The 103650-nt window shown below is 56.4% G+C and carries 88 protein-coding genes and 5 tRNA genes; 51 read left to right on the forward strand and 42 right to left on the reverse strand.

The genetic code is table 11. The features are described from left to right. On the reverse strand, window positions 1-2180 hold a 2180-nt coding region (locus ABIK48_07940), incomplete at its 3' end, for a C25 family cysteine peptidase (GenBank protein ID MEO0022086.1). Window positions 2181-2192: 12 nt separating this feature from the next. Then, complete coding sequence (locus ABIK48_07945; protein ID MEO0022087.1) at window positions 2193-3317, reverse strand: saccharopine dehydrogenase C-terminal domain-containing protein; 1125 nt, start codon at window positions 3315-3317, stop codon at window positions 2193-2195. A 135-nt stretch (window positions 3318-3452) separates the two neighbouring features. Between ABIK48_07945 and ABIK48_07950 the strand changes: the two genes are divergently transcribed. The 5 genes from ABIK48_07950 to ABIK48_07970 are packed head-to-tail and all read left to right on the forward strand — an operon-like array spanning window position 3453 to window position 8570. Further along, the gene (locus ABIK48_07950; protein ID MEO0022088.1) at window positions 3453-3686 is read left to right on the forward strand and encodes a hypothetical protein; all 234 of its coding nucleotides are present in this window, start codon (window positions 3453-3455) and stop codon (window positions 3684-3686) included. Beyond that, the gene (gene pyrR / locus ABIK48_07955; GenBank protein ID MEO0022089.1) at window positions 3683-4228 is read left to right on the forward strand and encodes a bifunctional pyr operon transcriptional regulator/uracil phosphoribosyltransferase PyrR; all 546 of its coding nucleotides are present in this window, start codon (window positions 3683-3685) and stop codon (window positions 4226-4228) included. Before ABIK48_07950 ends, pyrR begins: the two co-directional genes overlap by 4 nt. Next, window positions 4225-5202 (forward strand): aspartate carbamoyltransferase catalytic subunit, encoded by a 978-nt coding sequence (locus ABIK48_07960; GenBank protein MEO0022090.1) that lies wholly within the window; start codon window positions 4225-4227, stop codon window positions 5200-5202. Before pyrR ends, ABIK48_07960 begins: the two co-directional genes overlap by 4 nt. Beyond that, window positions 5195-6484, forward strand: a complete 1290-nt coding sequence (locus ABIK48_07965; GenBank protein ID MEO0022091.1) for a dihydroorotase — start codon at window positions 5195-5197, stop codon at window positions 6482-6484. Before ABIK48_07960 ends, ABIK48_07965 begins: the two co-directional genes overlap by 8 nt. A gap of 1 nt (window position 6485) precedes the next feature. Continuing rightward, complete coding sequence (locus ABIK48_07970; GenBank protein ID MEO0022092.1) at window positions 6486-8570, forward strand: DUF5916 domain-containing protein; 2085 nt, start codon at window positions 6486-6488, stop codon at window positions 8568-8570. Here ABIK48_07970 and ABIK48_07975 read toward each other — a convergent pair. The 5 genes from ABIK48_07975 to ABIK48_07995 are packed head-to-tail and all read right to left on the reverse strand — an operon-like array spanning window position 8560 to window position 12222. Continuing rightward, the gene (locus ABIK48_07975) at window positions 8560-10113 is read right to left on the reverse strand and encodes an AAA family ATPase (protein ID MEO0022093.1); all 1554 of its coding nucleotides are present in this window, start codon (window positions 10111-10113) and stop codon (window positions 8560-8562) included. The two genes, ABIK48_07970 and ABIK48_07975, sit on opposite strands and share 11 nt — an antisense overlap. A 22-nt stretch (window positions 10114-10135) precedes the next feature. Then, a complete protein-coding gene (locus ABIK48_07980) occupies window positions 10136-10681 on the reverse strand; it encodes a flavin reductase family protein (GenBank protein ID MEO0022094.1) in 546 nt (181 codons plus the stop codon). A gap of 50 nt (window positions 10682-10731) precedes the next feature. Then, window positions 10732-11109 carry a NifB/NifX family molybdenum-iron cluster-binding protein gene (locus ABIK48_07985; GenBank protein ID MEO0022095.1) on the reverse strand — a complete coding sequence of 126 codons (378 nt, stop codon included), beginning with the start codon at window positions 11107-11109 and terminating at the stop codon, window positions 10732-10734. After that, window positions 11106-11924 carry an Mrp/NBP35 family ATP-binding protein gene (locus tag ABIK48_07990; GenBank protein MEO0022096.1) on the reverse strand — a complete coding sequence of 273 codons (819 nt, stop codon included), beginning with the start codon at window positions 11922-11924 and terminating at the stop codon, window positions 11106-11108. Before ABIK48_07990 ends, ABIK48_07985 begins: the two co-directional genes overlap by 4 nt. Continuing rightward, window positions 11914-12222, reverse strand: coding sequence for a DUF134 domain-containing protein (locus ABIK48_07995; GenBank protein MEO0022097.1), 309 nt, complete (start codon window positions 12220-12222; stop codon window positions 11914-11916). The genes ABIK48_07990 and ABIK48_07995 overlap by 11 nt, the downstream gene beginning before the upstream one ends. 165 nt (window positions 12223-12387) lie before the next feature. On the opposite strand from ABIK48_07995, the gene ABIK48_08000 reads away from it, so the two are divergent. Continuing rightward, window positions 12388-13809, forward strand: coding sequence for a choice-of-anchor Q domain-containing protein (locus ABIK48_08000; protein ID MEO0022098.1), 1422 nt, complete (start codon window positions 12388-12390; stop codon window positions 13807-13809). 65 nt (window positions 13810-13874) lie between these two features. On the opposite strand, the gene ABIK48_08005 is transcribed toward ABIK48_08000, so the two are convergent. The 4 genes from ABIK48_08005 to ABIK48_08020 form a co-directional block, all read right to left on the reverse strand. Next, complete coding sequence (locus ABIK48_08005; GenBank protein MEO0022099.1) at window positions 13875-17105, reverse strand: N-6 DNA methylase; 3231 nt, start codon at window positions 17103-17105, stop codon at window positions 13875-13877. A gap of 246 nt (window positions 17106-17351) precedes the next feature. Then, window positions 17352-19766: a YncE family protein gene (locus ABIK48_08010; GenBank protein ID MEO0022100.1), complete on the reverse strand. Its 2415-nt coding sequence runs from the start codon at window positions 19764-19766 to the stop codon at window positions 17352-17354. 87 nt (window positions 19767-19853) lie between these two features. After that, window positions 19854-20609 (reverse strand): hypothetical protein, encoded by a 756-nt coding sequence (locus ABIK48_08015; protein ID MEO0022101.1) that lies wholly within the window; start codon window positions 20607-20609, stop codon window positions 19854-19856. Then, window positions 20606-21181, reverse strand: a complete 576-nt coding sequence (locus ABIK48_08020) for an RNA polymerase sigma factor (GenBank protein MEO0022102.1) — start codon at window positions 21179-21181, stop codon at window positions 20606-20608. Before ABIK48_08020 ends, ABIK48_08015 begins: the two co-directional genes overlap by 4 nt. Window positions 21182-21445: 264 nt before the next feature. On the opposite strand from ABIK48_08020, the gene ABIK48_08025 reads away from it, so the two are divergent. From ABIK48_08025 to ABIK48_08040, 4 genes are all read left to right on the forward strand, one after another. After that, window positions 21446-22123, forward strand: a complete 678-nt coding sequence (locus ABIK48_08025) for a hypothetical protein (protein ID MEO0022103.1) — start codon at window positions 21446-21448, stop codon at window positions 22121-22123. Next, window positions 22120-22614, forward strand: coding sequence for a hypothetical protein (locus ABIK48_08030; protein ID MEO0022104.1), 495 nt, complete (start codon window positions 22120-22122; stop codon window positions 22612-22614). The genes ABIK48_08025 and ABIK48_08030 overlap by 4 nt, the downstream gene beginning before the upstream one ends. Before the next feature lie 40 nt (window positions 22615-22654). After that, entirely contained in the window at window positions 22655-23968 is a 1314-nt protein-coding gene (locus ABIK48_08035; GenBank protein ID MEO0022105.1) for a hypothetical protein, read from the forward strand. An 85-nt stretch (window positions 23969-24053) separates the two neighbouring features. Beyond that, window positions 24054-26189, forward strand: a complete 2136-nt coding sequence (locus ABIK48_08040; GenBank protein MEO0022106.1) for a hypothetical protein — start codon at window positions 24054-24056, stop codon at window positions 26187-26189. A 56-nt stretch (window positions 26190-26245) separates the two neighbouring features. Here the strand turns inward: ABIK48_08040 and ABIK48_08045 are convergent, their stop codons facing one another. Beyond that, entirely contained in the window at window positions 26246-26740 is a 495-nt protein-coding gene (locus ABIK48_08045) for a hypothetical protein (protein MEO0022107.1), read from the reverse strand. Between the two features lie 126 nt (window positions 26741-26866). On the opposite strand from ABIK48_08045, the gene hutI reads away from it, so the two are divergent. Beyond that, window positions 26867-28096 (forward strand): imidazolonepropionase, encoded by a 1230-nt coding sequence (hutI, locus tag ABIK48_08050; GenBank protein MEO0022108.1) that lies wholly within the window; start codon window positions 26867-26869, stop codon window positions 28094-28096. Then, window positions 28089-28433 carry a VOC family protein gene (locus ABIK48_08055; protein ID MEO0022109.1) on the forward strand — a complete coding sequence of 115 codons (345 nt, stop codon included), beginning with the start codon at window positions 28089-28091 and terminating at the stop codon, window positions 28431-28433. The genes hutI and ABIK48_08055 overlap by 8 nt, the downstream gene beginning before the upstream one ends. 6 nt (window positions 28434-28439) lie before the next feature. Here ABIK48_08055 and ABIK48_08060 read toward each other — a convergent pair whose 3' ends face one another. Continuing rightward, a complete protein-coding gene (locus tag ABIK48_08060) occupies window positions 28440-28706 on the reverse strand; it encodes a hypothetical protein (GenBank protein ID MEO0022110.1) in 267 nt (88 codons plus the stop codon). Window positions 28707-28799: 93 nt separating this feature from the next. Between ABIK48_08060 and rpsR the strand changes: the two genes are divergently transcribed. The 9 genes from rpsR (at window position 28800) to ABIK48_08105 (ending at window position 36711) form a co-directional block, all read left to right on the forward strand. Next, window positions 28800-29024, forward strand: a complete 225-nt coding sequence (gene rpsR, locus ABIK48_08065) for a 30S ribosomal protein S18 (GenBank protein ID MEO0022111.1) — start codon at window positions 28800-28802, stop codon at window positions 29022-29024. Continuing rightward, the gene (rplI, locus tag ABIK48_08070) at window positions 29021-29470 is read left to right on the forward strand and encodes a 50S ribosomal protein L9 (protein MEO0022112.1); all 450 of its coding nucleotides are present in this window, start codon (window positions 29021-29023) and stop codon (window positions 29468-29470) included. Before rpsR ends, rplI begins: the two co-directional genes overlap by 4 nt. 52 nt (window positions 29471-29522) lie before the next feature. Beyond that, window positions 29523-30005, forward strand: a complete 483-nt coding sequence (locus ABIK48_08075) for a bifunctional nuclease family protein (protein ID MEO0022113.1) — start codon at window positions 29523-29525, stop codon at window positions 30003-30005. A 1-nt stretch (window position 30006) separates the two neighbouring features. Further along, entirely contained in the window at window positions 30007-31197 is a 1191-nt protein-coding gene (gene tyrS / locus ABIK48_08080) for a tyrosine--tRNA ligase (protein MEO0022114.1), read from the forward strand. A gap of 22 nt (window positions 31198-31219) precedes the next feature. Further along, window positions 31220-31528 (forward strand): DUF3467 domain-containing protein, encoded by a 309-nt coding sequence (locus ABIK48_08085; GenBank protein MEO0022115.1) that lies wholly within the window; start codon window positions 31220-31222, stop codon window positions 31526-31528. 69 nt (window positions 31529-31597) lie between these two features. After that, a complete protein-coding gene (locus ABIK48_08090; protein MEO0022116.1) occupies window positions 31598-32854 on the forward strand; it encodes a hypothetical protein in 1257 nt (418 codons plus the stop codon). Continuing rightward, window positions 32808-33470 (forward strand): site-2 protease family protein, encoded by a 663-nt coding sequence (locus tag ABIK48_08095; GenBank protein MEO0022117.1) that lies wholly within the window; start codon window positions 32808-32810, stop codon window positions 33468-33470. The genes ABIK48_08090 and ABIK48_08095 overlap by 47 nt, the downstream gene beginning before the upstream one ends. A gap of 44 nt (window positions 33471-33514) precedes the next feature. Then, window positions 33515-36052, forward strand: a complete 2538-nt coding sequence (locus ABIK48_08100; GenBank protein ID MEO0022118.1) for a DNA translocase FtsK — start codon at window positions 33515-33517, stop codon at window positions 36050-36052. Next, window positions 36049-36711, forward strand: coding sequence for a hypothetical protein (locus ABIK48_08105; GenBank protein MEO0022119.1), 663 nt, complete (start codon window positions 36049-36051; stop codon window positions 36709-36711). The genes ABIK48_08100 and ABIK48_08105 overlap by 4 nt, the downstream gene beginning before the upstream one ends. On the opposite strand, the gene ABIK48_08110 is transcribed toward ABIK48_08105, so the two are convergent. Together ABIK48_08110 and ABIK48_08115 are read right to left on the reverse strand one after the other, a co-directional pair. Beyond that, window positions 36708-37715, reverse strand: coding sequence for an ROK family protein (locus ABIK48_08110; protein MEO0022120.1), 1008 nt, complete (start codon window positions 37713-37715; stop codon window positions 36708-36710). The genes ABIK48_08105 and ABIK48_08110 overlap by 4 nt on opposite strands. Then, window positions 37693-38847: a putative sugar nucleotidyl transferase gene (locus tag ABIK48_08115; protein ID MEO0022121.1), complete on the reverse strand. Its 1155-nt coding sequence runs from the start codon at window positions 38845-38847 to the stop codon at window positions 37693-37695. Before ABIK48_08115 ends, ABIK48_08110 begins: the two co-directional genes overlap by 23 nt. 355 nt (window positions 38848-39202) lie before the next feature. Between ABIK48_08115 and ABIK48_08120 the strand changes: the two genes are divergently transcribed. The 5 genes from ABIK48_08120 to ABIK48_08140 all read left to right on the forward strand — a co-directional run bounded on the left by ABIK48_08120 (window position 39203) and on the right by ABIK48_08140 (window position 46488). Continuing rightward, entirely contained in the window at window positions 39203-39835 is a 633-nt protein-coding gene (locus tag ABIK48_08120; protein ID MEO0022122.1) for a ThaI family type II restriction endonuclease, read from the forward strand. Then, window positions 39836-40747 (forward strand): site-specific DNA-methyltransferase, encoded by a 912-nt coding sequence (locus ABIK48_08125; protein ID MEO0022123.1) that lies wholly within the window; start codon window positions 39836-39838, stop codon window positions 40745-40747. A gap of 237 nt (window positions 40748-40984) precedes the next feature. Next, on the forward strand, window positions 40985-42517 hold the full coding sequence (locus tag ABIK48_08130; protein ID MEO0022124.1) for an SBBP repeat-containing protein: 1533 nt from the start codon (window positions 40985-40987) through the stop codon (window positions 42515-42517). 46 nt (window positions 42518-42563) lie between these two features. Continuing rightward, the gene (gene ndk / locus ABIK48_08135; protein MEO0022125.1) at window positions 42564-42977 is read left to right on the forward strand and encodes a nucleoside-diphosphate kinase; all 414 of its coding nucleotides are present in this window, start codon (window positions 42564-42566) and stop codon (window positions 42975-42977) included. A gap of 10 nt (window positions 42978-42987) precedes the next feature. Further along, window positions 42988-46488, forward strand: a complete 3501-nt coding sequence (locus tag ABIK48_08140) for a C25 family cysteine peptidase (protein ID MEO0022126.1) — start codon at window positions 42988-42990, stop codon at window positions 46486-46488. A 61-nt stretch (window positions 46489-46549) separates the two neighbouring features. Here ABIK48_08140 and ABIK48_08145 read toward each other — a convergent pair whose 3' ends face one another. The 9 genes from ABIK48_08145 to ABIK48_08185 form a co-directional block, all read right to left on the reverse strand. Beyond that, entirely contained in the window at window positions 46550-48274 is a 1725-nt protein-coding gene (locus tag ABIK48_08145) for a VCBS repeat-containing protein (protein MEO0022127.1), read from the reverse strand. Between the two features lie 9 nt (window positions 48275-48283). Beyond that, window positions 48284-48613 carry a hydrogenase maturation nickel metallochaperone HypA gene (locus ABIK48_08150; GenBank protein ID MEO0022128.1) on the reverse strand — a complete coding sequence of 110 codons (330 nt, stop codon included), beginning with the start codon at window positions 48611-48613 and terminating at the stop codon, window positions 48284-48286. Window positions 48614-48618: 5 nt separating this feature from the next. Next, a complete protein-coding gene (locus tag ABIK48_08155; GenBank protein MEO0022129.1) occupies window positions 48619-51498 on the reverse strand; it encodes a DUF2723 domain-containing protein in 2880 nt (959 codons plus the stop codon). Between the two features lie 21 nt (window positions 51499-51519). Beyond that, complete coding sequence (gene cdaA / locus ABIK48_08160; protein MEO0022130.1) at window positions 51520-52266, reverse strand: diadenylate cyclase CdaA; 747 nt, start codon at window positions 52264-52266, stop codon at window positions 51520-51522. Beyond that, window positions 52263-53462, reverse strand: coding sequence for a dihydropteroate synthase (gene folP / locus ABIK48_08165; protein ID MEO0022131.1), 1200 nt, complete (start codon window positions 53460-53462; stop codon window positions 52263-52265). Before folP ends, cdaA begins: the two co-directional genes overlap by 4 nt. A 4-nt stretch (window positions 53463-53466) precedes the next feature. Further along, window positions 53467-54663 carry an ornithine--oxo-acid transaminase gene (rocD, locus tag ABIK48_08170; protein ID MEO0022132.1) on the reverse strand — a complete coding sequence of 399 codons (1197 nt, stop codon included), beginning with the start codon at window positions 54661-54663 and terminating at the stop codon, window positions 53467-53469. A gap of 92 nt (window positions 54664-54755) precedes the next feature. Further along, complete coding sequence (locus ABIK48_08175; GenBank protein MEO0022133.1) at window positions 54756-57026, reverse strand: S8 family serine peptidase; 2271 nt, start codon at window positions 57024-57026, stop codon at window positions 54756-54758. Then, window positions 57023-58096, reverse strand: coding sequence for an alanine--glyoxylate aminotransferase family protein (locus ABIK48_08180; GenBank protein ID MEO0022134.1), 1074 nt, complete (start codon window positions 58094-58096; stop codon window positions 57023-57025). Before ABIK48_08180 ends, ABIK48_08175 begins: the two co-directional genes overlap by 4 nt. After that, complete coding sequence (locus tag ABIK48_08185) at window positions 58093-58518, reverse strand: secondary thiamine-phosphate synthase enzyme YjbQ (GenBank protein ID MEO0022135.1); 426 nt, start codon at window positions 58516-58518, stop codon at window positions 58093-58095. The genes ABIK48_08180 and ABIK48_08185 overlap by 4 nt, the downstream gene beginning before the upstream one ends. Window positions 58519-58609: 91 nt before the next feature. Between ABIK48_08185 and thiL the strand changes: the two genes are divergently transcribed. The 4 genes from thiL to ABIK48_08205 all read left to right on the forward strand — a co-directional run bounded on the left by thiL (window position 58610) and on the right by ABIK48_08205 (window position 63006). Further along, window positions 58610-59575 (forward strand): thiamine-phosphate kinase, encoded by a 966-nt coding sequence (gene thiL, locus ABIK48_08190; protein MEO0022136.1) that lies wholly within the window; start codon window positions 58610-58612, stop codon window positions 59573-59575. A gap of 223 nt (window positions 59576-59798) precedes the next feature. Next, window positions 59799-60272 carry a transcriptional regulator NrdR gene (gene nrdR, locus ABIK48_08195; protein MEO0022137.1) on the forward strand — a complete coding sequence of 158 codons (474 nt, stop codon included), beginning with the start codon at window positions 59799-59801 and terminating at the stop codon, window positions 60270-60272. Continuing rightward, the gene (gene nrdD, locus ABIK48_08200; GenBank protein MEO0022138.1) at window positions 60256-62781 is read left to right on the forward strand and encodes an anaerobic ribonucleoside-triphosphate reductase; all 2526 of its coding nucleotides are present in this window, start codon (window positions 60256-60258) and stop codon (window positions 62779-62781) included. Before nrdR ends, nrdD begins: the two co-directional genes overlap by 17 nt. Then, window positions 62782-63006 carry a DUF167 domain-containing protein gene (locus tag ABIK48_08205; protein ID MEO0022139.1) on the forward strand — a complete coding sequence of 75 codons (225 nt, stop codon included), beginning with the start codon at window positions 62782-62784 and terminating at the stop codon, window positions 63004-63006. Here the strand turns inward: ABIK48_08205 and ABIK48_08210 are convergent. Continuing rightward, window positions 63003-64514 carry an Rne/Rng family ribonuclease gene (locus ABIK48_08210; GenBank protein ID MEO0022140.1) on the reverse strand — a complete coding sequence of 504 codons (1512 nt, stop codon included), beginning with the start codon at window positions 64512-64514 and terminating at the stop codon, window positions 63003-63005. The genes ABIK48_08205 and ABIK48_08210 overlap by 4 nt on opposite strands. A gap of 13 nt (window positions 64515-64527) precedes the next feature. Next, window positions 64528-66945: a TIGR03960 family B12-binding radical SAM protein gene (locus ABIK48_08215; GenBank protein ID MEO0022141.1), complete on the reverse strand. Its 2418-nt coding sequence runs from the start codon at window positions 66943-66945 to the stop codon at window positions 64528-64530. 105 nt (window positions 66946-67050) lie between these two features. Here ABIK48_08215 and ABIK48_08220 point away from each other — a divergent pair, with 105 nt between their 5' ends. The 6 genes from ABIK48_08220 (at window position 67051) to ABIK48_08245 (ending at window position 69349) form a co-directional block, all read left to right on the forward strand. After that, a complete protein-coding gene (locus tag ABIK48_08220; GenBank protein ID MEO0022142.1) occupies window positions 67051-68874 on the forward strand; it encodes a peptidyl-prolyl cis-trans isomerase in 1824 nt (607 codons plus the stop codon). 49 nt (window positions 68875-68923) lie between these two features. Continuing rightward, a tRNA-Glu gene (locus tag ABIK48_08225) sits at window positions 68924-68996 on the forward strand. 3 nt (window positions 68997-68999) lie between these two features. Further along, window positions 69000-69072, forward strand: a tRNA-Gly gene (locus ABIK48_08230). A gap of 16 nt (window positions 69073-69088) precedes the next feature. After that, window positions 69089-69160, forward strand: a tRNA-Cys gene (locus ABIK48_08235). A 15-nt stretch (window positions 69161-69175) separates the two neighbouring features. Next, window positions 69176-69261, forward strand: a tRNA-Leu gene (locus ABIK48_08240). 15 nt (window positions 69262-69276) lie between these two features. Then, window positions 69277-69349, forward strand: a tRNA-Lys gene (locus tag ABIK48_08245). Window positions 69350-69371: 22 nt separating this feature from the next. Here ABIK48_08245 and ABIK48_08250 read toward each other — a convergent pair. The 6 genes from ABIK48_08250 to rpmA are packed head-to-tail and all read right to left on the reverse strand — an operon-like array spanning window position 69372 to window position 74075. Then, window positions 69372-71003 carry an FAD-dependent oxidoreductase gene (locus ABIK48_08250; protein ID MEO0022143.1) on the reverse strand — a complete coding sequence of 544 codons (1632 nt, stop codon included), beginning with the start codon at window positions 71001-71003 and terminating at the stop codon, window positions 69372-69374. A 9-nt stretch (window positions 71004-71012) separates the two neighbouring features. After that, window positions 71013-71747 carry a 4Fe-4S dicluster domain-containing protein gene (locus ABIK48_08255; GenBank protein MEO0022144.1) on the reverse strand — a complete coding sequence of 245 codons (735 nt, stop codon included), beginning with the start codon at window positions 71745-71747 and terminating at the stop codon, window positions 71013-71015. 3 nt (window positions 71748-71750) lie between these two features. Continuing rightward, window positions 71751-72311: a Fe-S-containing hydro-lyase gene (locus tag ABIK48_08260; protein MEO0022145.1), complete on the reverse strand. Its 561-nt coding sequence runs from the start codon at window positions 72309-72311 to the stop codon at window positions 71751-71753. A gap of 3 nt (window positions 72312-72314) precedes the next feature. Further along, entirely contained in the window at window positions 72315-73157 is an 843-nt protein-coding gene (locus ABIK48_08265) for a fumarate hydratase (GenBank protein ID MEO0022146.1), read from the reverse strand. Continuing rightward, entirely contained in the window at window positions 73157-73813 is a 657-nt protein-coding gene (locus ABIK48_08270; protein MEO0022147.1) for an MBL fold metallo-hydrolase, read from the reverse strand. The genes ABIK48_08265 and ABIK48_08270 overlap by 1 nt, the downstream gene beginning before the upstream one ends. A gap of 1 nt (window position 73814) precedes the next feature. After that, the gene (rpmA, locus tag ABIK48_08275) at window positions 73815-74075 is read right to left on the reverse strand and encodes a 50S ribosomal protein L27 (protein ID MEO0022148.1); all 261 of its coding nucleotides are present in this window, start codon (window positions 74073-74075) and stop codon (window positions 73815-73817) included. A gap of 367 nt (window positions 74076-74442) precedes the next feature. Between rpmA and ABIK48_08280 the strand changes: the two genes are divergently transcribed. From ABIK48_08280 to gyrB, 3 genes are all read left to right on the forward strand, one after another. After that, window positions 74443-76125: a T9SS type A sorting domain-containing protein gene (locus tag ABIK48_08280; protein MEO0022149.1), complete on the forward strand. Its 1683-nt coding sequence runs from the start codon at window positions 74443-74445 to the stop codon at window positions 76123-76125. A 96-nt stretch (window positions 76126-76221) separates the two neighbouring features. Continuing rightward, window positions 76222-76530 carry a DUF721 domain-containing protein gene (locus ABIK48_08285; protein MEO0022150.1) on the forward strand — a complete coding sequence of 103 codons (309 nt, stop codon included), beginning with the start codon at window positions 76222-76224 and terminating at the stop codon, window positions 76528-76530. A gap of 44 nt (window positions 76531-76574) precedes the next feature. Beyond that, the gene (gene gyrB, locus ABIK48_08290; protein ID MEO0022151.1) at window positions 76575-78467 is read left to right on the forward strand and encodes a DNA topoisomerase (ATP-hydrolyzing) subunit B; all 1893 of its coding nucleotides are present in this window, start codon (window positions 76575-76577) and stop codon (window positions 78465-78467) included. 65 nt (window positions 78468-78532) lie between these two features. Here gyrB and ABIK48_08295 read toward each other — a convergent pair whose 3' ends face one another. Further along, window positions 78533-79777, reverse strand: a complete 1245-nt coding sequence (locus ABIK48_08295) for a type II secretion system F family protein (GenBank protein ID MEO0022152.1) — start codon at window positions 79775-79777, stop codon at window positions 78533-78535. A gap of 20 nt (window positions 79778-79797) precedes the next feature. Continuing rightward, window positions 79798-81387, reverse strand: a complete 1590-nt coding sequence (locus ABIK48_08300; protein ID MEO0022153.1) for a GspE/PulE family protein — start codon at window positions 81385-81387, stop codon at window positions 79798-79800. A 156-nt stretch (window positions 81388-81543) separates the two neighbouring features. Here ABIK48_08300 and ABIK48_08305 point away from each other — a divergent pair, with 156 nt between their 5' ends. The 10 genes from ABIK48_08305 (at window position 81544) to ABIK48_08350 (ending at window position 91082) form a co-directional block, all read left to right on the forward strand. Further along, complete coding sequence (locus ABIK48_08305; protein MEO0022154.1) at window positions 81544-81984, forward strand: PEGA domain-containing protein; 441 nt, start codon at window positions 81544-81546, stop codon at window positions 81982-81984. 5 nt (window positions 81985-81989) lie between these two features. Further along, complete coding sequence (amrS, locus tag ABIK48_08310) at window positions 81990-83096, forward strand: AmmeMemoRadiSam system radical SAM enzyme (protein MEO0022155.1); 1107 nt, start codon at window positions 81990-81992, stop codon at window positions 83094-83096. Beyond that, window positions 83054-84124: a DUF362 domain-containing protein gene (locus ABIK48_08315; GenBank protein MEO0022156.1), complete on the forward strand. Its 1071-nt coding sequence runs from the start codon at window positions 83054-83056 to the stop codon at window positions 84122-84124. Before amrS ends, ABIK48_08315 begins: the two co-directional genes overlap by 43 nt. A gap of 4 nt (window positions 84125-84128) precedes the next feature. Continuing rightward, the gene (locus ABIK48_08320; protein ID MEO0022157.1) at window positions 84129-84851 is read left to right on the forward strand and encodes a segregation/condensation protein A; all 723 of its coding nucleotides are present in this window, start codon (window positions 84129-84131) and stop codon (window positions 84849-84851) included. After that, entirely contained in the window at window positions 84848-85336 is a 489-nt protein-coding gene (locus ABIK48_08325; GenBank protein MEO0022158.1) for a hypothetical protein, read from the forward strand. The genes ABIK48_08320 and ABIK48_08325 overlap by 4 nt, the downstream gene beginning before the upstream one ends. Before the next feature lie 3 nt (window positions 85337-85339). Continuing rightward, a complete protein-coding gene (gene nadA, locus ABIK48_08330; GenBank protein MEO0022159.1) occupies window positions 85340-86257 on the forward strand; it encodes a quinolinate synthase NadA in 918 nt (305 codons plus the stop codon). 31 nt (window positions 86258-86288) lie between these two features. Continuing rightward, entirely contained in the window at window positions 86289-86795 is a 507-nt protein-coding gene (locus ABIK48_08335; GenBank protein ID MEO0022160.1) for a hypothetical protein, read from the forward strand. Continuing rightward, window positions 86785-87426, forward strand: coding sequence for a hypothetical protein (locus ABIK48_08340; protein ID MEO0022161.1), 642 nt, complete (start codon window positions 86785-86787; stop codon window positions 87424-87426). Before ABIK48_08335 ends, ABIK48_08340 begins: the two co-directional genes overlap by 11 nt. Before the next feature lie 5 nt (window positions 87427-87431). Beyond that, complete coding sequence (locus tag ABIK48_08345) at window positions 87432-88205, forward strand: class I SAM-dependent methyltransferase (GenBank protein MEO0022162.1); 774 nt, start codon at window positions 87432-87434, stop codon at window positions 88203-88205. Window positions 88206-88391: 186 nt separating this feature from the next. Then, on the forward strand, window positions 88392-91082 hold the full coding sequence (locus ABIK48_08350) for a S8 family serine peptidase (GenBank protein ID MEO0022163.1): 2691 nt from the start codon (window positions 88392-88394) through the stop codon (window positions 91080-91082). A 54-nt stretch (window positions 91083-91136) separates the two neighbouring features. Here ABIK48_08350 and ABIK48_08355 read toward each other — a convergent pair whose 3' ends face one another. From ABIK48_08355 to ABIK48_08385, 7 genes are all read right to left on the reverse strand, one after another. Beyond that, window positions 91137-91865 carry a metallophosphoesterase family protein gene (locus tag ABIK48_08355; GenBank protein MEO0022164.1) on the reverse strand — a complete coding sequence of 243 codons (729 nt, stop codon included), beginning with the start codon at window positions 91863-91865 and terminating at the stop codon, window positions 91137-91139. Window positions 91866-91867: 2 nt separating this feature from the next. Continuing rightward, window positions 91868-92287, reverse strand: a complete 420-nt coding sequence (nusB, locus tag ABIK48_08360; protein ID MEO0022165.1) for a transcription antitermination factor NusB — start codon at window positions 92285-92287, stop codon at window positions 91868-91870. A gap of 23 nt (window positions 92288-92310) precedes the next feature. Next, window positions 92311-92772: a 6,7-dimethyl-8-ribityllumazine synthase gene (gene ribH, locus ABIK48_08365; protein MEO0022166.1), complete on the reverse strand. Its 462-nt coding sequence runs from the start codon at window positions 92770-92772 to the stop codon at window positions 92311-92313. Continuing rightward, a complete protein-coding gene (locus tag ABIK48_08370) occupies window positions 92759-94039 on the reverse strand; it encodes a bifunctional 3,4-dihydroxy-2-butanone-4-phosphate synthase/GTP cyclohydrolase II (GenBank protein ID MEO0022167.1) in 1281 nt (426 codons plus the stop codon). Before ABIK48_08370 ends, ribH begins: the two co-directional genes overlap by 14 nt. Window positions 94040-94121: 82 nt before the next feature. Continuing rightward, window positions 94122-94490, reverse strand: a complete 369-nt coding sequence (locus ABIK48_08375; protein ID MEO0022168.1) for a hypothetical protein — start codon at window positions 94488-94490, stop codon at window positions 94122-94124. Window positions 94491-95083: 593 nt separating this feature from the next. Then, window positions 95084-95752, reverse strand: a complete 669-nt coding sequence (locus tag ABIK48_08380) for a T9SS type A sorting domain-containing protein (protein ID MEO0022169.1) — start codon at window positions 95750-95752, stop codon at window positions 95084-95086. Window positions 95753-95820: 68 nt separating this feature from the next. Next, window positions 95821-96291: a hypothetical protein gene (locus ABIK48_08385; protein ID MEO0022170.1), complete on the reverse strand. Its 471-nt coding sequence runs from the start codon at window positions 96289-96291 to the stop codon at window positions 95821-95823. Window positions 96292-96410: 119 nt separating this feature from the next. On the opposite strand from ABIK48_08385, the gene ABIK48_08390 reads away from it, so the two are divergent. Both ABIK48_08390 and ABIK48_08395 read left to right on the forward strand, forming a co-directional pair. Further along, window positions 96411-98012 (forward strand): T9SS type A sorting domain-containing protein, encoded by a 1602-nt coding sequence (locus ABIK48_08390; protein ID MEO0022171.1) that lies wholly within the window; start codon window positions 96411-96413, stop codon window positions 98010-98012. Window positions 98013-98185: 173 nt separating this feature from the next. Further along, window positions 98186-101839, forward strand: a complete 3654-nt coding sequence (locus ABIK48_08395; GenBank protein MEO0022172.1) for a kelch repeat-containing protein — start codon at window positions 98186-98188, stop codon at window positions 101837-101839. A gap of 982 nt (window positions 101840-102821) precedes the next feature. Here the strand turns inward: ABIK48_08395 and ABIK48_08400 are convergent. Next, the gene (locus ABIK48_08400; protein MEO0022173.1) at window positions 102822-103388 is read right to left on the reverse strand and encodes a hypothetical protein; all 567 of its coding nucleotides are present in this window, start codon (window positions 103386-103388) and stop codon (window positions 102822-102824) included. Between the last annotated feature and the right edge of the window lie 262 nt (window positions 103389-103650).

Genomic DNA, 103650 nt, shown 5'->3' on the forward strand with positions numbered 1-103650 from the left:
ATCAGGGGGTCGGCAATCCGGATTCTGCCCGAGACCGAGCTTGCCCCCACCTCGCCGTAGTTCTTTACCCAGGTCGGCAGGTTGATAATCTCACCCGGGTTGATGATGCCATCACCATTGCCGCCGGAGTCATCAATAATGCTGCGGAGATAGACCACATAAGGGTAATTGGGGGCAATGGTAACTGCACTGCCAAGATAGGGGAGGAGGTTCCGGCCGGTGACCGTGACATAAAGCGAGTCTCCCGGCAGAACGGTCTGGAGGTTGAAATTGATCTGTCCGGAGGCATCAGTATGGCCGACATAATAAACGGTCGTGTCCTGTCTTGACATCACACACACCTGGGCATTGGCAACCGGACCGGTGCCATCGGTGACAGTGACAGTAAAAGGAAATGAGCCGATGATCACCGTTTGTGGATGAGAAACGGTCAGCGGTCGTGGTGTCGCTGACCAGATATTCAGTTCCGGGTCGCCGAAACTGTTGAACATATAAAGCTCTTCCTCAGAAACCTCGTCGGGCAGCGGATAGGCGAGAAGCATGAACAGCTTGCCCCACTGGGTACACTGGACAAAGGTATAGGCAAGGCTGTCAACATAGGACATGAAGGTGCCGGCAGCGAGCGAGTCGTTGTAACCGGAATAGCTCACCTCGGATGCGCCGAAATAACCGATCCCACCCTTCTCCGCGCCCGCCTTGAGCCAGGCTTCGGCATGGCAGTCTGAAGCCTCATCAAAATTGCCGGACAGACAGGTGGGGGCAATCACCATCGGCGTCATTCTGCCGTTGTTCAATGCATAGACATTGGAGTTCGTCCAGGAGGGGCTGACATTTGCCCAGGCGTCGTTGGCACCATGGCCCCGGTAGAGCATCCAGGCTCTGCCCTGATTGAGTGAATCGGTGAGCCGCTGGGCGGTGTTCAGCCCCCAGCGCTCGAACAGGGTATCAAACTGGGTGAACGGTCTGCCCAGCACATAATTCCGGATCCGGATTACGACGGTCCAGAAACGGGTAGGCTGACCGCTTTCATAGCCGGCAAGGGCACAGACCCGCTTGAACCACTCGGTATTAGCAAGGTAGGGCTCCATTTCATAGCGGTAGAGCTTATTCATTACCGCCCGGGCTTCGTCAATGGTCCGGACACAGACCCGGGCAATCATCAGGTCGGCAAGGAGGTCGCTGCCTTCGTGGAGTGAATAGTATAGATCAGAGGCATCGGTTTGACCGGGCCAGTGGCAGCATTTCACGAACTCCGGGGCGTCACCGACGAGCAGCACATAGTCCGGCGGCTTGGGCCAGGTGAGATAGGCGTTGTGGATGTAGTTGTAGATCAGGGCGGTGTCATTGCCACCAAGCTGGGAGGTGGTGACCACCCTGGTCTCCCAGCCCTTGCGTTTTTTCCACTCAGCAAACGGCGTTACCGCACTGGCAAACTGATCATTGACAATGATCAGATAACTTCCATCTTCGGCGCGCTGGGGTGGGGCGACAAAACGGTAATTGGCAATGAACGACCGGTAAAGCGGTTCAAACGCCCGGGAGATTTTCGGCTGGCGGTGTATTTTGGGGTTGATGCCGGATCGGTTCTGCTGGTAGTTGAGTACCACCCGGATACGGCGGGAGACCCGGAGTTCGCCGGTGACCGGGTTGAAGCGCAAAGGCTGAATTACCAGCTGGACGAGCCGGAAGTCACGCATGATCATCGGTGCACTGCTGCGTGCCGGTGCCTCCGGATAAAATTCATGCCGGGCGTAGCGGGCTTCATCAATGACAAACGGTGGCGTTGGACTGTTTTCTGCCAGCGGCGGCTGAGCCGGATAGATGCGGAATCCGGACAGGGTAATGGCATCCTCTTCGAGAACCTGGACATCGATATCGGCGAAGTCCGGCACCGCAATAAACCGGGCGACTACCGGCAGTTCCGGAGCGCCGGTCTGGCTCATCCTGCCGGCGGCAGGGATGTTGAGCCGCAGGCGCTGGAACCGGCCTGCCGGCGTAACCGTATCTTCGACATAAAAACCGGAAAGATTAAGTTCAACGATGGTGTGCTGCTGATCAGAAGACAGCACCTCAAACTGCGATGGTGTCTCATCGGCGCTGGTTTGCAGGCCAATCCAGCGTGGTGTGCCGGTCAGAAATGCCGGCAGGATAAAAATTAGCGTCAGTAATGCTTTTTTCATGCCATTCTCCTTTTAAACCTTGTATGCTCGGACGGTTAAATTAAGTCCCCGGCGCCGGAGTTCGGTGATAAATCTGCCCGCCGGCACCGCCTTTTCACCCGGCTGGACACCGCAGACAGGAATCTGATTGCGCGCCAGCATCAGCCCGACAACTGCGGCGGAAAAGCCGGTGGTGCGCATCATTGCGGTCAGACCGGTTTTTTTGTCTGCATAATCAACCAGCTGATAACGCAGCAGCCGGCGGCTGCCATTTTTTATCCCTGTAACTTCAATCCGCAGCAGGACCACATCATCGGTTTCCCAGCCCAGCACCTTTTCCAGGGCGCAGGCAAGTTCGGCACGGGGCAGACGGCGCCAGTTGCCGACCGCGCTTTTCATGATCAGCTCGAACATCAGCCGGTGTCCCGGATAACGGATGGTTTTATAGTCCAGCTCCCTGATTTTCCCCTGGAAGGTTTCGGGCAGAGTTGAGGCGCCCCCGGAGGTGTGAAAGGCTTCCAGCCGGCCGAAGGGCGGCGGGAAGATAACCGTCTCCGGTTCAGTCAGCGCCTTTACCTGCTGAATTTTCCCATTCCGGAGCACCAGGCACGGTTCGGCATACTCGTTGAGCAGACCCTGAGCAGAAAAGACCAGTTTATAGAAGAGCGGGGGCTGGGGTTTTACCGGCAGGCCGCCAACCCGGATTTTGACCTCTTCGGTCCGGTCGAACCGGGAGACCGCATCCGCGACCAGAATGTTGGTCATCCCCGGTGCCAGTCCGCAGTCCGGAATAATCGTGCAGCCGACAGTCTGTGCCTGCTGGTCCAGCGCCAGCTGTCGCCGCACTATGGAGTTGTTACCGCCGAGATCACAGAAATTGGTGCCGGTGGCGATTGCCATCCGGGTGAGTCTTAGGTTGTAATTATAAGGAACACAGCTGATCGCTGCCTGACAGCGGGCAAGCAGCTTTTTCAGTTCATGTGCGGTCGCCTCGGCATGGACCGGGATGAGCCGGCTGCTTTTGAGAAACCGTCGCAGCCGGTTCAGCGGCCGCGGCTGGCGGTCAACAACATAAACCTTTTCCACATCGGGCTGGCGGACCAGATCAAAGCTGACCGCCTGTGCCATCTGTCCGGCACCGAAAATCAGCAGTTCCATTTTTCCTCCTATGTCAGCAGCGGTGCTGACCGGCAGTTCTGTCCCGACTGTTTATCAAGTTAATTTAACAACCAGTCCCTGACAGTCAAACAAATTTTCTTGACTTTATCCTGCCGGCAGTGATAATCAGGCAGAATGAAGAAACAGGATGTCCGACCCCAGAAAGCGGTCAAAGTTAAAACCGCGGTCAAGACACCCGCCGGACCCCAGCTGGCGTTCAAGCGGAAAAATTACATTCTCCTTGGCGCCGGGCTGTTGACAATTATTGCCGGCTTTATCAGCCTCAGCGCCGGGTCCATCACCCTTGCCCCAATCCTGCTGGTAGCGGGCTACTGTGTCCTGATTCCCCTTGCCCTGCTTTTGAAATGAAACAGCGCCTGCTGTCAGCAGACGAGCTTGACCGGCTGATCCGGGAGCTGAGTCAGCAGGTTGCTGCCCGCAATACCGATATTGACCGGCTGGCGCTGATCGGGATTCAGCGCCGGGGGGTGCCGCTTGCCCGACGGATCGCCCGGGAACTGAAGCGGCTGACTGGCACCGAACCGCCAGTGGGCTCAATTGACATTACCCTCTATCGCGACGACCTCCAGCTCGTTGCCGAGACACCGCTGGTGCGCGGTTCCAGCATCGGTTTTGATATCAACGGCAAACGGGTGGTGCTGGTGGATGATGTGCTCTTCACCGGCAGGACGGTCCGGGCGGCGCTGACCGAACTGCTCGATTTCGGCCGGCCGGAGACGGTTCAGCTGCTGGTGCTGGTGGATCGGGGATACCGGGAGCTGCCAATCCAGCCCGATTTTGCCGGACTGAAGGTGGAGACCGGACGGGATGATCTGGTGGATGTCTATCTCACCGAAACCGACGGCCGGGATGAGGTGGTGCTGACGCGCCGGAAAGGGGAAACCGCTTGAAAGCCCAGCGGGTAAAGGCAAACCCGGCGACCGGCGGGTTGAAGCATCTCCTGGGGATTGCGGAGCTGGACCGGGAGGAGATTCTGACCATTCTGGAGCAGGCGAAGAAATTCCGCGAGGTGCTGGACCGGCCGATTCCGATTGTGCCGGCACTGCGCGGCAAGACAATTGTCAACCTTTTCTTTGAGCCCTCAACCCGGACGGTAACCTCGTTTACTCTGGCTGCCACCCGGCTTTCGGCACAGTGCCTCAACTTCTCGGTTGCCGCCTCTTCGGCGAAAAAGGGTGAAAGCCTGCTGGACACGGTGGAGAACATTGAGGCGATGCGGGTGGACGGAGTGGTGGTCCGGCATCAGGCTGCCGGTGTGCCCCATTTTCTGGCGCAGCGGGTGAACTGTTTTGTGGTCAATGCCGGTGACGGCTGTCATGAGCATCCGACCCAGGCGCTGCTTGATGCCTATACGCTGCTGGAGCGGTTCGGTTCCCTCGAAGGAAAGAAGGTGCTCATCGTCGGCGACATTGCCCATTCCCGTGTTGCCCGCTCCAATATCATCTGTCTCAACCGGCTGAGGGCAAAGGTGGCGGTGTGCGGTCCGCCGACTCTGATCCCGACCGATATTGCGGAAATGGGGTGTGAGGTGTTTTTCCGGCTGGACCGGATTCTCTATGAGGTGGATGTGGTCCATATGCTCCGGCTGCAGGTGGAGCGGATGAGCGCCAATTTCATCCCCAGCCTGCGTGAGTACCGGCAGTTTTACGGTCTGACCCGGGAGCGGCTGATGAAACTCAGTCCGGAGACGGTGATCATCCATCCCGGTCCGGTGAACTGGGGGGTGGAGATGGACTATGATGTCCGGGAGCTGCCCCAGACCCTGATTCTGAATCAGGTCAAGAACGGGGTGGCGGTGCGGATGGCGGTGCTTTATCTTCTGGCAGCGAGCCGGGGTCTGCTGAACGGTGAGGGTAATGAATAAAATTCTCTTTGCCGGCGGGAGTATCATTGATCCCCAGTCGGGCAAAATCCGCCGGGCGGATGTGCTGGTGGAAAACGGAGCCATCCGGGAGGTCGGGACAAAGGTCCGCGGTGACGGCGCACGGGTGATCGACTGCAGAAACCGTTATCTCGCGCCCGGGTTCATTGACCTCCACTGCCATCTCCGGGAGCCGGGCGAGGAGATTAAGGAGACGATCGCCTCGGGCTGCTGGTCGGCATTTGCCTCCGGGTTCACCCAGATCTGTCCCATGCCCAATACCACGCCGGCGATTGACTCCGAGGCGCTGGTCCGGTTTGAACAGGAGGCGGCTACAGCGGCAAAGGCGGCGCGGATCATTCCGGTTGGCGCCATGACCAAGAACCGTCAGGGCCGGGAACTGGCAGAGCTCGGCTCAATGGCTCAGGCCGGGGCACGGGCGGTTTCGGATGATGGCAGCTGGGTCAGCGATGCCGGGCTGATGCGCCGGGTCATGGAGTATGCGACCAGCTTCAATCTCCTGGTCATGAGCCACTGCGAGGTGCCGGAGCTGACAGCCGGACCGGCAGATGAGGGCGGTGTGGCAACCCGGCTCGGATTAAGAGGTGCGCCCGGACAGGCGGAGGCGATTGCGGCGATGCGGGACATCATGCTTGCGGAGCTGACCGGTGCCCGGCTGCATATCTGCCATGTCTCGAGCCGGCAGACGGTGGAGGTGCTGCGCTGGGGCAAGGCGCGGGGAGTGGCGATAACCGCCGAGACCTGCCCCCACTACTTCACCCTGACAAGCGAGGCGCTTGAGGGTTATGACCCGAACCTGCGGGTCAACCCGCCGCTGCGCAGTGAGGCGGACCGGAAGGCGATTGTCAAGGGACTCAGGGACGGAACGATTGACTGCATCGCCACTGATCATGCGCCCCACAGCGCCGAGGAGAAGGAGCGGGAGTTTGAGTCGGCAGCGCCCGGTATCATCGGGTTTGAGACCGCCTTCAGCCTCGCCTATGAAACACTGGTGCTGAAACGGGTGCTGACTCTGCCGGAACTGATCGCCCGGCTGACCGTGGTGCCGGCAACCATTCTTGGAATTGAACCGCCGGTGATCAAACCCGGGGTGGAGGCGAATCTGGTGGTGATTGATACCGAACTCAAATGGGAGCTGACCCGGGCAAGGATTTACTCCCGGTCATACAACACACCGTTTCTGGGCAGGATGATGCGGGGCAGGGTGGTGGCGACTCTGCTGGGCGCAAACAGTTATTTTGATCCTGAATTCCTGAAAGTTTAGCTTGGTTCTGCTTTTTCTCGCCCTGCTTTTGGCAGGTGGTAATGAGCCCGAATCGCTGCCGGAGATCCGGGTGCACCGCACTACCACACCGCCGGTGATTGACGGTGTGCTGGAGGAGGTCTGGTCCGGGGCGGACTCGGCAACCGGCTTTATTCAGCAGATTCCGGAGAATGGCAGACCGGCGTCAGACCCGACGACGGTATATCTCCTCCAGGATGAGAAAAACCTCTACATTGCCTTCCGCTGCCCTGTCAGTGACTTCACCCGGGTGAACGACCGGCTGAGTGAGGAGCCGGACGGGGTCCGGGTGCTGATTGATCCCTTTGACGACAATGTCAGCGCCTACTGCTTCATTGTGGGATTTAACGGGGTGGAGACTGATTACCGGATCACCGGTGATGGCGCCAGTTATGAGAACTGGGACGGGGTCTGGCGCTCGGCGGTGAAACGGCATGACTGGGGTTATGCAATTGAGCTGGCAATTCCCTTCAAGACCCTGCGTTATCCGCCGGCGCGGACCGAATGGGGGATTGACTTTGCCCGCTACTTTGTCCGGCGGGGTGAGCGGTCCTTCTGGTCCCGGCATGAGATTACCGGATTCCGGGTCTCGCGCATGGGCCGGCTTACCGGAATTCAGCCCGCATCCCGGCGCCTGGGGCTGGAGCTTTATCCGGTCGGACTGCTCCGGCAGGAGAAGTCGGGGAGTGATGCTGCCGGCTGGCGCGATCTGCTCCGGGCTGAAGCCGGACTGGATTTAGCCTATGCGCCCACACCGAGTGGCAATCTGCAGGTTACTCTCCTGCCCGATTTTGCCCAGATTGAGGCTGATCCCTATCAGGTGAATCTGTCCCGTTATGAACTCTGGCTTGCCGAGCGCCGGCCATTTTTCATAGAGGCGGTTGAGACATTTGGCGGTTCCTCCCAGCCGGTTAAAATCTTCTATTCCCGGCGGATCGGCCGACCCCTGCCCGATGGCCGGGTGGTGCCGATTTTAGCCGGAATGAAGTGGACCGACCGGCTCGGCCGGAGCCAGCTTGGGGTTCTCGGAGCGCTCACCGGTGAACTGGGCAGCGAACCGCAGAGCTTCTATTCGGTGCTGGCAGCCCGGCATCAAATCCTTGCCAACTCCGAGCTCGGTCTGCTTTATGCAGGCAAGGACAACCGCCAGCTGTCCAATCACGGCCTGGCGCTGGACGGCATCTGGCGCCACCGCACGCTCACGAGCCGGCTGTTTGTCTGCGGTGCCCAGTATGGTGACAGCCTGGACTATGCCTTCAGTCTGGACGGCAGTTATCAGTCCGACCGTTTGAGCGGTGAGCTGATTCTCCGTCAGATTCAGCCCGAGTTCAACTTGAACGGTCCGGGCTATACCACCTGGCGCGGACAGTACGGCACATTTTACTTCGGTCCTACCGTTTACAACCGCGGCGGATTGCGCTACGGTGCGCTCCTGCCCGGAATCGAAATCAGCCGGGAGTGGGACTATCCGGCCGGGATTTTTGACCGGCGGGTCTTTGTCAATCTTACCGGAATGACCCGTTCCCAGCAGCATATAACCGCCTGGACCGGCTGGGGCGAGCAGTGGGCGCTTGAGCGCCGGTTTCCCGCAGTTTATGCGGGCATCTACTATGCCACCGACGCCACCCGTCCCTTTTCCGCCAGCCTTTACTGCAATTACGAAACCAGGTCTGCCAACTACCGCCGGCTGATGATCGCACCGGTGGCACAGCTGGAGCTGACACTCCAGGGCAGGCTCGGCGACCGGCTCTCGGTCTGGTATACCCACAGCACGACGATTGAAGCCGATTCACTCGGACAGGTGCGCCGGCAGGACCTGACAAGTGTGCTCCGGCCCGGGCTGGAATACAGCTTCTCGCCCAAGGCATCGGCACGGCTGTCCTGGGAGGCGGTAACAGGCTACGCCCCGGAAGCGGAGCGTCAGTATCTCCGGCACGGGCTGTTCGGACTTTACTCCTGGACCTTTGCCCCGCGCAGCACCTTCTACTTTGCCACCAACTGGGTTCTTGACAAGGGCAATACCAGCGCCATCTTCGTTGCCAAGGTAAGGTATCTGTTCAATATTTAGGTTCGGGTTTGAGGCTCAAAATCCGGTCGAGCCGGAAGGTGCGCTCCTCCTGGCGCAGGGTGCAGAAGGCGCGCAGTCCCGGATAGGAGCTCCCCCGGAATTGGAAGTTACCCAGCTCCCGGGGGATGACCAGCCGGCAGGACCGTTCGCCACCGGGCTTGAGGTAGACGATCCTCAGCGGCTGGCCGGTCCTGATTGCCGAACGGATGATTTCCAGCTTCTCCTCAAGCGCCGGCTCGGCTGCGGCCGTGCGGGAGCGCAGCCGGGAAAGAAACCGGACAATCCGCCAGTCGGTGAAAATGTCCTCCTCCCGGACCGGCCGGGTCAGGCTGATGCCGGCAAACGAGGTGCAGCGGGAGAGCGCCACATAGACCTGACCGGGTGCAAATGCACCGGCGCCGAGATCAATCACCACCCGTTCAAAGGTCTTGCCCTGCGCCTTGTGAATCGTCACCGCCCAGGCGAGCCGGAGCGGATACTGGGTAAAGGTGCCGGTGAGCTCACTCTCAATCTGCTGTCGCGTCTCGTTGAACCGGAAGCGAAAGATCTCCCAGCGGAACGGGGCAACCCTTGCCCTTCGGCGATCGGTAAACTGGACCTCAATCAGCTCCTGGTCTGTGTCCGGATCATCGACAAAGTCAAGCACCCATCCCAGGGTGCCGTTGACCCACCGGCCCGCGCTGTCATTGACCAGCATCATCACCTGCGCACCCCTTTTCAGTGCCAGCAGTTCATCGGTGGGATAGAAACTGGGATTGAAGTTCCCATCAACCCGGGCGCGGAAATGAAGAAGCTGACCTGGCAACCCCCGAAGACGCTGATTGTTGATTTTCGCCGCCTGTTCATTCCGGGCGGTAAGGTGAATCACCGGTTCGTCCGGGTGTGAGTCCAGCTGGACCCCGACCCGGCTGTTGAGGTGTGCCAGCGCCTCCGGGCTGACGGTGTTGTTGCGGATCTGATTGAGGAGGTAGACAAATTCCGGCTCCTGCTGCCGGTAAACCCGGGTGAGCTCAAGAAATTCAAACTCCAGCTCCTGAAAAACCCGGGAGTCGAAGAAATAGGGGCTGGGATAATGGTTGCGGAAGATCTCCCGCTCGGCACCGGTGACTACCGGCGGCAGCTGATAAAGGTCACCGATGAATATCATCTGCACCCCCCCGAACGGCACATCCGGCTCGTCCCGGTTCAGGCGCAGAAACCGGTCCACGCAGTCCAGCAGGTCGGCACGCACCATTGAGATTTCATCAATGACAATTACATCCAGTTTCTCATAAATCCGGCGGGTGCGGGAATGCAGACGGCTTACCTTGTCCGGGGTGATGTCGGGCTTGAACCGGAAAAAGGAGTGGATCGTCTCGCCCCGGACATTCAGGGCGGCAACGCCGGTCGGTGCCAGCACCGCCACCTGCTTTTCAGTATGGGTCCGGAAATAATCAAGCAGGGTCGACTTGCCGGTGCCTGCCTCACCGGTGATGAAGAGATGGCGCCGGCTTTTCTCCATCAGCTCCAGCGCGCGGGTAAACTCGGGATTGAGCTCAATCATTCAGGGAAGCGGTCAAATGGGTTTATTTTACCTCGCTTACCGGTCCGGGCTTCATGAACCGGTTCCCGCCCAGATGGTAAATCAGCTCTGCCTCCGGCTTCCAGGTGCCGTTGTCCCACAGCCCCTCCTCCACCTCCGCATAGATCACCTCACCAAAGAACATGATGTGATCGCCGATCTCAATTCTGTCAATGACACTGCACTCCAGTGCACCGATACACTCTCTGATCTTCGGCGCGCGCAGCAGTTTGACCGCCTGCTCCGGGGTCAGCTTTGCACCCGCAAACTTGTCCTCATCTCTGCCCGAGCGGGTGCCGCAGTAAAGCATGGCGTCAAAAAGAGTCCAGTCCGGAATGTTGACGACAAACTCACCCGAGCGTTCAATCAGTTCGGCGGAGAAGCGGGTTTTTCCGACCGCAATCCCCAGCGCCGGCGGCTGGAACGAAACCGGGCAGTGCCAGGCGATGGTGATGATACTCCGCCGGTCCTGAAAGGCGGAAGATACCATTACGACATTCCCTGAATTGATCAGCCGGTTTGCCTGAGAAACTGGGATCTCAATTTTCATTGATGATAGTTATAGGAGAGCAGGGTTAAATGTCAAAAACAGCGGCGGACTTATCCGGTCTGGCAGCCATGCCGGTGGGAATGGTGGTTGCCGCATCCTTCGTGCCCGCAGCCGGGGGCACCCGGCACCAGTGTGCCGGCAGCAAACCGCCTTATCATCTCCTCCACAGTTCCGGAAACCCCGGGATAAACGGCGATGCCGGCAGCGGTCAGCTGGTCAAGTGCGCCCGGTCCAATCCCGCCGCAGATCACTGCCTCAACCCGGTTCTCGGTGAGTATCCGGGCGAGCGCTCCGTGGCAGTGGCCCGGGTGAGGGATGACCGATTTCGGACCGGTTCTGCCGTTTTCAATTTCCACCAGCGTCAGTTTTTCACACCGGCCGAAATGAGGGGCAACGGTATCGCCATCAGTGGCAACTGCTACCTTCATTTTACCTCCTGTTCAATCATCCGGTCAATGACTTTCATCAGGGCAGCGGCAGCTTTTGATTCCGGATGGGCAAGGACCAGGGGCATGCCGGCATCACTGCCCCGGACGATTGCCGGGTCAAGCGGCACCTGCCCCAGCAGCGGCACGCCCAGCTCCTGTGCCATCCTTGCCCCGCCGCCGGTGCCGAAGAGTGCAATCTCCTGACCGCAGTGGGGGCAGGTCATTCCGGACATGTTCTCAACCACCCCGAGCAGCTTCAGATTCAGCAGTCGGGCAAAGCTGACCGCCTTGCGCGAGTCGAGCAGTGCCACATCCTGCGGGGTGGTAACGACGAGTGCGCCGGTCGCGGGAATCAGCTGGGCAACAGAAAGCGGTTCATCACCGGTTCCGGGCGGAGAATCAATGATGAGCCAGTCCAGTTCGCCCCAGCTGACATCACCGAGAAACTGCATGATCGCCCGCAGCTTCAGCGGTCCGCGCCAGACCACCGGTGTATCCGGATTGTCCAGGAGCATCGCCATTGACACCACCAGCACCCCGGCGGGGGTGGGCACCGGTGCGATTCTGCCCCCGGACCCGAGCTCGAAACGGGCATTTTCCACCCCGAGCATCTTGGGCACATTCGGACCGTGAATATCGATATCCAGCAGGCCGACCTTCCGGCCGCGCCTTGCCAGTCCGGCGGCGAGATTGACCGCAATTGTGGTCTTGCCTACACCTCCCTTGCCGCTGAATACCAGAAGCCGGTTTTTTACTCCCTGGAGATTGTCACTTATCTTGCGCAACTCCTCCGGGTCCATCCCTTTAACGCTCACCGTCACTCCTTTCTTTTGCACCGGGACATTTGATCACCAGCGCCTTACCGCCAACCAGCGCCGCCGCGACCTTCCGGCGGGCAGACTCAACGATCCGGCCAAAGGTGGGGCGCGACACCCCCATCATTGCCGCCGCCTGCTCTTGATAATGACCTTCGAGATCAGCCAGCCGCAGCGCCTCCAGTTCATCGAGCTCCAGCACCACCTGCTCGAGCTGGCAGAGCGGTACGCCCCGGGGTTTGAAAAAGGTGACCTCCGGACTGAACTCAATCCGGCGACAGCATTTACGCCGTGGCATCAGACCGCTCCGGGTAGCGCAGGCTGTTTTTGAACATATGCTCATTATAGCCGGTTTTGGGCAGATGTCAAATACACAGTCAGGTTTGACCGCAACTGAATCTGCCGGCATAATTTTGGCGGTCGGTACCGCCTGCGGAAATGACGGCAGCAAAGGAGGTGCAGAATGAAAAGACGGGTACTGACGATGCTCATTGCCGGACTGCTCGCCGGCACAGGCTGCAGGAAAGCTGTTTCCGACCTGAGCGGTTATGACTATGTCCTCCGGCAGGAGGCGGATGTGATCCATCCACCTTCAGGCACTCCGGATGCCTGGATTACCATCATCGGCGGTGATTATTCCGGAGATTACTATGTGGCGCCTGATGGTGACGACGGCAATCCGGGCACCGCGGAGCGCCCCTTCCGGACGATTGCCCTTGCGGTCAGCCGGCTCCAGCCCGGTGATACGCTGGTGGTCCGGGCGGGTGCCGGACGCCTGCGCCCGGTGATTGCCGGTGAAAACAATTTATACTGTGCCTTTGACCTCTCCGGCTGCCAGTATCTCCGGATTGAAAACCTCGAGATCACCAGCACGGGCGAGCACCGGTTCCGGGAGGGGTTCAGCGGTACTGCCGCACCGGTGGCACACATCCTGCTCCGTAATCTGAAAATTCACCATCTCGATGAGTTCGGCATTGACATCGGCGATGCGCTTGACCTCCGGATTGTCAACTGCTCAATCACCTACTGCGGTTTCGGCAGTATCGGCGGACCGGCAGGTCAGGCGGGCGGCTGGCGCGAGATACTGATTGATGGCTGTGACCTGTCCTACAGCGGCCATTACTATCAGGGCGGTGACGGCTCCCGGCGCCCCTATGACCGGCCGGACGGTTTCGGGATTGAGGCATCGGCCGGACCGATTGAAATCTGCCGCACCACCGCTACTCACAACTGCGGTGACGGGCTGGACTCCAAGGCAGAGCGAACCTGTATCCACGAATGCCTGGTGGCAAACAACGCCTGCGACGGCATCAAGCTCTGGGGCGACTCCTCCCGGATTGAAAACTGCCTGATCTACGGCCGGGGAGATGGCAACACCACCATTACCCCCTGGTCACCGCTGGTGATCAGCACTGAAAGGCGGGATGCCAGCTTTGAGATCATCAACTGCACAGTTGACGACAGCCTCGGTGGCAACTACCTCCTCCATGTCCAGTATGACCAGCCCGATCTCCCTGTCCGTCTGAAAATTGTCAATACTATCTTTTCCAGCCGGGGCACAAATGCGCCCGCGGTGTGGCTGGCGCCCGCGGTCAGCCCGGACCTGCACCACAATTTGTTTTTCTCGCCGCAGGAGGAGCGGATTCTGATTCAGGGGGAACGGACTTTTACCCGGAATGAGGTCAGCCAGCTCGGCACGGGCAACCTTTACGCCGATCCTCAATTTGTGCGGCCGGCCTGGGGCACGGAGGGGAATTACCATCTCTCTGCCGGCAGTCCGGCGCTTGATGCCGGTGATTCCGCCTCGGCACCGGCGGTTGACCTTGACGGCAGGTCCCGGCCGCAGGGCGCCGGAGTGGATATCGGATGCTATGAGGGGGAATAGCAATTCAAGACACGCTTGCCAGCGGTTCAGTATCTCGGAGTGGGTATGGTGAGTGAGCCTGAACTTTAACTGGCGCTTTTTTCTTTTATTCCAAATAGTCTTTTAACCAGTCTGTCGTTTTCTTTTTCTAACTTTTCAATTTCTTTTTCTTTGCCTTCTAATTTTAACTGATGGCATTTTTTGGAGATTTCGGAAAGTTTTTGATGAAGCGGGTTTTTTGGATCGAATTTTGGAATACCAACGTGTTCCATTACAGAAGGTGTACCAAAACCCCGACCAGCAGACGAAAAGGATTTAATAAAATCACGAACCGGATTTGAATTGATAATAGCGCAAAGATAATGGGCTTCGGGTTCGGAGTCGGTGGCAAAAAAACATGTGGTGTACAAAGGAATTAAATTTTTATAGCCAAAATGAGTCTTAATACTGGAAACCACTGAAGCGATAATATCATTGCCCATATAACCCCAAACTACTTTGTAATTTGAAATAGTTTTTTCATCGACACCAAACATCGCATAAAATGCTTTTTGCTGACGCACTCTTTTTGTAGACTTTGCATTGATGTTTAATAGATCGCTTTTAAATTTTGTAAGATATCCATATGTCCTTGGAAAATTAGTCTTCAAGACTTTTTCTTTTATCGGTTCTCCATTTTTATCATGAGTTAAGAGTATAAAAATTTCATTTTTTATTCCCCAACGTTTAATATCTGCCCCTCTTAGAGCAGGATAAATTAAATTTTTTTCAATTCTTTCTTCTATCTTGGCTATTTTTAATTTCCCTTTTTCGGGAATATTAGAAATAACAATATTACCATCTGAAAGCACCTGATTAACATTGACCCAAAATACTCCATAAGGTTTTGTCTCCACACCATATTGGGCTTTATAATTATTTTTACCTTGTAGCTTTTCAAAATCTTCTCCTTCGGCAAGATAATGTTGCCAAGCACCAACGCTTGAGCCAATTGGCTTAGCGCTATATTTTTTCTTTTGCAAAAGCGGCAAAACTTCGTCTAATAATTTATCAGTAGCAATTTTGCCCACGCCTTTTTTCTTTGTCCAAACAATGTAGGATACCGGATATTCTGTTTTTTCTCCCTTTTTAAGGATTATTGCCGCAGTTTTATTTGCTGCTCCTTCAAATGGTTGAACAGAAACTAAGTCGTGGGCTTTTAATACTTTAAGATATTTACCTTCTCCTAATTGAAATTTCCTGAATCCTTCACCAGCTCCCTTTGATTTAAAAACTTCTTGCGTTATTAAAAATCCTAATTTTGCACCATCTTTTAAGTAATAATCGGACGAGGCATAAACAAAGAGCATGGAAAAATCAGGACGACTAAATCCGTAAGTTTTTTTAAGTGGGAATAATCTATAATCTTGCCAAAGTTTTAAAGTTGCTTCCCTATACTCTTTAGAGAGAATTTCCCACAATATCCACGGCGGATTGCCGACGACAAAATCAAATTTACCGGCGACCATTGGAGCAAAAGCGTTTTTCAGAAATCTTGCCCAGATGCCATTTTTGTTTTGTTTTTCCAGTTCTAAAATTTGATTGTAAAAATTTTTAACTACTTGCTGATTGGTTGGAAATACTAATCCTTCTTTTTCAAATCTTGCCATCGCTTCATCAACCGAGTATTGATTTTTTGCCATTTCTTCAACAAGTGGCGCAGCAGTTGCCAATAAAAATCCACTGTCTCGTACCCATTCAGCAGGAATTTGAAATTTACCAACAGAAGTTGAAACTTCTAAAAATTCGCCAAAAAGATTTCCTGTAGTTCGTGTCGGCGTTAAGACTGAATCACATAAATAAACGGGAATTTCAATATGCCCACCTTTTTCCAATATCTCATTAACCAAATCTCCCATTGCAAAAAGATAATTTACTCTTGAGGCAATAACTGCTAAAGGATTTAAATCAAATCCCCAAATGTTCGCAACAATTCTTTTTGCAATTTCTAAATCCGGCATTTTTTCTTTTTCTCTTCCGTGTTTTATTGCTCGCTGAATAGCCAAAACAAGAAAAGTGCCTGAACCACAAGCCGGGTCCAAAAATCTTTTAAGCGTGTTGCCGTCGTAGCCGACTTCATTGAGTAATAATTCCGCCAGCCAATCAGGCGTGTAATACTCGCCTAAACGATGTCGAACTTCTTTCGGAACTAAATATTGATAAAGTTTTTTAAGAAGGTCGCGGGTTGAAACCGGGTCTAATGTGCTGGTTGCCGGTTCAAATTCAGAAAGAGCGCGGGCAATTTCTCGGATGGCTTCCTTTAATTCCGGCGAATCAAAAGCGGAAAGATACCAGCGGAAGAAGTCACCTTCCAAAAAATTGGTGATTCCCTTTCGGGCGTAAATTCCGCCGTTTTCTATGTCTTCAAGTTGCTGTTCAAGTTCGTCGTCGGATATATGGGCAAGTTGGGAAGCAAGAGACGAGCCAAAAGATGTTTCTCTTAAAGTCAGAAGTTCGGCGGCGATAAGTTTCATTAAAAAAGCAAAATAGGTATGGACGGAAAACAAAAGTTCCTGAAAATCAGTTTCTTTGCCTACTTTGTAAAGTTTTGAAAGCGTTTCCGCTTCTTTTTTCTGATGGCCGCCGGTAAATTGTTCGCCATAAACAATGCCAAACAACCTTTTCCACTCGTTGAAAAATGTGCGGATGTGCGTTTGGTCGCCCCAATATTTAAGAGCATTGGCAAGGGCGGAAACCATTTTTGGGGCAAGCTCGCTTTGAGGACCAAACTTTTGAGCTAAATTTTCGGCGGTAAGAGGAAACCGGGACAAAGCCCGCAGGTGGATTAAAAAAGTTCGGGCGCTTTCCGGATTGAAATCATAAGGACCGCGAATAAGGAATTTGGTTTTGTCGAGCTGTTTGCCGTTTTTATCTTGGTATTGAACAAAGAAAATCTGCTCGCCATCAAAGCCTACCCCAACTAATTGCGTGAGTTTTGTTTCTTTTGCTTCATCGGATAAGTAATTTATCAACTGCTCGTAGGCGTGGTTTATATTTTTTCTTGAAGTAAATGACCTTGGCGGCTCGTATTCAATAATAACTTGTCCATGGACTGCGTCTGATCGACCGCTATAAACTGATTTCTCGTATTTAGGAGTTGATTTAATGTTTAATTCGGTTCTTATCGGCTCTAAAAGTTTTTCAAAACCGATTCTTAAATCTTCCTCGGTTCTGGCTTCATGAAGCAGTTTTTTTGTTCCTAAAACAAGGCTGTCAGCCAACCTGAGAAGCGAATCGTGGTGAAACTCGGTGGCTTGGTTTATCTTACCCTTTTTCATATTTACCCCAATTTAAGCATTAGTGATGGTAACACAATTAAGCATCCGCACTCACGGTTTTTAATTATGAATTTAATCATCAATGAAATAATGTCAAACTCTGTGCCACTTGCCGGGGACTTTTGAGACTATCTCCGATCTCGTGGTGTATTCCGGGTAGCGGGTGTAGACATAGCGGAGGAGGGCGGCAAGGGGGAGGGCGCCGAAGCGGAGAATATCCCGGTCTCATAAGAGCGAGAGCTTCTTTTAGCGAAGACCAAGCACCCAGACACTGTTTGCCCAAGACAGGGTAAAATAGACATATCTACCATCAGGGTGGACCGCAATACCTCGGGGATAGTGGTCTACCACGATCCTTTTGACAACCGTATTGTCAAATGTCCTAATCACCGAAACAATGCCTGAGTACCACCTGTGAGTAACATAGACATAGTTACCAGTGGGTAGTGCCGCAATAGACCAAGGGTAACCTGCGACCGGGATTGTTGCCACTACCGTGTTGTCCGAAGTCCGAATCACCGAGACGGTACTGTCGGTCCAATAGTTGGCAACATAGACATACCTGCCATTGGGCAGTGCGGCAATGCCCGCAGGTTCGTTTCCGACCGGGATGGTTGCCACTACCGTGTTGTCCGTAGTTCGAATTACCGAGACATTGTCTGAGCCCTGGTTAGTAACATACACATACTCACCATTGGGCAGTGCGGCAATGCCCGCAGGTTCGTTTCCGACCGGGATGGTTGCCACTACCGTGTTGTCCGAGGTCCGAATCACCAGGACTTGACTTGGTTCACAGGTAACATAGACATACTCGCCATTGGGCAACGGTGCAATACTATGGGGAACAACTGTGAGCGGGACTGTTGCCGCTACTGTGTTATCCGAGGTTCGGATCACGAGGACATCGCAATCAAGACCTCTGCAGGCGACATACACATACTCGCCATTGGGCAGCGCTGCGATGCCCGCGGGTTCGTCTCCGAGCGGGATGGTTGCCACAACCGTGTTGTCCGAAGTCTGAATCACTGAGACATTGTCTGACCCACGGTTGGCGACATACACATACTCACCATTGGGCAGCGCTGCGATGCCCGCAGGTTCGTCTCCGACCGGGATGGTTGCCACAACCGTGTCCGGATACTTCTCAGTAATTACAATTTCATGCCTGGCAGACCAGCCCGATATAGTACCGTTTATATCTTTTGCCTGTGCCTTGACATAGTAGGTGTTTAGTGCTGCCCACCGGTGGCTCATGCTGACCGTTTCACCTGATGGGACATAAGAACTCCAATTAGATATATTCCCGTCGCCCCAGTCAAATCGGATCGCAATGTTTTCGCCTTCAAGGTCCACGGTTGAAGAGGAGAATTCATAAGAGTTACAGGTATCACCACACATAGCACCTGACGGTGTCGCCGGAGTATTCGGCGGTGCGTTTGTCGAGTGAAAGAAGGACCTTGAGTAATCGGCAAAGGTATAATCAAAGTCTGCCAATTCCCAGGAGAGGATTTTAACCTTGAATTCCAGACCTGCTGCTATACCTCCACCAACATCAAAATCAAATGGTGGATAACTGATTTCATCGTAGAGGTAGGGCTTGAGATATAAACCGGGACCAATAACACCATAGATTTTGCATGCAACACAGCCTTTAAGAAACTTTTTCAGTGTTGCTGACAGGGGTCCCGAAGGACCGGCACTAAAACTCCAGTTAACATCGCAAGTCAGAGTGTTGTCGCAGATAGGGTGCCAGGAACCGTTTGAAAACTCTGTCCCAATTGTATTGGTAGATGTTAAATTTAACTCACTGGTAATATCCTGCCGCATGGTTAAGGCCAGGTCGGCATCAAGACCACCATAAACTAAAAGCTGGAAGTCAAAAACAATGGGCACAAAGCCAATAAAGATGATAACCTCGCCTAAAGATATCGGGGGCAGTAACGGGATTTCTACTCCGTCAGACACGGATTTGATAAGGTTGGTGTTGACACCATTGAAATGTATGCCATCAGATGAGATGCCGACGAGCTTGAAGTACTTTATCCCCCCGTCAATTTGCAACTCCAGGTCAACATCAAAACCCTTGGTAAGTATAATTGTGTCAATGGACATGGAAACTGCGGGGTTGTTCTGAGGGTCCCTGATTTCAATCGAGATATCGGGTATTTTTATATTGAACAGCTCACCTTGCGGTGAAAGCTGGGGTTGTGCGGAGCGGATATGGTAGCGATATTTTTTACCATCTTTGATAAAAAAACTGTCTATTCTAACCGGAGCAAATTGCTGACCATGGGGGGAAAGCGAGAAAGTTGTGTCTATTTTGCCCCGTTCAATTGCATCTGTTAAACAGGCCTGTTCTGTGAGGACGACAAGAGTATCACCCCTTGCCGTCGTGGAGAGAACCCTCTTTAAATATCCATAACCGATTTCGCCAACAAGAATATCGCCCTTCCGGAATTCAGGTTTTGAGGCGCCGGATTGGTAGATTAAGTTCAGTGTATCACCCTTGATAATAACACCCAGGAAGTTTTGGTTTTTTTCTGGCAGTTTTACTTTATCACTTATTATTACCTCGCCCACCTTTTTCTTATGGTCGCAGTGGATTGTCAATATTGTGGTTACTGCCAGCATGACACCTATCGGGGTTAATATTTTTTTCATTTTGACTCCCCTTTTATCTGGTTGATAATCTTTTCCGGCTCTCAACCATTTGTAATTTAATCATCAGCCGATGCGATGTCAAGATTGCTACGGTTTTTTACCCGATACCCTTACCACTATCTCCGATCTCGTGGTGTATTCCGGGTAGCGGGTGTAGACATAGCGGAGGAGGGTGGCAAGGGGGAGGGCGCCGAAGCGGGCTTTGATTAGTTTGATGCCGGGTTCGAGCTGGCGGAGGCGGCGAACCGCAAGCTGGTAGAGGTGGCGGGCAAATGCCCTGCCCTGAGGGGTGAGTTCAAGCATCAGGCTGGCAGCGTCGAGCCGTTCCGCGGTGGCGATGCCGGAGTTGAGCTGAAGGAGCTGGCGGATGGTTCTGGCATCGGTTGCCAGGACCGGGGTGCCGTCCGGCTCAAGCCGGATCGCCCGCACCAGTCCGGCAGAAATCAGGAGTTCGAGGTCGGAGTAGATCTCCGGGGAGAAGGGCCCGAGTTTGTAGGGGACAAATTGATAATGCCGGGGAACAAGCCGGTCGAGTTCGAGTTCCTTTAAGGCGATGAAGAGCAGTTTGGTGATTCTGGTCATGCCGAGGAGCGGTTCGGCAAATCTGCCGGTTCTGCCCGGTGCATAGAGGAGGAGCAGGAGCAGGTCCAGTCTTGAGCCGAGCCGGACCCGTGCCGGGTTTTCCCGGAAGCGGCGGAGCCGGATAAGCAGGCGTCTTAGCGCCGGGGTCTGGAGGTGCTGGCGGGTCCGGTCAAGCAGGGTTTTTTCGTCCCAGCGGTCGAGCCGGTTTTCCAGCTGTTGCCGCCAGTGGTGGAAAAGGGAGCGGATTTCCGTCTTTTTCATCTCTGTCTCCTTTCGTACGCCTGGCGGAGCCGTGCCTCTGCCCGGCGCAGCCGCATGGTCACCGCTGACGGTTTGAGTCCGAGGATGGCGGCGATTTCACCGGGGCGCAGTTCCTCGAGGTAGTGGAGGATTAAGACGGTGCGGTCCTTTTCCGGGAGGTCGGCAAGCGCCTGACGGAGCCGGGCGATTGCCGGCGGGGTCTGGTCCGGTTCGCTGGTGGCAGCATCCTCAGGGCAGTTCTCAATCGGCACGGCTGGCGGGGTGCGGGCGATTTTCTGCTTCTGCCGGGCGATGCGGTTGAGGCAGATGCGGTAGAGCCAGGTGGAGAGGCGGGAGTCGCCGCGGAATTTTTTTATCCCCTGTGCCGCAGCGGTAAAGGTCTCAATCGCCACATCCTCGGCATCAGCGGTGTTTTCCAGCCGGGCAAGGCAGAGTCGCATGATCATCCGCCAGTAGCGGTGAAACAGTTTTTCAAATGCGCCCGGAGCGCCGTTTTGGAGCTCAATGAGCAGCTGGCGTTCCTCAGCGGGCAGTTTCTGCCCCACCGGTAAATGGTAGTGTTCACTGTTCACCGGTCAATCCCTTTCGCTCTATACAGTTAGAGTCAGATTTTCTCTTCAATTTCACCGGCAGTTTCCGGTGCCGGGTTAATGTTATTTTTTTCAATGGCTTGCGGATTTGCACCCCATGATACCCTATACCCCCGGCAGTTCCCCCGAGGGTGGGGTCGTTGCTGCGGGCAGGGTTGTGGCAAAACTTGCCAGAATTTACGGCGTAATTAAAATTTTGCCGTGTATCAGCGGTGAGCATATGAGGTGTAAGAACCGGAGGTGTGAATGAGAATTAATGTGCTCAGGGTGATACTGCTTTTTGCCCTGCTTGCCGGCTGCGACCGCTGGCAGCCGTTTGAGAAGCTCAAGGGTCCGGAGTATTTCCCGCCGCTCGGGCAGTGGATTTATCAGGTGTATGAGACGCGGGACCCGAATTTCCGCTGGTCCTACAGCCGGGTGCAGGAGCACTGGGAGCGGATGAGATATGAGAACAATTCCGGCAAGGAGGTTGAGATTGATGTGATCCAGACGCTTAACTTCTATCCGGGCTCTTCGGGCTCGTGGTATACCTATTTTTATGTTGATGCGAGCGGGGTGTATGAGTATAACGGTTTTGAGTTCTATCCGACCCTGCTTTTTCCGGTTGAGCCGGGCAAAGGCTGGGTGGTGGAGCAGGTGACATTCATAGATGCCAACGGAGTTACGACTGACACCCGGCTTGAGGCGCAGACTTCACTGGATACGGTGCGGGTTCCGGCGGGCGAGTTTGAGGCGGTGAAGGTGGAGCTGAACTTTTACGATTATACCTACTGGCTGGTTTACAAGCAGAAACAGCTCTACTGGAAGCTGGTGCGCTGGTTTGCCGAGGGTTACGGGATTGTCCGGGAGTATGATTCCTATATCCCGAAGTATAAGGATCTGGAGTCGGTGAATTTGTTTGAGGAGACCGGAGGCGGGAAATGAGAAGGGAAATGTTATTGGCTTTGGGGGTGCTGGCGTTTGTGCTCCTGCCGGCCGGGGTGAGCGCCAAGTCGCTGATGGCGATCAATTTTCAGACCGGTGTCACCCAGTCTGCCGGCTATACCTATTTCGGGTTGAGGTCGGTATTTTCCGGGATTGTCGGCGCCTCCTATGAGCGGGCGCTTGCTGCCAGCCGGTATAACAGGGGTTTGTTCACGATTGTCGTCGGTTATCAGCCGGAGCAGAGCACACTGTTCGGTTTTGTAGGAGGAGTCATTCCGGCGGGAATGAAAGCAGGGGTCTATGATCTGCCGAGCCGGGGTGCGGTCCGGCTGTTTCTGGATGTCGGCGGTAAGGTGCGGGTTTTGGGCAGTGAGCAGTTCGGGCTGTGTCTGACCGGTGAGCTGAGGTATCACCTTGACCCCGGAGTGGTGTTTGCCCCTGCCGGGCTGTCGCCCAGTATCGGAGTGCTGGCAGAGCTGGGCAGGTTGTGATCCAATTAATGGCGCTTTTGCGCAGAAAAAGGAGGTAATCATGAAGAGGGTTGTTTTAACCGGGCTGGTGCTGGCTGCAGTGTGTTCTGCCGCCAGTCTGACCTGGCTCGGCTCGCTGGGTACACCGTATGCGGAGTGTCACGGTGTTTCCACTGATGGCAGGGTTGTCGCAGGCTGGGCTGGCGTCTACGAGCCACATTATGCGTGGCGCTGGAATGCGGTGTCGGGAATGGAGACGCTGCCACCGCTTATGTCCGGCAGGAGCAGTGAGGTTTGGGGTCTGTCGGCAGATGGCAGTACGGTGGTGGGCACGGGCTTTGTTGACAACACCAGTAATTACCGCGGTTTCTGGCGCCGGGGTGATTCGCTGATCATCTTCGGCACTCTGGGCGGGAGTGTCAGCTGGGCTTATGCCGCATCCGAGGATGGTTTTGAGGTTGCGGGTTCGGCTGAGCATTCCTCAGGTTATAATCATGCCTTCCGCTGGACCGCAGACTCGGGGATGCAGGACCTCGGGGTCCTGCCCGGTGCGCTGCGCAGTGTCGGCCGGGCGATTTCGCTTGATGGCGGGGTGGTGGTCGGCTGGTCCGGTTTTGCCAATATGATTCACCATGCCTTCCGCTGGGAGAATGGCCAGATGGTGGACATTCACAACCCGGGTTTTGGTCAGAGTGAGGGAATCGGAGTGTCCGGCGACGGGCAGGTGGCGGTGGGTGCCTGGGGTGATGCCTCAATGACTCCGTGCCGGCCGTTTCGCTGGACCGCCAGCACCGGTATGTATGATCTCGGAACACTGGGCGGAGAATGGGGCGAAGCCTGGGCGGCAAATTATGACGGCTCAATTGTGGTGGGCTGGTCTGAGAGGTCTCAGGGTAACTGGGGCGCCTTCCGCTGGACTGCTCAGGGTGGGATGGAGGATTTGAATGTTACCTATGCGCAACTGCTGACTCCGGGTTCGGTTCTCCGGGATGCAATGGCGATTTCGCCTGATGGCAGGTTCATCGCCGGCAGAGGGTATAATGCGGCAACCGGCAGGGATGAGGCTTATCTTCTGGACACCGGTCCGATCGGGGTCGCGGAGCAGAAGCCAAGGATTAAAGGCAGGATTGATGGCGTCAGGATATTTTCCGGTAATCAGGCACTGATCAGGTTCCGGCTTGACCGGACCTGCCGGGTGGTGATAAAGATTTACGATTCAGGTGGCAGGCTTGTTGCCCGTCCGGTTGATGCGGTGCTGGAGCCGGGTGATTACAGTCCGGTTTTTACTTTGGAACCGGGTGGTGGTGATCTGCTGTTCTGCTGGCTGGAGCTTGGAGATGCGGTTTATCAGCAGCGGCTGATCCGGGTAAGGTAAGACACAGCTTTTCCAGCCATCTTTGACCCCGGCTTGATGCCGGGGTATAATTTATTTAAGTGTCTTTAATTAAAAAGGAGCAGGGATGAAAAAATTTCTGATTCTGGTCAGCATGCTGTTTCCGGTTTTCGGGCTGAATCTGCCTGAGCCGGGTATCCCGCCGCCGAATGCGGTTGATTTTGAGACGGTGAAAGGTCTGGCACAGCGCAAGGCGCAGGCGGAGTGGCCCGGCTGTCAAGCGGGAACGGTTGTGCCCTATGTTGATGAGCAGGGGCAGACCGTTGCCTATATGTTTCATTTCCGGACCGATGGCGGAGATTTCCCGGATTATGAGCAGGTGGTTGCCGATATTTTAAAAGAGCGGGAAGGGCTGACGGTTAATACCGATCTGACCCGGTGGCGTTCTAAATATGCCCACCTTCTGATCTCCGCCCGTTATGACCGGACCCCGATTGTCTGCTACGGCTATGGGACCAGCGAGTATTATGCGGTTGCGCCTGAGGGTCTGCGCCGGGCAAGGGCGATTCTGGGTAATGATGCCTTTCTGAGCCGGATCTACTTTGTGGCGCCGGTGGTGTTTCTGGAGTTCAGTAATCTTCAGGGTCAGCAGGTGATTTTCTCTGCTCATTTTGAGCAGAGCTGGCGCTCAAGAGCCGATTTCCAGCGTCAGGTTGCGGAGCTGAAGGCACAGGCGGGTGTTGAGGAGGCAAATCCGGTGGCGGTTGACCATTACCGTCAGGAGTGGGAGCGGGCGCTTGTCCGTGACTTCTCGCGCTGGAATGAGGTTTACATTCCGGGTGCGGAGCGGGCGCCGTTCTATGACTGGAGTTATGGCTGCACCCCGACCTCAGCGGCGATGGTGATGGGCTATATTGACCGGGTGCTGGGCTATGGCCGGCTCGTGGACTGGTTCTGGCAGCGCTGGGATATGGTGGAGGGGGAGTGGGACAAGCAGATTCCGAATGTCCAGCGGGAGTGTGCACTGCGGATGTTTACCGATACCACGAGAGGCGCGACGACGATCGGGGCGATCGCCCAGGGGCTGTATCTTGTTGCCTGGGACAATGACTATCCTTCGTTTGAGATCGTTGAGGAGCTGGGCACCAGCGGTAATGACTGGGCATGGGAGACGATTGTCCGGGAGTTTGATGCCGGTTATCCGATGGTCTGGTCGGCAATCTGGGCGATCCATTCGCTTGCCGGGTTCGGCTACCGGACTCCGGAGAAGGACCTGTTTGTCCATAACACCTGGTGGCAGCCGGCAGAGTGGTGGCACTATTCGGGAAATGAGCGCTCCCATGTGGCGGCGGTCCATCCTGCGGGCGCAGACCCGCAGTGTCTCCGGCTGCTTTATCCGCTCGGCGACACCTTTTACAACTCCTTTGGCCGGGGCGAGACGCTGCAGATCGGCGATACGGTGCGGGTCCGCTGGGACAACTCCGGGAATCCGGGCGACTGGGTGGCGATTGACATCTCGTTTGATGCGGGCAGGAGCTGGACCCGGCTGGACAGCGTGCCGGATCAGGGTTATTATGACTGGCTGATTTCGCCGGACTATCAGGCACAGGAGTCGGTCCGGCTCAGGCTGCGTCAGTATTATCAGGGCACGCTGACCGCAGCTGATGGCACCTTCGGCTGTTTCCGGCTGGTGCGCGAGCCGCTGGCGCCGAAGTATCTGGGTCCGCAGAACGGTCTGCCGGTAACCCAGCCGCCGGTGGTGCTGGTGATTGACACATTGCGCACCGATTTTGACTCCGCCCATTTTGTGCTCTGGAAAGGGACTGCGGATACGGTGCTGAATCTGACCACCACCAGCCGGCGCTGCACCATTCCGGAGGGGCTTCTGGTATACAACCAGACCTATAAATGGGTCTGCCGGGCGCATAACCGGTTCGGCTGGGGCGAGTTCGGTCCGATGTGGAGCTTCCGGGTCGGGTTCCGGCCCGGGATCGAGGAGCAGGCTGCAGCTTCCGGATTTGCAGCTGTTTTCCAGCACGCCAGTATCCGGCTGTCCAGGCAGGGGGCGGTTGAACTTTCCGGCGGTGAGTATGAAGTCTACAATGCGGTGGGTAAACTGGTGCGCCGGATTGATGCGGGTAAAGCAGGAGCGGTCTGGAATCTCACTGATGGTAACGGGGCAAAACTGGCGGCAGGGATGTATTTTATCCGGAGCGGGAAAACGGACCGGGGAGCGGTGCAGAAGCTGATAATTCTGGAGTAGCGGGTTTTAATAAAAAAGCGGGTCCATTTCGGACCCGCTTTTATTTTAAAGGCGGATTAATATTCGTCCTTTTTGCCGGTCAGCTCCTTTTCCATCAGGTCCGCGGTGGTGTAGACCGCCCGGATGACATCGGTCAGGGTGCTGGCATCAGCATCGGCTGCAATCTTGGCACAGAACCGGACCACCTTGGAGCCGTCAGAGCGCACCCAGACATCAAACGAGCCGATCTTCTTCATGTAACTCTGTTCCAGCAGTTTGTTGGCATGTCCTGCCGGCAGGTTGCCCTTGAACTTGTAGACCGGAGACCAGACCTCGCGGATTTCAAAGTCGCCGTAGGTCTCGGTGCCGGAATTGACAAACACCAGCTGGGTGCGATTCTCATCGGTGTCGAAAACCATCTTGAAGTCGTTGTCGGAGTCGATTTCATACTTGTAGCCGGCATCGTCGAGGATAGCCTTGACCCGCAGGTCCGGGTCACCAGCGGTGAGCAGACTGCCCATGCCGATTGCAAGCAGGATGCCCGCAATCATGATTACTTTATTGTATTTCATAAAACGCTCCTTATGTTATGCATTTATCTCCCGGCAACCCTGCCGGAAACTATGGCATAAATTTAAACGAGTGAGGGGTTGCTGTCAAGTTTGAATTGGGAAGCTGTTCGGGGATAATTACCGGAGGTGAATCCCGATATCCTTATCCATAACTGTTCTCAGCTGCTGACCTTTGCCGATGCAGGGCTGGGGCTGGTGGTGCGGGGTGCGGTCCGGATCCGGGCGGGAAGGATTGCCGATGTCGGAACGGACCTGACACCACAACCCGGCGAGCAGGTGCTGGATGCCCAGGGATGCGTGGTCATGCCCGGTTTTGTTGACCCGCATACCCATCTGGTCTTTGCCGGCTGGCGGGCAGAGGAGTTTGAAATGCGGCTTGCCGGCAGAAGCTACAAGGAGATTGCTGAAGCTGGGGGCGGGATTTTGAATACGGTGAAGCTGACCCGGCAGGCGGGTTTTGAGGAGCTTTACCAGAGCGCCCGATGCCGGCTTGAGGAGGCGCTTTCCTGGGGGACAACGACGCTGGAGGTCAAGTCGGGTTACGGGCTTGAGCCGGAAACGGAAATCAGGATGCTTGAGGTTGCCCGGCGGCTGGGGCAGGAGGGTCCGGTCCGGATTGTGCCGACATTTCTCGGTGCCCATGCGGTGCCGAAGGAGATAAGTAAGGAGGCATACATCCGGCAGATTGTGGAGGTGATGCTGCCCCGGGTTGCGGAGGAGAAGCTGGCGCGGTTCTGCGATGTGTTCTGCGAGAACTTTGTATTCAATGCGGAAGAGAGCCGGCAGATCCTGGAGGCGGGGAAAAGGTTCGGACTGCTGCCGACGGTGCATGCGGATGAGATTGAAAGTTCCGGCGGTGCGGAGCTGGCAGCCGAGATCGGAGCGGTCTCTGCCAGCCATCTGCTTCAGCCCTCAGAGCGGGGGCTGAGGATGATGGCGGAGCAGGGGGTGGTGGCGGTGCTGCTGCCCGGAACCTGTTTCTTTCTGCAGGAGAAGCACAGATCACCAGTAAACCGGATGCGGGAGCTCGGAATCACGATGGCGCTGGGCAGTGACTTCAATCCCGGTTCCTGCACCCTGCTGGCGCCACCACTGGTTGGCCAGTTCGGGTGTATCTATTACGGGCTGACCATTACCGAAGCATTGCGGGGCATTACCATCAATGCTGCCCGGGCGCTGAGGCTGGAGAGGGAAACCGGCAGTATTGAGCCGGGAAAATCGGCGGAGCTGGTCATTACCGATGTGCCCGATTACCGTCATTTGATTTACCGGCTGGGACACAATCCGGTGCAGCTGGTTCTGAGTCAGGGCAGGGTAGTTTACACCAGACAGAAAGGAGTTTTAAAAAATGAATAATCTTGTCCACTGGGAGATTCCGGCAACTGATCTGAAAAAATCCGCAGATTTTTACGCCCGGCTGTTCGGCTGGCGGATGGAGGAGTCGGGCAGTAATTACATCATGTTTGAGGTGGAGAACGGAATTGGCGGCGGAATTTTCCGGGTGGAAAAAATGCCGGAGCCGTGTATTGATGTCTATATCAAGGTGGCGGACATCCCCGAGACGCTGAAGCGGGTTGTGGAGCTCGGGGGCAGGGTGGAAAAGCCCAAGACCGAAATCGGCGGCGGGTTCGGATATTATGCCTTCTTCCGGGATCCGTGTGGCTGCCGGATCGGCATCTGGTCCAAGGAGTAATCGGGCTCAGTCGCCTTCGTCCGTCGCCGGCTGATAGTCAATACCCGGAACCCAGAGGTTCTGGCTTGCGGGTTTCTCTTCTGCCGGCGGTGCCGGGCGATGCAGGCGCTGATAGTAGCGGATGCCGAAGAAGACGAGCAGCGCGATAAACAGAATGAGAAAGATGGCGCTGCCGATGTTGCGGTTGCGCCGGTAGGTCCGCTGGAGCTCACCATAGTCAGGGGGTCTGATGTCCTCATCAAATTTGACCGGAGTTTCTTCCCGTTTCGCCATCGGAGTATATGATAATGGCGCAATAATTTTCTGTCAACCCCGGAAAAAGCATAAACTTGACATTGAGCACGGGTTGTTTATCCTTCACTGATGATGAACAAGCGCATGTCGAGAAGAGCCAAGACCTGTCCGTTCTGCGAGCAGGGTGTGACGCATATTGATTACAAGGACCCGAGACTCCGGGATTTTCTGACCGAGCGGGGGAAGATCGTATCGGCGCGGGTTTCCGGTGTCTGCGCCCTGCATCAGCGCCGGCTTGCCCGTGCGATCAAGATCGCCCGGAACCTGGCACTGCTGCCGTTTACTGAGCACCGATGAAGGTCATACTTTTATCCGATATTGAACGGCTGGGGAAGCGGGGTGAGGTGGTAAATGTCCGGGACGGGTTTGCCCGGAACTACCTGCTGCCCAGAAAACTGGCGCTGGTGGCGGATGAGAGTAATCTGCGCCAGCTGGAGAACATCAGGAAACAGCTCGCCAGCCGGGAGACGAAAATTACCCGACGGCTGATGGATATGGCGCAGCGGCTCGGGCTGGTGACGATCAAAGCCGGAATCAAGATGGGTGCCGAGGGCGCCTTTGGTGCGATCACCAATGCCGATATTGCCCGCCTGCTCGAGCAGGCGGGATATCAGGTGGACAAGCATGCGATTGTCCTGGAGGAGCCGATCAAGGCGCCGGGGGTTTACGATATTCCGGTGAAGCTGGGACATGAGATAACCGCCACGGTCAAGCTCTGGGTGGTGGAAGAGGCCGCGGGTTAATTTCTGTCCCTTTGCCGGAAATCGGGAGGAGGAAGTCCGCAGGGAGACAGGCATGATTGAGGTCCGGGTTGAGGCGGTACTGATTGAGCAGTCATCCAATACCCCGGTAATGCTGCTGAGGGAGGTTGGCGGTAGCCGGGTCCTGCCGGTATTTATCGGTCCGGCAGAGGCTTCAGCAATAATCTATGCCCTGGAGAAGACGCAGTTTGTCCGGCCGCTGACGCTGGATCTGATGCGCAATGTGATTACCGGGCTCAATGGCAGAGTCCGGCAGGTGGTGATCAACCGGCTTGATGATGAGACCTTTTTTGCCGAGCTGGTGCTGGAGAGCGGTGAGCAGCTGGTGGCAATTGATGCCCGGCCCTCAGATTCGGTCGGGCTGGCATTGCGGGTCGGAGCACCGATTTTTGTTGAGGATGAGGTGATGGAGCGTGCCGGACAGTGGCTTTCGGACGAGGAGGAAACCCGGCTGAAGGAACTGCGGGAGCGGATGCGGAAGGTTGAGCCCGAGGATTTCGGGAATTATCAGATCTGATATGCTGGACAAGGCGGTAATTGAGCGGTTGAAGCGGGGCGTGGAGCGGCTGGAGACCGAAGCGGAGCTGGCGGAGCGGCTGGAACGGGGCAGACCGCTGCGGGTGAAGCTGGGGATTGATGCTTCCGGTCCGGATATTCATCTCGGATTTGCGGTGGTGCTGCGCAAGCTGCGGCAGTTTCAGGAGCTGGGCCACACTGCGGTGCTGATCATCGGCGATTTCACCGGTAAGATCGGAGACCCGACCGGCCGGTCCAAGACCAGGCCCCAGCTGACCGAGGAGCAGGTGCGGGAGAATATGCAACGGTACCGGGAGCAGGTGTTCAAGATTCTGATCCCGGAGCGGTGTGAGTTCCGTTACAATTCGGAATGGCTGGACCGGCTGAATGCCACCGACATCGTCAATCTGGCTGCCCGTTATACCGTCGCCCGGCTGATTGAGCGCGAGGACTTCCGCAAGCGGCTGGATGAGGGGGTGCCGCTGTTCGTGCATGAACTGCTCTATCCGCTGTTTCAGGGGTATGATTCGGTGATGGTGCAGGCGGATGTTGAGCTGGGTGGTGCGGACCAGTACTGGAATCTGCTGGTAGGCCGGGAGCTCCAGGCGCGGTTCGGGCAGGAACCACAGGTGATCATGACCGTGCCGCTGCTGGTGGGGACTGACGGGAAGATGAAGATGTCCAAGTCCTATGGTAATTATGTCGGAATCAGTGAGCCGGCAGGAGAGATGTTCGGCAAGCTGATGTCAATCCCGGATGAGCTGATTCTGGACTACTTCCGGCTGACTACGGACAAAACCGATGCCGAGATTGGTGAATATGAGCGCCGGCTCAGGTCGGGCGAGAATCCGCGCAATATCAAGGCGGAGCTGGCAAAGGCGGTGGTAGCGATTTACCACTCACCGGCAGCAGCGGAGCAGGCGGCAGCGGAGTTTGACCGGGTCTTCCGGGAGAAACAGGCACCGGCAGAGATGCCCGAGTTCCGTATTCCGGATGCCGGAATCAATATTGTTGACCTGATTGTCCAGACCGGACTTCTGCCCTCCAAAAGCGAGGCGCGGCGCAAATTGCAGGAAGGGGCGGTTTATCTGGATGGAGTGCGGGTGAATGATCCGGCGCTGATGCTCAAGCCGCCAGCGGCGCCGGCAGTACTCAAGGTGGGTAAGCGCCGGTTTGTCCGGCTCACCGGATGAATCTTTGCGAAAGGAGGTTTGCATGATCGAGGAAAAACAGCCAGCCCAGGGACCACCGGTTCAAATTGAAATCGGGGAGAAGGAGTCGGAGGGAATCTATTCCAACTTTGTGCTGATCGCCCACTCCGCTTCGGAGTTTATCATTGACTTTGCCCGGATTCTGCCCGGTCTGCCGAAAGCCAAGGTATTTTCCCGGATTGTGATGACGCCCCAGCATGCGGCACTGCTGCACGAGGCGCTGAGTGAAAATATCCGGAAATACGAGGCACGGTTCGGCAAGATCAATATCCACGGGCAGAAGGAAGATACTGCCAAGAGTCTCGGGTTTTAGATGGTGAAAGGGGGACACCGGTAGGAGCAGTGTTGCCCGGAAACGGGCGGAATTGTGATGGAGGGAGATATGAAAATTCCGAGACGGTGTATTAAAAACCTGCCGCCAGTCTGCCAGCTGACCGCCAGTATCGTCGATGCCTGGGGTGGCAGGGCGTATCTGGTTGGCGGACTGGTGCGTGACCTTCTGCTTGATGCCGGCGCTTTGTCCGGGGGGAACCAGGACTGGGACATTGCGGTGGACCTGCGCGGCACCGGCAAGGGGCTTCTGGGTCTGCTCAAGGAGCTGCAGAATCGTACTGGTGGCAGGTATGTTTTTCATCATCAGTTTCTGACCGGCACGCTGATGCTGTCCGGAATGCGGGTGGACATCGCTCATACGCGGGAGGAAAGCTATCTCCAGCCGGCACAGCTGCCGGTGGTCCGGCCCGCGGGGATTGAAGCGGATCTGAGGCGGCGGGATTTTACGGTGAATGCGCTGGCACTGGTCCTGTCCGGTCCGGAGACAGGAACGGTAATTGACCCGACCGGCGGCGCCTCGGACCTGAAGCTCCGGCTGATCCGGATCATCCATCCGCTCAGTTTCATCGATGACCCAACCCGGATCTTCCGGGCGATCCGGTTTGCGGTCCGGTTCGGGTTTGAGATTGAGTCCGGAACTTTGCATCTGATGCGCCAGGCGATCACCGCCGGCTATCCCGCGCTCCTGACACCGGAGCGGATTCTCTATGAACTGCGCTGTATCTGCCGGGAAAGAAATGCACTGAAGATGCTGGAGGCGGTAATCCGGGAAGGGGTGCTGGCAGCGTGTTTCCCGAAAGCATCCGGTCCGGAGTTTTTTGGCGTCCCGGTCAGGCAGGTCCTTAATGAACTGGCGGCGCTCGTTCATTCCGGTGCCGGTGAGGAGTTGCTGATGACTTATCTTCTGAGCCGGTTGCCGGTTAACGAACGATTTCCGATCACCCGTGAGGAGCGGACAGCCCGCGAGGCGCTGATGAACCGCACCGCCCTGCTTGGGCGTCTGAGCCGGGTGCGCCGGCGTTCCTCAATTTATCAGCTGTTGCGGGGCGTGCCGGTGCCGGCGCTTGAGATTCTGGCGGTGCTCAGTTCGGGTCCGGTCCGGAGCCGGCTCCGGCTGTATCTTGACGAGCTGATGCATGTTCAGCCACAGCTGCAGGCAGCGGACCTGATTGCAGCCGGGGTCAGACCCGGACCGCAGATGGGCAGAATGCTCGAGCGGCTGCTGGTGGCACGGCTGGACCGGAGGGTGAAAAGCCGGGATGAGGAGCTGGCACTGGTCCACCGGCTTCAGAGCAGCAATGTTTGATATCGAGGGACTGTTTCTTTCGGTGCCGGCGATTCTCTTCGGGCTCACAATTCATGAGTTCAGTCACGGTTATGCAGCGCTGATTCTGGGCGACCCGACCGCAAGGGAGGAAGGGCGGCTGACACTGAATCCGCTCAAGCATCTCGATCCCCTCGGCACACTGCTTTTGCTTCTGCCCTGGACGCGGTTCGGCTGGGCAAAGCCGGTGCCAATCAATCCGGCAAACTTCCGCTATCCGCTGCGCGACCTGGCGATCGCTTCGCTTGCCGGTCCGCTGGCGAACTTTTTTACCGCCGGTGCTGCCGGGCTGATCTTCCGGCTCTTGGGAGTTTTCGGGGTGGGAGGCTTCTTTCTACGCCTGGCAGGTTATTTCGTGGTCTACAACCTGATTCTCGGTTTCTTCAATCTGATGCCGATTCCCCCGCTTGACGGCTCCCGACTTGTTTATTATCTTTTACCGCCGGAACTCGCTGCCCGATACGGTCAGCTGGAACGGCTGGGTTTTGTGAGCATGATTCTAATCTTTGTATTCGGACTTCCGGTCTTCCGCTATCTGCTGCTGCCGCTCGTCTGGTTCACCGCACGGATCTTTACCGGTCAGGGGCAGTGGTTCTGAGTTGAGGTGTAAGCGTATGAAAAGCCGGAAGAGGCGGGTTGTCAATGGCAAGGAGTAAAGGGAACCGGGTGCGCCGGTTTGCGCTGCAGGTGCTGGCGGTTGCTCTTGTGCTTTACACCGGGGCAATGCTGGTTACCTTTCTTTTTGGTGGTTCGACGGGCGCGCTGGGAAAACTGCTGGCAGGCTGGCTTTTCCGGCTTACCGGCGGTTTTGCCCTGCTTTTGCCGGTTCTGGCGGGTGTGGCGGTGGTGATGTGGTTTGCCCGGGTACGCTCCTGGCGCCGGTTCTGGTCGTTTGTGCTGCTGACGGCCGGGGTCTTCATCGGTGCGGTCATTCTCTCCTTTTATAGTGGCACGGGCAATCCGGCGGGCTTCCGGCTGGAGGGTCCGCTTACCGGCATTGACAACTTCGGGGGTGCTGCCGGCAGACTCACTGCCTGGCTGCTGACCGCGGTTTTCGGGCTTGGCAGCCTGATGTTCGTGGGACTGGCGTTCTACTTCGGTTTTGTGCTCTGGTTCCGCCGGATCAGGAAAAAGGATCTGGTGCTGCCGGTCCTGATTGTGATTTACGGGTTTTTCCTCGAGTTTTTTACCGCCTGGCTCGGTGCACCGGAACGGCTCGCGGGCAGATGCGGACAGGCGGTGGTGCAGGGACTGAATCTCCTTATCGGCAGCATCGGAACCCTGATGCTGCTGGTTACCGCACTCCTCATTCTTCTTGCCTTTTCCGGCTTGAGCATGCCCTTTTCCCACCGGTGGCTGAAAGTGGCAGGTTCATGGCTGGTTGAACGCCTGCGCCGGCGTCCGCGGGTGCAGGTGCCGACGCCGGAAGTCCCGGTCCAGCCGCCACCGGAGCCGGTTGTTGAGACACCGCCAGCGGAGAAAGCAGAAGTCGAGCCGGCCGTTGTGATTACCGTACCGAAACCGGCGAAGAAGCCGGTCAGGATCAACCTTGACGATTTTCAGCAGGAGTTTCTCGCCCGGCTGGATCAGCCCGGACCGCAGGACAAAATTTTCAAAGACCCGGCTGAGGCACAGGCGGAGGGCGAGCTGCTGATGAAAAAGCTCCGGGAGTTCGGGGTGGACGGCAAATTGACCGCCATCCTTTCCGGACCGCTGATCACCCGGTTTGAGCTTGAGCCGGCGCCCGGTGTCCGCTGTGGCGGGATTGAGAGTCTTGCCGATGACATTGCCCTGGCACTTTCCGCGGAGCGGGTCCGGATTCTGGCGCCGATTCCCGGCAAGAGTGCGGTCGGGGTGGAGATTCCGAACAAGAGCCGGCGCACTGTTTATCTGAAGGAGGTGCTGACCAGTGATGCCTTCCGCCAGCTCGATTCACCGCTGGGTTTTGCCCTGGGCACGACAATCACGGGTGAGCCCTATTGTGCTGATCTGCGGCAGATGCCTCATGTCCTGATCGCCGGCACCACCGGTTCGGGGAAATCGGTCTGCATCAATACGATCATCATGTCGATCATCTACCGCTCAACCCCGGAGGAGGTCCGGTTTCTGACCATCGACCCCAAGCAGCTGGAGCTGCCGATCTACAATCCGATTCCGCACCTTTTGTCCCGGACGACGATCGACCCGGAGCGGGTGGTGGATGAGCTGACCCGGATCGTGGAAATCATGGAAGCCCGCTACAGCGAGTTTGCCGAGCTCGGGGTCCGGGATATCACCAGTTTCAATGCCTGCTGTGAGGAGGTGGGCAAGAGGAAAAAGCCGTATATCGTTGTGATCATTGACGAGCTGGCGGATCTGATGCAGCGGGCACCGGCGGAGATTGAGGCGCGGATCATCCGGCTCGCCCAGATGTCAAGGGCGGTCGGGATTCATCTTGTGCTGGCAACCCAGCGGCCCTCGGTGGATGTGATCACCGGGCTGATCAAGGCGAACTTCCCGTGCCGGATTGCATTTCAGGTGGCAACCAAGGTGGACTCGCGGACGATCCTTGATGCCAACGGTGCCGAGTCGCTTCTGGGCCGGGGTGACATGCTCTTTCTGCCGCCGGGCAAGGGCGAAGCGGTCCGGCTGCACGGCTGTTTTGTCTCGGAGCGGGCGGCAAAGCAGGTGGTGGAGCTCTGGGCGGTGCGCTATCTTACCGGGCTTTTGAGCGAACTGGTGGAGGATGCAGCGGAAAAGGCACAGGCGCTGGTTGAGGCGGATGTGGTGGAGGTGCTTTATGACCCGCGGCGGGCAAGAGGCAGAAAGCTGGAGCTTTTAAGGGAGATTCTGCCGGCGGAGGTTGTTGACAATCTGCTGCAGCGGCGTTATTATGAACCGCTTGAGGAGGAGCTGGCGGCGGTGCGTGCCGAGCGCAAAAGTGATGCCGGCAATGGTAATGAATATGACGAGTACTTTGCCGAGGCGGCGCGCCAGGTGGTGATTCACCGGGAGGCATCGGTTTCGATGCTCCAGCGGCGCCTGGATGTCGGCTGGGCACGGGCGGGCAGAATCATTGACCAGCTGGAGCGTGCCGGGATTGTCGGACCGCATGCCGGTTCCAAGCCGCGCAAGGTGCTCGTGAATGATGAACAGGAGTTGGAGCAGAAGCTGAAACAGCTGTTTGGAGAGAAGCAATGATTACACCCAGACAGTACCGGAACTGGATCAAGCGGATTGTGGAGCAGATTCCGTGCGAGACCGACGAGTCGACGAAAAGTTACATCATGTCCCGATCTGAGGCAAAGCTGGTGGCGCCCAAGCCCGAGATTGTGGTTGATGACCACTGGTTCTGTGTCCGCCGTTATCATGACCCGATCTCGGATGAGCACATCCTTGAGGTTTACATCGGCAGCCAGCGCTCAGGTGAGGAGTGGATGGGCTATGACCGGATTGACCCCCGCTGGCTGGATGCCGAAGGCAGGGATCTGGACCGCTGGGAACTCACGCGGGCATACATGCGCCCAAAGTTCCGGGGCGGCAACTATTCCCAGTTCATGGTCGAGCTGGTGCTGGCGCTGTGCAAGAAGAACCGGGGTTATTCGGTGGTTGCCTATCCGCGCCATGTGGCGATGCTGGTGACCTTGATCAAGATGGGGTTCAAGACCATGGACGGCAAATACGATGCCACCCTGCGCCGGATTGTGAATGAGGGGATGCGCTTCTATGCCCGGGACCCGAACCAGCGCCGGCTTTATTATGCCCAGGAGTTCCGGCCCTTTATCATTGAGGGCAGTTTTATCATGGAGAAGCGGGTGCGCGGGGTTTCGCTCTGGGAGTTTCTCTGGCAGAAAATTTAGTTTGAGGCGGGGAAAATCTGACCCAGCCGGCTGGCACCGAGGATGCCGGCATCATCAACCAGTTTTGAGAGGACAATCCGGAATCTGCGGTTGGTGCCGTAGAGCCGGGAGTTAACCGATTTCCGGACCGCACGGAGCAGGGGTCTGCCGAGCCGGCTGATTCCGCCGCCGAGCACAATTATTTCCGGGTCAAGAATCATAAGCGCATTGTAAATTCCCAGCCCGAGCAGTCTGCCGGTCTCTTCCACGACCTGCAGGGCGAGCCGGTCGCCTCGGCGGGCGGCGATGCCGATTTCCCTCGGGGTCAGACGCCGGTAGTCGTAGTTGATCAGATCAAAAAGCAGGCTCTGCTGTTCACTGGCACCGCCAAACAGAGTCAGCTGATTCCGGCCTGATGCCAGCCGGCGCTGCTGGAGGCGGAGCAGGCGTCGACAGCGGTGAACTATTGCCTCCGCACCAACATAACGCTCCAGACAGCCGCGATTGCCGCAGGGGCAGGGGACGCCGTTCGGGAAGATTACGGTATGGCCCAGTTCGCCGGCATAATGGTTTGCTCCCAAGAGCAGCCGGCCTTCAGCAATGATGCCGGTGCCAACCCCGGTGCCGAGGGTGATCACCAGCGCATTCGCACTGCCCCGGGCAGCGCCGAAGAGCCATTCGCCGAGTGCTACCGCATTGGCATCATTGGCACAGAAGACCGGCAGCCGGGTCAGCCGGGCAAGTGTGTCTTTGACCGGCACCCATTCCCAGGCGGGAAGGTTCGGGGAGGTAAAGACAATTCCGTCCCGGTGATCAACCAGTCCGGCAATCCCGATTCCGAAACCGGCGACCGCATGCTTCTCTGCCATTGCCAGGGCGGTGCGGGCGAGCCGTTCCAGCACCGTGCCGGGTGGAGCCTGCGGGTCGGTGCGCAGCCGGCGCCGGGCAACGATTTTGCCACCCTCATCCACCAGCCCGACTTTGATATTGGTGCCGCCGATGTCAGCGCCGAGACAGAAACTCATCGGTCATGCCGAGCTCAAAAATTTTCAGCAGCAGTTTTTCATAAGCCGGGCCTGGTGCCGCATCCCGCCGTGCCATCATCCGGCGGACACAGTCCAGGATCTCCTCCCGGCGCCATCTGCCGGTTCTGCCCCAGGCGAAAGCCCCCAGCTGTTTTGGTGCGGGCCCGGGCTCAAACCAGTTGGCAAAGGTGCCCAGCACTGCACCGGTGGGAATCATGGTGCCGATTGCGGTCTTGACATGATCACCGACAAGACAGCCGAGCTTGAGCATGCCGGTGTCAATCAGGCGGCTTTTGAGCTGGAGCCGGACCGGATGGTAGTTGTTTTTCAGGTCCGAGCAGGTGGTCAGCGCACCGAGATTGACCCAGGCGCCGACATAACTGTGGCCGATAAACCCCTCATGGTGCTTGTTGACATAGCCCAGAAAGATTGAGCACTCCACCTCGCCGCCGATTTTGCACCGCGGTCCGAAGGAACAGCCGGGCCGGACCCGGGCGCCATCGATCACCGTGCCCGGTCCGACATAGCAGGGACCTTCAATCAGGGAAAGGGGCCGGACCTCGCAGCCGGCATCCAGATAAACCGGACCCTGTTCACTCAGGATGACCGCGGTGCGGTGCACCCGGGCCGAGCGGTTCTTGATCACACCGCCGGAACTGCGGGTTGAGGTGCGGAGTTCTCGGATCAGCTCAGCCGGATTGTCGCGGACGAGCTCCCAGATAAATGAATAGACCCGGGCATTAACCTCCCTTTCCGGCAGGTTGAGCTGGACCCGGCCGAGAAAGCCGGGTTTCCAGGAGCGGGGCTGACTGAGCCGGAAACCGGCGATGCGTTTTTCCACAACAAAAACCTCCTCCGGACCGCTGACCGGCAGTTTTTCCAGCAGGACCGCACTGGCGGAGATAAAGAGCACCGGCGGCACCACCGGCTGGTTGACCAGACATTCGGGATGCTGTTCCTGCACCAGTTCGGCGAGCTCATCCCGGACCCAGAGGTTGAAGGTTTCTCTTGGATAGCGGCGGCGCAGTTTCTCCAAGAGTGTCCGGCAGCCGAAAAGCAGGTCAAACACGGGCCGGAGCTGAATCAGCGGATAGAAGTTACCCCAGTTCTCATCCTCATAGACGCAGATCATAGTCAAGCATAATCTGTGGTTAAAACCTGTCAAGCAGGAGCGGTTCAGACTTTGCCGATGTTACCAGTAGCCAGTAGAAAGTCTGAGTCTGTATCCGCAGAAACAGCCCCGAAGTTTACGGGTTATAGTATAAACAGGGCATGATGCAGGTGCGGGCAGGGTAGAGGGAACTGCCCCCCGTGCAGACTTTTTCCGCTGTTAATTTACTAACCCATTGAAATTTTGTAATTTTGTAAGTTGATAACATAAATTTTCCTCTTAAAAAGATGTTAAATAAAAGGCTATTATGACTCAAATAAATTCTCCGGGCAAGCAAATGCTTGAACAAGCTGAGATTATTTATATTATAAGATAAATGCCCAGTCGCGTTGTGGAAATTTTCGATGACCAAGGCCTTGTTGAAAAAATAAAGAGGCGTCTGCCTTACTTGTTTCAGCTTGCAGAAATTGAAAGTTCACGGGCGGGCAAAGTAGGTATGGAGGTTGGTTCAATCCGTGAGAGAATAATAGTTGCTTTGCTAATTTACAAGTTTGGCGAGGCAAATGTTGAGACGGAAATTCCCATAACCGAGCCAGAGGTAGATGTAAAATTGTATGGAGAGCCGATTTCAATTAAGACTGTTACCGGCACAGGACTAGGAGGTGTAAAGTTGATCTGGACGGTTGATGCGCAGAAGGCAAACGAATTTCGGGATCAGTATTATCCCAGTTGTGATATGCTACTGATACAAATAAACTGGAATAATAATGGTGGATTTTATTACATTCCGCTAGAGGTTCAGAAAAGAATTTTTGAGCAATTGGGCCGGTATAATTACATTAAACTTCCTAAACCGGGGACGAATCCAAGAGGGGTCGAAATTACAAAAGATGCATTATCGAAACTTGCATACGACAGTATGTCAAAAAGAATCGAGATAACTTGGCAAAGGGGATCCATCGAATTTAATTCCTACAAAAGGTGGGTTGATCTCTGGCAGGAGGAATGAATGGTTAAAAGTCAAGTCAAAAATGGAACAAGAACAAGCGCGTTTGGTTCCCCGGGAAGGATTAATCACGATTCAACTCCATTTTATACTAGCAGACTTTACAAGGGATTACCTAAAGAGAAGATTAAAAAATATAAAGAGAATCCAATTCCGGATCAGTATCTGAATAAAATTTTATGCAAAACAAGCGAAAATATGGAAGAGTTGCCCAACTGCTCGATACATCTGATGGTGACATCACCCCCTTATAATGTAGGGAAGCAGTATGATGAAGACCTGACACTTGATGAATATCGGGAATTTCTGAAGAGAGTATGGATGGAAGTTAAAAGAGTTCTTGTCCCCGGAGGTAGAGCCTGCATAAATATTGCCAATCTGGGAAGAAAGCCCTATATTCCTCTTCATACTTTTATTATTGAGGATATGCTCGATTTAGGATTTTTAATGCGAGGCGAAGTCATCTGGAATAAAGCTTCAAGCAGTAGTCCATCAACAGCTTGGGGCTCTTGGCTTTCAGCTAAAAATCCAACTTTAAGGGATATTCATGAGTATATTCTGATATTTTCCAAGGATATGTTTTCAAGAGAAAACATTGGCAGAAAAAGCACTATTTCAAAAGAGGAGTTTCTGGAATTTACCAAAAGCGTTTGGACATTTCCTGCTGAACCGGCATCAAAAGTTGGCCATCCGGCACCATTCCCGGTAGAATTGCCCTACAGGTTGATTCAGCTTTATACATTTCAGGGCGAAGTTGTGCTCGACCCCTTCATGGGAAGCGGACAGACAGCAATTGCAGCGATCAAGACTGGGCGCTGTTATTTGGGTTACGAGATAAATCAAAAGTATGTGACGCTGGCAGAAAAGCGAATAAAGGATTTTCTCTCAAGTTTTAATCTCCCCAGATTGCTTTGAGCTAAAAAAGGTAAATTGCGGCCAGCGGCAGTTTTGGATGTTATTAGTCAATGTGCAATAATTAGCGCACCGTACTGTACAATTGCCTCCACCCGACCGCAGGTTATATTTACGGAGCAGACACTGCTCGTGATTAAGCCTGAGACGGTGGCAAGGTAGTAAAGGTAAGATTCTTTGCCGGCAGCAGGATTTTAATTATAATGCCGGTGGAGAGTTTATAAACAAAGGAGGCAGGATGTGCGCCGGATTTCAATGGTAGTTCTGACCGCATTTTTTGCCGGCTGGGCGCAGAACTGGGTTGCCCGTTATAATGGACCGGCAAATGATGATGATATCGTTGCCGGCATGGTTTGTGATGAACAGGGCAATGTTTATGTTGCCGGAACGAGCCGGGGTGGGACAATGGGGAGCGATATTGTAATCATTAAATACAGTCCTGCCGGTGAATCGCTCTGGGCGGTAAGGGTGGACGGTGGTGTCCATGGTGACGATGAGGCAAAGGCAGTTGCTTATCGGAACGGCCGGGTGGTGGTTACCGGCAGCACCGCTGAACGCGATTCCCAGTGTACCGACATCATCACGCTGGTCTATAACACTGACGGCTCCCAGCGGCTGCTGGCGACCTTCGGTACCACCAACAGCGACGACGCCGGGCTGGCAGTTGCCATTGACAACAGCAGAAATGTCTATGTTGCCGGGTTTTCAACCGGTGCTACCACCGGCCGTGATATGAGACTGCTGAAATATAATGCCGACGGTTCGCTGGCGTGGATCAGCAGCTACATAACCGCCGAAGATGATTATCCGGTTCAGGTGGCAAGCCCGGTTTATCCGGATGTTTTTATTGCGGGCAACTCCGGCAACTCTGAGGATTATGTTACGCTCCGGGTGAACGGTTTTAACGGCGATACCGTCTGGACCAGAAGGTATGACGGCCCGGCGGGAGGCAGGGATGAAGCCCGCGGGCTGGTGGTTGATCCGGACCGGAATGTTTATGTGACAGGGGTCAGTCATGGCCTTAACACCAATGCCGACTTCACGACGATCAAGTACAGCGCAAACGGCGGGCTGGTCTGGGTGCGACGCTATAACGGAACCTCAGACGGGGTGGACCGGGCAAACAGTATTACCCTTGACAGCAGCGGTTATATCTATGTAACCGGTTGCAGCCAGAGTCCGGACGGTGATTTTGATTTCGCAACCGTCAAATATGACACCAGCGGTGTTGAGCGATGGGTGAGGCACTATGATGATCCGGCAGGAGGAGATGATGAAGCCCGGATGGTCACCGCCGGTCAGGCCGGTTTTATATATGTTACCGGTTATAGTGCCGGCACGGCCACGGGCAGTGATTATCTGACCATAGGATACAGTGAGGATGGGAGCGAGTGTGGATGCTACCGGTATGACGGTCCGGCAGGCGGTGTTGACGAGGCGGCTGCAGTGCTATGTGCTGGCAGCAGGGTTTATGTGACCGGCACAAGCGAGGGGGCGGGTACTGGCTCGGACTTTGCCACACTGGGTTATGAGCCCGCAGGCGTTATCGAGCCGTTACTCACCGTAGGTGCGATTTCCCGATCCCGGTTGACAGTGATCAGAAACGGTTTTTACCGGGCAGATGCCGAAGGGGCGCTGATGGATGCGACTGGAAGACAGGTGATGAGGGTCATTCCCGGAATAAACCTTCTCGGAGAAGTTCATGCCGGTCTGTATTTTGTGTGCGCCGGGACCGGCAACCGGAAGCTGACCAGCGTGGTAGTGATAAAATAGCGGACCTTAATTGACTTCTGCCCACCGCAATTTAAAATTATGCTTTGTGGAGCAGACGCTGCTCGTGATCAAGCCGGATGCGGTGGCAAGGGGGGTGATCGGTGAGATCATCACCACGATTGAGCGTGCCGGACTGAAGATCGCCGGTCTGGTGATGCGCCGGCTCTCCCGTGCCGAGGCAGAGGAGTTCTATGCAATTCACCGGGGTAAGGATTTTTTTACCGGGCTGGTGGAGTTCATCATTTCCGGTCCGGTGGTTGCCCTGCTGGTTGAGGGTGAGAACGCCCGGCAGCGGGTAAGGGAGCTTGCCGGTGCGACCGATCCGGCAAAGGCAAAACCCGGGACGATCAGACAGCGGTTCGGGACTTCGGTCCGGACCAATGCGGTCCATGCTGCCAATCCGGCTGAGGATGTGGAGCGGGAGATCAGATTTTTCTTTGGTAATTTAACTCAACCGTAAGGAGTTCAGAATGAAAAGGTATGCGGTGCTGCTCGTGCCGGTCCTGCTTTTTGCCGGCATGATTACGAAAACACTGGAGTTCAGCCCAACTGAGCTGAGCATTACCAGTGTCAACGGCTATGATGTGGTTCAGCTGAAAAATGCCGGTTCGGTTACCGAGCCGGGCAAGCCGGCGCTGCCGGTGGTGCCGGTGAATGTTGCTGTGCCGGCAAATGCAACGGTGACCGGGATTGAGGTTATTCCGCTGGCGACTGAGGAGCTTGCCGGCAGTTACCGGGTTCATCCGGCACAGGAGCCGGTGGTGCTTTCGGCAAAGAGCCAGCCCGGATTTGTTCCCCCGGACCCGCAGATTTATACCCGGAGTGAGCCGTTTCCGGGCAGGTTTTATGACTGGAACGGCTATACCGGCACGATGATGGGCTGGCGGGTGTGCGGTTTTGGAGTCTATCCACTCCAGTATGAGCCGGCGAGCGGGAGGCTGACTCTTTACCGGCGGCTGCAGGTGAGGGTCAGCTATCAGGAGGGGGCGGTCAGTCCGGTGCGGCTTTCCGAGCGCCAGCTGGTGGCGTTTGCGCCGGCGGTGCGCAGTGTTGTGGTCAATCCGGAGGATGTAGGCGGATTCGCACCCGAGGTCCGGCAGACGGATCAGATGGACTGCGATTATGCGATTATCACCAATGCGACACTGGCTGGCAGTTTTCAGAGTCTGGTTGACTGGCGGACGAAGAAGGGACTCTACACCCGCATCTTCCGCACCGACTCGATCAGTGCCCGCTATCCTGGTCGGGACCTGCAGGAGAAGATCCGGAATTTCATCATTGACTACTGGACCAATCACGGGCTGATCTATGTTCTGCTGGCGGGTGACAACTCACTGGTACCGGCACGCCGGGCAAGGTGTGTGGTCGGAACTACTACCGATGACATTCCGGCCGATCTCTATTATGCGGACCTGCAGTGGTCCTGGGACGGTAACCGGAATAACATCTTCGGCGAGATGAGCGGTGATACGGTGGATCTGTTCTACGACCTGTTTCTGGGCCGGGCATCGGTGGACAATGCGACCCAGGTGAGCACCTTTATCAGCAAGACGCTGTTTTATGAAAAGACGCCGACGACCGACTATTTGCAGCGGATGCTTCTTCCCTATGTGATGCTCTGGTCCTCATCCGGCTATTCGGGCCGGGTGGTCTCAGAGACGATTGCTGCCAAGACCCCATCCGGCTGGACCGATGCCTATATTGCCAACCCGACTACCACCACACCGATGCGGGATTCAATCAACCGGGGATATCATTTCTGTCATGCTGCTGCCCACGGCGATGATTACGGGTTTTACACCGAGAGCGGAACCCCGATTTACACGACCAGCACCGCAAGCGGTCAGACCAACTCGACCCGGCCGGTGATTCTGAACTCGATCGCCTGCATCTCGGGCAATTTTGAGGCTGAGGACTGTCTGGCTGAGGCGCTGATGAACAATGCTAATGGCGGGGCGGTTGCCACGATCATGAACTCCCGTTACGGCTGGGGAACACCACCGACCATGGGTCCGAGTGAGAAGCTGGACTGCATGTTTTATGACTATTACTTCATCGGCGATACGGTGGAGATCGGCAGAAATCACTGTTCAAGCAAGAATGTCTACGGTTACATTGCCCAGAGTCAGGCGGTGTGGCGCTGGTGCTATTATGAGCTGAATCTGTTCGGGGATCCGGCACTGCCGCTGTGGAATGGTGCACCGGGCACGATGAGCGCCCAGAACCGGGATACGATCACGACCGGTGCCCAGAGTTTTCAGGTGACGGTGACGAGCAGCGGTTCACCGGTGGTCGGCGCGCTGGTCTGCTGCTACAAGCCGGGAGAGGTGCATGAGGTCGGGTATACGAACGGCAGCGGGGTTGCGACGGTGACCATCAATCCGTTGACCACAGGGACGCTGTACCTCACGGTCAGCCGCAAGCAGTATCTGCCGGTGGAGAAGATGGTGGTGGTGGTGCCGGGCACACCTCAGCCGTATATCACCATTATCCGGACCTTTGTTGATGACGGGGGCAACAACCAGCTCGATCCGGGCGAGACCGCGGATCTCTATGTGACGGTGAAAAATATCGGCAGTGCCGGGGCAACAAATGTGACGGGCAGACTGCGCACCGCTTCGGGTTATATCACGATGAGCGATTCCACCGCCAGCTACGGGACGCTGAATGCCAATGACACCGCCCGGGGCGACCGATACCGATTGACCGCCAGCGCCTCAACACCGCCGGGCAGCCAGATCAGTTTCACGCTGAATATTATCAGCAACGAAGGCAGCTGGAATCCGACTTTCAGCCTGACGGTCGGCACACCCCAGCAGCCGGGACAGCTCTGGGTCAATCATGATACCGGCAACTGCAAGCTGAGCGTCACCGCGCTCGGTTCAATTGGGTTCACCGAACCGCCGAGTCTGGATCTTGGTGCCGGGTTCTCCTACCCGAAGACGAGCGCGAGTCATCTTTACTATTCAAGTCTGCTGGTGGGTAACAGCGAAAGTTATGTCGTGGACCGGTTCTACGGCCGGCCCGCCTCGAGCATCAATACCGATTTCCAGCTGGTGGACAGTGTGCGGATGATCTTCCCGCCGCAGTCCGGGGATGAGCAGTTCCGGGCGGTCCTGAGTGACGCCGCGCATTCAACCCCCAAAAACCTGCGCATAACTCAGAACAGCTATATGTCGGCACAGCCCGGCTATGATGATTTTGTCGTGCTGGTATATGATATTCAGAATCAGGGCTCAAGTGCGGTGAACGGTCTCTATGCCGGCATCTTTGCCGACTTTGATGTCGGAGCAGATCCGACCCAGAATACGGTGACAAGCAGTGAGGCCAAGCGGTTCAGCTACATGCGGTCCGCATCCAGCGCCAACCCCTGTGTCGGGGTGAAGATCCTTGAGCCGCAGTCTTTTGCCAACCTGTGTGCGATTGACCATGCGCGCTATGTTTATCCCGATTCGGCGATGACCGAGGGGATGAAGTTCCGGATTCTCAATGGCACGGTCAGTCAGCGCAACTCCAACCGCAGCTATGACTGGTCGGTCGGGGTTTCGGTCGGGCCTTTCAATCTCAACCCGGGTGCGAGCCAGCGGGTGGCGTTTGCCTTTGTCGGTGGCACCTCGGCAGCCGATTTTGAAGCCAATGCGGACAGCGCCCAGTCCTGGTATGACAACTATCTCGGGATTCAGGCGGAGGAAGGAGGACAGCGGAGTCCGGAATTTGCCGGTATCAGAATTGTTCCCAATCCGCTTTCCAGCCTGGTCTGCCTGAGTTACAACCTGAATCAGGCAGGACGGGTGCAGGTTGCACTCTATGACATCACCGGCCGGCAGGTTGCCGGTCTTCTTGACCGGCACCTGGAACCGGGCAGACTGGAGCTGCGCTGGGATGCGAGCCGGCTCGCCTGCGGAGTGTATCTGGTGAAGATTACTACACCCGGTGGCATAGATTCCCAGAAACTGGTGATCAGACGCTGAGCCCGGACAGTAAATCAAAAGGGGGTGTCGGCCGACACCCCCTTATTTTTTCTTTCCGGAATTACCTGGTAATCAGCAGTTTCTGGCAGATTTGACCGGTTCCTGTCTGAACAAAGTAGATGCCGGGTGCGAGGCAGGTGGGGAGCACAAATCCATCGGTTTTGGCGGTGAGACCGGAAATGCGGGCACCGGTGCGGTCATAAAGCCGGACCGGCAGCGATCTCAGCGGTGCCGGCTGGAACCGGATGTGATCACCCGGACGGGCAACTCCCGGCACCAGCCGGAAATATCCCGGCAGATTATGGTGGTATTCACTGATGCCGGTGACGGGATGCCGGTAAAGACCGGTGCGCTGCATGTCAAACTGGTAGGTGGGCCACTGCCACCGGTCCCGGAACCAGGGGACATCGGTTTCCCAGATGGTGACGCTCATCGTATTGGCGTTATCATAGGAGACAGCAACGATGTCCATGGTGTCATCGCCGTCAACATCCGCGACGGTGGCACCATTGAGATAGGTCCAGCCCCTTGGCCGCAGGGGCCAGCCGGACACCGGTGTACCGTCATGATGGACCGCATAGAGGTAGCCGAGGGTGTCGGTGTTGGAGAGCAGATTGCTCGTAAAAATTATTTCCATGTCGCCGTCTCCGTCAAGGTCGGCAACGGTGATGTTGCCCTCTGCCGCATCGCCGTTGGGCTGATAAACCGGGAAACCGGGCAGGATTGAGCCGTCAGCACTCAGGGCATAGAGCACCGAGGCACCGCCACCGACCACACCGGACAGACCGCACAGCACCTTGAGCTCACCGTTGAGATAAAGATCAGCAACCGTGGGCGGACAGTAGGTCCAGCGCGGGAAGGGGCAGGGCCAGCCGTCCATAATCGTGCCGTTGTGGCGGAAGACATAGACACCCTGGGTTCCCTGATGCATGGCGACGATGATTTCCAGCGTGTCGTCACCATCAAGATCGGCAAGCGCGGGTGACTGGTAGGAGAACTTGGCGCCGTTGGGACTTGTGACAGGCCAGCCGGGCAGAATGGTACCGTCAGGATGGAGGACATAGAGTGAGTTATAGGAGGCGTAGACGATTTCCGCCTGACCGTCAAGGTTGATATCGCCAACCGCAGCGCCGAGTGCAGGTACATGATCAAGCGAGCAGGGCCAGGCACCGGGCTGACGGGTTCCGTTGTAACGCAGGACATGGAGATGACCGATCGGCCAGTCCCGTTCGCCGACGATGATCTCGAGTGAATCATCGCCGTCAATGTCCGCCAGTGTGGGTGAATCGGCAAAGTTGCCATTGACCAGACCGGTGAAGGGAAATCCGGGCTTGACATTGCCGTTGCGGTCATAGACATAGACCGCACCACCGCTGGTCATTCCCCGGGTACAGATGGCAATCTCAATCTGGCCGTCCCGGTCGATGTCGGCTGCTGCCGCCGCATATTGGCCCATATAGGAAAAACTTTTCGGCCAGCCGGGATAATAGTTTCCATCGTAGCGCCAGACATGCAGCTGTCCGGCAGTTGAGGGCATGATCACCTCAAGCCGGCCGTCAGCGTCAAGATCAGCCAGCGTGGCGCCCCGTGCCGGTCCGAACTGCGGATTGTAGGTTACCTTTTTCGGCCAGCCGGGCATGATTTGGAGCTCGTCGGTTGCCGGCAGACCTGCTGGCAGGTCTGCCGGAGTGATGGTGAGCATACCCGGCACCCTGGTTTGGGTCCCGGTGAACTCAACCTTCAATCCCGGTTGCAGGACAATCAGGAGTACAAGCATTGCGTTCATAAAGCCTCCTTACTCAATTTCAATGCTTTCAACTGTCAGTTCATCACCGCCGGTGATTTCAGCACCGGCATTGCAGGTGCACATTTCTTCAACTGATCCGAACTCCTGTCCGCATTTCGGGCAGCGCAGGCGGAGCGGAGCCGGTCTGAATTCCAGCTCGGCACTTTCCAGTAGCGGATGATCCTTGAGCTGGTCAAAGTAAAACCGGACACATTCGGGGACAACTGAGGAATGTTCCCCAATCAGCAGGGTGATCCGCCGGATTCTGCGGGCACCGTTCTTTTCCGCTTCCCGGATTACCTGACTGATCAGGCTGCTGGTAATGGCAAACTCATGCATCCAGTTTAAGGCAGCGAGTGCAGCAGCCGGGCGGCATTGGAGTCGGCAGGATGACGCCGGAGCCAGTCGGCAAGCAGCGTGCGGGCGCGGTTATAATCGTGCAGGTCGTCAACATAGAGCCGGTAGAGGACATTGACGAGCTGCCATTCATCCGGGTACATCGCCAGCGCCTGCTGGAACATCTTCTCTGCCTCCGGATAGTTGCCCATGCCCTGAGCGATCAGACCGCGCTGGAGTATCAGTTCGAGCCGGAGTCTGGGGTCGTCACCGGCATAGGCGAGTGCCGAATCGACCGCCATCAGTGCCGCGGAGTAGTTACTGCTCAGTGCTGAAAAGCGGGAGTAGTGATAGAAGAGGAGCATCTTCTGCGGTGCTTCCAGTTCGAAACGGAGTGCCGGTTGCAGTGTTGAGCAGGCAGCGGCATAGTTGCCGGCGCGGGCGTATTCCATTGCCAGAAGGAGGTAGGAATGGGCATAGGTGATGAGCAGGCCGCGGGTATTTTCATCCTTCTCCACGCGCGGGTCGAGCATCGATTTCATCTTGAACTGCTCAAACAGGAGCCGGCGGGTGCGGGCGGTGTCAATCTGTCCTTCACCCGGAATCTTTTCCCGTTCGCCGACAACCCGCTGGACCAGACCCTCCAGCCGGAGATAAGGCTGGACATCCTGCATATTGTCGGGGGAGACGGTGGTGGCGAAATAGACCGGGCTGCGGGGCTGATAACCGGGACCGAATACCTTCGCCATGAACTCCTGCGGTGTGGACTCATAATCCTGAGGCCAGATGAGCCTCACTCCGCCGGCGGTGGCAACGATGTTGCGGATCATGATATCCTTGAGCAGGACCACCCGGTTGTTTTTGGTCACAAATCCCTGGGGCAGGCGCTCGATTTCTTCCTCGCTGAAGGAAATCGGTGCCCCCCAGCGCTTGAGCTGTTTGCAGTACCAGACGGTGTTGAGCAGTGACAGGTTGGCGACTGCCACATTTTTGCCGAAGTTCAGATCGTTGTCCGCCACGATTGAGGGCACGGTCTGCATGAACCAGAGCGGAAAGGTGTCGTTGTCACCGTTGGTGAAGACAACCGCCTTGTCCCCCTCACAGCAGACGAGCATGTTATAGCCGTATTCAGCGGGAATCCAGTTGTGGCGCCGGGTGACGGTCTTGTAATTGAGCAGCATCGGGGCAAATCCGAAGGCAAGGAAGAGTCCGGCAACAACGGGCATCGGGGCAAATTTTTTATCCTTCAGTTCCGCATCAAGCCATTTGAGCAGGGCATAGGCGCCATTACCGATGAAGATGGTATAGAAGACAAATGAGAAGGCAAAGAAGTAGTCACGCTCGCGCACCTCCCGGAACTTGAGCTCGGGTCTGGGGTCGGAGGGGGAAAATTTCAGGTTGAGATAGGTGAGCAGTCCGAGCGAGGCGACGATGAAGGCAACAAAGATCAGGGCGAATGATTTCTTGTCCCGCTTGAACTGATGGACCATACCCCAGATGCCGAGCAGCGGAGGAATCAGTCCCAGTATTCCCTGCCAGCCCAGCCGGAGAAAGATGCGGGGAATGTTGGTAAAGAGGACATCCAGAAAGCGCTCGTTGCCCCACTGCCAGAGGAAGTAGCGGGTGTAAAAGGCGATCTGCTCAATATAGGCGCGGAAGACATCAAAGACCGGATTGCGGTTAGCCCGCCATTCATCTTCGGTCAGAAACTGGGTCTTGCGCGGGAACAGGCGCATCGGGTCATACTGCTCCCGCTTGAGCACGCTGACGAAGTCGCGCCAGCGTGCCGGTTCCACTTCGTTGATCGCCGGATAGTGGCGGGCACGGATGAGCATGATGAACTGGACTGTGCCGGCAAGCAGAACCAGTCCGAGGAGCAGACCAACATAGCCGGCACGCAGTTTCTTCCGGGTGTGGAGCCAGTAGAGGTAACCGCCGTAGCCGAGGATGAAGAGAATCACCAGCGCCGGCGAGCGGAACCAGCGCTCAATGAAGGCAACGGTCGGGGAGGCGAGGAAGAGGACGATGTCATCCATGAGTTTCTGTCCGGCGCCGATGTAGGCGACGAGGAAGACGCCAGCCAGAATCCCCAGCCCGTAGAGCAGAGTAAGATTTCTCTCCGAGCGCTCCATGATCCGGATGGCATAATAAGTGCCGGCAAGGATCAGGGGCACAACGATGAAGGTGCCGGCAGAGAGCCCCATTTCATTCACGGTCAGGATCAGCAGATAGCCGACCATGAATTCAATGAAACGCAGATGAATCACCGCCTGCCGGTCAACGAGCAGGGCGAAGATGAGCACCGCAAAGACCACGAGCATCGGAGTGAAGTGGATGCCGGTGGCGACAAAGAGCAGAAAGATGGCGGCGAGAATCTGACGGTTGTCACCGGTCCCTCTTTCCCGGCCTTCTCGCCAGACAAGCGCCAGATAGAGCACAGTCAGGGCGATGACCACACAGGGACCGTAGACTTCAGCCTCGACACAGTTATCCCAGTAGGAATAGGCAAACCCGCACATCAGGGCACCGAAGGCACCGGCAATGTGCGGTAGCCACGGGCGCCGGTTCTTTTCTGTGGCAGCGTTGATAGCAAGAATCTTGATGACGATGAGATAGAGCAGTCCGCAAGAGAAGGCACCGAACAGGGCAGGGATGAGATTTACCCGGAAGGCGATTTCCCGACCGATTGGCAGCATGGTGAAGATTCTGCCCAGCATGACAAACAGCGGTGTGCCGGGGGGATGAGGAATACCGGCAATGTAGGAGACGGCGATCAGTTCGGCACAGTCCCAGAAGGATGCGGTGGGCGCAACACTGTAGAGATAGACGCCCAGAACCACCAGAAATATCAGGAGAAAGATAACCAGGCGCCAGCGTGATTCATTCATCTTCTAAGCTCCTTTGGTTCATTATACCTTCAAAATTGTCTGCATTAAATTATACTTCAATTGCGATGGTGTCAAATTGATTAACAGTCGACCCCGGCGGGCAAAGCTGATGTTGCCGGTGGTCTCCGAGACGACAATGGCGACCGCATCGGTCAGGGTAGTGATACCGGCAGCAGCACGGTGGCGCATTCCCAGCCCGGGTTCGGTTTCGCCCAGCGGCAGGGTGCAGCCGGCAGCGATGATCTGGTTGCCGGAGATGATGACCGCACCGTCGTGGAGTGGGGAGGGCGGGGTGAAGATCGAGACCAGCAGTGGTGCGGAGATCCGGGCTTCGAGCCGGCTGCCGGTTTCGGTGTATTCGCGCAGTCCGATCTCCTGTTCCACGACAATCAGGGCACCGATTTTCCGCTCCTTTAACTGGGCGGCAGCGGCTACCAGTTCCTCAACCAGAGTTGAATCAGCGGTCGGGCGGAAGAGGAAACGGATCGGGCGGGCACGGCCGAATCGGGAGAGGAGGTTACGGATTTCCGGCTGGAAGAGAATGACAAACGCCACCAGCCAGACAGTAGTCAGAGAGCTGATGATGAGCCCGAGTGCCTTGAAGTCAAGCCAGCGGGCGACGGTACCGACAAGTACAAGGAAGAGCAGGGCATAGAGCATGCGGATTGCCCGGGTGCCGCGGATAAAGCGCAGGAAGTAGTAGGTGGCGACCGTAACCAGCAGAATGTCGATAATGTCAACCGGCCGGATGCGGATAAAGGAAATCATGCCCGGCTTCTATCCAACTGAATCGCCGTCAGTATCTGCAGCGCCCGCCGGACCGGTAGAACATCATGAACCCGAACGATGCTGGCGCCGTTGAGTGCTCCGACAATGCAGCTGGTGATGGTGCCTTCGAGCCGTTCTTCCGGAGGGAGATTGAGGACATGGCCGATGAATGATTTCCGCGATGGCCCGATTACAATCGGCCGGTTCAGGGTACGCAGTTCAGCAAGGCGGCGGAGGATTTCCAGATTGTGTTCCGGTTTTTTACCAAAGCCGATACCCGGGTCAACGAGCAGGTTTTCAAAGCCGACGCCGGCTTCAAGCGCCTGATGAATTGACTTCCGGAGTTCGCCGGTAATTTCCGCCATCAGGTCCTTATACACCGGATTGCGCTGCATGGTGCGCGGGGTGCCGCGAATGTGCATCAGAATTAAGCCGGCGCTGTATCGGGCGCAGATCCGGGCAAGTGCGGGGTCAAACTTCAGTCCGGAGATGTCGTTAATGAGTGCGGCACCTTCGGCAAGTACGGTTTCAGCAACCCGGGAGCTGGTTGTATCAATCGAGATTGGCACCCGTGTCTTTTTTACCAGCGGTTTTAGTACGGGCAGGATCCGTTTCAGCTGTTCTTCCGGAGACACCGGTTCTGCACCAGGGCGGGTGGATTCGGCACCGATATCCAGAATGTCCGCACCATCTTCCACCAGCTGATTTGCCCGTTCCAGTGCCGCATGCGGATTGAGATACCGGCCACCGTCGTAGAAGGAATCGGGGGTTATGTTGATAATGCCCATGATCAGGGTGCGGTTGAGATTCATGGTGTTGCGGCCGAGTTTAACCCGGTACTGCGGCTCGCGGGCAGCAGCAAGCAGGGTCTGGATCTCGGTGATGAGCCGGGCAGCACATTCCGGCTGTTTCTTCAGCCGGAGGCAGATCTGTTCATACTGGCGCAGGGTGGCAAAGAGGATCGCATCGGTTTTCTTCACCCTTCCGGAGATGGCATCCCGATGCAGGGCGCAGTCCGCGCCGCAGACAAGAGCGGTCTGTTTGAGGATGTTGCCGGCTGCTACCGAGATACCGGTAATTTTGAGCGGAATGACCTCGGCTTTCTGGGCGAAGATCGCCCAGGCGCGCTGGTCAACACCCACCCGGGCGAGTTCGGAATTGAGATCGGCAGGATGGTGCAATGCAAGCAGACGCATAAAGTTATGCAAGTATCTGAGCAATCCGTTCCAGCGCCCAGTCGATTTCGTCCCGGGTGATTACGAGCGGTGGTGCAAACCGGATTACCTGCTTGTGGGTGTCCTTGGCAAGGATGCCGAGCTGGAGCAGTTTTTCACAGTATTCCCGGGCAGTACCAGCTTCGGGTTTAAGTTCAACACCGGTGAACAGACCGCGTCCCCGGATCTCTTTTATTTTTTGGGAGTTTAGGGCTGCCAGCCGGTTCTGAAAATAGGTGCCCAGTTCAGCTGAGCGTTCAGGCAGTCTTTCCTCTATGATTACGCTGACGGCGGTTCTTGCGACCGCGCAGGCGAGGGGGTTGCCGCCGAAGGTTGAGCCATGATTACCAGGTACAAATACGCTCATGATTTCGCGGGACGAAAGAACCGCGGAGATTGGCATGCAACCTCCTCCCAGCGCCTTGCCTAAAATCAGGACATCCGGTCGGGCATCTTCGTACTGGTAGCAGAAGAGGCGTCCGGTTCTGCCCAGGCCGGTCTGGATTTCATCAAGGATGAAGAGGATGTTGTGTTGATGACAGATGGCACGGGCACGCTGCAGATAGCCGTGACGGGGGACGATAATTCCGGCTTCGCCCTGAATCGGTTCCACCAGGAAGGCGACGGTGTTTTTGTCAATTGCCTGCTCGAGTGCGTCAGGGTTGTCATAGGGTATGATTTTGAAGCCCGGGGTAAACGGACCGAATCCATCCCGGTAGAGCGATTCGGTGGAGAAACTGATGATTGTTGTTGTTCGACCGTGAAAATTGTTGGCGCAGACAATGATTTCGGCCTGATCGGGCGCTACCCCCTTTTTCGTGTAGCCCCAGCGCCGGGCACACTTGATTGCGGTTTCAACCGCTTCCGCTCCCGAGTTCATCAAAAGCACCTGTTCCTGCCCCGTGATCTCACAAAGCAGCTGGCAGAGCGGACCGAGCTGATCATTGTAAAACGCCCTTGAGGTCAGGGTCAGCCGGTTTGCCTGTTCAATCAGGGTCTGAATAATGCGCGGGTGACGATGTCCCTGGTTGAGTGCCGAATAGGCGGAAAGCATATCGAGGTAACGTTTGCCTTCAACATCTTCCACCCAGGCCCCTTCACCTTTGCAGAGCACAACCGGCAGCGGGTGATAATTGTGTGCCGAGTATTTTTCTTCAAGTTGAATGTAATCAGCGGTATTCAATTCGAACTCCTTTCCTGTTTTTTAAAACTTATTTTAAGCGGGCAGGGCTCAGAAGTCAAAGATAATAGTTCTGCCGGAGTGTTTGCTGAATGTTATTTCAGGAGAATGATTTTACCGTTCTGGACCGAGTTCGAAGTTACTGTCTGGAGGAAGTAAATGCCAGCTGGTGTGTTGGGAACTTTCCAATAGCGGGGACAGGGTTGATTATTTAAGACATCAGCAACGAGGACACCGGTGATCGACCAGAGCCGGAGCCGGGCACCGGGCGGAATTAACATTTGAGCCTGAGCGAGCCGGCAGATGTGAGTTGGCAGACGGATCAGATTCGTTACTTCCCCGATTCCCGGGGTTTCCTGCATTCCAGCGCGGACCACGAGCGCATAGGGCTGACGAGCAGTATAGACATTGCGTGCATAAACCCGGATTTTCCATGTGCCGGTCATAGGCCGGGCGAGTTGAATCAGTTCCTCAACATTACGCTCATCCCAAAGCACGGGATTGGGAATCGACTGGTTTAATGCGAGCTGATTGCCACGGTAGCGGTTGTGGTCTGGACTTTCCAGTTCGAGATTCAGGTCATTGACAATGGCGATTTCGGCGTTGGGCATGGCCGCCGTGTCGGTCCAGGTCAAAACTACACGCAGTGGTTCCCGGCGGTTAATGGTAATCTCATATTCATCATATTCTCCGGTTGCCAGCCCCAAGGTTTCGTCCACAAACACCAGAGTGAGTGAGTCGTCCGGAAAGTGCATAATCCGGGAGAGGTTCAGTCTGCCCCAGCCGGTGCGGATGTCAGGGATGGTTTCCCGGCCAACAGTTGTGTCGGCGGCAGTAATGGCAAATGCCCGCATCAGCGCCGAGCTGGGTTCGCAAATGGAGTGCTCTGGGTCTGGCTGGCCGGTCGGGTGCCACCCTTCTTTCAGGTACTGACGGAGCAGAGTAAGCGCGCCGCTGACTGAGGGTGCAGCAAAGCTGGTTCCTTCCCGGACCCGGTAGGCATTGATCCCGCCGCCATAAACGGTCCAGATGCTCTCTGCCGGTGCCACAAGATTGGGCTTGAGACGGTTGTCACGGGTTGGACCGGCAGAGGAGAGGGAGTAAATCAAATTCGCCCTGGTACCATTACCACAGCCGCCGACGGTGAGTGCATTTTTTGCACAGGCGGGGTGACCGAGTTTGTAACGGGTGCCACCGCCGTTGCCTGCTGCCCAGATTACCAGAAATTTCTTGTCCTGCCAGCAGACCGCATCCACCGAGGCATCTGCCAGCCGGTATTCGGAAAGGTAATCCATGGTGCCGAAGGAACCGGATACCTGACGGACCGGTTCTGAAATGCCGAGGCCGAGCCGGACCGAGTCGAGCATTTCGGTGAGGTCATCAGAATAGATATACTGACCGCTGGCGGTGCCGATGTCCAAGAAATAGATCCGGGCATCAGGTGCCATGCCCTCAAGATTGCTTTCGTTACCGTTGATTGAATCCTCTCCGGCGAGGGTGCCCGCAACTGCTGAGCCGTGATAGTTGGCACCAGCAGCGTCACCGAATGCAGCATTGTAGTAAAGTTTATAGGCGGTAATCTTGCGGTGATCAGGATAGATGCCCGGTTGAGTCAGGGGAAAATAGGGGTCAAAGAACATGTCGTGTTCGGTGTTGATTCCGGAGTCAAACAGCCCAATGAGCATGTTCTGTCCCCGGATGCCCCAACGCCAGATGCGCCGGCTTCCAGCCGGGTCCGGTATGACGCTGTCCCAGCCAAACTGGAGGACCCACTGCACGTTGCGATTGAATGGTACTGGATTTTCACGGGCTTGAATCCAAAAGATCCCATCCCGGGCAGCGAGGCTTTCGAGACGACGACTGCGATCATCCAGGTTGAGAGCCGAAAGGTCAAGTGTCTCAGTTCTTGCCGGTTCCCAGCAGGCGCAGGTCAGCTTGGTGACGCGGGCACCCAGTTTTCGGAGTTCCGGGGCAAATTTGTATTCCGGAAGAAATGGCCCGTGCCAGTCAATCGGCAGAGTCTGGCAGAGCAGCTCAATTGAATCAGAGGTGCAACCGGCAGGTGACCGCACCACCAGTGTCTGATAGGCGAGATAGGCGACCGGAACAAGTCCGCGGTTCTTCAGTGTGGTAAGCCAGTGGCTGTAAATTGGAGCAGTGAAGTGCAGGAGCCAGTAGCGGGAGGAGATTTCAGCTGGCGTAGTGGCGGTGCGGGTATCAATTATTTTGCCGCTTGCCAGCCGGAGATAGCGGGCGTCGGTATAGGGCTCGGGCTGGAACCGGGCACGCACCTGGGTCCGGTTCAGGACCGGTTGAGCGAGACTGGTGGCAACCAGTACCAGCCCGAGCCCGATCCAGCGGTTCACAGTTTCAGAATGTCAACGATCGCCTGTGTAACTTCCTGAATATCGTTTAATGTCAGATCTCCCATATGGGCAATCCGGAAGGTTTTTTCCTTAAGGTCACCGTAGCCGTTTGAGATCTGCATGCCCCGCTCGCCGAGAGCGGTGTTCAGATCCTTGACGCTGATACCCCGGGTATTAGTAACGGTTGTGAGGGTGACCGATTCGTAGCCCGGCTCCGGGAATACCGCAAAGTATTTTTTCGCCCATTCCCGGGTGAATTTTGCCATTTCCAGATGGCGCTGATACCGCTTTTCCATGCCTTCAGCAAGGATGTAGTCCAGTTCCTTGTCCAGTGCCCAGAAAAGGGAGATTGCGGGTGTGGTGGGTGTCTGGTGGTCCTTTTCATAGCGCTTGAGCATCGCCTCGTAGTCGAAGTAGTAGCCACGATCGGGAATTGTCCGGCATTTTTCCATTGCCCGTGGGGAAACGATTGCCACCGCCAGACCCGGTGGGAGTGCTACGCACTTCTGGCTTGATGCAACCACCACATCCAGACCAAGCCGGTCGATGTCAAACCAGTCGCCCATCAGACTTGAGACCGCATCGACTAAAATCAGGACATCGGGATATTTTTCCCGGATCATGGTGGCGAGCTCCTCGATCGGTGCCCGCACACCGGTTGAGGTCTCGTTCTGGGTGATGGTTACCGCTTCATACCCCCCCTTAGCCAGTTCGGCATCAACCAGTTCCGGCCGGACCGCCTTACCCCACTCCACCCGCACCGCGCCCGGTTCTTTGCCGCACGCCTGGGAGATTTTGAACCAGCGGTCGGAAAAGGCGCCATTAATGGTATGTAGTACCTTTTTACGGACAACATTGCGGATAGCGCCTTCCATCAGTCCGGTTCCGGAGGCAGTCCACCAGAATACATAGTTATTGGTTTTGAGGATCTGGCGGGTCTTTTCTATGCACCGGTGGTTGAGGTCACCAAACTCCTTGGATCGGTGGCCGATCATCCACTGTGCCTGAGCCTTAAGTATTTCTTCCCGCACCTCAGTTGGTCCGGGGACAAAAAGTTTTTTATGTGTCATTTTTCCTCCTGTGATTTTGATTTATTTCTATCGCCGATAATCTTTACTCGACATTCCCTGGTTCTGGGTCCGTCAAATTCACAGAAAAATATCCCCTGCCACCGCCCCAGTGCCAGCCGGTGGTCTTCAATCGGGATCACCAGAGAGGTGCCGATGAGCACCGATTTAATATGGGCGTCGGCATTACCTTCAGTGTGGCGGTAGGACAGATCCGACGGGATGAGCCGGTTGAGCAGCGCAGTGATATCTTCAGCCACATCCGGGTCATAACTTTCGTTGATCGTAATGCCCGCAGTCGTATGCGGTACATATAGGATACAGATACCGGAGCGGATACGGCTCTTTTCTACAAGCCGGCTAATCTGCGCTGTGATATCAATCAGTTCAGTGAGCTTTTGGGTATTAATCGTCAGCGATTCCATCCTGCTGAATATGATAACGGCAACTGCACTCGTGTCAATGCTGAAGCGTTTTTCTTCTTGCCCATTAAGCCGGTCTTTGATATCATAGGTAGTGCGAATTAACCAGTTAGGAGAACAAGGACTGATCAGAATAATTCAGCGGCAGGTCCACAGCCGGGGTAATCTTCAGCTGGGGATTGGTGATGACGCTCTGATTCTGAAGGATGGCAGTACGGTTCTGACTACAGACACCTACGCCGAAGGGGTGCATTTTGATTTAAGTTATATGAGTTATTATGATGTGGGCACAAGATGTGCATGTGCTGCGCTTTCTGATGTAGTGGCGATGGGCGGTGAGCCCAAGGTGCTGCTGGTGGGGCTGGCGGTACCGCAGGAAACAGATTTGCGTGCGATAAGGCAGTTGTACCAGGGGCTGGAGCGGATATGCAAAGAGATGGGGTGTGAGATCGGTGGCGGGGACATCATCGCTTTAGACCGGCTGGTGATCGCACTAACCGCATTGGGCAGAGCAGCGGTACCTGTGCTCCGTTCCGGGGCGCAACCCGGTGATTACCTTTATCTGACCGGTTATACCGGGCTTGCCGAGACCGGCAGACTGATACTTGCCGGAAGAGCAAGATTACCGGCATATACTGCAGGAATACGGTTGGCGGTTCAACGTCATCTTTGTCCCGTACCCAGACTGCAGGTGATGCGCGCTCTGAGGTTGAGGATGTCGGCATTAATTGATACCTCAGATGGTCTGGGGACCGACGCCCGGCAGCTGAGTACTCAGAGCAGGGTTAAAATTGTGATCGAGCCGGATTGGTTGCCGATTCATCCGGTGACGCTTCAATTGTGTCAAGAACAGAGGAGGAGCCCTTTAGAGTTCGCCCTGAGCGCAGGCGAGGATTATGAACTGTTGTTTACCTGCAGAAGTAGCCCGCCGTCAATTGTTAAGGGTGTAAAGATCACAAGGATTGGCAGGGTGGAAAAGGGCAGAGGTTTTTATATTAAAAAAGGAGAAAACAAAATAGTTCCACTGAAAATTACCGGTTACGACCACCTTGTCGTTTAAAATCTAACCAATGTTGAAAAAATGTGGATAAATATGTGGATAACAAGTTGAGTAGCTTATTTTATGCAATATACACCTTGATTATTGCGTAATTTTCTATTATGCTGAAGTATTCGGCATAGCTAACACAAATATATTTTTATCAATAAATTACAGATGGGTGATTGATTAATTATTATGTTTGACATGCTATATATTGTGGTATAATATATAATTAATCTATATGAAGTGTCCATACTGTTCATGTGAAGAGGATAAGGTTTTGGACTCGAGGCCGGTTCAGGATGGGAATGCGATCCGTCGCAGAAGGGAGTGCTTAAAGTGCGGCAGGCGGTTTACAACTTATGAGTATGTAGAGCGAATGCCTTTAATGGTGATTAAACGTGATGGCAGGCATGAGCCATATGACCGGCAGAAGGTGGTGAACGGTATTGTGCTTGCCTGTCGGAAGCGGCCGGTGGGCAGAAATGAGATTGAGCGGGTTGTGGACGCACTGGAGCGCCGGTTGGAAGAGGAAGGCAGGGTCGAAGTGAGTTCCGCTGAGATTGGCGAACTGGTGCTTGAGCAGTTGATTGAGATTGACCCGGTAGCCTATGTCCGGTTTGCGTCAGTCTACCGGCAGTTTACCAGTCCAGAACAGTTTGTTGAGGAGCTGAGAAAAATAAAGAAGGAGGCAAGAGGTGTCAGAGGAGAATAATCACCAGGAACCCAAGTTGCAGCAGGCGCGGCTGCCGGCAGCAGGGGGAAATCCGTCTGACGAGGGGCGGCCCAATAAATGGCATTTTCGTAAAGTGCAGAAGCGCTCCGGCGAGCTGGTGGATTTTGACATTGACAAACTTGCCGGTTCGATCTTCAATGCTGCCCGTTCGGTCGGGGGCGAGGACTACAATCGCGCCCGCTGGTTGGCAGAACGGGTGGTAGAGTACCTTTACGCCCAGCGTGGTCCGCACATTCCGACGGTTGAGGAGATCGGCGATGCGGTAGAGAAGGTGCTGGTCGAATACGGTCATGCCCAGACTGCCAAAGCGTATATTCTGAAACGGGAAGAGCGGGCGCGGGCAAGGCGGCTGGAGGCGGTGCGGGTTAAGCCCATGTTGTTCGGCAAGCGCGATACAACCGAGTTTGCCCTGTTTGTCCGCTCTTCCGATGATACGATCCGGAAGTGGGACCGTTCGCGGATCAGCCGGGCACTGGTGCGTGAGGCCGGGCTGGAACCGGAAATTGCCGAGGAGATCGCCCGGGAGGTTGAGGAGATGATTGTAGATGCCAATGTCCGGAGGGTAACTTCGAGTCTGGTGCGGGAACTGGTTAATGCCAAGCTGGTGGAGCGGGGACTGGAAGAGGCGCGACGGCGCCATGCCCGGCTTGGGGTACCGATTGCTGATGTGGAGAATCTGATTCTCTACAAGAACCGGGAGAACGCAAATACCCCGCACAATCCCGAGGCGACGAATATGACCCTTGCTGAGTGGACATTGAAACAGTTTGCCCTGAGTTCGGTATTTGATGCTGATATCGCCGATGCTCACACCCGTGGTGATATCCATCTGCATGACCTAGGTTTTATCAATCGACCTTATTGCTCCGGGCAGTCACTGGAGTATGTGAAGAAGTTCGGGCTCAATCTGCCGAATGCGTTATCAATGGCAAAGCCGGCGCGCCATCCGGAGACGCTTCTGGCGCACATGGTCAAATTTTCGGCAGCACTGCAGGGGCATTTTGCCGGGGCGATCGGCTGGGATGCGGTTAACATCTTTTTCGCACCATTTCTGGTCGGGATGAGTGACAAGGAGATTCACCAGCTGGCGCAGATGCTGGTTTTTGAGTATTCCCAGCAGAATGTTGCCCGGGGTGGTCAGGCGATCTTTTCCGACATTAATCTTTACTGGGAGATGCCGGCACATTTTGCCGAGGTGCCGGCAATCGGCCCTGGTGGTGAGTATACCGGCAAGAAATATGGTGAGTATCTGAACGAGGCACAGCGGTTTGTCTGGGCGATATTTGATGTTTACCGGGACGGTGACGGTTCCGGTCGGCCGTTTTTCTTCCCCAAACCGCTCGTCCATATCACCGAGAACTTCTTTAGGACCCCTCATTATCAGGATTTTCTCAATCATATCGCCGATGTCGCTGCCGAGAAGGGTAATACCTATTTTGTCTTTGACCGGGGCAAGACCGCCAAGATCAGTGAGTGCTGCCGGCTCAGTTTCAAGCTGGATGAGCATGATATGAATGATGCCAGAACCCCATGGAAGATGCGCTACTGTGCACTGCAGAATGTGACGATCAATCTGCCCCGGGTGGCTTTTCTTGCCAATCATGATGATGAGGTGCTGTTTTCACTTCTGCGGGAGCGGATGGAGATGGTTGCCCGGGCGCACGAAGAGAAGCGGACTTTCATTGAAAAGCTTCTGGCACTGAAGTCAGAGGGACCGCTTGCGCTGCTGACCATGGATGCGGATGGCGAACCCTATCTGCGGATGCACCGGGTGACCTATCTTGTCGGCGTTTTGGGTTTGAATGAGATGGTGCAGTATCACTTGGGCAAGGAGCTCCATGAAAGCGAGGAGGCGTTCAGGTTCGGTTTGAAAGTGATGGCGTTTCTCAATCTGGAGTGCCGGCGTCTGGCAGCGGAACACAAAATGCGACTGGTTATCGAGCAGACTCCGGCTGAGTCAACGGCGTTCCGGCTGGCAAAGCTGGATCTGGAGCTCTATCCGGAGCAGGCACAGCAGGTGGTCAAGGGCGATCTGCAGTCCGGAGCGGTTTATTATACGAACTCCACCTATCTGAATATCGGAGCGGCGATCGATCCGATTGAGCGGGTTTACCTTGAGGGCAAGTTTCACGATATGATTGAGGCGGGCGCGCTGACTCATGTCTGGCTGGCAGATTCCCGGCCGCCAAAGGAGGCGATTGCCAATTTTGTGCTTAAGACCTATCACCGGACCCGGAATGCCCAGATTGCCTTTTCACCTGAGTTCACGACCTGTGCACGGTGTCACCGGACGAGCCGGGGTCTCAATGCCACCTGTCCCTACTGCCATTCAGCCGAAGTAGACTACATCACGCGGGTGACCGGGTACTTTTCCCGGGTTTCCGGCTGGAACGCCGGGAAGAAGCAGGAGCTCAAGGACCGGTTCAAGAGTGACCTGATAAATATCAATCCGGTCCGGGTGCCGATTCTGCGGTTTCAGGAATTGTGAATGGTGCGGGTCAAGGTTCGGGTGAAGCCCGGTTCCACCAAGAACCAGGTTGTGCGTAATCCGGATGGAAGTCTGATAGTTGCGGTCCGGGAACCACCGGTTGAAGGCAGGGCGAATCGGGCAGCCGCAGAACTGCTCGCCACCTTTTTCCGGGTACCAAAGTCCGCGGTCCGGCTGGTGGCGGGCACCCACTCGCGTCAGAAAGTTTATGAGATCGGTGTTTAACCGGATTCAGTAAGAAGCTTGAATTCGGTTGGTGCCAACTGGTAATCGGTTTTGACATCAATTGCCAGTTCGTAGCGCCGGGCAAACTCAGATAGTCGTTCGAACCATTCGGTGGTGAGGAATTCGGTCATCATGGGAGAAGCGAGAATACGGACCTTTCGACCCCGGAGTTTTGGGAGCCGGGTGAGGATGAGGCGTTCAATCCGCATTGCCACTTCGGACCGAGAACGCACCCGGCCTGATCCCTGACAGACCGGACAGGTTTCAAAGAGCAGATACATCATTCCGGGCCGGGTTCGTTCCCGGGTCATCTCCAGTAATCCGAACCGGCTCATTTTGGAAAAATCCGATTTTGCCCGGTCATGTGCCAGATGATTCTTCAGTTCCTGTACTACCCGTTCGGTGTTTTTCGGATCCTGCATGTCGATGAAATCAATGATGATCAATCCGGCAAGATCGCGCAGCCGGATCTGGCGGGCGATTTCCGCGGCCGCTTCCAGATTGGTCTCAAAGATCAGTTTTTCCGGGTCCTCCTCCTGGGCGGACCGGCCGGTATTGACATCAATAGCGACCATCGCCTCAGTCTGGTCGATAGTAATGAAACCACCCCCCTTGAGCCAGATGCGTTTGTGAAACAGCCGTTCCAGTTCCGCTTCAACACCGGTGAATTCCAGAAGCGGGACTTCACCCTGATAATGTTCAATCCGGCGCCGGAAACGGGGTGCTACCCGGCTGACATAGCTGAGCAGCTGCTGATAGACCGGTTCGTAGTCCACCAGCACCTTTTCCACCTGCTCACTCAGGAGATCACGAACGACCTTGAGGGCGATTGAGGGTTCTTCATAAAGCAGCGCCGGTGCACTGTGCTGTTCTGCCTTCTGTCTGATTTCCTCCCAGGTTCGTTCCAGCTCCTGGTATTCCCGCCTCAGGTCATCAACTGAAGCTTCCTGTGCTACGGTGCGGATGATCAGACCGGCCTGCGGGTTCTTGAACTGGCGGACCGCATCGCGCAACCGGCTCCGTTCACGGCGGTCGGCAATCCGGCGGGAGATGCCGATTCGCTGAGCGTTGGGAAAGTAAACGAGGTAACGACCGGGGACCGAGACCAGTGATGTCAGTCGGGCACCCTTCTCCGCAAACGGGTCCTTGACGACCTGAACCAGGATTTCCTCACCTTCGCGCAGAGTGATCGTGCGGGCGGGCAGTTTTTCCGGTACCCGGCTCCGGCTCGTGCCGGTGTCCGCCTCTTCAATTTCATCACCTTCCAGGATATCAAACTCCGGAATTTCGGTCAGGGGCAGAAAACCGTTTTTGCGCAGACCAATGTTGACAAAGGCACCACGCAGGCCCTTGACCACATTTTCTACCCTTCCCTTGTAAATCCGGCCGACGAGATTCTGCTGTTCTGCCCGTTCAATGTAGAACTCAACCAGCCGGTCCTGTTCAAAGACCGCAACTCTGGTTTCCCATTCATTGGCACTGATGACAATTTTCGTTCTTACTTTCATTCTTCCTCCCCGATCAAGTGATGTTTTCGCCCAGCGGAGTCCGCAGTGAGCCGTCGGAGAAAATGAGACAGTCCAGGCGTTTTACCTTCAGAGCTCTTGCCTCCGATTCGGTGATGCCCAGGAGAGCTGCCACCACCGGGAACAGTTTAACGCCCGGTGCGATGGTCAGGTCAAGCAGCAGGGTGCGATCGGACCGTACCTGAAGGCGGCGGACTCCGGCGGGAAGTGGCTGATTTTCAGGCAGGGTGAGTGCCGGCGGAATCCGGATTTCATATCGACCGAGATTGATCAGTTCGCCGAGGGATGGCGCACTCCGGGGAACCGCCTGGGCGGCAACGATCCGGATGCCACGGGGCAAAAATGGCCCGAGGTCGCGGGCGATGTTGCCCGAATACTGAAAGTCAAGAAACAGATCGACATATTCGCCATCCGAAAGCACGCCGACCGGCAGGGGTGGTCCGAAGGAAAGCATCGGTTTTGGGGCAAAGCCGCGGGTGTATAGAACCGGAAGTTCGCTCCGGCGCAGTGAACGGTAGAAGGCGCGGACACGATCAAGATGAGCGGCAAAACGAAACGGTTCATCAACCACATATTTCAACCGTAGCCGCTTTTTCAGCTGTTCTATCGTTCCGGCATTGAGGTGGCCGAAACCGGATGTATTGGCTGTGCTCGATGGCGGATGCGGGCGTTCTGGTGCTGGACTATTGCAGGCACCACAGCCGGTGCAGCCTCCGGTCAGGCAGTCCGGGGTTTCAATCCCAGCCTTTGCCCGTTCAAACTCCTGAAGAAGAAACTGCCGGCTGACTCCGACATTAATGAATTCCCAGGGGAGTTGTGCTGCCGGGTGCTGTTCCTTAAGGTAGGGACTCGGGTCGACAGCGCAGGCGGCAAGTGCCTCCTGCCAGCGGGTGAAATTGAAGAACTCGGTCCATTCCTGATAGATGCCTCCGGCCTCATATACCCGTTCAATCACCTGACCCAGTTTTTCATCTCCCCGGGCAAGCAGCGCCTGAACCCAGGAACATTCCGGATTCTCCCATTTGGGCTTGATATTGCGCCTTGAGAGCATGTCCTTGAGCAGAGCGATCTTTTCCCGGGTTTCGGTAATGTCGGCGAATCCTGCCCACTGCAACGGGGTGTGGGGTTTGGGGATGAACGGGGTGAGGTTGAAACGCACAGTCCGGCTCCGGCACAGCCGGGCGACTTCGAGGACGAACCGGGCAATCTCCCGGACATCCTCTTCGGTTTCCCCCGGCAGTCCGATCATGAAATAGAGTTTGATTCCGCCCCAGCCGGCATCCAGAGCATTGCGGATTGACTCCAGAATTTTTATTTCGGAAATATTCTTGTTGATAAATGAGCGGAGCCGGGAAGAGGCGGTTTCCGGTGCAAAGGTCAAGCCTGCCTTCTTTACCTCCTGCAGATTGATCGCCAGCTCCGGAGTGAAGTCCTCACCACGCGTTGATGGCAGGGAGATGGAAACCCGTCGTCTGAACAGACGCTGATTCAGCCGCTGAACCAGCTCCAGCAGATAGGGATAATCCAGAGCCGAGAGGGCAAGGAGGGAAACTTCCTCCCACCCGGAGGCACGGATTCCCCGTTCCGCCAGCCGGACGATCTGGTCCACATCACGGAATCGGACGGGGCGGTTGATCATGCCTGCCTGGCAGAACCGACAACCCCGGCCACAGCCGCGGGCGATCTCGACGGTGAGACGGTCGTGGGTGATTTCACAGATCGGGACAATGGGCGGGAAAGGAAAGTCTTCCTCCCGGAGCTGAGATACAATACGGCGTTCCACCCGCTGGTTCCGGATGTCGGTATAGCCGGGGACAAACAGACCCCGGAGCCGGGCAAGGCGGGATAGAAGTTCGTCCCGGTTTTTGCGGTTCCAGTCGGCATACACCGCGCTGATTTCCCGTACCACATCCTCGCCGTCACCGATGACAAACACATCAACAAAATCCACCAGGGGCAGCGGATTGACAGTGCAGGGTCCACCGGCAATAATGAGCGGATCGGAATCGCCACGTTCAGAACGGTGCCGCGGGACACGGGCGAGATCAAGGAGATAGAGCAGGTTGGTGTAGGAAAGTTCGCTCTGGAGCGAAACGCCGATGATGTCAAACTCATTCAGGGGCTGTCCTGATTCCAGGGCATAAAGCGGCAGTTGTTTTGCCCGGAGCAGATCGCCAAAGTCGGGCCAGGGAACATAAGAGCGCTGACAGCTGACTCCATCCAGGCGGTTGAGAATGGAATACAGTATTCTGAGGCCGTAGTTGGACATACCAATTTCATAAACCTCGGGCATTACCAGCACCCAGCGGACCTGCTCACTGCCCGAGCCGGTATAATAGGCGTTGTATTCGCCGCCGGTGTAGCGGACTGGTTTGGTGACGAGGGGTAGAACCTCGTTTAGCTGCTCATTCATCGCTGAAACAGTATATTAGGCTGGTGAAGTTAAAAGTCAACAACCGTAAGAAATGCAAGCTTGCCAAATTGACTTGTGGGGAAATTTTCATTAAAATAGACCATTATGCTGAGCACATTACGGAAGAGAGTAAAGGTGATTATGATTATTGTGGCGGTAACATTTATCGCCGGTTTTTTGATGAGCGAAGTCTGGAATCTGATCCGCCGGGGCGATCGGAAATCCCGGCACAGCGTTCCGCCCGGAGTGGTCGGACAGGTGGGGGATTATAAGGTGAGCCTTGAGGAATACCGGCAGGTGCGGCAGTATATTGCTGGTAAGTATCACAAAGATAGTATGTTTCGCGATCTGACCAATGAGGATGAAACCCGGATTGAGCATCTGGCCTGGAACCATCTGGAGACCGAACTTACCTGGGCGAAAATTTTCAAACAGACCAAACTGGACATCACTGAGGGCGAACTGGAATGGATTATCAGTAATTTCCCCCCTCAGGGGCTTTTGAATCATCCGGACCTGATGACCGATGGTAAGTTTGATACGAACAAGTACCGGCAGGCGCTTGCCAATCCGAACAACCGTCCCTTCTTTGCCCAGTATGCCCGGGAAATTTACGAGCAACTCCGGCCCCAGAAGCTTCAGCTTTATGTCGCCGGTGCGATCCTCGTGCCCAGAAATGAGGTGGAGCAGACGATAAATCTTGCGAATACTGTGGCAACTGTGACCGCATTGTATATCGGACCGACAGCGCTCAGCGATTCGGAGCGGAGCTATGAACCCTCCGAAGCTGAACTGCGGGCGTATTACAACAAACACCGCCGCGATTTTCAGCCCAAGGAGGAAATCCGGGAGCTGAAGTTTGCCTTCTTCCCCTTCACCATTACTCCTGAGGATACGCAGGCGGCGCGGGCAAGGATTGATGAGGCGTATCGCCGGTTGCTGGCGGCAGATACCGGCGGTCTGCGGGACAGCTTCGAAATGGCGGGGCTGATGTTTGGCGATTATGAACCGGATACAGTATCGGTTGCCTTTACCAAGGAACAGTTTGCACCACCAGTGGAGTCGATTGTCCGCCGGCTCAAGCCGGGCAGTTTCACCAGGCCGCTGGCAACCGGCAATGGCTGGCAGATCATTCTGCTGGACAGCGCTCGGAACGATACCTTCTGGGTCCGGCGCATCCGGACCCGGGTAAAGCCGGATGAGGCGCGGGAGCTGGCGGTCCAGGATAAAATCCGGGAGTTTATGGAACAGACGGCTGCAGGTGAATTTGATTCGGTGGCACTGCGGATGAATCTGATGGTGGGACAGACCCCGGCACGGGTTGTTGGCAGGAAACGGCTCAACTGGAGTGTTCAGATTTACAATCCGGGTGAGCTGGTGGCGTGGGCAGCAGATGCAAAAGTTGGCGAGATCATGCCGATACCGATGCGCGGTCCTTATGGCTATTATGTATTCCGGCTGGAGCGGATTGTGCCGACACAGCCGGTGCCATTTGAGCAGGTGAAGGAGGCGGTGAAATGGCGGCTGCGTCAGGAGCGGGAAAAGAAGCTGTGCGGTGAAATGGCACAGGCAGCGCGTCAGGCACTGAAGCAGGGGAAGAGTTTGGAGGATTATGCAGCTCAGAATCCGCGGGTGGAACTGATTCATGAAGTAGTCAATGGCACTACCGATATCATGGCACGGGGACGACGGGGTGCGGAATTTGTCGGTGCGGCGCTGGCGCTGGAGCCGGGTGAGACCGCAGGGCCGATCATGACCAACTGGGGCTATTACATTATCCGGTGTGACAGTAAACAGGCAAATGAACGGCCGGTGCTGAACCGGGAAAACTATGTCCAGTCACGGCAGCAGACGCTGTTTCAGGAGCTGTGGGACAAGATTACCGAACAGCCGGAGACGAAGGACTGGCGGCTGGTCAGAAGTTATTGACGGAGCCCGGTCTGATGGTTATATTTAATAGGGCGGTAGCAACTGGACCGGCCCCATCGTCTAGCGGTTTAGGACATCACTCTTTCAAGGTGAAGGCACCGGTTCGACTCCGGTTGGGGCCAGATGCGGGAGTAGCTCAGCTGGTAGAGCATCACCTTGCCAAGGTGGGGGTCGCGGGTTCAAATCCCGTCTCCCGCTTTTTTCATCATAATCTGGCGGCATAGCCAAGCAGCAAGGCAGCGGTCTGCAAAACCGCAATTCCGGGGTGCAAATCCCCGTGCCGCCTCTTGAAAACTGGGGCGCCGGGGTGGCGGAATGGGCAGACGCAAGGGACTTAAAATCCCTTGACCCGTCAGGGTCGTGCCGGTTCGACTCCGGCCTCCGGCACTGCATGTCAAGTTCGGGCCGTTAGCTCAGTTGGCAGAGCACCTGGTTTTTAACCCGGTGGCCGCAGGTTCGAGTCCTGCACGGCCCAGTCCTTATTTTAGGGCGTGCGATCAGCCGGCGAAAACAAACGGAGTCTGCAGTTCAGGCCGGCGGTATTCCGGGAAGAGGATCGGTGCGCAGCGGTCCCGAGGAATGCCGGCAGTTTTGAGTTCAGCCTGAAATTTCTGAAGATGATGAAATCCCGCGGTCTGGTCAAAGCTGACAGTTTTTGATTTTTCCGCTGCCGACCTGCCTGCCCGCCGGCCGAATACGAGGATGTCCAGCAGGGAGTTACCCATCAGCCGGTTCCGGCCGTGGATGCCGCCGGCAACCTCCCCAGCCGCATAAAGATTTTTAACCCCGGTTTCCCCCTGATCGTTGATCAGAATTCCACCGTTCTGGTAATGCTGGGTCGGATAGGTCAGAATCGGCTCTTTGTCCATGTAGATGCCGAACCGGGCGAACTGGTGATACATCGCGGGCAGGTTCTTCTTGACCGCACCTTCGCCCTTGAGGATTTCAATCAGCGGGGTGTCCAGCCAGACACCGACCCGGCCGGTCGGGGTGACAACGCCGTTGCCCCGTTCGGTGCATTCGCGGATGATCGCCGAGGCGGTGATGTCCCGGCTTTCCAGCTCGTAAATGAACCGGTTGCCCTGGACATTCACCAGATGGGCACCAAGCCCGCGCACCTTTTCGGTGATCAACTGGCCGACAATCTGCTCGGGATAGGCGACACCGGTCGGGTGATACTGGATGGTGTCAATGAACACCAGCCGGGCACCAGCCCGATAGGCGAGGACCAGGCCGTCGGCGGTAGCGCCGTAATGGTTGGTGCAGGGGAAGCCCTGAATGTGGAGCCGGCCACAGCCGCCGGTGGCAAGGATGACCGTCTTTGCCCGGACAGTAAACAGCTCGTTGGTATCCAGATTGACAAACGCCGCACCGCAGCAGGCGCCCTGGTCGTCGGTTAAGAGTTCCAGTGCCGCACAGAACTCCAGCGCCTCAATCCGGCGGTTGCGGAATTCGTCCCGGAGCGTGCGCATGATCTCGGCGCCGGTGTAGTCCCGGCAGGCATGCATCCGCTTTCTCGAGGTGCCGCCGCCGTGGATGGTGATCATCGTGCCATCGGGTTTTTTGTCAAACATCACCCCCAGCTCCTCAAGCCAGGCGATGATGCCTGGCGCATCGGTGACGAGCGCCCGTGCCAGTTCCGGGATGTTCTTGAAATGGCCACCACCCAGGACATCCAGATAATGGCGTTCCGGGGAGTCGTTTTCCTTGTCCGCGGCCTGAATTCCACCCTGCGCCATCATCGTGTTGGCATCGCCGAGCCGGAGTTTGGTGACAAGCAGTACCCGGGCACCGTTTTCCTGAGCAGTCAGGGCAGCGGCAACACCCGCACCACCGCCACCGATCACCAGCACATCAACGGTAAACTTCGGGCGGGCGGGATCAAACCGTTTCGGGTCAACGAGCGGCCAGGCTTCCAGCACATCCGCGAGTTCATGCGGGGTCCGGTCACCTTTGTTCGGACCGACCTGCAGTTGCCGCATGCTGGTCTCAATGTAGTCAGGATGGAAGGATTTGAGCAGTGCCTTTTTCGCCTCAGCATCGAGCAGAGGGATTTTGCCCTGCCGGATGCGCTCCTGCCGGGTTGCTTCCAGCTTCCGGATTGATTCCTGCATCGACGGTGGATACATTCAAGCCTCCTATTCCGGTTCGATATCCCGCTCCTGGTAATAAAGGCGGGAAAGTTCCGCTTCGCTCATCCGGGTGAGCCGGTCCAGTCCGGGCTCAAATTTGCCCGAGTTTATTTCCTCAAGCCGGCGGACGAGATGGCTGGCCCGAGGTGCGATCTTGGCACCGTAGAGTCGGCGTGCCAGGAGAGCGACATTGTAATGGACGATCTCTGCCGGACAGCGGCTGGCACACAGTCCGCACATGATGCAGTCAAAAGACATGTCGGCAACGCGGGCGATGTCACCGCGGATTGCCGCCTGGATATAACCCATGACATCGATATCCTGCGGGCAGATCTTGGTGCAGGAGTTGCAGGCGATGCAGCGCATCAGCTCGGGATAATGACGGACCAGCACCTGAGTATCGGGCTGGAGCTGGCTGATATCATACTCCTTTTTATTGGCGGGGTAGAAGGGAATCTGAGTGAGATACATTCCGTCTTCAACCACCGTCTGACAGGCAAGTCCAACCTTGAGTTTGTAGGAGTCGCGGGTCCGGTAGACGGTGCCGCAGGCGCCGCAGAATCCGCCCCGGCAGCCGCAGCCGCGGATGAACCGGTAGCCCGCATACTCCATTGCCTTCATGATCGTCAGCTCCTTCGGCACCTGATAGGCTTCGCCCATCACATAGATGGTAACAAATTCGCCTGCGGGCTGAGCCTCAACCGGTTTCTTTTTTCCCGTTCTGGATGTCCGTTTTGCCATTTTTCAGCCCTCCTTTTTGTAGCGGCGCACGCCCTCCTGATACAGGTCAGCTCCATAACAGTCGTTGACTACAATCACCGGCAGATTTTCCACTACCAGCTCCTGCAGGGCTTCCGGTCCCAGCTCCTCATAGGCGATGACCCGGGCTGAACGCACCCGCTGTGCCAGCAGTGCTGCGGCGCCACCGACCGCAGCAAAGTAGACTCCGCAGTATTTTTTCAGGGCTTCGATCACCGCCGGCGAGCGGTTGCCCTTGCCGATCATACCCTTGAGTCCGGCGGCAAGGAGAGCAGGCGTATATGCATCCATCCGGTAGGAGGTGGTCGGTCCGCAGGAGCCGATCGGCCGGCCCGGTTTTGCCGGGCTGGGTCCGACATAGTAAATAACCGCCCCGCGGAGGTCAAAGGGCAGAGTTTCGTTATTCTGGAGCGCAGCCACCAGCCGCTGGTGGGCGAGGTCGCGGGCAGTGTAGATCGTGCCGGTAATGGTCACCGCATCACCGGCATGCAGACTTTTTACTGCCTCTTCGGTAAGCGGAGTGATAATGTTTTTGATCTGACTCATGATTCAAATTACCGCACTTCTGTGCCGGGCGGCATGGCAGTTGATGTTGACCGCGCAGGGCAGGGTGGCGATGTGACAAGGAAAGGCTTCGATGAATACCGCCAGCGCGGTTACCCTGCCGCCCAGACCCTGGGGACCGATGCCCAGTTTATTGATCTCCTCCAGCAGTTCCTGCTCGAGCTGGGCATAGAACGGGTCCGGGTGGAGGGAGCCGATTTCCCGCAGCAGCGCCCGTTTTGCCAGCAGGGCGCATTTTTCAAATGTGCCGCCAAGACCGACACCGACAATCACCGGCGGGCAGGGGTTTGCCTGCGAGCGCCACACCCGGTCAACAACAAATTTCTTGATACCCGCCACACCATCCGCAGCTGAGAGCATTTTTATCTCACTCATGTTCTCACTGCCGCCCCCCTTGGGCTGGACGGTGATCTTCAGACGGTCACCCGGGACAATTTCCGTGTAGATGATTGCCGGGGTGTTATCACCGGTATTCTTGCGTCGGAGCGGGTCGGCAACAATTGACTTGCGCAGATAACCATCAGTATAACCCTTGGCGACCCCGGCCTGAATCGCATCGTAAAGCTCGCCACCTTCAATTTTTACCTGCGAACCCACCTCCAGCCAGACAACCGCCCAGCCGGTGTCCTGGCAGATGGGCATCATTTCCTCCCGGGCGATCTGCTGATTTTCCAGCAGCTGGTTTAAGATCTCCCGGCCGGTCGGGCTCTCTTCAATCTCCCGTCCCTTTTCCAGCGCGCGGACCACATCCTCACCAAGGATGCAGTTTGCCTCAATGCAGAGCCGGGCAACCGTGTCGCGAATCTGATCAAACGGGATGGTGCGCATCAGAGTGCCGGCTCCAGAATCCAGGTTTCAGTCTCCTGAGGCAGATTTTCGGGGGTAATCTCAATCTCGGATCTGCCGAGCCGCCGGACCTGCGGGGCAAGCCGGGCAAACTCTTCAACCCCGGCGATCTGGAAGCCGAGTTTGTGGGTCTTGAAATGCATCGGAATCACCAGTCTGGGCTTCACCCGCTCCACCAGCTTGACTGCCGATTTGGCGTCAATGGTAAACAGTCCGCCCACTGGCACGAGCAGGATGTCAACCCTGCCCAGCGCCCTGACTGTTGCTTCATCCGGCAGATGCCCGAGATCACCACAGTGGACAATCCGCAGGTTGTCAATCTCTATGATAAAGATGGTATTTTTCCCGCGCTCCGCTCCGCCGGACGGATCGTGAAAGGTTTCAATGCCGGTAATTTTCACCGATTTGACTGTGAAGGGTCCAGTTCCCTTCAGCGCCGGCGGTCTGCCGGGCAGGAGTTCAGCGCCATTGTGATCCGCGTGATCGTGGCTGACCGTGGCGGCGTCAGCACGCTCGGTAATCCGGTCATAACTGACCGCACCATCATATGCGCCCGGTACATAAGGGTCGGTGATGAGCTTGGTGCCGTCAGCGGCGGTCAGGGCGAACGCCGCATGACCGAGCCATTTGATTTTCATTTCAGTTTGACAGCGGAATCACCGAGACCCGCTGCTTGTTCCGGTTCACCCATTCAAACCGGACAAACCCGTCGGTCAGGGCGTAGAGGCTGTCATCGCCGCCCCGGGCGACATTTCTCCCCGGCAGAAACTTCGTTCCGCGCTGGCGGACGATGATTGCGCCGGTGCGCACCCGTTCACTGGCAAACGCCTTGATACCCAGCCGCTGACCCGGGCTGTTCCGGCCGTTCTTGGCTGTTCCGCCGCCTTTTTTATGTGCCATATGAACTCCTTTTGCTGCTGTTCGGTCTGCACAAATGTTTTAAGACTGAATTATATGATAAACTGGTTAAAAGTCAATAACACAGTTTCAGAATTTGGTGATGGTGATGCCTTTACCGTCATGGGAACTGCCCCCTCTCCTGCCGGCATCGGGGATTAATTTTTTTCCCCAAGCTCATGAAAACCTGCGGGTTACTGATCTGGCAGATCAAACCGGGTGTGAAATTCTGCCCGGGTTCGGACTCTAATCATAGGGGAAGTAGTTTATTGACAAAATGCGGGAAAGTGTTATAATGATTCTGCCCGCCGTGATGTTCACCTTTTGGGGTTGAGATGTTACGCCGGGTAAAATTAAACAAGGAGTAGCAATGGCTGAAAAAATAGTAATGCTGAGTGTGGGGCTGATGCTGAGTATCGCCCTGGCAGTAACAACGGAGCGCAATGCTTCCAGTGCTGCCCGTCCGGATGATGTTCCGGCATTTTACAATTCAAGGTCTTCGGAATCGGCAGTGCCGACCCGAATGGTAAATGAGCCGGATGTCCCGCCCGGGAGGGTTGAGACTCCGGCAGCACCGGCGCAGGGTGAACCACCGCAGGTTTTGGAAATGAGTGATCAGGGTAATCCGGCAGAGCCGAGACCGCTCTGGGGTCAGGACATTAGGGTTTACAGCGGTGGTCTGCGGTCGCCGTCTTCGCCTGGCAGTGAGCGGATGATCGCCTATGACCAGACTTCAACCGGCACCCTTTTTGCGGCGTTTGTGGTGCCAAACGGCGACACGATGCGTATCTACCGTTCCACTGATAACGGCAGCACCTGGAGCAACTGGAACGGGGTTATCCACTCGGGCAATGTGCTGTCATCACCGGAACTGGTGGTAGCAGAGGGTGATTCCAGCTTTGTCTTTCTGTTTCTGCGCACCTCCGCCAATAATGGCGATATCTACTGCGCCCGCTTCGGGCTGACATCCGGAGCAGCGATCTTTGCGGTCAAGGCGGATGCCGATACGGTGGTCAATCTTGCCGCCTGCCGGGACAACAGCAACCCCTATTATCTTTATGTCACCTATGAGTATCGCAACGGTCAATACAATGTCGGGCTTTTCCGTTCCACTGATTACGGCAAGAACTGGACCACGCCGGGACTGTTTGTGGTTGACACCCGGGTCCCGCCCAAGCCGGATGTGGCGGTCGGCTACAACAACCGGGTTCATGTCTCATATCTCGACAAGCGGTTGAGTTCGGTGGACTCGGCCTCGTTCCGGATCAAGCGCAGCACCGACCGGGGCACGAGCTGGGAGCAGTCAAGGCAGGTGGGGGCACCGACGGTGCGGGTGTTTGATGGTGTGCTCGGTGCCCGGAGCAGCAGTCAGACGCTCTGGCTTGTTCATGTCCGGGATATGGACCCGTTTAACGGCAAGGGGCTGGGTGTCTTCTATTACTACACGGCAGGTAATGATACCGTGTTCAGTTATGGTGGCGATGCCGGGATCGGCCATCTGGATACGGACAATGATGAGCAGATGCCAAGTATCGCCACGCTGCATAACGGTGGACCGCCCACAGTCGCCTATGCGATTGTGCCTTCGGAGTCGCTGATGTTCACCTGGTGTTCGGGTGATACCAACTGGACGATGCCGATCAAGGTGAATGACTACCGGCACACCGGTAACTTTGCGCCGGCAGCAGGCTGGAAGACTACAGGCGGCAACAACTACTCCGCCGTCCTCTATGCCGGGGTCGGACCTCTGGACCTGTGGTTTGACTCCTGGGACAATACCACCGGTATTGCTGAGGGGAGAACCGGTCTGAGCCGGAGTTTAGTGCGGGTGAATCCGAATCCGGCGCAGGGGTCCGTACACCTCAGCTGGGCAAAGCCGGCTTCCGGGAGTGCCGAACTGGTAATCCGGGACATTACGGGCAGAGAGGTGAGCCGGCTTCGGGGTGCAACGGGTGCGGTCTGGAACTGCGCGCAGGTGCCTGCTGGTGTTTACCTCTTCCGGTTTGCAGCAGAAGGCAGCAGTGAGACCGGCACGATTGTCGTCACGCACTAAAAGCCGAGTGACAACTCAGGGCAGGGTTTTTACCCTGCCCTCTTTTTTAAAGCGGGGCTTGAAACGGGCTGGAAATCTGTAATATAAATAAAAGCTATGGGCGGTAAACGCCGAACCAGTTTCAAGAGCATTGCTGAAAGCCTGCCGGCAGTGCTGAGGGAAATCGGCTTGGCGGAAAAGGTGGCAGCATTTCAGGCGGTGGTGCAGTGGTCCGAGATTGTCGGACCGGCAATTGCCCGGCACACCCGGGCGCTGGGAATTGAGGGGCAGACGCTGCTGGTCGCGGTAGATTCACCTGCCTGGATGACCCAGCTGTTTTATCTCAAGAACGAAATTCTGAAGAAGGTGGCAGAACACATCGGCGCCGGACTGGTAACCGAAATCCGGCTGGTGCTGAAGCGGTAGTTCTGCCACTTGATTTTTACCCGCCAGTTTGATAAGATACAGTAATGGCAGAAACCTATAATGCAGCACAGATTCATGTTCTGAAAGGGCTGGAGGCGGTCCGGCACCGGCCGGCAATGTATATTGGCGATGTCGGAACCCGGGGTCTGCACCATCTGATCTTCGAGGTGGTGGACAATGCGATCGATGAGGCGCTTGCCGGCTACTGCGACCTGATTACCGTCACCCTGCACAGCGAAACTGAGGTTTCGGTTGAGGACAACGGCCGGGGGATTCCGGTGGACATCCATCCGATTGAGAAGAAGCCGGCGCTGGAGGTGGTGCTGACCGTGCTCCATTCCGGGGCAAAGTTTGAGCACAAGGTCTATCAGATTTCGGGCGGGCTGCACGGCGTCGGGGTTTCGGTCGTCAACGCCCTCTCCGAGTATCTGATCGCCGAGGTCTACCGCGAGGGCAAGGTTTACTGGATGGAGTTTGAACGGGGTAATGTCAAGAGTGAACTGAAGGTTACCGGCAAGACAAAAAAGCGGGGCACAAAAATCACCTTCAAGCCTGATGCCAGAATTTTCAAGAAGGTGGAGTTCAGCTATGACATTCTGGCGACCCGGCTCCGGGAGCTCGCCTATCTGAACAAGAATCTGACGATTAAACTGGTGGATGAGCCTTCAGGCAAGGAGGAGACATTCCACTTTCCCGGCGGGCTGGCGGACTTTGTTGCCTATCTGGATCAGGGGCGGAACCGGCTCCACAAGCCGATCGTGATTGAGGAACAGCGGAACGGGATGGAGGTTGAGGTTGCGTTTGAGTATAACGACGGCTATGTGGAGAGCATCTTCTCCTTTGCCAATACGATCAACACCCATGAGGGCGGAACCCACCTTTCCGGGTTCAAGGCGGCGCTCACCCGCTGCATCAATGACTATGCGCGCAAGAGCGGCGCGCTCAAGGAGGGAATTGAGCTTGCCGGTGAGGATACGCGGGAGGGGCTGACTGCGGTCGTTTCGGTAAAAATTCCCGACCCGCAGTTTGAGGGGCAGACCAAGACCAAGCTGGGCAACAGTGAAGCCAAGAGTGTCGTGGAGACGGTGGTCAATGACCGGCTGTCCGCCTATTTTGAGGAGAATCCGCGGGTGGCAAACCGGATTGTTGAGAAGGTGATTGCGGCGGCGAAGGCACGGCTGGCAGCCCGCAAGGCACGGGAGCTCGCCCGGCGCCGGTCGCTCCTGGAGTCGGATACCCTCCCCGGCAAGCTGGCGGACTGTGCCTCTGAGGACCCGGCGGAGAGCGAACTGTTCATCGTGGAAGGTGACTCGGCGGGCGGATCAGCCAAACAGGGCCGGGACCGGCGGTTTCAGGCGGTGCTGCCGCTGCGGGGCAAGATTCTCAATGTCGAGAAGTCGGGGTTGAACCGGATTCTCTCCAACAATGAGATCCGGGCGATCATCTCCGCCATTGGCGCCGGGATCGGCGAAGATGACTTTGACCCGGAAAAGGCACGCTATCACCGGATTGTCATCATGACCGACGCGGATGTTGACGGCTCCCACATCAGAATTCTGCTTTTGACTTTCTTCTACCGGTTCATGCAGCCGCTGATTGAGGCGGGGTATCTCTATATCGCCCAGCCACCGCTTTACCGGGTGCGGCACGGCAAGCAGGAGCACTACTTCTACAGCGATGAGGAGCTGGAGAATTTCCGCAAGAGACTCAAATCCGACAGCCTGGAGATCGCCCGGTTCAAAGGGCTGGGGGAGATGAATCCGGAACAGCTCTGGGCGACAACCATGAATCCTGAGACCCGGACTCTGAAGCAGGTGACGATGGAGGATGCGACCGAGGCGGATGCGGTCTTCCGGATGCTGATGGGGGAAGAGGTGGAACCGAGACGGGAGTTTATTGAGAAGAATGCCCGCAAGGTGGAAAATCTGGATGTCTGATTGAATGGCGGCAGAAAAATTAAGCCGGCTCGGGAAACCGAACCGGCATTTTTTTTACATTTTTTTCAGTGTACGCCGTAACCGCCCGAGGAGCCGAAGCTGGTGAGAATCGCCATGTAGGGCATGAGGATGGCAACGATCAGAAACACCGCACCGACACCCATGAAGAGAATGAGGATCGGTTCAATCATGCCGGTGAGGTTCTTGACCGCATACTCCACTTCGCTGTCAAAGTAGTCGGAGATCTGTTTGAGCATGTCATCCAGTGCACCGGACTCCTCGCCGGTAGCAACCATCTGGACGACCATCGGCGGAAAGACTCCCAGTTCGCGCATCGGGGCAGCAATACCCCGGCCCCGGCGGACGCTCTCCGCCAGCTTATCCACCGCCTGGGCAAGATAGACATTGCCGATCGTTTTGGAGACGAGGTTGAGACTGCGCAGGATCGGCAGACCGGTGCGGTCCAGAGTTTCGAACATCCGGGCAAACCGGGAGAGTGCCATCTTGTAGATGATCGGTCCGAAGATCGGCAGCCGGAGCTTGAGCCGGTCCCACCACATTCTGCCGACGCTGGTCCGGATAAACATGTAAAAGAGAACGACGACCGCGGCGATCAGCAGGACGAGCAGATACCAGTACTTGCCCATGAAGCTGGTGACCATGATCAGGATTTGAGTCGGAAGCGGCATCTTACCGCCGACGGTTGTCAGCAGCGAGACGAATTTCGGCAGAACGAATGTTGCCAGGACCGCAACTGCGATGATGAAGAACACCATCAGGATGATCGGATAGCGCATCGCACTGCCGACATCGGACTTGAGCTTGCGGTCGTGTTCCAAGAGCATGACCAGCCGGTCAAGGATGTCGTCAAGTACACCGCCCGTTTCTCCCGCCCAGATGGAGTTGACATAAAGCTCGTTGAAAACCCGGGGATGCTTTGCCATCGCCACCGAAAGCGAGGCACCACCCATCAGGTCCTTGCGGATCGCATCCAGCGCCCGGACAAGCGCCTTGGACTTGGTCTGCGCCTGCAGGGCGGTGATAGCGGTGAGCATCGGCAGGCCGGCACGGTGCAGGGTGACGAACTGGCGGGTGAAGTTGATCAGATCAACCGGTTTTACGCGTTCAAACAGCTGGTTGAGATTGAACTGGGGACCGGCTGCTACCTTGCCCTTTTCCTCCCGGATCGTGATCGGAACATAGCCGTAGGTTTCCAGCTTCTCGGTGATGCTGGCAACATCGGTGCCCTCAATGGTTCCGGAAAGGATTTTACCATCCTTGTCCCGGACCTTGTAACGGAAAATGGGCATAATGCCTCCTTAATAGATTTTTAATCAACCTTTTCCGCTTCTTCCATAACCTCTTCAATTGTAGTGATACCGGCGACGACCTTCCGGATACCATCCTCCCACAGGGTACGCATCCCGTATTCCCGCGCCAGCGCACGGATTGCCGAGGTCGGTGGCCGGGTGACTACCAGTTCGCGGATGCGGTCATTCATCTTCATGACTTCAAAGATCCCGATCCGGCCCCGGAAACCGGTGTTCCGACAGTGTTCACACCCCTTGCCTTTGTAAAATTTGGTGCCGGGTGGCAGTTCCAGCTCCTCCAGCATCTTTGCCGGCGGGTCATAGGGGTATTTGCATTTGGGACAGATCCGCCGGACGAGCCGCTGTGCCACAACACCTTCCAGACCGGAGGCAACGAGGAAGGGCTCAATACCCATGTCAATCAGACGGGTGACCGTGCCCGGTGCGTCATTGGTGTGAATGGTGGAGAATACGAGCTGACCGGTCAGAGCGGCGCGGATGGCAACACCGGCAGTTTCCGCATCACGGATTTCACCGATCATGATCACATCCGGGTCCTGACGCAGGATGTGCCGGAGACCGACAAGATAGGTGTAGCCGGCACGCTCGTTGACCTGAGACTGGCAGATTTCATCCAGATCATACTCCACCGGGTCCTCAATGGTGATGATATTAGTGTCGGCAGAGCGGATCTCCTGAAGAATGGCGTAGACGGTGGTTGATTTGCCCGAACCGGTCGGACCGGTGATCAGAATTACGCCGTGCGGCTTGGCGATCATCTCGCGGAGCGCCTGATAGCTTTCGTCCACCAGACCCAGTTCGTCCAGTGAGAGCAGGCGCATGCGGTCGAGGATACGCATCACCACCTTTTCGCCATAGGTGGTCGGGAAGGTGGAGACCCGGAAGTCAATCTCCCGGCCGTCAACAATTGCACCGTAACGGCCGTCCTGCGGTACCCGCTTTTCCGCAATATTCATCTTGGACATGATCTTGATTCGGGAGACCACCGCCAGCTGGAGCGCCTTTTTCGGGGAGACGATCGGATGGAGGATGCCGTCGATCCGGAACCGGACCCGCAGGCCTTCACGGGTCGGCTCAATGTGAATGTCACTGGCACGCTCCCGGACCGCCCGGATGATCATCTGGTTCACCCAGCGGACCACCGGTGCCTCGGAGGCGAGCTCCTCGAGTTTCTTCGGTTCCGCACTCATTTCCGCCACGGCGGCGCTGTCGCCTTCCTCGGCGGGCAGATCATCAAGGCTGGTGATTTCCGGTTCATCCGGCAGGTCAGCCGGCTCGGGTGCGGCGTAATACTGATTGAGCGCCTGATAAAGGTCCAGCTCGCGGCAGACCATCGGCTCCACCTCCATTCCGGTCATCCGCCGGACCTCATCAATCGTGTAGATATCACCCGGGTCAACCATGGCGACTGCCAGCGTATTACCCGAACGGAAAAGGGGAATGAGCTTGTTATTGCGGAGAAACTCTTCCGGGAAAAGCTGAAGCACCTCAGAGTCCAGTTTAAAGCTGGTCAAATCAATAAACGGCACGCCGTATTTCTGCTCTAATGCGGCTCCGCTTTCTTCAATCGGTGTCTGTTCATCAGCCATTTTTCAAGCCTCCTTAATTATTACCGCCATGGGCACTGCATACCAGAATAATTATACCGCAAAGGGTGCGGGGTTGTCAATTAAATTTTGGCAATGACGGATGGGGATACCGTTTACCGTTTTGACAGCAGGATTTTTTTTGGATAGTCTTTTATTATGATGAGCCTGTTAATCTTTGCAGGATTGATTTCCGGGCTGGCAAGTCCCGGATTTCTGTCGGTGAATTCCCAGCCCGCCGGGATGCCGGTATATGTTGAAGGGGAGAGTGTCGGAACAACACCGCTGGTGCGGTATCAGCTTGAGCCGGGAAATTACTGGGTGACAGTGGTTTCCAATGACAGTCTGGAGCGGCTTTATCAGACGGTCCGCACCGGTTCCCCAGGGCGCCGGCTCTCAGCAATCTGGACCCTGGCACGACTTGATGCCGCCTCAACCCGGGTGGAGATTCTGCCGGCAATGGAGACTAAAGTGGAGATCAGCGCCCGGACCATGGAGCAGAGTGCCCGGCGGGCGAAATGGCTTTTCGGCGGTTCGGTCTTCGGACTTTTCGGGCTGGGTGCGATTACCGGGCTGGTAATCGGGCTGGTGGTTAATTGAGTTTCATGCTGAGGGGTTGGGGGAAAGCAGGGCTGGCGGTTTTTCTGCTGGTTCTGGTCGGGATGATGCCGGCGGTGGGCTCAAAGACCGGCCAGCACAGCGGTGCCAGGGAGGCGATGTGGTACCGGAAGCTGGGTAACCGAGTTGTGCAGTGTGAGCTGTGCCCGCGGCGCTGCGTGATTGCTCCAGGAAAAAGGGGTTTCTGCCGGGTCCGGGAGAACAGAAACGGGGTGCTTTATTCCTTGGTCTACGGAAAGCCATGTTCAATTAACCGCGAGCCGATTGAAAAGGCGCCCTTTTTCCATTTTCTGCCCGGCAGGGAAAGGTTGACGCTGGCAACGGTCGGGTGTAATCAGCGCTGCCGGTACTGTCAGAACTGGGAGATCTCTCAGGCAGAACCGGAGGATGTGCCGGCAGAGAAGATGAGTCCGGAGGAGGTGGTGGCGCTGGCGGAACGACTGAAACTGCCGGTTATCTGTTTTACCTACACCGAGCCGGTGGTGTTTTATGAGTATATGTACGATATTGCCTGGCAGGCGCGGTCCAGAGGGATCAGAACTGCCGTTGTTTCCGGTGGCTATGTGAATCCGCAGCCGCTGGAGTCGCTGTGCCGGGTGGTGGATGCAATCAAGATTGACCTCAAGGGGTTTACCCCGGAGTTTTATGAGCGGGTGTGTGGTTCAACGCTTGCACCGGTGCTGTCGGCATGCCGGACGGTTGCCCAAAGCGGAGTGCACCTGGAACTGGTGAATCTGGTGGTGCCCGGATTCAATGATGACAGCACAACCATCCGGCGGATGTGTGAGTGGATCCGGGACAGTCTGGGGGACACAATTCCGGTGCATTTTACCCGGTTTCACCCCGATTATAAACTGCTCAACAGTCCCGCAACACCGGTGGCAACACTGGAACGGGCGGTGCGGACTGCGCGGCAGGTCGGACTCAAGTATGTATATGTCGGTAATGTCCCGGGCCATCGGGATGAGAATACCTACTGTCCGAACTGTGGTAAAAAACTGATCGGGCGTCAGGGGTTTACGGTGATGGAAAACAATATTGTGAATGGCAGGTGCCGTTTCTGCGGCAGCAGAATCAGTGGTGTGTGGCGATGAGCAGAGCCAGGGTGTGGTTTTTACCTAAGGAGCGGGTGCTGGACGGGCTGGGGGTGGTACTGAAAAATTCCGGATTTTTTGAGATGGTGAAGCCGAGGAAGCGGGTCGGGATCAAGGTCCATTTCGGCGAGGCGGGTAACAACAATCATATTGACCCGGAGTATGTGCGCCGGGTGGTGATTACCACTACCTACTTCAATCTCCAGCCGGTGCTGATTGAGACCACTTCCCTTTACCGGGGCAGGCGGCAGCGGGCAAGTGAGCACATCAAGGTGGCGCATGAGCATGGATTTGTTCCGGAGCGGGTGCTCGCACCGGTTGATATTCTTGACGGTGAGTACGGCGAGAAGTTCTATGCGGTGCCGGTGCCGAACGGACGGGTAGCCGAGGCGTATCTGGCTTCGGGACTGCGCTATTACCGCTATCTGATTAACCTTGCTCATTTCAAGGGCCATTTTGTTGTCGGCTATGGTGGTACACTGAAGAATCTCGCGATGGGACTGGCAGCCAAGGCGGGCAAGCTGGCGATGCATTCCAGTTCCAGGCCATATGTTGAAAAGGATAAGTGTGTGAGCTGTGGCACCTGTGTTGACTACTGTCCGCATGATGCGATCGGTTTCGTTGAGTATGTGGCGAAGATCGGCAGGTCCTGTACCGGCTGCGGCGGGTGTGTAGCGGTATGTCCCTCTGGGGCGATCCGGCTGAACTGGGATGAGGCGTCCGAGTCGGTCCAGGAGAAGATGGCAGACTACTGCCAGGCGATCCTTGCCAGCCGGGTAGCGATTCACTTCAACTTTGTGCTGAAGGTTACTCCGAACTGCGACTGCTATCCCCAGACCGAGGAGCCGGTAATTCCTGATGTTGGCGTATTTGCCTCGCTGGACCCGGTTGCCTGTGATCAGGCGGTGCTGGACCAGATCGGGATGGAGATCCGGCGGCTGTATCCGCACCTCAATTATCAGGTGCTTCTGGAACGGGCGGTGGAGCTGGGGCTGGGGAAAAGGGAGTATGAGCTGGTAAATCTTTAGTTTTATGAGTGAAGTAGCACAGGTCCGGCTGGATATTTTTGAAGGTCCGGTGGAGCTGCTGCTCTACCTGGTGCGGAAGAATGAGCTGGACATCCTTGACATTCCCATTGCCCGGCTGACGGACGACTATCTGGCGATGCTCCGCAACAGCACGGTGCTGAATCTTGAGGTGGCAGGTGATTTTCTAACAATGGCGGCGGTGCTGGTGCGGCTCAAGGTGCGGGCACTGCTGCCCCGGACCGAAGAAGAGGATCTGTCAACACCTCAGGTTTCACTCGAACAGATTCTGGATGCCTACCGGCAGTTTCAGAGTGCGGCACGGCTCCTGGCTCAGAAAGAGGCGGAACAGCGGCAGCGCTTCCCGCGCCGGGGCGAGTCACCGCCAGTGGCCCGGGCTGAGGGGGAGGATATTGCGGTGCTGACCCGTGCCTTCAGCCGGCTGCTGACACGGCTCAAACCCGAACCGCGGCTGACGATTACCCCGCGGGAAATCAGAATCGAGGACAAGATTGAGGGGCTGAGGCTCCTTTTAAAGGAGCGGGCGGTGGTTGAGTTTGAGGAGGCGGTAAGCGGGGCAACCCTGGGGGAAATCGTTGTAACATTTCTGGCACTGCTGGAACTGGTCCGGCTGGGAGAGGTGCGGGTGGAACAGCAGGAGGAGTTCGGTCCGATCCGGCTGATGCGGCGGGAGCCGGAAAATCTGACCCCGGTGTCGGAGGCGGGATGAGGCTTTATACACTGGGAATCGGCCGCCGGCCCGGATTTGAGTTCAGCCGGCTGCTGACCAAATTCGGCATTCAGGTGCTGTTTGACATTCGTGCCAATCTGCCTGCGGCACCGGTTAATCCACCAAGTTTCTTCGGTGCGGAAAAGACCGACTACAGCCGGGCGGGGATGGAGGCGCTGTGTTCAGCCAACAGGGTTAATTACCTGTATCTGGGGAATGAACTGGCGCCACCGGAAGGGATGGGAGCAGTCCGGGACAGTCTGAAGGAATGGCTGAACCGGGAGCAGGTGCGCCGGGGGCTGAAGATTATTGCCGGCAAGGTGCCGGTCCGGGTGTGCTGTATTGTCTGCTCCTGTTATCTGCCCGAGCGGTGCCACCGGCTGGTCATTGCGGAGGAGCTGGCAAGACAGGGGATTGAGGTGGTGCATATTCTGGAGGAGGACCGTTTCTGGACGCCGGCGGTGCCACGGCGTCCCCGGAGGTGAAGAGTGGCGGAAAGTGGTGAGCAGGAACGGCTGATTGCGGAAATCAGACAGCTGAAACAGAAGCAGCGGGCGGTGATTCTGGCACACAACTATCAGCTGCCCGAGATCTATGAGGTGGCAGATTTTATCGGCGATTCGCTCGAGCTGGCGCAGGCGGCTGCCCGGGTGGATGCGGAGCTGATTGTCTTCTGCGGGGTACGGTTCATGGCGGAGAACGCCAAACTGGTCAATCCCGGGCGACCGGTGGTCCTTGCCAATCCCAGGGCAGGATGCCAGATGGCTGACATGATTACGGCAGCGGCGCTGCGCCGGCGCCGGCAGGAGCTGGGAGATGTCCTGGTCGTAGCCTATGTGAATACGCCGGCGGAGGTCAAGGCGGAGGCGGATATCTGCTGCACCTCAGCCAATGCGGTGCGGGTAGTTCAGTCTCTGCCCGGTTCAAAAAAAATTCTCTTCGTGCCGGACCGGAATCTGGGACGCTGGGTGGAGCACGAGACCGGAAGGGAGATCATTCCCTGGGAAGGGTTCTGCTATGTCCATGCCCAGTTTACGGTTGAGGATGTCAGGCGGGCGCGCATTGAACATCCCGGTGCGCTGGTGGTGGCCCATCCGGAATGTCCGCTGGAGGTAATTCAGGTCGCCGACCGGGTGGCATCAACGAGCGGGATGGTCCGGATTGCCCGTGAGGTGAAGGAGCTGGTGCTCGGGACCGAAGCCGGGATGTGCAACCGGATCCGGCGCGAGTACCCGGACACCCGGTGTTATCCGCTGCGCCGGACCGCCATCTGCCGGAATATGAAACTCACCAGTCTTGAAGATGTCAAGGGGGCACTGCAGGGGATGGTTCCGGAGGTGGAGATACCGGCGATCGTGGCAGAGCGGGCACAGCGGGCACTGCAGCGGATGCTGGAGATTTCTTGACAAAAGCCCGATTCGGGGATAAAGTTCTTTTGTGGTCAATCTGACAGTAATTTTGGCTCTCCTGTGCAGCGGGCTGGATGTCGGCGGCCGGGTGGGAATTGCATTTCCCACCGGCGGAGTAAATCGCACGCTCCGTTCCGGCACAACCGTCGGCTTGCAGGCGGGTTATTCTCTGGACCGGCACCGGCTGGAGCTCGGATATTCATATTTCACCTTTCCGGGGCAGGTGAGCGTTCCGTATGAGCTGAGGGTGCATGATGTGGCGCTGGCTTATGATTTTGAGTTTTTCCACCGGATGAACTGGGGCATCAGCGCCGGGGCGGGTGCGGGCTACAGCATCCTGCAGCGCAGCTTCAACACCGGTCGGGAAACGGGCAGGACCCCGGATATTCATCTGGCGGTGAAAGTTATTCAGCACGAAGGGAAAAGCCGGGTGAGTGCGGGACTGGATAATATCTTCTTCATGGAAGGCAGGGCAGACCGCCCTTTGCTGACCTATATTCCAATGCTGCGGGTGGAGGTGGGGTATGCCTTTTAGTGCGAGCAAGACCAGGGTGACGCTGGCGGTATCCGGGCTGTTATTACTGCTTGCCGGGCTGATCATTGGCTGTTCGGAGCGGGTTCTGTTCCGGGCAGGCAGAAATTATTTTCCCCTGACTGCGGGCAGGAGCTGGAAGTATGCGGCCGGGAATGATACGGTTTTTGTGGAGGTGCGGGGTGATACTGCGGTGCTCAACCGGGGATGCATTCAGGTGGACCGGAATTTTGCGCCGGAGTATTATATCACCAGCCCGAACGAAATCAGAAAACTGATCGTTACCACCATACCCAGACCGGGAGGGGAGGATACGGTCGAGTTCCGCTTCGGGTTACTTTACTGGCTCCCGCCGGTTCTCGGCAACCGGTATCAGGACCAATTTGACACCACCCTGATCTCCGGTCCGGATACGATTGCCTTTACTCATCTCCTTGATGTCCGGGTGAGCGGAGTTGAAACGGTGACCGTGCCGGCAGGTGAGTTTGAGGACTGCTACCGGCTGGAATTTACCGAGATAACCGTCAGTGAAGACACTACTGTTATCAACTGGGTGGAATGGCTGGCACCGGATGTGGGAGTGGTAAAACGTTCAACCGGCAGTGGCGACGAGTTGCTGGTGGAATACCGGTAGGGGAAATGGAGCGGCGGGATTACATTCCGGTTGCTCCTTCCTGGGAGCGTAACCCTGAAGACAGTGACATCTGGCGCCGGGTGGTGGTGATGCCGACGCTGGTACTCAACCAGGCAGAACTGGAGTTTCTGGGAGTGGTAGCAGGCCGGCGGGTGGTGGTGCTGGGTGCGGGTGAAGGCATGGTGCCCCTTGCGCTGGCGGCGATGGGGGCAAGAGTGACGGTGGTTGATCCGACAAACAGCGGTCTGGATGTGGTTATGGTCCGGGCACAGATTGTGGGGGTGGAACTGGAGTTTCGTGAGGCGGAGTTCGGCAGGCTTTCTGCACTGGGTGAGGGCTGGTGTGACATCGCCTATGCTGCCCAGCTGAGTGCCGGCATTGAGAATCTGGGTGATTTTTATCTTGAGGTGTTCCGGATTCTGACTCCCGGCGGCAGGCTGATCATCAACGAGTATCATCCGTTCCGGCGCATCTGGAAACAGGAGCCGGGACAGCCGCGGGTTGCGCATTCCTATTTTGAGCGTCAGAAACCGAGAGAAGAAGCGGAGGAGGAGTTCCGCTATCCGGGGATGCCGGATGAAACCCCGGCCGGTCTTACCTCCCGGCGCTTTGAGTTCCGCTGGACCGTTTCGGATCACTTCTTCTTTCTCAACCGTGCCGGGTTCCGGGTCACGGGCATTGAGGAGGTGGGCGATGCCCGTCAGCACTGGGAGATGCCCAACCTTTCCGGTCTGCCCGAACAGCTGATCATCGCTGCGGACAAGCCGTCCGGCGATTAGCGTTTTTTCCGCCGGCGGTCCGGCAAGTTGTTGACTTCAGCCCGGCATTCTTTATGATTAAAGCTGACAATTCCGGTTTTTCACTCAGCCAGAACAAACAGGAGAGTGGAAGCGGAATGACTGCTGGCACCTGACCAGTAACTGGAGCAGGTGGTAATTTTAGGTTTTATTAACAGGAGGAAACGGATGAGAATCAGAGTATTAGCCCTCGTGGCAGCAGCAGTGATGGTAGTGTCTGCCCAAGGCAACTGGCCCGACCTGCTGCGGCCGGTAGTCCGGAGTGCAGACGGCGAGGAGCATCTTGCCGGTCAGCTGATTATTGAGCTGAAGCCGGAAATGCGCGGACGGGTCAGTTTGAACGAAAAGGATGGCGTGGCACTGTTCGGAATTACGGCACTGGACGAACTGAACCGGAAGTGGGGGGTCAAACTGATCGCACCGCTCTGGCGCCGGCCGACCGTGGACCCGATTGCAATGAAATACGGCTGTGATCTGCAGTATCTGATTCAGTTTGATGTCGATCAGGATATCACGCCGGTGGCTGCCGACTATGAGCGGCTGGCGGAGGTGGAGTATGTGTGCCCGAACGGGTATATGCGGTTTGATGAGGTGCCGAATGATCCGGAATACAGCCGGCAGTGGCATTTTGTCAACCTCGGGGCGCCATTTGCCTGGGGTGTTGCCAAGGGCAGAACCCGGGTGGTCAACTGTGTGCTGGATGACGGGCTGGACCTGTTCCATCCCGACATTGAAGCCAACCTCTGGATTAATACACCCGAGGATGTTAACGGCAATGGCAGGTTTGATACCCTGCCCTATCCCGATGGGGACCTGGACGGGGTGGATCAGGACATGAACGGCTATGCGGATGATGTGGTCGGCTGGGACTTTGTCACCGGTGATCCGATCCCGATGCCCTACGGCACCAATGAGCACGGCACCCACTGCTGGGGGATTACCAATGCGGTAACCAACAACGGGGTTGGTGTTGCCGGCACCACCTGGAACAGCCGTTCGATGGCGCTGCGCTGCGGACAGGAGGGCGGGATCAGCATCTATGCGGCGATCGGGGCGATCTACTACCTGGTGCCGATGAACGCCTGGTCGATTTCGATGAGCTTCGGTTCCGCTTCTCCCTATCAGCCGATGGCAGACGCCTGCCAGTACGCCTGGGATTCGGGGCTGGTGCTTTTCGGTTCAGCGGGAAACGAAGGGGTGGAGGCGATGCGCTATCCTGCCTGCTATAACGGGGTGGAAAATGTCGCCGCTTCAGGCAGAAATGACACTAAAACCTCCTGGTCCAATTACGGCACCTGGGTGGATGTAACCGCACCGGGTGAAGGGATTTACTCAACGGTGCCCCGGCTGGTCGGTTCGTATGCCGCCCTTGACGGGACCTCAATGTCCTGTCCGCTGGCTGCGGGTGTTGCCTGCTGGATCAAGTCCTATGACTCCACGGTTTCCAATGCCACCTGTATTCAGCTGCTCCATGATGCCTGCGATTCCATGCCCGATCCGCTCTATGTCCAGGGCAAGCTGGGTGCGGGCCGGGTTTCAATGGCGAATGTCGTGCTCCCGCAATATTACTGCAATCTGAAACTCACCGGCTGGCGGTTCAATGACGGCGGTGGTAACGGCATGCCCGACCCGGGGGAGACGGTGGCGCTGATTGTTACCTACACCAACAGCCCGGGATGGCGCACCGCAACCAATGTGCAGGCGACACTCGGGGTCCTCGGTACTGATGTTACAATTGTCAAGGGAACGGCGACCTTCCCGGATATTCCGGGTGGAGGCAGTGGCAGCTGTTCTGCCGATTCCTTTGTCTTTCAGATCAGTCCGGCGGCACCGCCGGAAATGCTCCGGTTCTTCCTCACCGTGAGCGCCAGTCCGGAGCCGGCATATCCGGATACCAGCTTCACTGCCCAGTCCGGCAGTCCGCGGGTGCTGATCGTCGATGATGATGCGGGACAGAATTATGAGCGCTATTATACCTCTGCCTGCGATTCCAACCGGTTACTCTATGATGTCTATTCGGTTCAGAATTCGGGTTCTCCTTCGGCGGACACCCTGCGCCACTATCCGGTGGTCATCTGGTTCACCGGTGATGCCCGGACCAACACGCTGACGCCGACCGATCAGGCAAATCTGGCGTCATATCTGGACAACGGCGGCAAACTGATTCTCTCCGGGCAGAACATCGCCTATGAGCTCAACGGCAGCGCTTTCCTGCGCGATTATCTCAAGTGTGAATTCGTTGCGGACTCAACCGGCAAACCCTATCTGCCGGGAATTGCCGGTGATCCGCTGACCCGCGGGGATACGATGGTCACTGCCGGCGGTGGCGGGGCAAACAACGCCCGTTCCAGTGATGCGATCCGCGCGCTGGGTGAGGCGGTTGCCTGTGCCCGTTACCGGGACTATCCGGATACGACCGCGGTGCCGATGATCCGCTATGCGGGCAGCTACCGGCTGGTCTTCTTCTCGGTGCCGTTTGAGGCGATTGACCACTCCAACCGCTATCTCCAGCGCTGGACCCTGATCCGGAGAATCTTTGACTGGTTTGGTGAGCGGTTGCCCGGGGTAGAACAGCCGTTAGTGGCAAGTGAAAGCCGGCGACCTTATGCCCTGCGGATTACACCCAATCCGTTCAGCAGCCGGGCGCTGGTGGAGTTCACCGCGCCGGTAACGGGCGGTGTCGAACTCCGGGTCTACAGCCTCAGCGGACAGCTGGTAAACAGGGTAAGCCGTCAGGTCAGTTTCGGCGACTATGTCCGAATCAATGTTGATGCCGGAGCGATGACAAACGGCATCTATCTTTTCCAGCTGGTAACCGCCGAAGGTGTTTACGCCCAGAAGGCGGCGGTCCTGCGCTAAGATCCAGGAACTGTTAAAACGGGGGATGTGCGATGTCACATCCCCTTATTTTTTTCAAGTGCCGGTCGCCAGCCGCTGGGCAAGGGATTCCGGGAGTCCGGCAGCGATTATCTTCTGCTGAGTGGTGGTGAAATCGTATTTCAGCCGGTGGAACTCCGCCCGCCGTTCCTCCCAGTCAATGATCAGACAGCAGGCACGGGGGTCGCCATTGCGCGGCTGTCCCACACTGCCGACATTGAGCAGGTACTTGGCGTCCGGACGGAGCTCAAACGGATTTTCGGTAATGATGTGTGCCTGCCTGCCGGATATCCGCTCAACCACCATCGGGATGTGGCTGTGGCCAATGAAACAGATGTCATTGATGAAACTGCCCATTTCCTCTGCCGCCGCTTCCAGGGTAACAATATATTCCCACTCGGACGGGGCGGATGGTGCGGAGTGAAGAAAATGAAACGGTCCGAGATCATCAGTCAGGGGCAGATTTGAGAGATAACCAAGCAGCCGTTCATCCAGCCGGTTTTGGGTCCAGCGAATCGCCCGGGCAGCAACGGGATTGAAACTGCCGATGCCAATCCGCCCGGCAGCCGCCCAGTCGTGATTACCGGCAACAACCCTTGCCCGGCTGGCGCGCACCAGCTCAATGCACCTTTCCGGGTCCGGTCCGTAGCCCACGACATCACCGCAGCACAACAGCCACTGCACGCCCTCTTTCCGGAAGAAATCCAGGACGGTGGTCAGGGCTTCAAGATTGGAATGGATATCACTGAAAACGCCGATCCGCATCTCTACTGATTTACCGGCGGGTACTTCTCCTTGTAAATACTGTCCAGCACACCGTTAACAAACTTCCCCGCCTGATCATCGCCGAACTTCTTGGCGATCTCAACCGCCTCGTTGATTGCCACCTTCGGCGGGACATCATTGAAATAGAGCAGTTCGGCACAGCCGATCCGCAGGATTGCCCGGTCCAGATAGGTGAGCCGCTCCAGGCGCCAGCGCCGGAGATGGCGGCGCAGACAGTCATCAATTTCGGTGCGGTTGTTTTCAATGGCGGTAATCAGCCGGCGCAGATAGGTTTCCGCCTCATCTGACGGGTTACGGCGCAACAGAATTTCCTGAATGGTTGACTCCGGCTCATCGCCCACCAGCTCCAGCCGGTAAAGAACCTCCACGGCGCTTTCCCGAGCCAGCCGGCGCTGGGTCATACCATTATGGCGGATAGAGCTGATTACTGTCCGGGATTCAGATTCGCCAGTTCAATCACAGACAGAGCGGCATTCCAGCCCTTGTTGCCCTGCTTGGCGCCAGCCCGCTCCAGTGCCTGCTCCAGCGTATCGGCGGTGATGATGCCGAAGGTGACCGGCACCCCGGTCTGCATTGCGACCTTCGCCAGCCCCTTGGCAACTTCAGAAGAGATGTATTCGGCATGCGGTGTATCGCCCCGGATCACCGCTCCCAGCCCGACGAGCCCGTCATACTTCCTGCCCTGTGCCAGCTTCAGGGCAACCGGTGGGATTTCAAACGAACCCGGTACCCAGAAGATGTCAACCGCCTTCGCATTATGCCGTTCCAGACAGTCCAGTGCGCCGGCAAGCAGCTCCCGGCTGATCAGCTCATTAAACCGGGAGACGACCAGGCAGAAGGTCTTGCCCGTGGCGTCCAGTCTGCCCTTGAATTCACGCCTTTCCATCTGCCACTCCTTTCTCAATCTCGCCCAGAATGTGGCCCAGGCGATCCCGTTTGGTTATCAGATATTTCAGATTGCGCCGATTGGGTTTCACGACAATCGGCACCCGTTCCACAATTTTCAATCCGAATCCGGCGAGCCCGACCACCTTGCGGGGATTGTTGGTCAGCAGCCGGATGCTGGATAAGCCGAGGTCACAGAGAATCTGGGCGCCGATGCCGTAATCCCGCAGGTCCGGCGGGAACCCCAGTGCCAGATTGGCATCAACTGTATCCAGTCCCTGATCCTGCAGGGCATAGGCGCGGATCTTGTTCGTAATTCCGATCCCCCTGCCCTCCTGCCGCATATAGAGCAGAACCCCGCAGCCTTCCCGGGCGATCATCTGCATCGCCCTTGCGAGCTGCTCCCCGCAGTCACAGCGCAGCGAATGGAGCACATCGCCGGTCAGACACTGGGAATGCACCCGCACCAGCACCCGCTCTTTTCCCGCAACCTCGCCCTTGACCAGTGCCAGATGGGCATACCCCTCAATCTTGTCCTCATAGACGATAAGCCGGAAGTTGCCGTAGCGGGTGGGCAGTTCGGTTTCAACCAGCCGCTGAACCAGAATCTCCTGCTGGCGCCGGTATTCAATGAGGTCCTTGATCGTCAGAATCTTGAGTGCGAACCGGCGTGCCAGCCGCCGCAGTTCGGGCAGACGCGCCATCCTGCCGTTATCAGCCATGATCTCACAGAGCACCCCTGCCGGTTTCAGCCCGGCAAGTCGGGCAAGGTCAACCGCTGCTTCAGTATGTCCTGCCCTGACCAGCACACCGCCTTCCCGGGCGATGAGCGGAAAGATATGTCCGGGCCGGGCAAGGTCTTCGGGCCGGGTCTTCGGATCGACCAGCGTCTTGATCGTGATTGCCCGGTCGTGTGCCGAGATACCGGTGGTTGTTCCCCGGACCGCATCTACCGAGACGGTCCAGGCGGTGCCGTGCAGGGCGGTGCTGTTCGGGATCTGGGGAAACAGCTCCAGTTCCCGGGCGCGCTCGGCGGTCAGGGCGACGCAGATCAGCCCCCGGCCGTATTTTGCCATGAAGTTTACCTTGGCCGGGGTGATCTTCTCGGCAGCACAGACCAGATCCCCTTCATTTTCCCGGGCTTCATCATCAACCACAATCAGCATTCTGCCCTGGCGGAACTCCTTCAGGGCTTCGCGCACAGTTGTAAATCCGGCACCAGAGGAGCGGGTCTGCCGGCAGCGGGGTTGAGATCTGTTCCCTGCCATACCTGAACAATAATGTTAAGGCAGAAACAGCGGATTGTCAAACATCGGGCGGGCGGGTCAGCTGACCCGCCCGCCGGGCTCGTTACGGCGTGGGTGCGGAGATGGTCAGGACCTGAGAGCGGATCTGTTCCAGCACCGGCAGCTGCAGACCCCGGCTTGTCCATTTCTGCATCAGGATGGCGGTCTCCCGGGTCAGTGCGTCGCCGGCGATCTCGCGCCGTCTGAGTGACCAGAGTTCCCGGGCAAAGGCGAGGTAGGCGGGGTTGTCAATCGTCGCAACTCCGTTCTCATTCAGCACCTGCCTGGTTCTGGTTTCAAGGGCGATCAGCTCGGGCAGGACCGCCTGCATATTGGCGGTCATCGTATTCCGCAGCTCCTCGAGAATCGCCCTGATCCGTTCCGGGCTGGTTTTGACCGTCCACTTTGCCAGCCGCTGTGTCAGGTTTGCCATTAAATCACCTCCTTTCTGCGGCAGGTTTCTCTTCAGACCGGTGCTGCCGCGGGCACCGGTCCTTTTTCCGCTTCCATACAGTTAGAGTCCGGAAAAAGCCAAAATTTCACATTGAATAAAGGGACTAAAGGCAGGATGACAAAAGAAGAAAGGGTATCGGAATGACAGAAAAGAGGACAGTCATTTCGACCGGAGCCGAGCGACAGCGAGGCGGAGTGGAGAAATCCCGCAAAAGCGATTCCTCGACAAGCTCGGAATGACAGAAGGGGGAGGGATTCCTCGACTCGGCTTACCCCTCGCTCGGAATGACTAAAGGGGTAATAATCGTCATTTCGACCGACGCGAATCCGAAGGCGCGCACTTTTTTCGGTCATTTCGACCACAGCGGAGCCGAAGGCGGAGCGAAGTGGAGAAATCCCTCTAGGGATTGCTCGACAAGCTCGGAATGACATAAAACACAAGAGCGATTCCTCGGCTCAAGCCTGCCCCGACGAGAAGAAAAGGAGGGGCAGGGAATGACGGAGTTTACCGCTCGGTAAAAAATAAAAAGGGGGCAGAACGCCCCCATGCCGATTCTGATTACTGATTATTAATTAACGGAGGATTATCAGCTGTCCGGTTTTTCTGCTGTCAGGAGTAATTACCCGGGTCAGGTAGACTCCAGGGGACAACAGGGAGATATCAACTCGGAGGGGTGAGTGAGCAACGGTCTGCCAGTGCTTTTCATACACCAGATTGCCGGCAAGGTCGTAGATTTCCAGCCGGAAACTGCCGTTGGCAGGTGCGAGTGCGTTTATCAGCAGAAAACCGCCTGTTGCCGGATTGGGTGTAATTGTAATTCGGTGTGGTCGCAATGGCGATTCCGGCTGGGCGATACCGACGAGCACCGTGTCTTCAAACCGGACCTTCGGATTCTGAAAATTATACGAGGGCAGTTCATACCAGGTGTCGACGACCAGGGGGTCGATGGTAAACTGCGATGGTATCCCGTTAAGTCGATAGAAGAGCCTGCACCACTGAGGCCATTCTGATTTCTGCTGAAACTGGAATGTGTCCAGGCTGCCGGCAACCGCCTCCCAGCCCGGGGTTGATTCCAGAACCGGAAACGGACTGGTCACCAGATACCAGATGATACTGTCAATCTGAACGGTTGTATTACCGGCTTCAAGGACACCGGCGACATCCACCAGCGCCAGACCCTGGGAATTGAGGGCAACAAGGACAGCAAGCGTCAGGATCAGGATATGACCGAACCTTTTCATAATTCACCTCCCGGATTGATTATACTGAAACATGCCCGGACTGTCAAACAGGTCATAAAATCCCCGTATCAGTTATAGGTATGGCCAATGACGATGACCGTTCTGCCTTCCTTCGGCGTGACGGTCAGCTCCACTACCTCCTTGTCTCCGGGAGCCCGGAAGACCAGCATGGTATATGTTTCCTTTTCAAAACGCTGAACAATTTCCCATTCCTTAAGCAGTTCCTGAAAATACTTCAGGACCTTCTCCGCCTTGTCCGGCGTTTCAAAATTGTAGGAGCATCCCCAGCGCGGTCGCTCGTATTTGCCGAAACGGGCAAGCGGTCTGGCCCCAGGGTAGAGGAGCTTCTTTGGCAAGCCGGTTAGGTCCACGCCATCAACTTCACCCTGATAAATGGCGCCGAGCAGGCTCTGGAACTTGAAGGCGGGCTGGGTCGCAGATGTATCGGGCAGGGTGGCGGGACCCTTTTTCGGACAGCCGGTGGTGAACAGATTCAGGGTGGCGAGCAGTGTAAAAATGATGAAATATTTTGCTTGCATTTTCCTCCTTTTTCTGTTATAGTAAAACAAAGTGACCAGAATGTCAAATTTACCACAGGGTTACCGCTATTTAACGCTGGTCATTCAATTGCCTTCAATAAAAATAAAAAGGAGGATGTGTGAACAGTAAGGTATTTGCGTCGATCGTTCTGTTCGGAACGGCAGCCTTGGCTTTACCGCTCTGGGTCAACCGCTATAACGGACCGGCAAACAGTGACGAGATGGCGTGTGCGGTGCTGACCGATGCGGAAAGAAATGTAATTGTCGTCGGCTCCAGCCCGGGCACAACCACTGCCTATGATATTGTTGTGCTCAAATATTCACCGAATGGTGATTCGCTCTGGGCAAGGCGGATTGCCGGACCGGGCTATTCGAACGATATCGCCAAGGCGGCGGTGCTGGATGCGAGCGGTGCGGTATATATTACTGCCACCACCGGCACCTATCCGGACTACAACATTATGACCCTGAAGATTAACGCCAACGGCACTGATGCCTGGAGTGCCACCTATCAGGGGAGTGCCGGCAAGGCGGATGAGCCGGCAGGGATTGCGGTGGACGATGCGGGCAATGTCTATGTGACCGGCAATGAGACGAACGCGGACAATGTTACCGATATCGTCACGATCAAATACTCAAGCAGCGGTTCCCGGGAGTGGTTTGTGGTTTTTGACGGTGGTGCTACTGATGTGGCGGCGGGTATCAGGCTCGGTCCGGGAGGAACGGTTTATGTTGCCGGCTCCAGTGTGCAGGGCTCATACACCGATTATGTGACAATCAAATACACTTCAAATGGTGCGGAAGCCTGGTCAGAATACTACAACGGTTCGGGCAATGCGGAGGATGCGGCAAGCGGGCTGGCAGTGGCTGCGGATGGCAGTGTCTTTGTTACCGGCAAGAGCGCAACCGCACCACCGCCGGGTGGAAGGTATAACTGGGTAACGGTTAAATACGATGCCAACGGCAGTCGGCAGTGGGCAAAGACCTATACCGGTGCCAATGCAGGTGCTGAGGCATATGGTCTGGCACTGGGGTCCAATGCCCTTTATGTCTTCGGCAAGGTGATGCGCAGCGGAAACGCGGATTACGGGCTGGTGGCTTACAATCCGAATACCGGTGATACTCTGTGGGTCCGAGTGCACAACTCCCAGTTCAATAAGGACGATGTTCCCTCCCAGATTCTACTCGATGGACAGGGCAAGATTCACCTGATCGGTTCAAGCAAGGACGCCAACAGCAGGTCGGATTACTACCACATCCGGTATTCCAGCACGGGGGTATTTGAAGGCACCGGTGCCCGCTATAACTCACCCTATGACAACGATGACCAGGGGGTCGGGATTGCGGTGGATGATATGGGGCAGGTGGTTGTAACCGGTGTATGCTACTGGGGTGTTACCAGCATGAACTATGATATCGTTACGGTGAAGTATGATTCGGCCGCACCCGGAATTGCTGAAGCCAGGGTTTTGCCGAAACCGGCACCAGGGCTGGTGCTTGCGCCCAATCCCGCACCCCGGAATTCATGGGTAAATCTGCTGGTTGCGGGTGAAGGCACGGCACAGATAAGGGTCTATGATGCTGCTGGTGCGGTGGTCAGGACCGATAATGTCCGGTCCGGGGCTGATTTCTACCACATCGGCGGTCTGCAACCCGGGGTTTATCTTGTGGAGGTAAACCGGAGGGGCAGGAGTCAGTGGGCAAAGCTGGTGGTGGAATAACCGCCGGGTGGGAAAATTTCTGCTTGACAGCAGATTGCGGATTGTTTATAATAATAACGCTGGGTTCAACTCCGCAATAAATGCAGTAAGGGTTACACTGCCTGGAGAGGCAGGTCTGGTAATTTGCAACTGATGAACCCGGCATCAGAATAAAGCACAAATAAGGAGGCAAGATGAGTAACAAAAGAATGCTGGGCTGGCTGCTGGTGGTGCTGGCAGTGCCGGTTTTCGCCGCATCACCGGTAATCAGTGCCCAGAAGGTGCACTACCACTGGGCGCCAACCGCACTTCATGCGGAGCCCTGCACCCGGACCGACTGTGATCAGTCTACAGTCTGGCAGCCGGGGGGAGCGCATCCGCAGATAATCGGCGGTGGCACCGACGGTAACTGGGTGTCATATCCACCTCCGAGCACGAACGCGGACCGGATGTGCTCAGCCAATGTCTACGATATTGAGCACAATATGATGTATATGATCGGTGGCGATCCTCAGGGATATTACGGCGTAGCTTACAATCAGCGGTTCAATCCGGTAACCAACACCTGGACCAACATGGCGGACATGCCCGGCGCGCGGACCTGGCTGGATGGCGAGGGCTCCTACTGCCGGCATCTGAACAAGATTTACATTGCGGGCGGATATACGGGCAGTGCGAACAACAACATGTGGGAGTATGACATTGCGACCAACACCTGGTCAGCCAAGGCGACAATGCCGAGCGCTACTTTAGCTTACGGCTCCTGCATCTGGAACGACTCGCTGATTTACATCCTCGGCGGTACCGGTCCGAGCCTTTCCGGCTCCAATGCGGTGCAGGTTTACAATGTGAACCAGAACACCTGGGCGACCGCAACCTCAATGCCGGAGGCGGGTGATATGGGTTCTGCCTGCATCGTGGGCGACACCATCTTCATTACCAACTTCTACAACCGGCAGAGCGGTTCGCTCTGGAGCACGGGCAGAAAGGGTGTTATCAACTCCTCCAATCCGCTCTCGATCACCTGGAGCAACCTGCCCACTTCAATTCCAACCCTGGGATTCAACGGTGGAACGACCGAGCTGGGGGGCTGGGTCTACCGGCTGGGCGGATTTGCCAGTCTGAGTGGTGGCGCGCACAAGCGCGGCTGGCGGTATCAGCCGAGCACCGGTCAGTTTGAAACCCTGCCCTGGCTGCCTTCGCCACCGAACAACGGTGTTGCCCGCTGCAACTTCCTGTGCGGCTGGGAGTTGTCCAATGAGCTGGCAAAGGTTGCGGGTGATGATGAGGGTGACTGGGGTACGCCGAACAACACCTATTACCGGAATCAGTTCACCCCGCCCCATGATGTCGGTGTCTCAGCGATCCTTGAACCGCCTTCTCCCAATGTCCAGAACGGCGTTACTGTTACTCCGAAGGTCAAGGTCAAGAACTACGGTCTGAATGCGGAAGGAAACTTTGCGGTTAACTTCAAGATTGACTCTGCCGGCGTCACAATCTATGAGGATGGCGCGCTGGTGGATTCGGTCTATCCGGGTGAAGAGGTGGAGGTTGAGTTCTCCACGCCGTGGACGCCGAACTGCGCACTGTGGAGCGGTTACACGGTCACCAGCTACACGGTGCTGGATGGCGATGCGATTGCTGCCAATGATACGCTCCATATGTTCATGCTCTATACGCTCGATACCATCTACTCCTACCGTTCCAGCAGCACGCCGTCGATTGACGGTTACATCGCTCCGGGTGAATGGGACGATGCCTACTATGTGAACGCCAGCAACTTCTGGGGCTGGGGCGGCACACCCTATCCGCCGAATGCGGCAAAAGCCTGGTTCAAGCATGACGGCAACTACCTGTATGCGGCGTTTGCAATGCCGCTGGCAATGACCCGCGACATCGGTGATCAGATCGGCTTCTATCTGGATGAGAACAACGACGGTCAGTGGGCAACCGACAACTCTGAAGGCAACTACTGGTACTGGGTTAACGGTTCGGGTGTTGATGAGGTGCTCTACCGGCCGATCACACCGTCCGGTCCCGGAGTCCAGGGTGTTGCACCGGGTGCCCAGTCGGTTACCGGCGTGTTCAACGGCTATCTTGTATTTGAAACCAAGACGCCGTTCGGTGTTCTGCCCTATCAGCTGAATATGAACCCGGCAGGCGACACTGCCCACCTGTGGTTCTTTGAGCTGGATAACAACCGGTTCTTCGGCTGGTGGAATGCGGGCATGCCGGCAGACTCCTGGCTTGTCCCCTCCTGGTATGGAACGATCATCCTCCAGACCCTGCAGTCGGGTGATGTGGGTGTGAAGTCGATCGATGCGCCGGCGTACGGTCAGCCGGGCAATCCGGTGACCCCGAAGGCGACCTGGAAGAACTACGGCTCAACCGCAATGAACTTCACCGCCTGGTATCTGATCAACGATCCGGATGGGAACCGGGTCTACGCCGAGTCCCAGAACGGTTCGCTGGCAGGCGGTGCGGAAATCCAGTTCACCTTCCCGAACTACACGCCGACCGTTGAGGGTCAGTATGCGGTGAAGTGCTCCACGGTTGCGGGCGGTGATGTTAATCCGGCAAACGACATCAAGCAGGGGTCGTTCCGGGTGAGCAGTGGACCGCCGGTCCAGCCGGGCTGGAAGGAGATGGCTTCGATCCTGAATCAGGTCAAGGACGGCGGATTCCTGGTCTACAACGAGGAGAACGGCCTGGTTTATGCTGCCCGCGGCTACAAGTCCGGTGACTTCTATCAGTATGACCCGAATGCGGACACGATGGGCGCCTGGACCGCACTGGCACCGGCGCCGTCAATCATCGGCAAGGGTGGCAATGGCTGCTATGGCGGCGGTTATGTCTATGTGATGCATGGTCAGAACACCGCCAAGTTCTCCCGCTACAACATCGCTGATAACAGCTGGGAAGCCCTGCCCGACATTCCGGGCTGGACCTCGGGCAAGAACCCCAAGGGCGGCGGTGATCTGGTGTATGCGGTGGTTGAGGATGTGCCCTATGTCTACCTGCTGAAGGGTTACAAGCAGGACTTCGGCCGGTTCAATGTCCAGACCTCCACCTGGGAGTCACTGCCGGCAGCACCGGCGGGTGCCAAGCCCAAGTGGGACAAGGGCTCCTGGATGGTCTACGACGGTGCGAACACGATCTACGCCCACAAGGCGAAGTACTCCGAGCTGTGGACATTTGATGTCGCTACCGGTCAGTGGGGTTCCGCTTCTCTGCCGGGCATTCCGACCGCAAGCTCCAAGACCGGCAAGAACAAGAAGCCCAAGGACGGCAGTGATGGCGCCTACTTCCAGGGATTCCTGTTTGCGCTCAAGGGCGGTAACACCTGCGAGCTGTGGCGGGATGATGTTGCGGGCGGAACGGGCTGGACTGAGCTGGATCTGATGCCCGAAGTCGGTTCCACCGGCAAGAAAAAGCGGGTGAAGGCGGGCGGTTCGTTTGTCAGCGCCGGCAACTGGATCTTCTACGCCCTCAAGGGTGGCAAGACCAGCGAGTTCTGGCGCTATGTTGCCGAGCCGCCGGCATTCGCTTCCACACCGGAGCGTTCGGGTGTGATGGGTCAGACGATGACGCCGGCACGGTTCGGCTTTGCGCTGACGCCCAATCCGCTGGTGAAGGGCTATGGTCTGCTCTCCTACAGTGTGCCGCAGGCGGGTGCGGCGCGGGTGAAGGTGTTTGATGTCACGGGTCGGACGGTTGCGGAGTTCGGCTTTGTGGCGCAGGGCACCGGTACCCGGAGCCTGGATCTGCGGCAGCTGTCTGCCGGCATCTACCTCGTGAAGTTCGAGGCGGCAGGACAGAGCGCAAGCCAGAAGCTCATCGTCCAGTAGCGACTGCGAACGGATTGCGGGGGGCGATATCGCCCCCCGCTTTTGTTTTCAAGGGATTTCTCCACTCCGCCTCGCTGTCGCTCGGCTCCGGTCGAAATGACTGAAAAAAGGTGCCTCGGCGTCGTCCGGTCGAAATGACCGTCCTCTTTAGTCATTCCGAGCTTGTCGAGGAATCGCTTTTGAGGGATTTCTCGACTTCGCCCCTTCGGGGCTGCGCTCGAAATGACTGTCCTCCTTCCTGTCATTCCGAGCGAGGCGTAAGCCGAGTCGAGGAATCGCTCCCCCCTTCTGTCATTCCGAGTCTGTCGAGGAATCGCTTTTGAGGGATTTCTCCATTCCGCTTCGCTTCAGTCGAAATGACTGTTCCTTTAGTCATTCCGAGCTTGCCGTCCCTCCTTCCTGTCATTCCGAGCGAGGCGAAGCCGAGTCGAGGAATCTCAAGGGATTTCTCCACTCCGCCCTTCGGGCTCCGGTCGAAATGACTGAAAAAAGGTGTGCCGGCGGCTCCGGTCCTCGTTTCTGGTCATTCCGAGCGAGGCGAAGCCGAGTCGAGGAATCTCAAGGGATTTCTCCACTTCGCCCTTTGGGTTCCGGTCGAAATGACCGTCCTCTTTAGTCATTCCGAGCTTGTCGAGGAATCGCTTTTGAGGGATTTCTCCATTCCGCTTCGCTTCAGTCGAAATGACTGTTCCTTTAGTCATTCCGAGCGACGCCCCGCAGGGGCGGAATCGAGGAATCTTAGGGGATTTCTCCACTCCGCCCTTCGGGCTCCGGTCGAAATGACAGCAAAGTGTGTGCCTTCGGCGTCGCTCCGGTCGAAATGACTGGAGGGGGTGCGTTCGGGTTCCGGTGGAATTGGCGGTTAAGTTATATAAGTAAGCTGTCTCACGCCTTGCTTCAGTTGAAATGAAATATGGGGCGGGGTCAAAATGAAAATAAAAAGGGCGGTCGGCTGACCGCCCTGAATCGTTAAACTGCCGGTCTACCGGACGAGCAGGATACGCTGATAAATCCGGGTGTCTGCGGAACGGAGGAAGTAAACACCGGGTGCGAGATTGACCGGTTCCACCCGCTGCCCCAGGTGATTCACCAGTTCCAGCTCACCGCTGGTGACAAAGTTCAGCAGTTGCTGATAACCGATAATGCCAGTCAGGACTGGATAAACCAGAACCGGCTTTTCCTCCTGAACCCCGAGTTCGCCATGGAACATGAACCTCAGCTGTTCATTGGGCGGGCGGAGCTGATACCAGGAGTCGGACTGGGGACGGTAGAGGCTGTCATAGCCGGGCATGCCGCCGGCGTTGAATGACATTTTGATAATTGCGGGCCAGCCGGCAAACTCGGGGAAGACAAAGGATGTGGTCTCTGCCGGGTTGACGTTCCAGCCCGGGGTGGTGAACCAGATGCGGTTGGTGCCGAATTCAAAATAGACCGAATCAATTTCCACCGGCATCGCTTCAGTGGTGACATAGCCGGTGATATTCATCTGGGCAAGGGCAATGCCTGCCAGCCCGAGAATAAGGCAAAGGGACAGAACAGTTCTGCGCAAAGTGACCTCCTTATTGTTAATAATCTATTTTATTGCCGGTTAAGAGGGGTGTCAAGGAAAATGCGGTTGCAGAATAAAGGGATTTCTCGGCTTCGCCCCTTCGGGGCTGCGCTCGAAATGACCGTCCTCTTTTCTGTCATTCCGAGCGAGCCGAAGGCGAGTCGAGGAATCTTAAGGGATTTCTCCACTCCGCCCTTCGGGCTCCGGTCGAAATGACCGGAGGGGGTGCGTTCGGGTTCCGGTCGAAATGACCGTCCTCTTT

The organism is candidate division WOR-3 bacterium (assembly GCA_039801085.1).
Taxonomy (GTDB): domain Bacteria; phylum Hydrothermota; class Tepidihabitantia; order Tepidihabitantales; family Tepidihabitantaceae; genus JAOABP01.

Coding starts and splice junctions, on each gene's coding strand:
- amrS (MEO0022155.1), top strand. CDS start 81,990: ATGCTGAGGGGTTGGGGGAAAGCAGGGCTGGCGGTTTTTCTGCTGGTT.
- rplI (MEO0022112.1), top strand. CDS start 29,021: ATGAAGGTCATACTTTTATCCGATATTGAACGGCTGGGGAAGCGGGGT.
- ABIK48_08370 (MEO0022167.1), bottom strand. CDS start 94,039: ATGGCAGGGAACAGATCTCAACCCCGCTGCCGGCAGACCCGCTCCTCT.
- ABIK48_08010 (MEO0022100.1), bottom strand. CDS start 19,766: ATGAAAAAAATATTAACCCCGATAGGTGTCATGCTGGCAGTAACCACA.
- ABIK48_08255 (MEO0022144.1), bottom strand. CDS start 71,747: ATGGCAAAACGGACATCCAGAACGGGAAAAAAGAAACCGGTTGAGGCT.
- ribH (MEO0022166.1), bottom strand. CDS start 92,772: ATGGAAAGGCGTGAATTCAAGGGCAGACTGGACGCCACGGGCAAGACC.
- tyrS (MEO0022114.1), top strand. CDS start 30,007: ATGCTGGACAAGGCGGTAATTGAGCGGTTGAAGCGGGGCGTGGAGCGG.
- ABIK48_08095 (MEO0022117.1), top strand. CDS start 32,808: ATGAGGAGCTGGCACTGGTCCACCGGCTTCAGAGCAGCAATGTTTGAT.
- ABIK48_08380 (MEO0022169.1), bottom strand. CDS start 95,752: ATGAAAAGGTTCGGTCATATCCTGATCCTGACGCTTGCTGTCCTTGTT.
- ABIK48_07975 (MEO0022093.1), bottom strand. CDS start 10,113: ATGATTGAGCTCAATCCCGAGTTTACCCGCGCGCTGGAGCTGATGGAG.
- ABIK48_08250 (MEO0022143.1), bottom strand. CDS start 71,003: ATGTATCCACCGTCGATGCAGGAATCAATCCGGAAGCTGGAAGCAACC.
- ABIK48_08285 (MEO0022150.1), top strand. CDS start 76,222: ATGGGCGGTAAACGCCGAACCAGTTTCAAGAGCATTGCTGAAAGCCTG.
- ABIK48_07965 (MEO0022091.1), top strand. CDS start 5,195: ATGAATAAAATTCTCTTTGCCGGCGGGAGTATCATTGATCCCCAGTCG.
- ABIK48_08355 (MEO0022164.1), bottom strand. CDS start 91,865: ATGCGGATCGGCGTTTTCAGTGATATCCATTCCAATCTTGAAGCCCTG.
- ABIK48_08030 (MEO0022104.1), top strand. CDS start 22,120: ATGAGAAGGGAAATGTTATTGGCTTTGGGGGTGCTGGCGTTTGTGCTC.
- rpmA (MEO0022148.1), bottom strand. CDS start 74,075: ATGGCACATAAAAAAGGCGGCGGAACAGCCAAGAACGGCCGGAACAGC.
- ABIK48_08300 (MEO0022153.1), bottom strand. CDS start 81,387: ATGGCTGATGAACAGACACCGATTGAAGAAAGCGGAGCCGCATTAGAG.
- ABIK48_08085 (MEO0022115.1), top strand. CDS start 31,220: ATGATCGAGGAAAAACAGCCAGCCCAGGGACCACCGGTTCAAATTGAA.
- ABIK48_08100 (MEO0022118.1), top strand. CDS start 33,515: ATGGCAAGGAGTAAAGGGAACCGGGTGCGCCGGTTTGCGCTGCAGGTG.
- ABIK48_08145 (MEO0022127.1), bottom strand. CDS start 48,274: ATGAACGCAATGCTTGTACTCCTGATTGTCCTGCAACCGGGATTGAAG.
- pyrR (MEO0022089.1), top strand. CDS start 3,683: ATGAAACAGCGCCTGCTGTCAGCAGACGAGCTTGACCGGCTGATCCGG.
- gyrB (MEO0022151.1), top strand. CDS start 76,575: ATGGCAGAAACCTATAATGCAGCACAGATTCATGTTCTGAAAGGGCTG.
- ABIK48_08155 (MEO0022129.1), bottom strand. CDS start 51,498: ATGAATGAATCACGCTGGCGCCTGGTTATCTTTCTCCTGATATTTCTG.
- ABIK48_08280 (MEO0022149.1), top strand. CDS start 74,443: ATGGCTGAAAAAATAGTAATGCTGAGTGTGGGGCTGATGCTGAGTATC.
- ABIK48_07945 (MEO0022087.1), bottom strand. CDS start 3,317: ATGGAACTGCTGATTTTCGGTGCCGGACAGATGGCACAGGCGGTCAGC.
- ABIK48_08265 (MEO0022146.1), bottom strand. CDS start 73,157: ATGCGCACCATCCCGTTTGATCAGATTCGCGACACGGTTGCCCGGCTC.
- ABIK48_08185 (MEO0022135.1), bottom strand. CDS start 58,518: ATGGAATCGCTGACGATTAATACCCAAAAGCTCACTGAACTGATTGAT.
- ABIK48_08220 (MEO0022142.1), top strand. CDS start 67,051: ATGCTGAGCACATTACGGAAGAGAGTAAAGGTGATTATGATTATTGTG.
- ABIK48_08260 (MEO0022145.1), bottom strand. CDS start 72,311: ATGAGTCAGATCAAAAACATTATCACTCCGCTTACCGAAGAGGCAGTA.
- ABIK48_08140 (MEO0022126.1), top strand. CDS start 42,988: ATGAAAAGGTATGCGGTGCTGCTCGTGCCGGTCCTGCTTTTTGCCGGC.
- ABIK48_08210 (MEO0022140.1), bottom strand. CDS start 64,514: ATGAAAGTAAGAACGAAAATTGTCATCAGTGCCAATGAATGGGAAACC.
- ABIK48_07950 (MEO0022088.1), top strand. CDS start 3,453: ATGAAGAAACAGGATGTCCGACCCCAGAAAGCGGTCAAAGTTAAAACC.
- ABIK48_08125 (MEO0022123.1), top strand. CDS start 39,836: ATGGTTAAAAGTCAAGTCAAAAATGGAACAAGAACAAGCGCGTTTGGT.
- ABIK48_07980 (MEO0022094.1), bottom strand. CDS start 10,681: ATGAAAATTGAGATCCCAGTTTCTCAGGCAAACCGGCTGATCAATTCA.
- ABIK48_08015 (MEO0022101.1), bottom strand. CDS start 20,609: ATGAAAAAGACGGAAATCCGCTCCCTTTTCCACCACTGGCGGCAACAG.
- ABIK48_08150 (MEO0022128.1), bottom strand. CDS start 48,613: ATGCATGAGTTTGCCATTACCAGCAGCCTGATCAGTCAGGTAATCCGG.
- folP (MEO0022131.1), bottom strand. CDS start 53,462: ATGCGTCTGCTTGCATTGCACCATCCTGCCGATCTCAATTCCGAACTC.
- nrdR (MEO0022137.1), top strand. CDS start 59,799: ATGAAGTGTCCATACTGTTCATGTGAAGAGGATAAGGTTTTGGACTCG.
- ABIK48_07995 (MEO0022097.1), bottom strand. CDS start 12,222: ATGCCACGGCGTAAATGCTGTCGCCGGATTGAGTTCAGTCCGGAGGTC.
- ABIK48_08110 (MEO0022120.1), bottom strand. CDS start 37,715: ATGAGTTTCTGTCTCGGCGCTGACATCGGCGGCACCAATATCAAAGTC.
- ABIK48_08180 (MEO0022134.1), bottom strand. CDS start 58,096: ATGACACATAAAAAACTTTTTGTCCCCGGACCAACTGAGGTGCGGGAA.
- ABIK48_08320 (MEO0022157.1), top strand. CDS start 84,129: ATGAGTGAAGTAGCACAGGTCCGGCTGGATATTTTTGAAGGTCCGGTG.
- cdaA (MEO0022130.1), bottom strand. CDS start 52,266: ATGATTTCCTTTATCCGCATCCGGCCGGTTGACATTATCGACATTCTG.
- ABIK48_08120 (MEO0022122.1), top strand. CDS start 39,203: ATGCCCAGTCGCGTTGTGGAAATTTTCGATGACCAAGGCCTTGTTGAA.
- ABIK48_08025 (MEO0022103.1), top strand. CDS start 21,446: ATGAGAATTAATGTGCTCAGGGTGATACTGCTTTTTGCCCTGCTTGCC.
- ABIK48_08090 (MEO0022116.1), top strand. CDS start 31,598: ATGAAAATTCCGAGACGGTGTATTAAAAACCTGCCGCCAGTCTGCCAG.
- ABIK48_08005 (MEO0022099.1), bottom strand. CDS start 17,105: ATGAAAAAGGGTAAGATAAACCAAGCCACCGAGTTTCACCACGATTCG.
- ABIK48_08205 (MEO0022139.1), top strand. CDS start 62,782: ATGGTGCGGGTCAAGGTTCGGGTGAAGCCCGGTTCCACCAAGAACCAG.
- ABIK48_08295 (MEO0022152.1), bottom strand. CDS start 79,777: ATGCCCATTTTCCGTTACAAGGTCCGGGACAAGGATGGTAAAATCCTT.
- nusB (MEO0022165.1), bottom strand. CDS start 92,287: ATGACCCAGCGCCGGCTGGCTCGGGAAAGCGCCGTGGAGGTTCTTTAC.
- ABIK48_08115 (MEO0022121.1), bottom strand. CDS start 38,847: ATGATCTGCGTCTATGAGGATGAGAACTGGGGTAACTTCTATCCGCTG.
- ABIK48_08075 (MEO0022113.1), top strand. CDS start 29,523: ATGATTGAGGTCCGGGTTGAGGCGGTACTGATTGAGCAGTCATCCAAT.
- ABIK48_08345 (MEO0022162.1), top strand. CDS start 87,432: ATGGAGCGGCGGGATTACATTCCGGTTGCTCCTTCCTGGGAGCGTAAC.
- ABIK48_08325 (MEO0022158.1), top strand. CDS start 84,848: ATGAGGCTTTATACACTGGGAATCGGCCGCCGGCCCGGATTTGAGTTC.
- rpsR (MEO0022111.1), top strand. CDS start 28,800: ATGAACAAGCGCATGTCGAGAAGAGCCAAGACCTGTCCGTTCTGCGAG.
- ABIK48_08270 (MEO0022147.1), bottom strand. CDS start 73,813: ATGAAAATCAAATGGCTCGGTCATGCGGCGTTCGCCCTGACCGCCGCT.
- ABIK48_08035 (MEO0022105.1), top strand. CDS start 22,655: ATGAAGAGGGTTGTTTTAACCGGGCTGGTGCTGGCTGCAGTGTGTTCT.
- ABIK48_08000 (MEO0022098.1), top strand. CDS start 12,388: ATGAAAAGACGGGTACTGACGATGCTCATTGCCGGACTGCTCGCCGGC.
- ABIK48_08215 (MEO0022141.1), bottom strand. CDS start 66,945: ATGAATGAGCAGCTAAACGAGGTTCTACCCCTCGTCACCAAACCAGTC.
- ABIK48_08105 (MEO0022119.1), top strand. CDS start 36,049: ATGATTACACCCAGACAGTACCGGAACTGGATCAAGCGGATTGTGGAG.
- ABIK48_08045 (MEO0022107.1), bottom strand. CDS start 26,740: ATGAAATACAATAAAGTAATCATGATTGCGGGCATCCTGCTTGCAATC.
- ABIK48_08060 (MEO0022110.1), bottom strand. CDS start 28,706: ATGGCGAAACGGGAAGAAACTCCGGTCAAATTTGATGAGGACATCAGA.
- ABIK48_08385 (MEO0022170.1), bottom strand. CDS start 96,291: ATGCAAGCAAAATATTTCATCATTTTTACACTGCTCGCCACCCTGAAT.
- ABIK48_08340 (MEO0022161.1), top strand. CDS start 86,785: ATGCCTTTTAGTGCGAGCAAGACCAGGGTGACGCTGGCGGTATCCGGG.
- ABIK48_08375 (MEO0022168.1), bottom strand. CDS start 94,490: ATGGCAAACCTGACACAGCGGCTGGCAAAGTGGACGGTCAAAACCAGC.
- ABIK48_08305 (MEO0022154.1), top strand. CDS start 81,544: ATGATGAGCCTGTTAATCTTTGCAGGATTGATTTCCGGGCTGGCAAGT.
- ABIK48_08040 (MEO0022106.1), top strand. CDS start 24,054: ATGAAAAAATTTCTGATTCTGGTCAGCATGCTGTTTCCGGTTTTCGGG.
- ABIK48_08395 (MEO0022172.1), top strand. CDS start 98,186: ATGAGTAACAAAAGAATGCTGGGCTGGCTGCTGGTGGTGCTGGCAGTG.
- ABIK48_08055 (MEO0022109.1), top strand. CDS start 28,089: ATGAATAATCTTGTCCACTGGGAGATTCCGGCAACTGATCTGAAAAAA.
- ABIK48_08350 (MEO0022163.1), top strand. CDS start 88,392: ATGAGAATCAGAGTATTAGCCCTCGTGGCAGCAGCAGTGATGGTAGTG.
- ABIK48_07985 (MEO0022095.1), bottom strand. CDS start 11,109: ATGAAGGTAGCAGTTGCCACTGATGGCGATACCGTTGCCCCTCATTTC.